The sequence below is a fragment of the Gemmatimonadales bacterium genome (assembly GCA_035502185.1).
Taxonomy (GTDB): Bacteria; Gemmatimonadota; Gemmatimonadetes; order Gemmatimonadales; family JACORV01; genus Fen-1245.
Genome location: DATJUT010000113.1, coordinates 1 through 105,287, shown reverse-complemented (window position 1 = coordinate 105,287; position 105,287 = coordinate 1). Strand labels below are relative to the sequence as shown.

Annotated in this window: 99 protein-coding genes; 38 read left to right on the top strand and 61 right to left on the bottom strand. The window is 73.0% G+C overall.

Annotated elements, in window-relative coordinates; genetic code table 11:
- The coding region (locus VMF70_15860) for a glycosyltransferase N-terminal domain-containing protein (protein ID HTT69501.1) at positions 1 to 939 on the bottom strand (939 nt) is incomplete at its 3' end.
- On the opposite strand from VMF70_15860, the gene VMF70_15855 reads away from it, so the two are divergent.
- On the top strand, positions 938 to 1,681 hold the full coding sequence (locus VMF70_15855) for a CPBP family glutamic-type intramembrane protease (protein HTT69500.1): 744 nt from the start codon (positions 938 to 940) through the stop codon (positions 1,679 to 1,681). The two genes, VMF70_15860 and VMF70_15855, sit on opposite strands and share 2 nt — an antisense overlap.
- Here the strand turns inward: VMF70_15855 and VMF70_15850 are convergent.
- The gene (locus tag VMF70_15850) at positions 1,678 to 2,328 is read right to left on the bottom strand and encodes a DsbA family protein (protein ID HTT69499.1); all 651 of its coding nucleotides are present in this window, start codon (positions 2,326 to 2,328) and stop codon (positions 1,678 to 1,680) included. The genes VMF70_15855 and VMF70_15850 overlap by 4 nt on opposite strands.
- An 85-nt stretch (positions 2,329 to 2,413) precedes the next feature.
- Between VMF70_15850 and VMF70_15845 the strand changes: the two genes are divergently transcribed.
- A complete protein-coding gene (locus tag VMF70_15845) occupies positions 2,414 to 3,226 on the top strand; it encodes a TPM domain-containing protein (protein ID HTT69498.1) in 813 nt (270 codons plus the stop codon).
- Complete coding sequence (locus VMF70_15840; GenBank protein ID HTT69497.1) at positions 3,226 to 3,948, top strand: hypothetical protein; 723 nt, start codon at positions 3,226 to 3,228, stop codon at positions 3,946 to 3,948. The genes VMF70_15845 and VMF70_15840 overlap by 1 nt, the downstream gene beginning before the upstream one ends.
- A 13-nt stretch (positions 3,949 to 3,961) precedes the next feature.
- On the opposite strand, the gene VMF70_15835 is transcribed toward VMF70_15840, so the two are convergent.
- From VMF70_15835 to VMF70_15825, 3 genes are read right to left on the bottom strand one after another with little or no spacing between them, the layout of a single operon-like run.
- Positions 3,962 to 5,086 (bottom strand): HlyD family secretion protein, encoded by a 1,125-nt coding sequence (locus tag VMF70_15835; GenBank protein HTT69496.1) that lies wholly within the window; start codon positions 5,084 to 5,086, stop codon positions 3,962 to 3,964.
- A 39-nt stretch (positions 5,087 to 5,125) separates the two neighbouring features.
- The gene (locus VMF70_15830; protein HTT69495.1) at positions 5,126 to 6,442 is read right to left on the bottom strand and encodes a TolC family protein; all 1,317 of its coding nucleotides are present in this window, start codon (positions 6,440 to 6,442) and stop codon (positions 5,126 to 5,128) included.
- Positions 6,435 to 7,112, bottom strand: a complete 678-nt coding sequence (locus VMF70_15825) for a TetR/AcrR family transcriptional regulator (GenBank protein ID HTT69494.1) — start codon at positions 7,110 to 7,112, stop codon at positions 6,435 to 6,437. The genes VMF70_15830 and VMF70_15825 overlap by 8 nt, the downstream gene beginning before the upstream one ends.
- A gap of 212 nt (positions 7,113 to 7,324) precedes the next feature.
- Between VMF70_15825 and VMF70_15820 the strand changes: the two genes are divergently transcribed.
- The gene (locus VMF70_15820; GenBank protein ID HTT69493.1) at positions 7,325 to 7,900 is read left to right on the top strand and encodes a LemA family protein; all 576 of its coding nucleotides are present in this window, start codon (positions 7,325 to 7,327) and stop codon (positions 7,898 to 7,900) included.
- 198 nt (positions 7,901 to 8,098) lie between these two features.
- Here the strand turns inward: VMF70_15820 and VMF70_15815 are convergent, their stop codons facing one another.
- The 5 genes from VMF70_15815 to dnaE form a co-directional block, all read right to left on the bottom strand.
- Complete coding sequence (locus tag VMF70_15815; protein ID HTT69492.1) at positions 8,099 to 8,959, bottom strand: M23 family metallopeptidase; 861 nt, start codon at positions 8,957 to 8,959, stop codon at positions 8,099 to 8,101.
- A 227-nt stretch (positions 8,960 to 9,186) separates the two neighbouring features.
- Positions 9,187 to 10,878, bottom strand: coding sequence for a methionine--tRNA ligase (locus VMF70_15810; protein ID HTT69491.1), 1,692 nt, complete (start codon positions 10,876 to 10,878; stop codon positions 9,187 to 9,189).
- The gene (gene ricT, locus VMF70_15805) at positions 10,875 to 11,927 is read right to left on the bottom strand and encodes a regulatory iron-sulfur-containing complex subunit RicT (protein ID HTT69490.1); all 1,053 of its coding nucleotides are present in this window, start codon (positions 11,925 to 11,927) and stop codon (positions 10,875 to 10,877) included. Before ricT ends, VMF70_15810 begins: the two co-directional genes overlap by 4 nt.
- A 2-nt stretch (positions 11,928 to 11,929) precedes the next feature.
- Positions 11,930 to 12,892, bottom strand: a complete 963-nt coding sequence (locus VMF70_15800; protein ID HTT69489.1) for an acetyl-CoA carboxylase carboxyltransferase subunit alpha — start codon at positions 12,890 to 12,892, stop codon at positions 11,930 to 11,932.
- A 4-nt stretch (positions 12,893 to 12,896) separates the two neighbouring features.
- A complete protein-coding gene (dnaE, locus tag VMF70_15795) occupies positions 12,897 to 16,409 on the bottom strand; it encodes a DNA polymerase III subunit alpha (GenBank protein ID HTT69488.1) in 3,513 nt (1,170 codons plus the stop codon).
- Positions 16,410 to 16,519: 110 nt separating this feature from the next.
- Between dnaE and VMF70_15790 the strand changes: the two genes are divergently transcribed.
- Genes VMF70_15790 through VMF70_15780 form a run of 3 tightly spaced genes read left to right on the top strand, consistent with a single transcriptional unit; the run spans position 16,520 to position 20,897 of the window.
- Positions 16,520 to 18,850, top strand: a complete 2,331-nt coding sequence (locus VMF70_15790; protein HTT69487.1) for a S8 family serine peptidase — start codon at positions 16,520 to 16,522, stop codon at positions 18,848 to 18,850.
- Complete coding sequence (locus tag VMF70_15785; protein ID HTT69486.1) at positions 18,847 to 19,821, top strand: hypothetical protein; 975 nt, start codon at positions 18,847 to 18,849, stop codon at positions 19,819 to 19,821. Before VMF70_15790 ends, VMF70_15785 begins: the two co-directional genes overlap by 4 nt.
- Complete coding sequence (locus tag VMF70_15780) at positions 19,809 to 20,897, top strand: aminopeptidase (protein HTT69485.1); 1,089 nt, start codon at positions 19,809 to 19,811, stop codon at positions 20,895 to 20,897. Before VMF70_15785 ends, VMF70_15780 begins: the two co-directional genes overlap by 13 nt.
- Positions 20,898 to 20,904: 7 nt before the next feature.
- Here VMF70_15780 and VMF70_15775 read toward each other — a convergent pair whose 3' ends face one another.
- Complete coding sequence (locus tag VMF70_15775) at positions 20,905 to 22,104, bottom strand: tetratricopeptide repeat protein (protein HTT69484.1); 1,200 nt, start codon at positions 22,102 to 22,104, stop codon at positions 20,905 to 20,907.
- 98 nt (positions 22,105 to 22,202) lie between these two features.
- Here VMF70_15775 and VMF70_15770 point away from each other — a divergent pair, with 98 nt between their 5' ends.
- The gene (locus tag VMF70_15770) at positions 22,203 to 23,573 is read left to right on the top strand and encodes a dipeptidase (GenBank protein ID HTT69483.1); all 1,371 of its coding nucleotides are present in this window, start codon (positions 22,203 to 22,205) and stop codon (positions 23,571 to 23,573) included.
- Between the two features lie 197 nt (positions 23,574 to 23,770).
- Here the strand turns inward: VMF70_15770 and VMF70_15765 are convergent, their stop codons facing one another.
- Complete coding sequence (locus VMF70_15765; protein ID HTT69482.1) at positions 23,771 to 24,397, bottom strand: sulfite oxidase-like oxidoreductase; 627 nt, start codon at positions 24,395 to 24,397, stop codon at positions 23,771 to 23,773.
- A 63-nt stretch (positions 24,398 to 24,460) separates the two neighbouring features.
- Here VMF70_15765 and VMF70_15760 point away from each other — a divergent pair, with 63 nt between their 5' ends.
- On the top strand, positions 24,461 to 25,162 hold the full coding sequence (locus VMF70_15760; protein ID HTT69481.1) for a hypothetical protein: 702 nt from the start codon (positions 24,461 to 24,463) through the stop codon (positions 25,160 to 25,162).
- Between the two features lie 125 nt (positions 25,163 to 25,287).
- Here the strand turns inward: VMF70_15760 and lipB are convergent, their stop codons facing one another.
- Genes lipB through thiO form a run of 9 tightly spaced genes read right to left on the bottom strand, consistent with a single transcriptional unit; the run spans position 25,288 to position 34,219 of the window.
- Entirely contained in the window at positions 25,288 to 25,998 is a 711-nt protein-coding gene (gene lipB / locus VMF70_15755; GenBank protein ID HTT69480.1) for a lipoyl(octanoyl) transferase LipB, read from the bottom strand.
- Entirely contained in the window at positions 25,995 to 26,366 is a 372-nt protein-coding gene (locus VMF70_15750) for a hypothetical protein (protein ID HTT69479.1), read from the bottom strand. Before VMF70_15750 ends, lipB begins: the two co-directional genes overlap by 4 nt.
- A 38-nt stretch (positions 26,367 to 26,404) precedes the next feature.
- Positions 26,405 to 27,811 carry a dihydrolipoyl dehydrogenase gene (lpdA, locus tag VMF70_15745; protein ID HTT69478.1) on the bottom strand — a complete coding sequence of 469 codons (1,407 nt, stop codon included), beginning with the start codon at positions 27,809 to 27,811 and terminating at the stop codon, positions 26,405 to 26,407.
- Positions 27,812 to 27,819: 8 nt separating this feature from the next.
- Positions 27,820 to 29,109 (bottom strand): dihydrolipoamide acetyltransferase family protein, encoded by a 1,290-nt coding sequence (locus tag VMF70_15740; protein ID HTT69477.1) that lies wholly within the window; start codon positions 29,107 to 29,109, stop codon positions 27,820 to 27,822.
- 1 nt (position 29,110) lies between these two features.
- Positions 29,111 to 30,091, bottom strand: coding sequence for a pyruvate dehydrogenase complex E1 component subunit beta (locus tag VMF70_15735; protein ID HTT69476.1), 981 nt, complete (start codon positions 30,089 to 30,091; stop codon positions 29,111 to 29,113).
- The gene (gene pdhA / locus VMF70_15730) at positions 30,091 to 31,101 is read right to left on the bottom strand and encodes a pyruvate dehydrogenase (acetyl-transferring) E1 component subunit alpha (GenBank protein ID HTT69475.1); all 1,011 of its coding nucleotides are present in this window, start codon (positions 31,099 to 31,101) and stop codon (positions 30,091 to 30,093) included. Before pdhA ends, VMF70_15735 begins: the two co-directional genes overlap by 1 nt.
- 13 nt (positions 31,102 to 31,114) lie before the next feature.
- On the bottom strand, positions 31,115 to 32,050 hold the full coding sequence (gene lipA / locus VMF70_15725; protein HTT69474.1) for a lipoyl synthase: 936 nt from the start codon (positions 32,048 to 32,050) through the stop codon (positions 31,115 to 31,117).
- 47 nt (positions 32,051 to 32,097) lie between these two features.
- On the bottom strand, positions 32,098 to 33,090 hold the full coding sequence (locus VMF70_15720) for a hypothetical protein (protein ID HTT69473.1): 993 nt from the start codon (positions 33,088 to 33,090) through the stop codon (positions 32,098 to 32,100).
- A gap of 10 nt (positions 33,091 to 33,100) precedes the next feature.
- Positions 33,101 to 34,219, bottom strand: a complete 1,119-nt coding sequence (thiO, locus tag VMF70_15715; GenBank protein HTT69472.1) for a glycine oxidase ThiO — start codon at positions 34,217 to 34,219, stop codon at positions 33,101 to 33,103.
- Positions 34,220 to 34,290: 71 nt separating this feature from the next.
- Between thiO and VMF70_15710 the strand changes: the two genes are divergently transcribed.
- Positions 34,291 to 34,518, top strand: coding sequence for a hypothetical protein (locus VMF70_15710; GenBank protein HTT69471.1), 228 nt, complete (start codon positions 34,291 to 34,293; stop codon positions 34,516 to 34,518).
- 71 nt (positions 34,519 to 34,589) lie between these two features.
- On the opposite strand, the gene VMF70_15705 is transcribed toward VMF70_15710, so the two are convergent.
- From VMF70_15705 to VMF70_15675, 7 genes are all read right to left on the bottom strand, one after another.
- Complete coding sequence (locus VMF70_15705) at positions 34,590 to 35,114, bottom strand: nuclear transport factor 2 family protein (protein ID HTT69470.1); 525 nt, start codon at positions 35,112 to 35,114, stop codon at positions 34,590 to 34,592.
- Positions 35,092 to 36,063 carry a hypothetical protein gene (locus VMF70_15700; protein ID HTT69469.1) on the bottom strand — a complete coding sequence of 324 codons (972 nt, stop codon included), beginning with the start codon at positions 36,061 to 36,063 and terminating at the stop codon, positions 35,092 to 35,094. The genes VMF70_15705 and VMF70_15700 overlap by 23 nt, the downstream gene beginning before the upstream one ends.
- Before the next feature lie 4 nt (positions 36,064 to 36,067).
- A complete protein-coding gene (locus VMF70_15695) occupies positions 36,068 to 36,829 on the bottom strand; it encodes a DUF3108 domain-containing protein (protein ID HTT69468.1) in 762 nt (253 codons plus the stop codon).
- Entirely contained in the window at positions 36,826 to 37,686 is an 861-nt protein-coding gene (locus tag VMF70_15690) for a glycosyltransferase family 2 protein (protein HTT69467.1), read from the bottom strand. Before VMF70_15690 ends, VMF70_15695 begins: the two co-directional genes overlap by 4 nt.
- Before the next feature lie 183 nt (positions 37,687 to 37,869).
- Entirely contained in the window at positions 37,870 to 39,753 is a 1,884-nt protein-coding gene (locus VMF70_15685; protein ID HTT69466.1) for an ATP-binding protein, read from the bottom strand.
- Between the two features lie 175 nt (positions 39,754 to 39,928).
- Entirely contained in the window at positions 39,929 to 42,136 is a 2,208-nt protein-coding gene (locus VMF70_15680) for a TonB-dependent receptor (protein ID HTT69465.1), read from the bottom strand.
- On the bottom strand, positions 42,133 to 42,645 hold the full coding sequence (locus VMF70_15675; protein ID HTT69464.1) for a hypothetical protein: 513 nt from the start codon (positions 42,643 to 42,645) through the stop codon (positions 42,133 to 42,135). Before VMF70_15675 ends, VMF70_15680 begins: the two co-directional genes overlap by 4 nt.
- A 75-nt stretch (positions 42,646 to 42,720) precedes the next feature.
- On the opposite strand from VMF70_15675, the gene VMF70_15670 reads away from it, so the two are divergent.
- Genes VMF70_15670 through VMF70_15640 form a run of 7 tightly spaced genes read left to right on the top strand, consistent with a single transcriptional unit; the run spans position 42,721 to position 48,330 of the window.
- Positions 42,721 to 42,885 (top strand): zinc ribbon domain-containing protein, encoded by a 165-nt coding sequence (locus tag VMF70_15670; protein HTT69463.1) that lies wholly within the window; start codon positions 42,721 to 42,723, stop codon positions 42,883 to 42,885.
- 18 nt (positions 42,886 to 42,903) lie between these two features.
- Entirely contained in the window at positions 42,904 to 43,473 is a 570-nt protein-coding gene (locus tag VMF70_15665) for a hypothetical protein (GenBank protein ID HTT69462.1), read from the top strand.
- A 28-nt stretch (positions 43,474 to 43,501) separates the two neighbouring features.
- Positions 43,502 to 43,906, top strand: a complete 405-nt coding sequence (locus VMF70_15660; protein HTT69461.1) for a hypothetical protein — start codon at positions 43,502 to 43,504, stop codon at positions 43,904 to 43,906.
- Positions 43,906 to 45,603, top strand: coding sequence for a hypothetical protein (locus tag VMF70_15655; GenBank protein HTT69460.1), 1,698 nt, complete (start codon positions 43,906 to 43,908; stop codon positions 45,601 to 45,603). The genes VMF70_15660 and VMF70_15655 overlap by 1 nt, the downstream gene beginning before the upstream one ends.
- Positions 45,604 to 45,616: 13 nt before the next feature.
- Positions 45,617 to 46,900 (top strand): MFS transporter, encoded by a 1,284-nt coding sequence (locus tag VMF70_15650; protein ID HTT69459.1) that lies wholly within the window; start codon positions 45,617 to 45,619, stop codon positions 46,898 to 46,900.
- A 57-nt stretch (positions 46,901 to 46,957) separates the two neighbouring features.
- Positions 46,958 to 47,545, top strand: coding sequence for a hypothetical protein (locus VMF70_15645; protein ID HTT69458.1), 588 nt, complete (start codon positions 46,958 to 46,960; stop codon positions 47,543 to 47,545).
- On the top strand, positions 47,542 to 48,330 hold the full coding sequence (locus VMF70_15640; GenBank protein HTT69457.1) for an NAD-dependent protein deacylase: 789 nt from the start codon (positions 47,542 to 47,544) through the stop codon (positions 48,328 to 48,330). Before VMF70_15645 ends, VMF70_15640 begins: the two co-directional genes overlap by 4 nt.
- On the opposite strand, the gene VMF70_15635 is transcribed toward VMF70_15640, so the two are convergent.
- Together VMF70_15635 and VMF70_15630 are read right to left on the bottom strand one after the other, a co-directional pair.
- On the bottom strand, positions 48,331 to 50,589 hold the full coding sequence (locus VMF70_15635; GenBank protein HTT69456.1) for a hypothetical protein: 2,259 nt from the start codon (positions 50,587 to 50,589) through the stop codon (positions 48,331 to 48,333).
- Positions 50,590 to 50,729: 140 nt separating this feature from the next.
- A complete protein-coding gene (locus VMF70_15630; protein ID HTT69455.1) occupies positions 50,730 to 53,255 on the bottom strand; it encodes a serine/threonine-protein kinase in 2,526 nt (841 codons plus the stop codon).
- Positions 53,256 to 53,587: 332 nt separating this feature from the next.
- On the opposite strand from VMF70_15630, the gene VMF70_15625 reads away from it, so the two are divergent.
- On the top strand, positions 53,588 to 53,851 hold the full coding sequence (locus VMF70_15625; GenBank protein HTT69454.1) for a YfhL family 4Fe-4S dicluster ferredoxin: 264 nt from the start codon (positions 53,588 to 53,590) through the stop codon (positions 53,849 to 53,851).
- A 72-nt stretch (positions 53,852 to 53,923) separates the two neighbouring features.
- Here VMF70_15625 and VMF70_15620 read toward each other — a convergent pair whose 3' ends face one another.
- Positions 53,924 to 56,026: a M13 family metallopeptidase gene (locus VMF70_15620; GenBank protein HTT69453.1), complete on the bottom strand. Its 2,103-nt coding sequence runs from the start codon at positions 56,024 to 56,026 to the stop codon at positions 53,924 to 53,926.
- 159 nt (positions 56,027 to 56,185) lie between these two features.
- Between VMF70_15620 and VMF70_15615 the strand changes: the two genes are divergently transcribed.
- Complete coding sequence (locus VMF70_15615) at positions 56,186 to 57,136, top strand: NmrA/HSCARG family protein (protein HTT69452.1); 951 nt, start codon at positions 56,186 to 56,188, stop codon at positions 57,134 to 57,136.
- A gap of 55 nt (positions 57,137 to 57,191) precedes the next feature.
- Entirely contained in the window at positions 57,192 to 57,704 is a 513-nt protein-coding gene (locus tag VMF70_15610; GenBank protein ID HTT69451.1) for a hypothetical protein, read from the top strand.
- A gap of 35 nt (positions 57,705 to 57,739) precedes the next feature.
- On the opposite strand, the gene VMF70_15605 is transcribed toward VMF70_15610, so the two are convergent.
- The 16 genes from VMF70_15605 to VMF70_15530 all read right to left on the bottom strand — a co-directional run bounded on the left by VMF70_15605 (position 57,740) and on the right by VMF70_15530 (position 76,145).
- Complete coding sequence (locus tag VMF70_15605) at positions 57,740 to 58,756, bottom strand: DNA recombination protein RmuC (GenBank protein ID HTT69450.1); 1,017 nt, start codon at positions 58,754 to 58,756, stop codon at positions 57,740 to 57,742.
- A 10-nt stretch (positions 58,757 to 58,766) separates the two neighbouring features.
- The gene (locus VMF70_15600; protein HTT69449.1) at positions 58,767 to 59,759 is read right to left on the bottom strand and encodes an ABC transporter ATP-binding protein; all 993 of its coding nucleotides are present in this window, start codon (positions 59,757 to 59,759) and stop codon (positions 58,767 to 58,769) included.
- A 60-nt stretch (positions 59,760 to 59,819) separates the two neighbouring features.
- Entirely contained in the window at positions 59,820 to 60,845 is a 1,026-nt protein-coding gene (locus tag VMF70_15595; protein HTT69448.1) for an ABC transporter ATP-binding protein, read from the bottom strand.
- A complete protein-coding gene (locus tag VMF70_15590; GenBank protein ID HTT69447.1) occupies positions 60,842 to 61,687 on the bottom strand; it encodes an ABC transporter permease in 846 nt (281 codons plus the stop codon). Before VMF70_15590 ends, VMF70_15595 begins: the two co-directional genes overlap by 4 nt.
- 76 nt (positions 61,688 to 61,763) lie before the next feature.
- Complete coding sequence (locus tag VMF70_15585) at positions 61,764 to 62,735, bottom strand: ABC transporter permease (protein HTT69446.1); 972 nt, start codon at positions 62,733 to 62,735, stop codon at positions 61,764 to 61,766.
- Between the two features lie 3 nt (positions 62,736 to 62,738).
- Positions 62,739 to 64,355: an ABC transporter substrate-binding protein gene (locus VMF70_15580; protein HTT69445.1), complete on the bottom strand. Its 1,617-nt coding sequence runs from the start codon at positions 64,353 to 64,355 to the stop codon at positions 62,739 to 62,741.
- 132 nt (positions 64,356 to 64,487) lie between these two features.
- Positions 64,488 to 67,265, bottom strand: coding sequence for a pitrilysin family protein (locus tag VMF70_15575; GenBank protein ID HTT69444.1), 2,778 nt, complete (start codon positions 67,263 to 67,265; stop codon positions 64,488 to 64,490).
- Between the two features lie 151 nt (positions 67,266 to 67,416).
- On the bottom strand, positions 67,417 to 68,193 hold the full coding sequence (locus tag VMF70_15570; GenBank protein ID HTT69443.1) for a hypothetical protein: 777 nt from the start codon (positions 68,191 to 68,193) through the stop codon (positions 67,417 to 67,419).
- A 170-nt stretch (positions 68,194 to 68,363) separates the two neighbouring features.
- The gene (locus tag VMF70_15565; protein HTT69442.1) at positions 68,364 to 69,986 is read right to left on the bottom strand and encodes an aldehyde dehydrogenase family protein; all 1,623 of its coding nucleotides are present in this window, start codon (positions 69,984 to 69,986) and stop codon (positions 68,364 to 68,366) included.
- Between the two features lie 136 nt (positions 69,987 to 70,122).
- Positions 70,123 to 70,776, bottom strand: a complete 654-nt coding sequence (locus VMF70_15560) for a lysoplasmalogenase (protein ID HTT69441.1) — start codon at positions 70,774 to 70,776, stop codon at positions 70,123 to 70,125.
- A 46-nt stretch (positions 70,777 to 70,822) separates the two neighbouring features.
- Positions 70,823 to 72,298 (bottom strand): aminomethyl-transferring glycine dehydrogenase subunit GcvPB, encoded by a 1,476-nt coding sequence (gene gcvPB, locus VMF70_15555; protein ID HTT69440.1) that lies wholly within the window; start codon positions 72,296 to 72,298, stop codon positions 70,823 to 70,825.
- Between the two features lie 9 nt (positions 72,299 to 72,307).
- On the bottom strand, positions 72,308 to 72,991 hold the full coding sequence (locus VMF70_15550) for a metal-dependent hydrolase (GenBank protein ID HTT69439.1): 684 nt from the start codon (positions 72,989 to 72,991) through the stop codon (positions 72,308 to 72,310).
- A gap of 10 nt (positions 72,992 to 73,001) precedes the next feature.
- On the bottom strand, positions 73,002 to 74,342 hold the full coding sequence (gene gcvPA / locus VMF70_15545; GenBank protein ID HTT69438.1) for an aminomethyl-transferring glycine dehydrogenase subunit GcvPA: 1,341 nt from the start codon (positions 74,340 to 74,342) through the stop codon (positions 73,002 to 73,004).
- Between the two features lie 61 nt (positions 74,343 to 74,403).
- Entirely contained in the window at positions 74,404 to 74,793 is a 390-nt protein-coding gene (gene gcvH, locus VMF70_15540) for a glycine cleavage system protein GcvH (protein HTT69437.1), read from the bottom strand.
- 105 nt (positions 74,794 to 74,898) lie between these two features.
- Positions 74,899 to 75,522: a dephospho-CoA kinase gene (gene coaE, locus VMF70_15535; GenBank protein HTT69436.1), complete on the bottom strand. Its 624-nt coding sequence runs from the start codon at positions 75,520 to 75,522 to the stop codon at positions 74,899 to 74,901.
- Positions 75,522 to 76,145 (bottom strand): thymidine kinase, encoded by a 624-nt coding sequence (locus tag VMF70_15530; protein ID HTT69435.1) that lies wholly within the window; start codon positions 76,143 to 76,145, stop codon positions 75,522 to 75,524. Before VMF70_15530 ends, coaE begins: the two co-directional genes overlap by 1 nt.
- A gap of 167 nt (positions 76,146 to 76,312) precedes the next feature.
- On the opposite strand from VMF70_15530, the gene VMF70_15525 reads away from it, so the two are divergent.
- The gene (locus tag VMF70_15525; protein HTT69434.1) at positions 76,313 to 76,603 is read left to right on the top strand and encodes an HU family DNA-binding protein; all 291 of its coding nucleotides are present in this window, start codon (positions 76,313 to 76,315) and stop codon (positions 76,601 to 76,603) included.
- A gap of 63 nt (positions 76,604 to 76,666) precedes the next feature.
- Here VMF70_15525 and VMF70_15520 read toward each other — a convergent pair whose 3' ends face one another.
- The 3 genes from VMF70_15520 to VMF70_15510 form a co-directional block, all read right to left on the bottom strand.
- Positions 76,667 to 77,953 (bottom strand): DbpA RNA binding domain-containing protein, encoded by a 1,287-nt coding sequence (locus VMF70_15520; protein ID HTT69433.1) that lies wholly within the window; start codon positions 77,951 to 77,953, stop codon positions 76,667 to 76,669.
- Between the two features lie 186 nt (positions 77,954 to 78,139).
- Positions 78,140 to 79,027, bottom strand: a complete 888-nt coding sequence (locus VMF70_15515) for a DUF1259 domain-containing protein (GenBank protein HTT69432.1) — start codon at positions 79,025 to 79,027, stop codon at positions 78,140 to 78,142.
- 44 nt (positions 79,028 to 79,071) lie between these two features.
- Complete coding sequence (locus VMF70_15510; GenBank protein HTT69431.1) at positions 79,072 to 79,806, bottom strand: hypothetical protein; 735 nt, start codon at positions 79,804 to 79,806, stop codon at positions 79,072 to 79,074.
- Between the two features lie 270 nt (positions 79,807 to 80,076).
- On the opposite strand from VMF70_15510, the gene VMF70_15505 reads away from it, so the two are divergent.
- Positions 80,077 to 80,688, top strand: coding sequence for a GyrI-like domain-containing protein (locus VMF70_15505; protein HTT69430.1), 612 nt, complete (start codon positions 80,077 to 80,079; stop codon positions 80,686 to 80,688).
- Here the strand turns inward: VMF70_15505 and VMF70_15500 are convergent.
- Both VMF70_15500 and VMF70_15495 read right to left on the bottom strand, forming a co-directional pair.
- A complete protein-coding gene (locus tag VMF70_15500; GenBank protein HTT69429.1) occupies positions 80,685 to 81,059 on the bottom strand; it encodes a transcriptional regulator in 375 nt (124 codons plus the stop codon). The two genes, VMF70_15505 and VMF70_15500, sit on opposite strands and share 4 nt — an antisense overlap.
- The gene (locus VMF70_15495; protein ID HTT69428.1) at positions 81,052 to 81,678 is read right to left on the bottom strand and encodes a hypothetical protein; all 627 of its coding nucleotides are present in this window, start codon (positions 81,676 to 81,678) and stop codon (positions 81,052 to 81,054) included. Before VMF70_15495 ends, VMF70_15500 begins: the two co-directional genes overlap by 8 nt.
- 93 nt (positions 81,679 to 81,771) lie before the next feature.
- Here VMF70_15495 and VMF70_15490 point away from each other — a divergent pair, with 93 nt between their 5' ends.
- The 9 genes from VMF70_15490 to VMF70_15450 all read left to right on the top strand — a co-directional run bounded on the left by VMF70_15490 (position 81,772) and on the right by VMF70_15450 (position 90,461).
- On the top strand, positions 81,772 to 82,179 hold the full coding sequence (locus VMF70_15490) for a hypothetical protein (protein HTT69427.1): 408 nt from the start codon (positions 81,772 to 81,774) through the stop codon (positions 82,177 to 82,179).
- A complete protein-coding gene (locus VMF70_15485; GenBank protein ID HTT69426.1) occupies positions 82,176 to 82,325 on the top strand; it encodes a hypothetical protein in 150 nt (49 codons plus the stop codon). Before VMF70_15490 ends, VMF70_15485 begins: the two co-directional genes overlap by 4 nt.
- 48 nt (positions 82,326 to 82,373) lie before the next feature.
- Positions 82,374 to 83,579, top strand: a complete 1,206-nt coding sequence (locus VMF70_15480) for a P1 family peptidase (GenBank protein ID HTT69425.1) — start codon at positions 82,374 to 82,376, stop codon at positions 83,577 to 83,579.
- Entirely contained in the window at positions 83,576 to 84,808 is a 1,233-nt protein-coding gene (locus VMF70_15475; GenBank protein ID HTT69424.1) for a pyridoxal phosphate-dependent aminotransferase, read from the top strand. The genes VMF70_15480 and VMF70_15475 overlap by 4 nt, the downstream gene beginning before the upstream one ends.
- Before the next feature lie 242 nt (positions 84,809 to 85,050).
- Positions 85,051 to 85,566 (top strand): hypothetical protein, encoded by a 516-nt coding sequence (locus VMF70_15470; GenBank protein HTT69423.1) that lies wholly within the window; start codon positions 85,051 to 85,053, stop codon positions 85,564 to 85,566.
- On the top strand, positions 85,563 to 85,841 hold the full coding sequence (locus VMF70_15465) for an Lrp/AsnC ligand binding domain-containing protein (GenBank protein ID HTT69422.1): 279 nt from the start codon (positions 85,563 to 85,565) through the stop codon (positions 85,839 to 85,841). The genes VMF70_15470 and VMF70_15465 overlap by 4 nt, the downstream gene beginning before the upstream one ends.
- Positions 85,842 to 85,874: 33 nt before the next feature.
- Positions 85,875 to 87,065 (top strand): DNA repair exonuclease, encoded by a 1,191-nt coding sequence (locus VMF70_15460; GenBank protein HTT69421.1) that lies wholly within the window; start codon positions 85,875 to 85,877, stop codon positions 87,063 to 87,065.
- The gene (locus VMF70_15455) at positions 87,065 to 89,509 is read left to right on the top strand and encodes an SMC family ATPase (protein HTT69420.1); all 2,445 of its coding nucleotides are present in this window, start codon (positions 87,065 to 87,067) and stop codon (positions 89,507 to 89,509) included. The genes VMF70_15460 and VMF70_15455 overlap by 1 nt, the downstream gene beginning before the upstream one ends.
- Positions 89,496 to 90,461, top strand: a complete 966-nt coding sequence (locus VMF70_15450) for a GNAT family N-acetyltransferase (protein HTT69419.1) — start codon at positions 89,496 to 89,498, stop codon at positions 90,459 to 90,461. The genes VMF70_15455 and VMF70_15450 overlap by 14 nt, the downstream gene beginning before the upstream one ends.
- Before the next feature lie 89 nt (positions 90,462 to 90,550).
- Here VMF70_15450 and VMF70_15445 read toward each other — a convergent pair whose 3' ends face one another.
- The 6 genes from VMF70_15445 to VMF70_15420 form a co-directional block, all read right to left on the bottom strand.
- On the bottom strand, positions 90,551 to 90,937 hold the full coding sequence (locus VMF70_15445) for a RidA family protein (protein ID HTT69418.1): 387 nt from the start codon (positions 90,935 to 90,937) through the stop codon (positions 90,551 to 90,553).
- A 17-nt stretch (positions 90,938 to 90,954) separates the two neighbouring features.
- On the bottom strand, positions 90,955 to 91,914 hold the full coding sequence (locus VMF70_15440; GenBank protein HTT69417.1) for a hypothetical protein: 960 nt from the start codon (positions 91,912 to 91,914) through the stop codon (positions 90,955 to 90,957).
- Positions 91,911 to 93,194, bottom strand: coding sequence for an AI-2E family transporter (locus VMF70_15435; protein ID HTT69416.1), 1,284 nt, complete (start codon positions 93,192 to 93,194; stop codon positions 91,911 to 91,913). The genes VMF70_15440 and VMF70_15435 overlap by 4 nt, the downstream gene beginning before the upstream one ends.
- Before the next feature lie 9 nt (positions 93,195 to 93,203).
- On the bottom strand, positions 93,204 to 93,359 hold the full coding sequence (locus VMF70_15430; GenBank protein HTT69415.1) for a hypothetical protein: 156 nt from the start codon (positions 93,357 to 93,359) through the stop codon (positions 93,204 to 93,206).
- A 28-nt stretch (positions 93,360 to 93,387) separates the two neighbouring features.
- Entirely contained in the window at positions 93,388 to 94,329 is a 942-nt protein-coding gene (locus VMF70_15425) for an aldo/keto reductase (protein HTT69414.1), read from the bottom strand.
- Positions 94,330 to 94,610: 281 nt separating this feature from the next.
- A complete protein-coding gene (locus VMF70_15420; protein ID HTT69413.1) occupies positions 94,611 to 95,810 on the bottom strand; it encodes a hypothetical protein in 1,200 nt (399 codons plus the stop codon).
- 173 nt (positions 95,811 to 95,983) lie between these two features.
- Here VMF70_15420 and VMF70_15415 point away from each other — a divergent pair, with 173 nt between their 5' ends.
- From VMF70_15415 to VMF70_15395, 5 genes are read left to right on the top strand one after another with little or no spacing between them, the layout of a single operon-like run.
- Positions 95,984 to 96,400, top strand: a complete 417-nt coding sequence (locus tag VMF70_15415) for a 6-carboxytetrahydropterin synthase (GenBank protein HTT69412.1) — start codon at positions 95,984 to 95,986, stop codon at positions 96,398 to 96,400.
- Position 96,401: 1 nt separating this feature from the next.
- Entirely contained in the window at positions 96,402 to 96,980 is a 579-nt protein-coding gene (gene folE / locus VMF70_15410; GenBank protein HTT69411.1) for a GTP cyclohydrolase I FolE, read from the top strand.
- Positions 96,977 to 97,693: an SDR family oxidoreductase gene (locus tag VMF70_15405; GenBank protein ID HTT69410.1), complete on the top strand. Its 717-nt coding sequence runs from the start codon at positions 96,977 to 96,979 to the stop codon at positions 97,691 to 97,693. Before folE ends, VMF70_15405 begins: the two co-directional genes overlap by 4 nt.
- Entirely contained in the window at positions 97,693 to 99,537 is a 1,845-nt protein-coding gene (locus VMF70_15400; protein ID HTT69409.1) for a peptidoglycan DD-metalloendopeptidase family protein, read from the top strand. The genes VMF70_15405 and VMF70_15400 overlap by 1 nt, the downstream gene beginning before the upstream one ends.
- Positions 99,538 to 99,554: 17 nt before the next feature.
- Positions 99,555 to 100,151, top strand: coding sequence for a hypothetical protein (locus VMF70_15395; protein HTT69408.1), 597 nt, complete (start codon positions 99,555 to 99,557; stop codon positions 100,149 to 100,151).
- Positions 100,152 to 100,173: 22 nt separating this feature from the next.
- Here the strand turns inward: VMF70_15395 and VMF70_15390 are convergent, their stop codons facing one another.
- The 3 genes from VMF70_15390 to VMF70_15380 are packed head-to-tail and all read right to left on the bottom strand — an operon-like array spanning position 100,174 to position 103,227.
- Positions 100,174 to 102,006, bottom strand: a complete 1,833-nt coding sequence (locus VMF70_15390; GenBank protein ID HTT69407.1) for a long-chain fatty acid--CoA ligase — start codon at positions 102,004 to 102,006, stop codon at positions 100,174 to 100,176.
- 10 nt (positions 102,007 to 102,016) lie between these two features.
- Positions 102,017 to 102,721, bottom strand: a complete 705-nt coding sequence (locus VMF70_15385; GenBank protein HTT69406.1) for a hypothetical protein — start codon at positions 102,719 to 102,721, stop codon at positions 102,017 to 102,019.
- A gap of 41 nt (positions 102,722 to 102,762) precedes the next feature.
- Complete coding sequence (locus tag VMF70_15380) at positions 102,763 to 103,227, bottom strand: tetratricopeptide repeat protein (protein HTT69405.1); 465 nt, start codon at positions 103,225 to 103,227, stop codon at positions 102,763 to 102,765.
- Positions 103,228 to 103,329: 102 nt separating this feature from the next.
- Here VMF70_15380 and VMF70_15375 point away from each other — a divergent pair, with 102 nt between their 5' ends.
- Positions 103,330 to 103,881 (top strand): phosphoribosyltransferase family protein, encoded by a 552-nt coding sequence (locus tag VMF70_15375; protein ID HTT69404.1) that lies wholly within the window; start codon positions 103,330 to 103,332, stop codon positions 103,879 to 103,881.
- Complete coding sequence (locus VMF70_15370; GenBank protein HTT69403.1) at positions 103,878 to 105,275, top strand: TldD/PmbA family protein; 1,398 nt, start codon at positions 103,878 to 103,880, stop codon at positions 105,273 to 105,275. Before VMF70_15375 ends, VMF70_15370 begins: the two co-directional genes overlap by 4 nt.
- The last annotated feature ends 12 nt before the right edge of the window (positions 105,276 to 105,287 follow it).

The following is a 105,287-nucleotide window of genomic DNA, read 5'->3' as shown; positions in this document are numbered from 1 at the left end:
GGACAGGCGGACGCGCCGCATCTCGGGCGGCATGCAGTAGTCGAGCTTGCCGTCCAGCGCGGCGAGGTGCTCGGGCGTCGGTTCGTGGGGCGCGATCACCAGCCGGAACTGCGCGCCGGCGCGCTGCGCGGCGCGCAGCGCGGGCATCAGGACGCGCTCGTCGCTCGGCCAGGTGGATCCCGCCACCAGCACCGGCCGGCGGTCGCGGCCGTCGCCGCGCAAGGCCGCGAGGTGCGGCGCGTCGGCCCGGAGGGCGGCGAGGCGGGCGGCGGCCGCGTCGTGCCGCGTGTCGCCGGTGATGGCGAGCCGCGTCCGAGGCACGCCCGCGCGCTCGAGGGCCGCGGCGTCGGCCTCGCCGATGGCGCCGACGCGGTCGAGGGCCGCGTAGGCCGGCCGCAGGAGCCACCGGGCGGCGGCCCCGCGGCGGCTGGAGGTCGGCGCCATCGTCGCCGAGACGAGGCCCATGGCGACGCGGCGGGCGGAGGCCTGCCGCACCAGCTCCGGCCAGACGTCCGTGGCGCTGAAGATCAGGGCCGCCGGCCGCAGGGCGTCGAGCGCCGCGGCGGTCTCGCCCGGCGTGTCGAAGGGCACGTAGCCGGCGACGTCGACCGCCAGGGTCCCTGCCCACCGCGCCGCCGACGGCGAGCTGAAGGTGTAGGCGAGCTGCCACGACGGCCGCGCGGCCCTCAGGCGGGCGAGGACGGCTTCCGCCTGGCGCCCCTCGCCCACCGAGGCGGCGTGAAACCAGACCAGCGGGCGCGCCGGCTCGCGGGCGCGCCGGGCCCAGTCTGCCAGAACGCGCACGGCGCCCCGGCGCCCCCGGATCGCGCGGCCGAGCTTGCCGCGGCCGAGGGCGAGCGGCGCGGCGAGCGGCCGCGCCACGGCCCAGGCGAGGCGATAGAGAAACGCGCGCACCGGCAGTACGTTACCGCCTGGCATGCTGAAAGACTATCTGCGCCGCTCGCGCGCTCCGCGCTACAGCATCCTGTTCGCGCTGCCCCTGCTGGTGCTGTACGAGGGGCTGTCCGCGCTGCTCACCCACTCGGCGGTCGCCGGCGTCCGCAACGGCGCGGACGTCCTCCTCAAGAGCCTGTTCCTCGCCCTCGGCGGGCGCGACGGCGTGGTGGTGTTCGGCCTGCTGCTGGTGGGCGGCGGCGCGCTGCTGGTGGTGCGCGACCTCAGGCGGAGCGGCGAGCGGCTCTCGGCCCGCGTGTTCGCCGCGATGCTGCTGGAGAGCGGCGCGTACGCCGGCCTGTTCGGCTTCGTGGTGGGCTGGCTCACGACCCTGCTGCTCGAGGGACCGCGCCACCTCGCCATCGGGCGGGGCGGCACCGCGGCGCTGGACCTGCACACCCAGCTGGTGGTCTCGCTGGGGGCGGGCATCTACGAGGAGCTGCTGTTCCGCGTGGTGATCGTGGGCGTGGTGATGTGGGCCGTCCGGCGGCTGCTGCACGCGGGGACCGGCCTCGCCGCCACCGTCGCGGTGGTCGTATCCGCGCTGGTCTTCTCGGCCTTCCACTACGTCGGCGCGTTCGGCGACACGTTCACGGTCGCCAGTTTCACCTTCCGGGCCATCGCCGGCGTCGCCTTCAGCGTGCTGTACGTGACGCGGGGCTTCGGCATCACCGCGTGGACGCACGCCCTCTACGACCTGGGCCTGTCGCTGCTGCAGGCCTCCTAGCGCGCCGGAGCGGGGTGCCGGGTTTTCGCCTGGATGATGGAGTCGAGGATGGGACGGAAGACGTCCATCGGCTGGTCGCCGGCCATCAGCCCGCCCTCGATGTAGAACGAGGGAGTGGAGTGCGCGCCGGTCCGCGCCGAGCCTTCGGCGTCGGCCTGGACCAACGGGCGGGTCGCGTGGGTCGTCAGACACGCGGTCAGCTCCGCCCGGTCGGCGCCGATCGAGTCCCCCAGCGCCAGGAAGTAGGATCCGGGATCCCGGAGATCGACCCACGCGTCCTGGTGGCGGAACAGCAGGTCGTGCATCGCCCAGAACTTGTTCTGGCGCGCCGCGCACATCGCGACCTCCGCGGCGGGCTCGGCGTTGGGGTGGATCGACGTCAGGGGGAAGTTGACGAACACCACTCGCATCTTGCCGGTCTCGACGTAGTCCCGCTCGATCGTCTGGAAAGTGCCGCGCGCGAAGTCCCCGCAGTACGGGCACTCGAAGTCGGACATGATGTACATCGTCACCGGGGCGGTGGCGCGGCCCTTGGTGCGTGCCTCGCGCAGATCGTCCGGGGTCTGCGCCGCGGCGGACCGGGGCAGGGCCGCGCCGCAGGCCAGCGCGGCGAGCAGCCAGGCAGAAAGCCGAGCACGAGCGATCACGGCCAGGACCTCGATGGTGACGAACCGGGAGGCCGAATTCTACGCGGTGCGCCGTGCCGGCGGTAGCGGCTATATTCCAGCCCTCATGCCGTTCTCCGTTCTCGTCGCCCTGCTCCTCCAGCTGCAGCTGCCGGCCCCCACCGGCTTCGTGAACGATTTCGCCCACGTGATCGACGCGGCGTCGCACGCCGCGATGGATTCGCTGATCAGCCAGGTGCGTGCCGCCTCCGGCGGCGAGATCGTAGTCGTGACGCTGGCCGACATCGGGGGCCGCGAGCCGATCGACGTGGCGCGGGACATCGGCAGGGAGTGGAAGGTGGGTGCGCAGGGGGCGGCGGGCGATCCGCGGCGCAACACCGGCGTCGTCCTGCTGCTGGTCCCGGGCGCGCGGCCCGGCGACGGCAAGGCCAAGCTGGCCATCGCGACCGGCACCGGGGCCGAGGGGTTCATTCCCGACGCGCTGGCGGGGCGGGTCCGGGACGAGATCGGGCGGACGTCGGTGAGCGAGGGGAGCTACGCGGCGGGGCTGGTGGCGGGCGTGCGGATGCTCGGCGCCGCCTACGCGAAGGAGTTCGGCTTCGAGCTGACCGGCGCGCCGGCGCCGGCTCCCGAGGAGGCCCCGCAGGAATCCGGGAGGCGCGGCTCCGGCGTCCTGGCGGGCCTGTTCTTCGTCGTGCTGCTGCTGGTGGTGCTGCGGGTGATGGGCCGGCGGGGCGGCGGGAGCGGCCTGCTGCAGGGTCTCATCATCGGCTCGCTGATGAGCGGCGGCCGGCGCGGGGGCTGGGGTGGCGGCGGGTTCGGCGGGGGCGGCTTCGGGGGCTTCGGGGGCGGCGGGGGATTCGGCGGCTTCGGCGGCGGGGGCGGCTTCGGGGGCGGCGGCGCCTCGGGAGGGTTCTGATGGCGGCGGACAGCAAGCTCGGGATCGAGGAATTCGCCCGTCGCCTGGAGACGGCGCTCGGCGCGAACCTCGCGTCGCTGCTGCTCTACGGCTCGGCGGCGCGGGGCACGCACGTCGCGGGACGTTCGGACCTCAACCTGCTCCTCATCGTGAAGGACGCCTCGGTCGCCGCGCTCCACGGCGCCACGCCGGTGATCGCGGAGTGGGCGCGGGGCGGGCAGCCTCCGCCCCTGATCTTCGCCGAGAGGGAATGGAGCGCCTCGACGGACGTGTTCCCCATCGAGTTCGAGGACATGCGGGACGCCCACCGCGTGCTGGCCGGGCGCGACCCCTTCGTCACGCTCGTCACCAGGCGCGCGGACCTCAGGCTGGAGCTCGAGCACGAGATCCGCGGCAAGGTGCTGCGGCTGAGGACCGAGTACGCCGCCACGGCGGCCGACGGCAAGGCGCTGGGCCGGCTGCTCGTGCACTCGGCCGGCACCTTCTTCGTGCTGTTCCGGGCCGTCCTGCGTCTGGGCGGGGGTGTGCCGCCCGCCGACCACGCCGCGCTGGTGCGCGAGACCGCCGCCGCAGCGGGGCTGGACAGGGCGGCCTTCGACTGGGTGCTGGCGGCGCTGGAGGGCAAGCCCGCGGCCGAGCTGGCGCCGTACGACCCCGTCGCCGGCGCGTACGTCGACGCGATGGAGCAGCTGGCGGACTACGTGGACCGGCTCGAAGCCTGAGGCCGCCGGCCGATCACTTCCGACTGATGACGACGTCCACGCTCATCCCGGGTCTGAGCGGGTGGAGCGTGTCGGTCTGGCTCTCGATGCGGATGCGCACCGGGATGCGCTGCACGACCTTGGTGAAGTTGCCGGTCGCGTTGTCCGGGGGCAGGAGGGAGAATTTCGCCCCCGTGGCCGGGCTCAGGCTTTCCACGCTGCCGGTGAAGGTCCTGCCCGCGTAGGCGTCGGCCGTGATCACCGCCGGCGCGCCGGGCTCGATGGCCGCCACCTGCGTCTCCTTGAAGTTCGCCACCACCCAGACGTCGTCGAGCGGCACGACGCTCATCAGGGGCTGGCCTGCCTGCACCAGCTGGCCCAGCTCCACCGACTTCTTGCTCACCACGCCGGAGACGGGCGCCGTCACGACGGTGTAGGACAGCTGGAGGGCGGCGATGTCGACCACCGCGCGCGCGGCGGCCACCCGGGCCTCGGAGCCGGTCAAGGCCGCACTGGCGGCGGTGACCTGCTCGCCGGCGGCCGTGGCGTTGCGCTGCGCGGCGGTGAGCTGCGCGGCCGTGGCGCGCGCGGCGGCCTCCGCCGCGTCCAGCTGCTGCCGGCTCACGATGTTCCGGGTGCTCAGCGCGCGGTACCGCTCGAGGTCGTTGTTCGCCTTCTCCGCGTTGGCGGCCGCCTGGACCACCGTGGCCTCCGCCGCGGAGGCGGCCGCGCGCGCCTGGTCGAGCTGCGCCACGGCCTGCCCGACCTTGCCGCGGGAGCCCACGGTCGCGATGAGGGCCGCGAGATCGGCGTCGGCCTGGGCCAAGTGGGCCCGCAGGTCCCGGTCGTCGAGCACGACCAGCGTGTCCCCCACGCGAACCTGCTGATTCTCGCGCACGCGGATCGACACCACGTAGCCGGCGATGCGCGTCGAGATCGGCGTGATGTGGCCGTCCACCTGGGCGTCGTCGGTCGAAACGTGCGTGACCGCAAACCACACGGCCCGCGCGCCGAGCGCCAGCACGATCACGGCGATCGCGATGCCCAGGCCGAGGAGCCAGGTCCGGCGGGTGCCGTTGGTCTCGCCGGCATCCTCCACGGGCGGAACGTCCGGCCCGCGTGCCGGCGCCGCGGGCTGCGGCGGGGCGGTCTGCGTCATCGTTGCCATCCGTTGCCTCTCACAATCTGGTCGTAGTCCCTAGTGAACCGTGTCCGCCACTCCGGCCGCGAAGGCCAGGCTGACCCGCGCCGCCGCCGTCGCATACCGGGAGTCGATCTCGACGTCGCGCGCGAGGTTGAGGTTCGACTGCGCGGTGATGACGTCGATGTTGCCCGCCACGCCGCTCGCGAACCGCTCCCGCGCCTCGTCCAGCTCCTCCATCGCCAGCGCCAGGCGTTGCGCCGCCACGCCGTGCTGCTCGATCCCCGAGCCCAGGTCGAGCAGGGCCGATCGCACCTGCGCCGCGATCCGCCGCCGCAGGTCGCCGGCCCTGGCGTCGCTCTCCTGCGCCACCGCACGCTGCTCGGCGCCCCGTGCCTCACGCCGGAAGCCGTCCAGCAGGGGGATCGAAACCACCAGCGCGACGTCCTGGGTGAGGCGCGTGGTCGGCACCGTCATGCCGTTGGGCCCGTAGTCCGCGGCCAGGTCGATCCGGGGCAGCCGCTCGTACGCGATGGACCGCCCCTCCGCCCGCGCCCGGTCTCCCGCCGCCGTCTCGGACGCCAGGTCGGCGCGCCGCTCCAGCGCGAGCGCCAGCGCCGCGACCGTGTCGGCCGGCGCGAGCGAGGCCCCCAGGTCGCCGGTCAGCGTGTCGGCGAGCCGGTAGGTGGTGCCCGGGTCCGCTCCCAGCGCCAGGGCGAGATCGATGTCCGCCTTCTGGCGCTGGTTGCGGGCGACGATCAGCGCGCCCTGCGCCGCCACCAGCTGAGTCCGGGCCCTGGTCGCGTCGAGCGGGGCGCTCACGCCCGCCTGGACCTGCGCATCGGCCAGCGACAGCAGCTGCGCCGCGATGTCCTGGTCGGCCTGGCGCGCCGCCAGCAACGACGCCGCCCGAACCGCGCGGAGATAGGCGAGGGCGGCGGCACCGGCCGCGGCCTGGACGGCCGCCGCGCGGTCGGCGACGCTGCCCGTCGTCTGATACCCCTGCGCCCGCAGATGCTGCCAGCCGGAAAGATCGAGCACGGCCTGATCGACGCGGACGCGCGCATCCCAGTTGTTGAACGGCTGGACGTAGGCGATGCCCGGCAAGGTGAGCCCGAAAGCGGCCAGGTTCTCCGAGCGGTTCAGCCAGGTCCCGGCGACGGAGAAGGACGGCAGCAGCTGGGCGCGCGCTTCGCCGACCCGCGAGCGTGCCTCGTCCACGCGGAAGCTGGCCGCCTCGATGCCCGGCGCGCGCTCCGTCGCCCGCTGCACGGCGCCCGCCAGCGTGAGACTCGGGGCCGGGGCCGACTGCGCCGCGCCGCGCACCGGCGCCATCGCGATCAGGCCCGCCAGGACTGGTCCCAGACTACGCATCTCGAGACTCCTTGCCGTTGCGCTGCGGCACGGCGATGCCCCGCAGGAAGATGTCCACCACGGTCTCCAGGTACGGCTCCGCCGTGAAGGACTCCTTTTCACAGGCGCGGAACGAGTGCTTCCAGATGGCCGCCATCAGCACCGGCGCGAGGATCATCCGCACCGCGAGATCCACGTCCACGGCGCGAAACCGGCCGGCCTCGATGCCGCGCGAGAGTACCTGCCCGAACACCCGCCGGCCTCGCATCACCACCTCGCCGTACCAGAACTGTGCCAGCTCCGGGAAGTTCTCCGCCTCCGACATCACCAGCTTGGGTAGCCCGCCCAATCCAGAGGGTCCCATGGCCTGCCACCAGTCGGTCACCATCCGCCGCAGCAGGGACTCGGGGTCGGCCGACGGGTCGGCGGCGAGCTGCTCGGCGATCGCGAGCATCGGCACCACGTTGGCGCGGACGACCTCCTTGAACAGCGCCTCCTTGCTGTCGAAGTAGATGTACAGCGTGCCCTTGGTGACCCCCGCCCGCCGGGCCACCTCCTCCAGCCGCGTGGCCGCGTAGCCGTGCTCGACGAACGTCTCCAGGGCCGCAGCCAGGATTTCGCTCGGTCGGGCGTCCTTGCGCCGCTGCCAGCGCGGAGCGGGCGTCGTGGCAGGCGCGTCGTCGACGTTCACCGGACCCCCTCCCTTCGTCTATTAATAACTAACCAGTTGGTAATTTCATTTGCCGGGCTTGATATGTCAATCGGCGGACACCGGCCAGCAAGTGGTTTGGTGATGTCGCCATGGTGTACATCACGCTGGCGGGCGGCGCGAACGCGGGCTCGTTATCTTCCGCGGCCGTGGAGGCGGAACCGACGTCACCGTAGCTCAAGGGGGACCGAAGGATGAAGCGCGTGCTGTTCGCGGCGGCCGCCGTGCTGCTCGCCGGGTGCGGATACAACAAGATCCAGACGCTCGACGAGCAGGCCAATGCGTTCAAGAGTCAGATCGAGGTCCAGCTGCAGCGCCGGGCCGACCTGGTGCCGAACCTGGTCGCGACGGTGAGGGGCTACGCCCAGCAGGAAGTGACCATCTTCACGGCCGTCGCCGACGCCCGTGCCCGCCTCGGCGGGGCGGTGCAGAGCGGCAACCTCCAGCAGATGTCGCAGGCCAATCAGGGCCTGACCGGGGCGCTGAGTCGCCTGCTCGCGATCTCGGAGAACTACCCGCAACTCAAGTCGAACGAGAACTTCCGCGCCCTCCAGGATCAGCTCGAGGGCACCGAGAACCGCATCTCGACGGCGCGGGGCGACTACAACAATGCGGTCCAGGCGTACAACAGCTACATCCGCCGCTTCCCGCAGGTGCTGACGGCGAAGGTGATCGGCAAGGGAGCGCGCGACTACTTCGAGCTGACCAATCCCGCCGCGGCGGAAGTGCCGAAGGTGGACTTCTCCGCACCGCAGACGAAGGCGCAGTAGGGTCAGCGGGGAGAGGGGGACGGCAGGGCGGTTGCGAGACGCCGAGTTGCGAGCGGCTGTGGGAGGTGAGTGAAGAGCAAACAGAGGCCCCGCTGCGGAACCGCAACGGGGCCTCCTCTCTATCTGGTCACTCAACCCTCGCAACCACTCGCAGCTCGGCGTCTCGCAACTACCCTCGCCTCTGCGTACTCCAGTCCGTCAGTCCGTGATCGCGTCCGGGAGGATGTAGCGCAGCGGATCCACCGGCCGGCCGTTCACCAGCACCTCGTAGTGCAGGTGGGGGCCGGTCGAGAGACCGGTGCTGCCGACCCAGCCGAGGCGGTCGCCGCGCTTCATGTGCTGGCCCACGCCCACCGCGGTCCGGGACATGTGGGCGTACTTGGTCTCGAGGCCGTAGCCGTGGTCCAGGACCACCATCAGGCCGTAGCCGTTCTCCCACCCCACCTTGACCACCCGGCCCGCCGCGGGCGCGATGATCTGGGTGCCGTAGGCGGCCGTGATGTCGATGCCCTCGTGCGGCCGGTTCTCGTGGAGGATGGGATGGTAGCGGATGTAGGAGAACTTGCTCGTGAGGAAGCCGGTCGTGGGCGTGATGGACGGCGTCGCCGCGAGCTGCTGCGCGTGGGCGGAGAGGCTTTCGGCCGCCTCCCGGAACGACGTGGCCAGCACGTTGGCCCGCCGGATCAGCGCGTCGAGGTCGACGTGCACCCCGAGGGCCTCGCGGCCCGCCACGCCGCCGTCGGCCAGCAGGTGCTCGCGCTCCGGCCAGGCGCCGCTCGGGCCGCCGATGCCGGCGCGCCGGACCTCCGGGCTCAACGGATCGAGGCCGGCCACGAGCCGCACCTCGTCGTCACGCCGCGCGATCACCGCCAGCGTGTCCGACAGCGCCCCGACCCGCTGGCCGAGGATCGTGACCTCGCTCGACAGCGCCCGGTTGGTCTTCTCGATCCGCTGGCTCCGAGACAAGTCCACCGCGTGGGATACCACGCTGTAGGTCGCCGCCAGCATCGACGCCAGGGCCACGGCCCCCACGCCCGCGGCCAGCCTCAGCACCGTCACAGAAACCGACAGTGACTTGGTGCTGCCTGAGCCATGCGGCACAAGGAGAACCGTCCAGTGGCGACTTGGCATCGAGCCCCGAGCACTTGAGACGACAGAGGATCCCGGCGCGGTTCGCGCGCCGGTCGAGGGGGGTAAAGCGAGACGTGCCAACATTACTACCCCCCACTCGCGCCGTCAAGACGAAAGATCTCCCATCGTAAGCCATTGTAGCACAGCGACTTGAATTAAGCGGTGACCTTCTCTGGTTTCGGAAAGAGGGGCGGGATCCTGCGCGTGGCAGCGCCCGCGACGGCGGGTTCGGCGGCCAGTTTCCAGGCCTCGGGGGCGCCGTGGGACCCCGGAAGGCCGAGGGCCGACCACAGGGCGCCGGCGGCCGCGGGGATGAACGGGCCGCTGAGGGCGGCGAGCCGCACCAGGCTGCGCGCGAGCGCGGCGAGGGTGGTGTCGAGGGCCGCAGCGTCGCCGGTCTTGGCCTGCGCCCACGGTGCCTGCCGCTCCACGAAGGCGTTGGCTTCGCTCACGAGGTCCCAGGCCGCAGCGGCGCCACGGTGCAGCAGGAGCGCGTCCATCGTCTCGGCGTAGCGGGTCAGCGCGGCCTCGCCGGCGCGGTCGAGGGTGGTCGTCTCGCCCGAGGCGGGGATGATCCCGCCGCGGTAGCGCTCGAGCATCGCGAGCACGCGCGAGGCCAGGTTGCCGAAGGCGTCGGCCAGCTCGGCCACGTAGCGCTCGTCGAATCGCTCCAGCGAGAAGTCGCCGTCCCCGTCGAACGGGACCTCCCGCAGCAGGTAGTACCGGAATGCGTCCGACCCGTGGCGGTCGATGGCCGTGCCGAGGTCCAGGCGGACGCCGGCGGACTTGCTGAACCGCTCGCCGCCGAAGCCGATGAAGCCGTGGGCCCAGACGCGCTCGGGCAGCGGCAGTCCGGCGGCCTCCAGCATGGCGGGCCACACCGCGCAGTGGTGCCGCGTGATGTCCTTGCCGATGATGTGCAGCTGGGCCGGCCAGCGCGCCTGGTAGCCGTCGCCGGGATAGCCCGTCGCGGTGAGGTAGTTGGGGAGCGCGTCGAACCACACCCAGGTTCCCTGCCGCTCGCCGTCGGCAGTCGGGCGCGGGAAGGGGATCGCCCAGCTCAGCCGGCTGCGACTGACGGGGATGTCCTCGAGCCCGCGCTCGAGGAGGCCGAGGATCTCGTTCCTGCGACTCTCGGGCTCGAGGAACCGGGGCCGCTCGCGCAGCAGCCGCCCCAGGAACGGCGCGTAGGCCGAGAGGCGGAAGAACCAGTTGCGCTCGGCGCTCCAGGCGAGCGTCCGCGTCGGGTGCAGAACGCACTTCCCGTCCACGATCTCGTCGTCGCGCTTGAAGGTCTCGCAGCCGACGCAGTACCAGCCTTCGTAGGCGCGCTCATAGAAGTCATCGGGCCGGCGCGCGAAGATGCGTTCGATCAGCGCGCGGACGCCGGCCTCGTGGGGCGCGTCGGTGGTACGGATGAACTGGTCGTAGGAGATGCCCAGGCGCGCCCACATCGCGCGGAAGCCGTCGGCGAGGTCGTCGACGAGCTGCTGCGGCGTGACGCCGCGCTCCTGGGCGGCCTGGGCGACCTTCTGCCCGTGCTCGTCCATCCCGACCAGGAAATGCACGTCGTCGCCGCGCAGCCGGCGGTACCGCGCGACCGCGTCGGCTCCGATCTTCTCGAGGGCGTGGCCGAAGTGCGGCTCGCCGTTGGCGTAATCAATCGCCGTCGTGAGGTAGAAGCGGCGCCCGCCGGAACCTGATGCGCCACCGACGCGGTCGTCGCGCCGCCCGCCGGATTCCGACCCGGCTCGCGTGCCGCCGCGCCCGCCGGAACCTGATGCGCCACCGATGCGGTCGTCGCGCCGCCCGCCGGATTCCGACCCGGCTCGCGTGCCGCCGCTCACGGGCGTCGGCGGCGGCGCCGTCCGCCGCGGCGCCCGCGGCGGCGCTCCCCCTGGGGCGCGGCCGCCTCGGTCGCGGGGGCCGGCGCCGGAGCCGGCGGCGGCTGCGCGGGCGCCGGCTCCGCCACGGCGAGGGCGCCCTCGGTTTCGCGCTTGAGGTCGGCGAGCGGCAGCGTGCGGGACGTGCCGTCCTCCGCCCTCAGCGTCACCCGCTCGCGGAAGATGTCGATGCTCAGCACCTTCTCGGTGCCGCGGGCCGTGGCCAGGGCCTTGCCCTCCTTGGGGAAGCGCTTGCGCGAGGCCACGTAGAAGTCGTGCTCGAAGCGCAGGCAGCAGAGCAGGCGGCCGCACGGGCCGGAGATCTGGGTCGGGTTGAGGCTGAGGCGCTGGTCCTTGGCGATCTGCAGGCCGATGGGCCGCAGCTCCGGCAGCCAGCTGCAGCACAGCTGGCGGCCGCACCGGCCGATGCCGTCGAGGCGCTTGGCCTCGTCGCGGACGCCGATCTGCCGCAGCTCGATCCGGGTGCGGAACAGCGAGGCGAGGTCGCGCACCAGGTTGCGGAAGTCCACCCGGCGCTCGGCGGTGAAGTACACGGTGAGCTTGTTCCGGTCCCACTGCCACTCGGCGTCGGCGACCTTCATCTCCAGGCCGTGCGCGGCGGCCCGCTCGCGGGCCTTGCGGCGCACCTCGTCCTCGACCCGCCGCAGCTCGTCGGCGATCCGGGTGTCGGCCGCCGTCGCGCGGCGGACCACCCGGCGTTCCGCCTGGGGGGCGGCGGCGGCCGGGCGCTCGGGGGCCGCGGCCTCGCGCGGCCGCTCCGCGGGCGCGGGTCCCTCGGCGCGCTCGCCGGCCTCAGGGGCCGCCGCCCGCATCGCGCAGCGCTCGCACTTGGTGGAGGCGACGGTCCCGGTCGCCGAGACGTGGCCAAGGTCCAGGCCGCGGTCCGTCTCCACGATGACGGGCTCGTCGTGCCGGAGGGGCTCCGGCTCGTGCCAGCGGAAGAACGCCTTCCGATTGCCCTTGAAGCGGATTTCGACCAGTTGGGCGGCCACGCCTAGGCTTCCTCGAACTTGCCCATCCGCAGATACTTGTCCCCGCGCCGCGCGAGCAGCTCGTCGGTGGGCAGACCCGCCAGCTCCGCGAGGTGGCGCTCGAGCGCCGCGCCCAGCGCCTCGACGGCCGCGCCGGGATCGGCGTGGGCGCCGCCGGGCGGCTCGGGCACGATCTCGTCCACCAGGCCCATCGCGAGCAGGTCGGGGGCCGTCAGCTTGAGCGCCTCGGCCGCGCGCTCCTTCAGCGCCGCGTCGCGCCACAGGATGGCGGCGCAGCCCTCGGGGGAAATCACCGAGTAGATCGCGTTCTCGAGGATCAGCACGCGGTCGCCGACGGCCAGCGCCAGGGCGCCGCCGGACCCGCCCTCGCCGACGATCGCCACCACGACCGGCGTCTTGAGGACCACCATCCGCTCGATGTTGCGCGCGATGGCCTCGGCCTGCCCGCGCTCCTCGGCTCCCAGGCCGGGGTGCGCGCCCGGGGTGTCGATGAGCGTGACGATCGGCAGTCGGAACCGCTCGGCCAGGCGCATCAGGCGCAGCGCCTTGCGATAGCCCTCGGGGTGCGGCATCCCGAAGTTGCGCTTGAGGTTCTCCTTGATGTCCCGGCCCTTCTGCTGGCCGATGACCACGACGCTGCGGCCGGCCAGCCGGCCGAGCCCGCCGACGATGGCCGGGTCGTCGCGGTACAGCCGGTCACCGTGCAGCTCGATGAAGTCGGCGAACAGCCCGTTGACGTAGTCGAGGGCGTAGGGGCGGCGCGGATGCCGGGCCACCTGGACGCGCTGGTACGGCGTCAGGTTGCGGTAGATCTCCGTCCGCAGCTCGGCCAGCTTGGTCTCGAGCGGCGCGATCTCGCGCGCCACGTCGAGCGAGCGCTGGCTGGCCAGGCGCTTGAGGTCCTCGATCTGGCGCTCGAGCTCGGCGATGGGCTTCTCGAAGTCCAGGGCGAGTGCTGTCGCCATCCGGTTACCCCGCCTTCACGAGAGTGACCGCGTCCTGTCCCAGGATGTCCCGCAGCGCGCCCAGCAGCTCCTCCTCCAGGGCGACGGTGTAGGACCGCGAGCGGAGCCGCACCAGGTCGCGGCCCGTGCCGGCCTCGCTCCACTCCACGAACACCGGCGCCGGTCCGGGATGGGCGGCGCACAGCGCCGCCACGGCCCGCGCGGCCTCGCCGTTCCGGCCGGGGTGCGTGGACCAGCGCAGCGCCACGGCCATGCGGCCGGAGGCCTTGAGCTCGGCCAGGGACAGGGCCTCCTCCACGATGAACGGGACATCCTCTTCGCCGCGGTCGCGGGCCGAATACCCGCCCGCCAGCAGGTACGCGCCGTCGGCCGCGATCACCTTGGCGAGCTTGGCCCAGGCCTCGGGGAACACCAGGCACACGGCGGTGCCGTGGAAGTCCTCGATCACGAGCTTGGCCCACTCCGCGCCGGTGCGCCGCGCGATCTGGCGCCGGACCGCGGTGACCACGGCGGCGACCGCGAGCTTCTCGCTCGACCAGCGGCCGATGTCGGCGGTCGTGTGCGTGCCGAACAGCGCCGCCTCGTCGGCGTAGCGGTTGAGCGGATGCCCGGAGACGAAGAATCCCACCAATTCCTTCTCGCGCGCAAGGCGCTCGGTCTCGGTCCACTCGGGCACGACGGGCAGCGGGGGCCGCGCGGCCGGCGGGGCACCGGTCTCGGGGCGCCCGGCGGAGGAAGCGCCTTCGCCGAACAGGGTTCCCTGGCCGGCGGCGGTCTCGGCCTGCTTGAGCGCCGCTTCGGCCAGCACGCCGTCCACGGCCGCGAACAGCTGGGCGCGGTGGCCCCCCAGAGCGTCGGTGGCGCCGGAGGCAACCAGGGCCTCCAGCACCCGCTTGTTGCACACCCGGTGGTCCACCCGGGTCGCGAGGTCGGCGAGCGAGGTGAACGGACCGTCCGCGGTGCGCGCGGCGATGACGGCGTCGATCGCGCCGCGGCCCACGTTCTTGATCGCGCCGAGGCCGAAGCGGATGCGCTGGTCGCCGATCACCGTGAAGTGCCATCCCGATTCGTTGACGTCGGGCGGCAGGACTTCGATGCCGAGCGCGCGGCATTCGGCGATGTACGGCACGACCTTGTCGGTGTCGCCGATGGCCGACGACAGCAGCGCCGCCATGAACTCGGCGGGGTAGTGCGTCTTGAGCCACGCGGTCTGATAGGAGACGATCGAGTAGGCCACCGCGTGCGACTTGTTGAAGCCGTAGCGGCCGAAGGTCTGGATCTGCGCCGCGATCTCCTCGATCACCTTCTTCTTGTGGCCGCGCTCGACGCAGCGGCCGACGAAGCGGCCCAGCTCCTCGTCGATCAGCTCCTGCTTCTTCTTCCCCACCGCCTTGCGGAGCACGTCGGCCTCGGCGAGCGAGAAGCCCGCCAGCACGCTCGCGATCCGCATCACCTGCTCCTGGTAGACGATGACGCCGTAGGTCGGCTCGAGGATCTCCTTCAGCTCGGGCAGCAGGTAGCGGACCGGCTCCTCGCCGCGCTTGCGCCGGATGTAGACCAGGTGCATCCCGCTGTCGAGCGGGCCGGGCCGCACCAGCGCGTTGGTGGCCACCAGGTCGTCGAACCGGTCGCAGCGCATCCGCTGCAGCGCGTCGGTCGCCAGGCTCGACTCGAACTGGAACACCCCCGACGTCCGGCCGCCGCGGAGCAGCGCGTACACGGCCGGGTCCTCGAGGTCGAGGCCGTCGAGGTCCACCTCGACGCCGCGCCGCCCGCGGATGGTGTCGACCGCGCGTCGGAGGATGGTGAGGGTGGTGAGGCCGAGGAAGTCCATCTTCAGCATCCCGACCTTCTCGAGCCCCACCATGTCGTACTGGGTGATGATGGCGTCGTCGGCCGCCCCGGCGCCGGTGCCCCTGCCGGTCATCGTGCAGACCGGCACGTAGTCGGTGAGCGGGCCCGGCGCGATCACGATGCCGGCGGCGTGCACCGAGATGTGGCGCGACAGGCCCTCGATCCCGCTCCCGAATTCCACCACCTTCTGGTAGGTGGGGTTGTGCGCCACCATCTCCCGGAGCTCCGGCACCTTCTCGGCCGCCTCGCGCAGGGTGAGCGCGTAGGCCGGCCCGCTGGGAATCAGCTTGGTGAGGCGGTCGGCGTCGCCCGGGGGCACCCCGAGGACGCGGGCGACGTCCTTCACGGCCGCCCGTGCCTTCATCGTCCCGAACGTCACGATCTGTCCGACCGACGCTCGGCCGTAGCGCTCGCGGACGTACTCGATCACCTCGCCGCGCCGCTCCTCGCAGAAGTCGACGTCGATGTCGGGCGGCGAGATGCGCTCCGGGTTGAGGAACCGCTCGAACAGCAGGTCGAACTTGAGCGGGTCCACGTTGGTGATGCCGAGCGCGTAGGACACCAGCGAGCCCGCCGCGGACCCGCGGCCGGGGCCGACAGGGATGCCGTGCTCCCGCGCCCAGCGGATGAAGTCGGCCACGATGAGGAAGTAGCCGGCGTAGCCCACCTTGGTGATCACGCCCAGCTCGTAGTCGAGCCGCTCGCGCACGGCGGGCGGCAGCTCCTGGCCGTAGCGCCGGCGCGTCCCCTCCTCGGCCAGCGCGATCACCAGCTCGTTGTCGCTGGCGTACTCGGCCGGGCGCGGGAACTCGGGCAGGAAGAACCGCTTCTCGAAGTCGAACTCGCACCGCTCGGCGATGCGCTGCGTGTTCGCGAACAGGTCGTCGCGCGCCGGGAAGGCCCGCCGCATCTCCTCCTCGGACTTGACGTAGCTCTCGCTGCCCTGGAAGCGAAACCGCTTCGGGTCGTCGAGGTCCTTGCCCGAGCGGATCGCCAGGAGCACGTCGTGCGCCGCGGCGTCCTCCCGGGTCAGGTAGTGCGCGTCGTTGGTCGCAACGACGCCCAGGCCCAGCTCCTCCGCCAGCCGGAACACGCCCTCCTGGACGCCGGGCTCCTCGGCCAGGCCGTGGTTCTGGACCTCGAGCCAGTACCCGCCCTCGCCGAAGGTGCGCGCGTGCCACTCCGCGGCCTCCTTCGCGCGGTCGTACGCGCCCTGGCGCAGCCACAGCGCGACCTCGCCCGAGAGGCAGGCCGAGAGGCAGACGAGGCCCTCCGCGTGGCGCTCGAGCGACTCGCGGTCCACCCGCGGGCGGCGGTAGTAGCCTTCGACGTAGCCGATGGACGACAGCCGGATGAGGTTCCGGTAGCCGGCGCGGTCCCGGACCAGCAGCACGAGGTGCGCGTAGGCGGCGGGCGCGTCGGCCGGCTTCTCGCGGGCCTGCCGCGGGCCGAAGGCGACGTAGGCCTCCATTCCGAGGATGGGCCGGATGCCGGCGGCCCGCCCCTCCTGATGGAACTGCCACGCACCGAACATGTTGCCGTGGTCGGTGACCGCGACGCTGTCCATCCCCAGCGCCTTGACGCGGGCGATGAGGTCGCTGATGCGATTGGCGCCGTCGAGGAGCGAGTACTCGGAGTGCGTGTGGAGGTGCGCGAAGGCCATCGTTTCGGGCAAGCTAGCGGCGCCCTCCGGGACTGTCAAAGACGATCGCATTCCATCTTGACAGCGGCAGCCCCGGTCACGAGCGTACGCGAGTCCTGCTAGGGAGCCTTGTGGCCGCAGTACGGCGCGCCGCGCGCGCCTCGATCACGCCCGCAGTCCTGCTCCTGGCCGCGCTCGGCGGCACGGCCGCACGGGCGCAGCAGCGCCCGATCGGGCCGATGGTCCGGTTCCTCGACGCGCTTCCCCCGGCGGTTCAGGAGCGGCTGGTCGCCGACTCGACGGCGGCCCGACTGGTGGCGGTGACCCGCGACCTCGACGGCACGCCGGTGGCCAGCGTCGTGATCCGCCTGCGCGGCACCGACGCGACGGCGCTGGCCCGGCTCGGCGCCCGTCTCGGCACGCGCGCCGGCGGCCTGGTGAACGCGCGGGTCCCGCTGTCGGCGCTCGCCTCCGTGCTGGCCGACCCGTCGGTCGCGGCGGTGTACGGGACGCGCCGCTGGCCCGCATTCGACCGCACGCGGACCGCGACCGACGCGGGCACCACCAACGACGTCGCGACCGCCGACATCGGCGTCGCCGGCCTGCGCCGCTTCCTCGGACCCGACCGGTTCAGCGGATCGGTCGGCCGCGGGGTGATCGTCGGCCTGGTGGACACGGGCGTGGACTTCACCCACCCCGACTTCCTCATCGATTCGCTCGGCCGCTCCCGGATCCTCTACCTGTGGGACCAGACCCTGCCGGGCGCCGGGCCCGGCGCGGTCGGGGCGACGACGTTCGGCTACGGCGTGGAGTGCGTGCAGGCGAGCCTCACCGCCGCGGGCTGCCCCTCGCGCGACAGCGTCGGCCATGGCACCCACGTGCTCGGGACCGCGGCGGGCGACGGCAGCGCGACCGGCAACGGCCAGCCGGCGGGTCAGTTCGCCGGCGTGGCCCCCGGCGCGGACCTGATCGTCGTCAAGAGCACGTTCCTGTCCGGCGACGTCGTGGACGGCGTCAGCTACATCTTCAGCCGCGCGGCGCAGCTCGGCCGGCCGGCGGTGGTGAACCTCAGCCTCGGGGCGCAATGGGGCCCGCACGACGGCACCCTTCCCGAGGAAGAGGAGCTGGACTCGCTGGTGGGGCCGGGGCGGATCGTCGTGGCCGCGGTGGGCAACGCGGGCGACAACGGCAACGCGGCGCCGGCGGTCGCCACCGAGGACCTGCACGCGTCGGCCACGATCGGGACGGGGCAGCAGGCGGCGTTCACGATGACGGTGCCGCCCTACGTCCCGGCCCCCGGGTCCAACAACGACTTCATCGTGCTGCAGCTGTGGTACGCGGGGTCCGACACGATGACCGTGAGCGTCGAGCGGCCCGACGGCTCGACCGTGGTCGGCCCGCTCGGCGCGGCGGTCACCGCCGACAGCACGGACGGATGGGTGCACATCGAGAACGGGCCGGGGACGACGGTCGCGCTCACGCAGGACAATCTCGGGTTCATCGTCCTCGGCGACCTCGGCACGGGAGGGGCGCACGAGCCCGCCCCGGGGACGTGGACCATCCGCGTCAGCAGCCAGGCCTCCCGCAGCGGCAGGCCGGTGCACCTGTGGGTGGCCGAGGCGGCGCTCGGCGCCGGAGGCTCGGCGCAGGGGGTCTCGCTGGTGAGCGGAGCGAGCAATCGCTTCCTGGTGGCGACGCCGGCCACGGCCGGCCGGGTGCTGGCGGTCGGCGCGTACGTGACCCGCCTCCGCTGGCGGGACGTGAACGCGGAGCCGGAGCAGTACAGCAATCGCGAGGCGCTCGGCGACCTGGCGTGGTTTTCGGGCCCCGGGCCGCGGCGGGACGGCGTGCAGAAGCCGGACCTCGCCGCTCCGGGGCAGGGCGTCGCGTCCGCGCTCTCCGGCGCGGCGTCGGCCCCCGCGGGGCGCGTGATGCAGGACGGCCGCCACTGGATCCTCGAGGGCACCTCGATGGCGACGCCGTTCGTGACCGGCGCGGTGGCCCTGCTGCTCGAGCGCGACGCCCGGCTCACGCCCGAGGCCGCGCGCGCGCTGCTGGTGGGCGCGGCGCGCATCGACAGCTTCGCCTGGCATCCCTACGACGGACGGGCCAACGGGGCTCCCAACGCGTCGTGGGGCTACGGGAAGCTGTCCGTCCCGGCGGCCCTCGACGCGCTGAGCGCCGCGATGCTCGGCCCCGGCGGCACGATCAACGTCTCGGAGAACCCGGTTCGCGGCTCGCTGGTGGTCATTCACGTGTCCAGCCCGGCAGTGCGGGCCGGCGTCTACACGTTCGGCGGCGCGCTGGTGCGTGACCTCGGGCCGGCGCCCGCCGGACGGTTGCAGTGGGACCTGACGGCGGCCGACGGCCGCCCCGTGGTCAACGGCGTGTACCTGCTGGTGGTGGATCTCGGCGGCACCATCCTGCGCCACCGCCTCTACGTCGCGCGGCGGAGCCCGTGACGCGGCACGCTCCGGTGGCCATCGTCCTGGCCGCGTGCCTGGGAGCGGCGGCTCCCCGCGCGCGCGCCCAGGCCACCGGCACGACGTCGGGGGCCGTGCTCGCCATTCCCGCCACGACGCGCGAGCTCGGGCTGGGCGGCGCCTATGCGGCGGTCATCGGCGACGTGGGCAGCATCTTCGTCAACCCGGCGGGCCTCGCCCCGATCCGAACGGTGGCCTTGGGGCTGAGCTACCAGCGCTACCTGCTCGGCTCGGACCTGGTCAGTGCGGGCGCGGCCTTCGGGGCGGGGCGCTTCGTCCTCGGCGTCGGCGCGAACCTGCTCGACTACGGGCAGGACACCGTGTACCGGCCGGATCCCGCGTTCGGCGGCGACCGGGGCCTGCCGGATCCCGGCGGCGCGATGGCCGGGGCCTACAGCGCCGAAGCGGTGGGCTCGGTCGCCTACCGTCTCGGGATGTTCGCGGTCGGGGTCAACGCGAAGTACCTGAAGGAACACGTCTCGGTGCCCGACACCGCGCTGTACGACGCGTCGGGCCTGGGGTTCGACGCGGGGGCGGCCCTCGCGTTCTTCGACATCGCGGCGCTCGGCGTGGTGGTGCAGAACATCGGCGGCGACCTCAAGACCAGCACCCGGACCGCGGCCCCGCTGCCGCGGACGGTCCGCGTCGGCTTCTCGCTGAACATCGTGGACCCGCAGGGCACGCCGCGTCTGATGGTGGTGGGCGACTGGGTGTCGCCGCGCGGGACCAGCAGCTACTGGGCGTTCGGCGTCGAGGGCGGCGTGGTGGCGGACGGGGTCGGACTGCTGGGAAGGGCCGGCATCGCGACCGGCGAGGCCCCGACGGACCAGCGGTCGCTGGTGTTCGGCGGGACCCTGGTGTTCCACCGCCTCCAGCTGGATTACGGCTACGAGGGGTTCAGCAGCCTGGGCGGCGGCACGTCGCGCTTCGGCGTGAGGTGGTCGCCATAGGCGTCCGGCTCCGCGCGGTCCGACGCATCGTCACGGCGCTGCTGGCCCTGGTGGTGGCTGGCGGCGCCGTCGCGTGGTGCGTGAGCCGGGACGTGCGCTACGTGGCCCGCGCCGCGGTCGAGGAGGCGCTGATCCTGCTGCGGCGGCGCCCGATCGCCGCGGTCGTGGCCGACCCGGCGACCGACCCGGCGACGCGTGCCAAGCTCGAGCTCGTGCTCGCGGCGCGGGGCTTCGCCGCGGATTCGCTGCACCTCGCCGCGCGGCAGACGTACACCACCTACTCCCGGGTCCGGCGCGACACCCTGGTGCTGGTGCTGACCGCGAGCCGGTCGGACCGGCTCGCGGAGCTGACCTGGTCGTACCCGGTCGTCGGGCGGGTGCCCTACAAGGGGTTCTTCCACCGCACCGAGGCGCTGGAGGAGGCCCGGCGCCTCGAGCAGCGGGGGATGGACACCTACGTCCGCGTCTCCGACGCGTACTCGACGCTGGGCTGGTTCAACGATCCGCTGCTCTCGACGATCGTCCGGGACGACTCGGTCGACCTCGCCGCGACGGTGATTCACGAGATCCTGCACAACACGATCTGGGTCAAGGGCGACGTGCCGTTCAACGAGTCGCTGGCGGACTTCGTCGGCTACCGCGGCGCGGAGGCGTTCTTCCGCGCGCGGGGCGACGGCCGGAACGCCGAGCGCGCCGTGGCCCGGTGGCAGGACGAGATCCGCCTCGAGCACTTCTACGATTCGCTGGCGGCGCGGCTGGACCGCCTGTACGCGCAGGGCCTGCCGGCCCCGGCGGTGCGGGAGCGGCGGCAGCAGCTGTTCGCCGAGGCGCAGGCGGACCTGGCCGGCCCGGTCGGCGCGACGCTCCGGACGATCGACGGCCGCTGGCTGGCACGGCGGCCGCTCAACAACGCGGTGGTGATCGCGGCGCGGCTCTACCGCACGGGTCTCGACCGCTTCGAAGCCCTGCTGGCCGCGGAGCGCGGGGACCTGGTGCGGACCATCGGCGTGGTGCGCGAGCGGGTAGCGGGAGCGCGCGATCCCTGGGACGCGCTGGGAGCGGGGCCGGGTCGCTAGCGGCCGGTCAGGCCGAAGGGCCCGTTCCCGACCGTCGCGCCCGCCAGCGCGCCAGCGGATTGGCCGCGATGGCGAGGATCTCGGGATCGACCGGCGCGGCCGCGAGCGGCAGGGCGAGGGCCTCCTCGAGGGAGCGGTGCAGGGCGGCGGGGTCGCCGGCGCACCGCGACGTCCCGATCACGTCCGCCGGCTCGCTCGCGCCGGCGGCCTCCGCGAGCGCGAACGCGTAGCCGCTTCCCCACCGGTCCAGCCGCGCGAGCTGGTGCGCCCACTCCCGCCCTCCTCCGTTCCAGACGGCCACCAGCAGCGGGCGGTCCGCCGGATCGAGCGCCGCGACCGGCAGCAGCTGGGCGCCGATCGCGTGCGCCACCGCCTCGGCCAGCGGCTCGTCCTCCGGCGCCACGCCGCCGCATACGGCGGGGTGCCACTCGAGAGCGTCCACCAGGCCCACGAGCGTGCGGAGGCACGAGGCCAGCAGCGCCGGGACGTCGTCGGCCGGACCCGGGGTCGCCGGATCGGTGCCGGCGTCGAGCAGGACGGCTCCCGTGTCGGCGAACGCCCGCTCCCGTGCGGTGAAGCGCCGCGGCTTCTTCCCGCCGAGCGTCGCGGCCCGTCGGGTCGCCGCGACCTCGCGCTCCGCCTCGCGCCGCGGGACGTCGTGCTCGGCGGACTGCTGCGCGCCCTCGAACGCGACCTCGGCGGCGTCGTACTGGCCGGCCGCGCGGAGGATGTGGCCGCGCAGCATCAGCGTGTCGGTGTGCGGCTCGAGGGCGAACGCGCGGTCGAGCACCAGCAGGGCGCGCGCGTACTCGCCGGCGCGGTACGCGGCGTACGCCATCTCGTGCCAGGCGAGGGCCAGGTTGCCGTCCAGCTCGATGGCCTCCTCGAGGGCGGCGATCGCGTCGCGGGTCCGGCCCAGCTCGGCGAGCGCCGCGCCCTTGATCGCGCGTGGCATCGCCGCCTCGGGGCCGAAGTGGTCCTCGGCCCGCATCGCCAGCTCCAGTGCGTCGTGCAGGCGTCCGTCGCGGCGCAACAGTTCGAACAGCTCGAGCCAGCCCGAGCGCAGCTCCGGGTCGGCGGCGAGCGCCGCGCGGTACGCCTTCTCGGCTTCGGCAGACTTGCCCTCGCGGCTGTGCCAGCGCGCCTTGGCGAGGCCTTCCTCTCCGGGCTGGAACCGGAACACGGCGAACGACGAAGTGAGGCGCATAGTCTGGCGAGGGAGAAGATACAGGCCGCGGGCGACGCGGCCAGTCCGCCGCGCCGGCGCTGGCCCGGCGGGTCGGCGAGCGCTACGTTTCGCGCACGATGAACGCTTCTCTGGTGTCTTTCGTCGAGCGCGAACGGCCTCGTCTGCTCGCCGACCTCTCGGAGTGGCTCACCATTCCGAGCATCAGCGCACAGCCCGAGCACGCCGGCGATTGCCGCAGGGCGGCCGCCTGGCTTGCGGCGCGGCTCCAGCGGCTGGGATTCACCGTCGACACCCTCGAGACCGGCGGGCACCCGATCCTGTGGGCCGTCGGTCCCCAGGTGCCCGGTGCCCCGACCGTGCTGTGCTACGGGCACTACGACGTGCAGCCGCCGGATCCGGTGGGCGAGTGGGTCTCGCCGCCCTTCCAGCCCACGGTGCGGGACGGCCAGCTGTTCGCGCGCGGCACGGCCGACGACAAGGGCCAGGTGTACACGGTGGTCGCCGCGCTCGAGGGGCTCAAGGCCGCGCGCGGCGCCTTCCCGGTCAACGTCCGTTTCCTGATCGAGGGCGAGGAAGAGACCGGCTCGAAGGGACTGACCGAGCTGCTGACGCGGGAGCCCGAGCGGACCCGCGCGGACGCGGTCCTGGTGACCGACACCAACATCGTCGCGCCCGGCCGGCCGAGCGTGGACGCCGCCCTCCGCGGCATCATCCACGCCGAGATCCACGTGCGGACGCTGGCGGCCGACCTGCACAGCGGGCTGTATGGTGGGGCCGTGCCCAACGCGATCGAGACGCTGTGGCACCTGCTCGAGAAGCTCAAGGGAGAGGACGGTCGCGTCCGGATCCCGGGCTTCTACGACCGCGTCAAGCGACCGTCGGCCGCCGAGCTGAAGGCCTGGCGGTCCCTGCCCGTCAAGGAGCGGGGCTTCCGGGAGGAAGCCGGCGCCAAGGCGCTCGTCGGCGAGCGGAAGTACAGCTTCTTCGAGCGCGTGTGGTCGCGGCCGACGTTCGAGGTGCACGGCATCGTGGGCGGGTACACCGGCGCCGGCAGCAAGACCGTGGTTCCCGCCGAGGCCACCGCGAAGATCTCGCTGCGCCTCGTCCCCGACCAGCGGGCGAAGGACGTCGCGGCCCGGCTGGTGAAGGCCGTCAAGCGCGCGGCCCCGAAGCACGCGGACGTGACGGTCACCGTCTTCTCGACCGTGGACCCGGCGCAGACCAGGCTCGATTCGCGCGCCTACCGCGTCCTGGACCGGGCGTTCCGCGAGGTGTGGGGCCGGGGGATCGCGCCGATCCGCAGCGGGGGCTCCATCCCGATCGTGCCGCTGCTCCAACAGCGGAGCGACGCGGTGCTGATCTGCGGCGTCGGCCTGCCGGACGACCGGCTCCACGCGCCGAACGAGAAGCTCACGCTCGACCAGATATGGAAGGGCGTGGTGCTGTTCGGGCGGTTCTTCGAGATGATGGCGGATGATACCAAGTAGGGAGTAGTCAGTCTGTCGGTGACGGGGCAGTTGCGCGACGCACCGTTGCGAGTGGTCGGGAGTCGCGAGTGAAGAGGGGCGAGTCCAATGTCACTGCCGACATCCGGACTCGCCCCTCACGTCTCCCGGCTCGTAACCGCTCGCGTCTCGGCGTCTCGCACCTACCGGCTCCACTGACCTTCTCGCCTCTCCTTGCTTCACGTCCGGGGCCCGCGCCTCATCCTGGCCGGGTCCGGCCTCCCGTAGCGCTCCTCGGTCCACGGGTCGCCGCGCATGTGGTACCCGTTCTGCTCCCAGAAGCCGGGCCAGTCGCCTTCCATCAGCTCCAGGCCGCGCACCCATTTCGCCGACTTCCAGAAGTAGAGATGCGGCACCAGCAGCCGGGCGGGGCCGCCGTGCTCGGGCAGGAGCGGCTCGCCGTCGAAGTGGGTCGCGATGAGATTGGCGTCGCGGGCCAGGTCGGACAGCGGGAGGTTGGTGGTGTAGTCCTCCTCCGCGCGCACGAGCACGTGCGAGGCGTTGGGACGCACGCCCGCCCGCTCGAGCAGGAGCTGCACCGGCACGCCGGAGAACGTGTTGTCGAACCGCGACCAGGTCGTCACACAGTGGATGTCGCACAGCACGTCGCGCCGGGGGAGCGCGGCGAATTCCGCCCACGTGATCTCGAACGGGCGGTCTACCTCGCCGAAGACGTGGAAGGTCCAGCGGGCGAGGTCCGCGCGCGGCACGCGGCCGTAGTGCAGCACCGGCCACTTCACCGTCTCGATCTGGCCGGGAGGCAGGCGCGCCCGGTCCCTGGTGCGGACGTCGAGCTTGTCGGACATCAACCAAGATAGCAGCGTCGGTCGGCAACTCTGCAACGGTGCGACTTCGTAGTAGATTCGCTCGTGCCCCAGCGCGAGCCCCTCTCTCCTCCGCTCCTGGCGGTCGGCTGCGTCCTCGCGGCCCTCCCGGCGGCGTGGCTCGTCCTGGCGTCCGACGTCCTGATCGGGAGCGCGGCGGGCAGCGTGCTCGGATTCGGCGGGACCGGCCTCGCGCTCTCGCCAGTTTTCACCGTGGTGCCCGCGCATGCGTGGGAGGGAACCCACCCCGCAACCCTGTGGGTGATGGCCCTCCTGGCCGGGCCGGTGGGCGCGGCGCTGGTGGGGTTGCTCCTCTTCGGGGCCACGCAGCTGGTGCGGACCGCGGCGTGGCTCCGGGTGCTGGCCCTCGAGTGGGCCGCCTTCGCGACGCTCCGGCTTCCCGCCCTCCTCTTCGCCGGGGTCGCGCCGGGGACCCCGGGACCGGTGAACGAGGTCTACCGCAGGCTCGGCGAGCCGCAGAGCGGTCGCTGGGCGATCGCGTTGCTGGCGCTGCTTGCCCTGTGGGGTGCGGACGCGTCGGTGGCGCGGCTGGCGCTGGGCGCCGGCGCCGGCTGGATGCGGACCGACGGCCGTCCGTTCCGGCGCCGCCTGGTGCGGATCGTGGCCGGGTACCCGGCGATGGTGGCGCTGGCCGGCTGGAGCGTCGTCGCGCCGTGGGCGCCGGCGCCCTGGATGGCCGGCTGGCTGCTCCTCGCCCTGGTCGCGCTGCACGCCCTGACGCCCTGACGCCGGCCCCTGTAACCTTTTTCGGCTCCGGCGCGTCTTATAGGGTGTAGGTCCTCGACTCTTCCTTACAGTAACGCGAGTGGGGCGCCGGCCTCAACCGCCCGAGCCCCACTCGCGCCTCTTCTTCACGCGGTCGTCATTGCCGGGTCGAACGTCTCGACCCCGGAGAAGCCGAACGTCTGCACGAAGGCGTCCACGATGGCGTCGCGCGTCCGCCCCATCAGCTCGTCCTCGCCGGCCGGGGCGCGGGCGTCCGATCGCCCGAGCTCCCTGGCCAGGCTGGTCATCACGACGTCGGGAATGCCGCACGGCACGATCAGGTCGAAGGCGGCGAGGTCGGCGGTGACGTTGAGCGCGAACCCGTGCCACGTGACCCACTGGCGCACGTGGATCCCGATGCTCGCAATCTTGCGTCCGCCGGTCCACACGCCGGTGTAGCTCGCCCGCCGCTCGGCTGGCACGCCGAAGCGGGCCAGGGCCGTGAACAGCGCCTCCTCGAGCTGGCGCAGGAACCAGTGCAGGTCCTTGCGGTGCGCCGCGAGGTCGAAGATCGGATAGCCGACGAGCTGGCCGGGCCCGTGGTAGGTGACGTCGCCCCCGCGCTCGATCTCGAACACCTCGATGCCGCGCCGCCGCAGCGCCTCGGGCGCGACGGGGAGGCTGGTCTCGCGCGTGCCCCGGCCGAGGGTGACGACCGGCGGATGCTCGAGCAGCAGCAACACGTCGGACGCGAGCCGGCCGGCGATCCGGTCCTCGGCGATCGCGCGCTGGCGGCTCAGGGCTTCGCCGTACGGCACCAGGCCGAGCCGGGCGACCGCGAGCCGGCCGCCGCTCACCGGGCCGGCCCCGCGGCGTCGACGAACACCCGGCGGGCCACCAGGGCGACCACCAGGCACAGCGCGGCCACGGCCGCCAGACCGGCCCGGCCGGCGAGCTCGTGTGCCGGAAGGGTGGCGCCGGCCACCAGCGCGGTGCCCATCACCGCCATCATCGCCAGCGCCGCGCGGCGGAACGCGCCGCCGACCGACCGGCCCACCGCCCACGCCACCAGGGCACCGGCGACGACCCCGCCGGAACCGGCCACCGCTGGCCCGATCGCGGGCATGATGGGAGAGGATGCTTGGGAGGGCGTGGCGAGCGCATGGCCGCTCATCGCGAACAGCACCAGCGCCACCACGGCGCCGCCCACGGCCGAGCCGACCACGATGGCGGCCAGTGCGCTCCCGACGGGCGGCGGGAGCTTCAGATGTGGATCACCCGGCCCATCGCGTCGAGCGCCGCCTCGGCGATGGCCTCGGAGAACGTGGGATGCGCGTGGATGGCCAGCTCGATCTCCTCGACCGTGTACTCGTTGGCCCGCGCGACCACCAGCTCGTGGATCAGCTCGGTCGCGTGCGCGCCGGCGATGTGCGCGCCGAGGATCTCGCCGTACTGCTTGCCGCTGATGATCTTGACCAGCCCGTCGGTCTCGCCCGCCGTCCGGGCGCGGCCGCTCGCGCTGAACGGGAACCGGCCCACCGTGTACTCCAGCTTGCGCTCCTTGCACTGCTCCTCGGTGAGGCCGACGCTGGCGACCTCGGGATGGCAGTAGGTCGCGCCCGGCACGCCGCTGTAGTCGATGGGGTGCGGCTTGAGACCCGCGATCGCCTCCGCGGCGACCACGCCTTCACGGCTGCCCTTGTGCGCCAGCAGCGGCGGACCGGCCACGTCGCCGATCGCGTAGACGCCCGGCGCGGTGGTCTGCATCGCGCCGTCCACCTGGATGAAGCCGCGCTCGGTGAGCTTCACGCCCGTGGACTCGAGGCCGAGGTTCTCGGTCAGCGGGGCGCGGCCGGTCGCGATCAGCACCTTCTCCACGGTCACGGTCTGCGGCTTGCCGCCGGCGGCGTAGGTGATCGTCACGCCGGCCTTGCCCTTCTCGACCTTCTGGATCTGCGCGCCCGCGACCACCGCGATGCCGCGCTTCTTGAACGCCTTGGCCACCACATCCGACATCTCCGCGTCCTCGATCGGGAGGATGCGCGGCAGCACCTCGAGCAGCGTGACCTGGCTGCCGAAGGCGTTGAACACGTCGGCGAACTCGCACCCGACGGCGCCAGCGCCGACCACGGCGAGCGTCTTGGGGGCGGCCTCGAGCAGCAGCGCCTCGTCGCTCGAGATCATCGTGGTCCGGTCGATCTTGAGCCCGATCTGCGGCAGGTCCTTGGGGCGGGAGCCGGTCGCGATCACGACGGCCTTCGCCGCGGTCAGCTCGACCGTGCCGCCCTCGGCCTTCGCCACCGCGACCTTCCGGCCCGGCAGCAGCTTCCCGGTGCCCTTCACCAGCTCGATCTTGTGCTTCTTGAACAGGAACTCGACGCCCTTGGAGTTCTGGTCGGCCACCCGCCGGGAACGCTTCATCGCCACGCCGTAGTCGGTCTGGACCTCGCCGGCGGTGACGCCGAGGTCCTTGGCGTGGCGCATCAGGTTCGCCACTTCGGCCGAGTGGAGCAGGGCCTTGGCGGGGATGCAGCCGATGTTCACGCACACGCCGCCGAGCTTCTCCTTCTCGACCACGCCGACGGTGAGCCCGAGCTGCGCCGCCCGGATGGCCGAGACGTAGCCGCCGGGGCCGGCGCCGATGAAGACCACGTCGAAAGTCGTCGCCACGGAGACTCCTAGAGCAGCATCGCGAGAGGATTCTCGAGCATCAGCTTCACGGTCTGCAGGAACTTCGCGCCGGTCGCGCCGTCCACGACGCGGTGGTCGCACGACATCGTGACGCGCATCGTGCGCCGCACCGCCAGCTGGCCGTCGGCCGCCACCGCGCGCTGGGCGATGCGCCCCACGGCGAGGATGCCTGCCTCCGGCGGGTTGATGACCGCGGTGAACTCGTCGATGTCGAACATGCCGAGGTTCGAGACGCTGAACGTGGCGCCCGTGTACTCCTCGGGCGCGAGCCGGCGCGCGCGCGCCCGCTCCGCGAGCGCCTTCGACTCCGCCGCGATCTCCAGCAGGCCCTTGCGGTCGGCGTGCCGGATCACCGGCGTGATGAGGCCGTCCTCGACCGCGACCGCCATCCCGACGTGCACGTCGCCGTAGTAGCGGATGCGGTCCTCGAGGAAGGACGCGTTCACCGCGGCGTGCTGCCGAAGCGCGAGGGCCACTGCCTTCACGATCAGGTCGTTGAACGAGACCTTGTACGCGTCGCCCAGCCCGGCCAGGTGCTGCCGCGCCTCCCAGGCGCGCTCCATCTCGATCTCGCTGGTGAGAAAGAAGTGCGGGACCGGACCGATCGACTCGCTGAGCCGGCGCGCGATCGTCTTCCGCATGGTGGTGAGCGGGACGTCGCGGACGCCGCCCGGCGGCACGGCGAGGGCCGGCACCACCGCGAGGGCAGGGGCGGCCGCCGCGGCGGGAGCGGGGCGGGTCGCGCCGACGGCGTCCACGTCGCGCCGGGTGATGCGCCCGGCGGGACCGGTGCCGGGGACGAGCCTGAGGTCCAAGCCGCGTTCCGCGGCGAGCCGACGTGCCAGGGGCGAGGATCGAACGCGAGACGAAGCGTTGGTGGTTGGTGGGTGGTCGGTGGTGGCGGGCACGGCGGCCGCGGCAACAAGGGCCGGAGCCGGGGCCTTCGCGCCATTCTGCACCGGCCCTGCGCTCCCCGACACCCTACCGCCTACAACCGGGGAGGGCGGGGTCGCGGGGAGGACCACCGAGATGTCCTCGTCCTTGCCGCCCACGATGGCCACGACGGCCCCGACCGGCACGGTGGCGCCCTCGCCGAGGACGATCTTGCGGAGCACGCCGTCCTCGCGGGCCACCAGCTCCATCACGGCCTTGTCGGTCTCGACCTCCGCCAGGGTCTCGCCCGACTTCACGGCCTCGCCCTCCTGCTTCTTCCACGCCACCAGCCGCCCCTCCTCCATAGTGGGCGACAGCGCCTCCATCACGATCTTGGTGGCCACGTCAGCCGAGGTAGAGGACCTGCTTGGCGGCCGCGACGACCTTGGCCGCGTCGGGCTTCGCGAGCTTCTCGAGCTGGCGGTTGTACGGCATCGGCACGTCGGCGCCCGTCACCCGCAGCACCGGCGCGTCGAGGTCGTCGAACGCCTCGCGCTGGATCCCGTCCACGATCGAGGCGCCGATGCCGGCGACCGGCCATCCCTCCTCGACCACGACGCAGCGGTTCGTCTTCCGCACCGATGCCAGGATCGTGGGCAGATCGAGCGGGCGCAGGGTGCGAGGATCCACGACCTCCGCGCTCACCCCCTCCTTCGCCAGCTCCTCGGCGGCCCGCAGCGCGACGGCCACCATCTTGGCGTGGGCCACGAACGTGACGTCGGTCCCCGGCCGCTTCACTTCCGCCACGCCCAGCGGGATGAGATGCTCGCCGTCCGGCACCTCGCCCTTCTGGTTGTACAGCATCTCGCCTTCGATGAAGATCACCGGGTTGTCGTCCCGGATCGCGCTCTTGAGGAGCCCCTTCGCGTCCGCGGGGGTCGCCGGAGTCACCACCTTGAGGCCGGGGACGTGCGCGTACCACGCCTCGAACGACTGCGAGTGCTGGGCGGCGAGCTGCAGGGCGGCCCCGCCGGGTCCGCGGAACACGATCGGGATCGGGATCTGGCCGCCGGACATGTAGAGCATCTTCGCGGCGGAGTTCACGACCTGGTCGAGCGCGAGCAGGGCGAAGTTGAACGTCATGAACTCGATCACCGGCCGGAGCCCCGCCATCGCGGCGCCCACTCCGACGCCCGCGAAGCCCAGCTCGGTGATGGGCGAGTCCACCACCCGCATCGGGCCGAACTCCTCGAGCAGCCCGCGGCTCACCTTGTAGGCGCCCTGGTACGCGCCCACTTCCTCCCCCATCAGGAAGACGTTCTGGTCCCGCACCATCTCCTCGCGGAGGGCCTGGTTCAGGGCGTCGCGGTAGGTGAGGACCGGCATCAGGACGTGGTCTCGCGGTACACGTCCGTGAGCAGCGCCTCGGGCGGCGGATCCGGGCTCTCGTCGGCGAAGCGCACCGCGTCGTCGCACTCGTCGGTCACCTCGGCCTCCATCGTCTGCCAGCGCTCGTCGTCCAGCAGGCCGTCGGCGCGCAGCTTGTCGGCGAAGGTGTGGATCGGGTCCTTCGCCTTGGCCTGCTCGACCTCGTCCTTGGTGCGGTAGTGGCCGTGGATCGGATCCGACATCGAGTGGCCCATGAAGCGGTAGGTGCGGATCTCGAGCAGCGTGGGCACGTAGCGCTCACGGGCGCGCTGCGCCGCGCGGGCCACTGCGTCCCGCACCTTCAGCACGTCCATCCCGTCCACGACCTCGGCCGGCATGTCGTACGAGCAGGCACGCTGCGCCACGTCGTAGATCGCGGAGGCGCGCTCGAGGGCGGTGCCCATCCCGTAGCGGTTGTTCTCGCAGATGTAGATCGCGGGCAGCCGCCACACCGCCGCCATGTTCAGTGCCTCGTGGAAGGCGCCGTTGTTCACCGCGGCCTCGCCGAAGAACCCGACCGACACCTGGTCGCCCTCGCGGTACTTGATCGCGAACGCCACGCCGGTCACGAGCGGGATGTGGCCGCCCACGATGGCGTGTCCGCCGAGGAAGTTGGTGGCGGCGTCGAAGATGTGCATCGAGCCGCCCTTGCCCCCCGAGCTGCCGGTGGCCTTGCCGAACAGCTCCGCCATCACCGCCCGAGCCGAGACGCCGCGCGCCAGCGCCTGCCCGTGCTCGCGGTAACTGGTCATGATGTAGTCGTCGGGGCGGAGCGCGGCCATCGTGCCGACGGCCACCGCCTCCTGCCCGATGTACAGGTGGCAGAAGCCGCCGATCTTGCCGTGGGCGTAGCCCTCCGCGGCCTTCTCCTCGAAGCGGCGGATCAGCAGCATGTCGCGCAGCATCCGGCGCAGCACCTCCGGGTCGGAGGGCGGCGCGTGCTCGAGCGCGGCGGCGGTCACGGTCATTGCCGAGGGCCCCTCACCCGCCCGCGGCCGCACGCCGGGTCTGCTCCCAGGCGTGGTACGAGGACCGCACCAGGGGACCGGACTCGACGTGGCGGTATCCCAGGTCGCGGCCGATGCGCGCCAGCTCCGCGAACTCGTCGGGCGTGTAGTAGCGGGCGACCGGCAGGTGCGAGGCCGAGGGGCGCAGGTACTGCCCGATGGTGAGGAGGTTCACGTCCGACGCGCGCAGGTCCCGCATCGCCGTCACCAGCTCGTCCCACTCCTCGCCCAGGCCCACCATCACGCCGGACTTGGTGACCAGCGCCGGGTCCATCGCCCGGGCGCGCGCCAGCAGCTCCAGCGCCCGATCGTAGCGCCCGCCCGGCCGCGCCAGGCGGTACAGCCGCGGCACCGTTTCGAGGTTGTGGTTCAGCACGTCGGGCTTGGCGTCGACCACGATCCGCAGCGCCGTCTCGCGGCCCTTGAAGTCGGGGATCAGCAGCTCGAGCGACGCGCCGGGCAGGCGTGCGCGCGTCTCCGCGACGACGGCGGCGAACTGCTCGGCGCCCCCGTTCGGGAGGTCGTCGCGGTCCACCGACGTCACCACCAGGTACTCGAGCCCCATCGCGGCCGCCGCCTCGGCGAGCCGCCGGGGTTCCCCGGCGTCGAGCGGGAGCGGCGTCCCGTGCGCGACCGCGCAATAGGCGCAGTTCCGCGTGCACAGGTCGCCGAGGATCATGAACGTCGCCGCGCGGTGCTCCCAGCACTCGCCGACGTTCGGGCAGTGCGCCTCTTCGCAGACGGTGTGGAGCCGAAGATCGCGCATCACCCGGCGCACCTGCGCGTAGTTCGCCCCGCCGGGCGCCCTGACCTTCAGCCAGGCCGGCTTGCGGGCGGCCGGACCGTCCGGTGCGAGCCGCTCGCCCTGTCGCGTGCTGATCTGGACGAGTGGGAGAGGCGCGGTTGTCATTGGAAGCGGGAAACATAGCCGCGCCGCGGAGGGCGGGCCAGAGCGCCTCAACCGTCCGGTTGACGCGCCTTGAGTTGCTTCAGCTCCTGCTCGATCGTCGGCGGGACGAGCAGGTTGTCGGCGATCTCCGCGATCTCGTCGGCGCGGCGCCACTCGCGCTCCAGCTCGCGCACCTCGGCCTGCTCGTCCACCGCCATCTCGAGCGCGAGCCCCTGGGCGCCCTTGAGGCTGGAGACGGCGATCTCGGCGCGGGTGGCGGTGGCGATCAGCTCCTGCGGGCCCCCGGCCCGCTCGACCACCGAGGCCGCCTCCTCCGCCTTGCGCTTGACCTTCCGGCCCTTCTTCAGGTTGACGTAGGTGAGGCCGTGCCGCAGGGCGCGCTCGGCGTCGCCGCCCTCCAGCATCGCACCGACGCTCTCGCAGCGCGGGCAGCGCAGCAGCAGGGCGAGGTCCTGGTGCACGGTGCGCGACAGCCGGGCGTGCTGCACGTGCCGGGCGCGGAGCACCATCACGGCGCCGCAGTGGCCGCAGACCGGCGGCTCGATGCCGACCTTGCGGCGGCCCACCAGGCCGGTGTAGAGGGCGTCGCCGATGCGGGGATACTGCATCATGATCCATCCCATGCTGCCGCCGGTCGCCACGTTGGTGGCGATGGTGACGCCGACGAAGGCCAGGGTGACGGGCAGGACCACCTTGAGGCGCTCGCGCTCGCGTGCCTTGAGCCGCTCGCCGTAGCGCCAGCCCGCCATCTCGACGCGCGGAGGCTTGCCCACCCGGACGACGTCGTAGGCCCCCGACCGCACCAGCGCGACCTGGTCGGTGGTGGCGGCCACCCGGCCGCCGGCCGCCATGCGCTCGAGCGCGGCGACCGTGTCCAGGCGGTCGTGTACCGTGGTGAGGTTCCAGCGCGCGCACCGCTGGCAGATGACCCACGCGCGGCTCTTCCAGCCGTCGTAGGCGAACCGCCGGCCCACGCCGAGGCCGGTGGGGCCGCCGTCTCCGCCGAGGGCGCCGGAGCAGAAGGCGCAGGTCTGGTACATCGCTTCCGCCCTACGAGCGCCGATCGAATCTGGTGACGTCGCAGGGGCTGATGTCCCACGCCGTGGCGCCCTCGACGACGAGATCGCGCACGATCTCGCCGGTCAGCGGCCCGAGGAGAATGCCCTTGCGGCCGTGGCCGGTGGCGTACCACAGGCCCGTCACCTCGGGGTCGGGGCCGATGAGCGGCCGGCCGTCGGGCGTGACGGGCCGGAGGCCCGCCCAGCTGCGATGGATGCGCTGCCCGGCCATCGCGGGCAGCAGCGCCGCGGTGCCCGTGAAGATGGTGCCCAGGCCGCCCGGGGTCGTGTCCTTCGCGTAGCCGGCGCTCTCCATCGTGGAGCCGAGCAGGGCGTCGTCGCCGCGCGGGACGATGTAGACGTGGGCGCCGAACAGGACGCCGGTGGGCTCGCCGGCGGGCCAGGTGACGACCGCCATCTGCCCGCGGATCGGCTCGACCGGCAGGCGGCGCGGCAGGCCGCGCAGCGCTCCCGACCAGGCGCCGGCCGCGACGACGGCGCCGCCCGTGCCGTAGCGGCGGCTGCGCGTCACGACGGCCGTCACGCGGCCGGCGACGACGACGATCTCGGTCGCTTCCTCGTGGTCCGCCACCTCGACGCCGTGGCGCACGGCGTCCGCGAGCAGGGCCGCCGTCAGCGAGACGTTGTTGACGCGCGCGTCGTCCGGGGCGAGCAGGGCGCCCCGGGCCGCGGGGCTGATGCCCGGATGGCGACGCTCCAGGGCGCGGCGGTCCAGCCACTCGGCCGTGAGTCCCACGGCGCGCTGCGCGGCGACCTGGGCCTCGAGCGCGGCCGCCTCGTCGTCGGCGAGGGCGACCTGCACGCTGCCGCCGCCGAAGTAGCCGACGTTGACGCCGGTGCGGCGGTCGAGCTCGCGCACCAGCTCCGGGTAGCGCTCGCGGGCGGCGATGGCGAGCGGCAGGAGGGGGTCGTCCACCCCCACCTCGACCTGCGGCGTCAGCATCCCGGCTGCGGCGCCCGATGCCTCGGCGCCCGGCATCGCGCGCTCGAGCAGCAGCACGCGCCGCCCGCGCGCCGCGAGGGTGCGCGCGGTGGCGGCACCCACGATGCCGCCGCCGATGACCACGCAGTCGTACGGGGTCCCGCTCACGGCGTGCTTGCGCGAAACCCGCCCCCCGGTACCTTCGTAGGGCGGGTCAGGACAGGAACGGGAGGCGTCGGATGCTCCGGAAAGTGCTGGGCTTTGCGATTCTGGCGGTGGTGGCGTTCATCGTCCTCAGGCTGGCGCTCGGCCTCCTGAAGGTCGTGATCGGGCTCGCCTGGACCGTGCTGATGCTGGCGCTGGTGGGCCTGGTGATCTACTGGGTGATCAAGCTCATCTCGCCGGGCACCGCCCGGCGCGTGAAGGACATGATCTCGGGAGAGCGGTCGGCGGGCGGCGACCTGTAGCCCGCGAGGGCCCGGGACGATGGGATGCGAGCGCCCCGGCATGCCGGGGCGCTCGCGCGTTCCCGGGGCCCTCACCGCCACGGCTCCACGGTGCTCGAATGCACGTGCCGGATCCTCCACCGCGCGCCGCGCCGCTCGAGGATCATGGTCGCCCGCCCCCGCTCGCCGCCCTCGGCGCCGGCGCCGGTCCACTGGTAGATGGCCACCACCCACGCGAACTCGCCCGCGATCTGGATGCGCACGTCCTCGACGCTGCCGGCGCCCCGCCCCAGCACGGCCGCGAGGCGCGGCGGCCGGGTCACCGCGATGCCGGTGGCGATGAAATCGGCGCCGGGCGCCAGCAGCGTGTCGGCGGACGAGTCGCCGCGCGACTCCGCGGCGATGAAGCCGGTGACGACGTCGCGGGCCACGGCGGCCTCGCGGAGCGGATCGTAGGGCAGCGGGGACCGGGGCGCGCCGCGGGCCGCGCACGCCGCGAGCACCAGCGCCGCCGCGGTGGCGACGGGGAAAAACGGGCGCCGCGCGGGCGGCGCGACGGACGCCTCCGCTGCCTGCGCGGCCCCCGCCGGCGCGCTAGCGGCGCGCCAGGGCCGCATCGACGCCCCAGACGATCAGCGGCATCAGCAGCTCGTGGTGGCCGGTGAGCAGGTAGCCCTTGCCCCCGTGCTGGGTCGGTCGCTGGACCACGTTGAGCCGCGGCCGGTAATGGCGGATCATGTCGCAGTCCACCGCCGTGAAGCCCGTCGGCTTCCCGCCGCCGAGGTTGCGGGCCACGGTGAGCGCCTTGAGGAACACCTCCGGCATGATCACGGCGCTGCCGAAGTTGAGCACCACGCCGCCGTCGTGGAGGGCCGGCACCGCGGCCGCGAGCCGGCGGAAGTCCCGGAAGCTCAGCTCGCCGGTCGCGGCGCCGTCGGCCCCGGGATGCTGGTGGATGATGTCCGCGCCGAGCGCCACGTGCACTGTCGCGGGCGTGCCGCGGCGCAGCGCCGCCATCAGCACGCACTGGGTCCGGCCCGGCACCGTCCTGCGGCGCTCCAGCCACCGGCCGAGCGACTCCCCGAGCCCCAGGCCCTCGTCCCGGCCGGCGGCGATGGCGGCGTTCATCTCGGCCCCCGTCTCCTCCGCCATGCCGAACGTGCCGTCGCCCAGGCCGGCCGCCACGTCCTCGCTGGTGCCGCCGAACGCGGCCAGCTCGAAATCGTGGATGGCGGCGGCCCCGTTCATCGCCACGTGCGTGAGGACGCCCCGGTCGAGGAGGTGCACCAGCAGCGGCCCGAGGCCGACCTTGATCACGTGGCCGCCGATCATGGCGACGACGGCACGGCGGCCGGCCGCGGCGGCGACGTCGGCGATCACCGCGCGGAGATCCCGCGCGGCGAGGATGTCCGGCAGCGAGTCGAGGAACGCGTCGAAGCCGCGCTCGCCGCGCGGGGGCGCCTTGGCGAGGAGCGCCGGGTCCACCTTGTTCGGCCGCCGGGCGATGGGCACGGTCCGGATCCGCGACAGGTCCGCCTCCGGGATGCGGCCCCGGTCGTCCGTCATCCCGTCACCTCCGGCTGCGCAGCGCCATCGACAGCGACCCGAGCGACAGGTGGGTCTTGATGACCAGCGGAACGCGGGTGGAGTCGGCGGCGAGATACACCACCGCCTGCCCCCCCTCCGCGAACAGGCCGCGGCTCCTGAACACGGGGCGCACGGCGATCGCCGCGAACCGGCCCGCCGGCGTGTCCACCGAGTCGTTGGACAGCACGGTCAGGGTCACCGGGTTCCGGTCGGGCTTGAAGTAGCGGTCGAACGAGTAGGTCTGCCCCACCTCCAGCGGCACGGTGCGCGCGAAGTAGAAGAACGACGCGTCGTCGAGCGGCCGGGCGGTCGTGGGCAGGCTGTCCTTGCCGTCCTGGATGAAGTAGCCGGAGTCGGCGTGGATCTCGTAGGTGTGGTAGTAGCGGCTGCCGTTCTCGTTGTTGTTCTGGATGAAGCGCAGCGAGGTGAGGTCGGCGACGCTGAACCACGACTCGAGGGTGTCGGTCATCGAGTAGAAGAACGCGGCGCGGCCCCGGATCACGAAGGCGACGTGGTAGGCCGGTGTCCCGCGCACCGTGTCGATGCCGAGGACCTGCATCGTGGCGCGGCCGACGTGGAAGATTCCGAACTTCACGTCGTACTCGAGTCGCTCGCCCGGGGTGAACGGGTAGACCGCCGCGGCGACTCCCTGCGGCCGGTCGGGGGCGCGGCCGGCCGGGACCGGCGGGGTCCGGTCCAGGGCGAGGAAGGCGACCACGGCCGCGAGCGCCGCCGCGCGCGTCACGGCGAGGACGCGGTCCGCGAGTGCGGCGGCGGGGCGGCGGGCCGCGAGCCGGACCGGCGGCCACGCCGGGACGGGCCGCCGTGCCCGGATCCGGGGTGCGCGGACGGCTGGCCGGGTGCCGGCGCGGCGGTCCGGTGGCGGCGCGCCATCCTCCAAGTCGCCCATGCCGAGCGGAGCGGGTGGGCGCGGGAAGGCCGGTGGCGCGCCGCGGCCGGGCTCGACGAGGCCACCACCTCGACCCGGCGGGCGTGCCGCGAGATCTCGAGCAGCAGCTCGGCGTCGGCCGCCCAGCCGTCGGCCCGGAGCAAGGCCCGGCTCCCCCGCTCCGAGAGCGTGCGGGCGAGCGTCACCACTCGCATGGCCTTGAGCGAGCACACCCAGTCGAGCGGGCAGTCGAGCACGCCCGCCCGGTGGCGCCGCAGCAGCGCGGGCAGGAGCCGCCGCGCCAGCCCCTCGCCTCGGGTCAGTCCACGGCGGCGCCGGTAGTCGGCGAGCGCGAGGTCCGCGCCGCTCTCGATCCGCTTGACCAGTTCGGGGATGTCGTCGGGCGAGTCGGAGAAGTCGGCCTGCAGCAGCACGGCCAGGTCGCGGCGCGGCCGGTCGGTGCGTGCCACCGCCAGCCGCAGCAGCTCCTCGACGCTGCGGGCGTAGCCCCGGCGCTCGCGGTGCGTCACCAGCGTCAGCGGCAGCGCCCGTGCGTACGGGGCGAGCACGTCGTCGGTCCCGTCGGTCGAGCCGTCGTTCACCACCAGCAGCTGGTACTCGCGCGCGAAGGTGGTGAAGACCTGCCGCACCTTCCAGAGCAGCAGCCCGACCGTCGCCGCCTCGTTGTAGGCGGGGACCAGGACGTAGATCATGACATCAAGTATGCAGGGGGAAGGCTGTCAGTGAACAGGGCAGCGCCAGACGGCAACTTGTCAGTGGTTCCCCGTTGCCAGAAGTGAGAGGCCAGACCAGTGGTTCCGTACTGGCAACTGGTCTGGCCCCCGGACGCTTGCGACTGGCAACCACTGCTCCCTTGCCGTCTGGCCACTACGTGGTCAACCGGCCTCCGAGGTCTGGTCTCTCCCCAGCGCCATCGCCAGCACCTGTCTCAGCTCGGCCAGCTTGAAGGGCTTGTGGAGCACCGGCCGGCCGGCCCGCTCCAGGAACGCCATGGTGTCGTCGCGCACCGTGTCGCCGGTCGAAAACACGACCCGCTCGGCGGCGTCCGGCGCCTCGCGGCTCAGCCGCTCGTACAGCTCGCGGCCCCCCAGGTTGGGCATCCGCACGTCGGTGACGATCAGGTCGTAGCCGCCCTCGCGCGCGCGGGCGACCGCCTCCTCGCCGTCGGTCGCGACGTCGACCCGGTGGCCCCAGGCCTCGAGCGTGGCCCGCATGTAGTGGAGGATGTGGGGCTCGTCGTCCACCAGGAGGATGCGGCCCGACCCCGGACTCGGGGTCTCGGGCGCCGGCGCGGCCGGCGCGGGGGCGTGCGCGGCGGGCAGCTCGACCGTGAAGGTCGCCCCCTGGCCCGCGCACGACCGCAGCAGGATCCGGCCGCCGTGCTCCTTCACGATGCCCTGGCAGATCGAGAGTCCGAGCCCCGTGCCTTCCCCCTCGCCCTTGGTGGTGAAGAACGGCTCGAACACCCGCTGCTGCAGCTCCTCCGGGATGCCGGGACCGTCGTCCGTCACGTCCACCGCTACGCCCTCCAGGCGGCGGCGCGCGTGCACGTCGATCCGGCCCCCGCCCGCGCGGCCGGTGGAGGCAATGGCCTGGGCCGCGTTGTTCGTGAGGTTGAGAAACACCTGCAGGAGCTGGTTCGGGTCGGCGTCGATCTCGGGCAGGTCGGGCTCCAGGCTCAGGGCGATCTCGACGTGCAAGCCGAGCAGCTGGTTGCGCAGCAGCGCCACGGTGCGCTCGAGCACGGTGGCGATCGGCAGTGGCCGGCGGCCGCGCTCCTGGCGGCGCGCGAACGTGAGCAGGTTCTTCACGATGGCGGCGGCGCGCTGCGCCTCCTGCTGGATGACCCGCAGCGGCTGCGCGAGGTGCGCCGGCACGTCGCCGCTCTCCACCAGGTAGTCCGCGAAGCCGAGCACCGAGGCCAACGGGTTGTTGAGCTCGTGGGCGACGCCCGCGATCAGCTGCCCGATGGCGGTGAGCTTCTCCGACTGGATGAGATGGTCCTGGAGCCGGCGCGTTTCCGTGTGGTCCTCGATGATGACCACGGCCGACTCGTCGTCGTCTCCCTTCAGGGCCAGCGCGCTCACCGAGTAGATCCGGTGCTCCTGCCGGACCTCCGTGACGCCCGCGGAGCCGGGCGCCGCGATGGCGGTGCGCACCGGCTCGATCCACACCGGCGGCAGCAGCGCGGACCAGGGACGGCCGGGGAGCGCGGTGACCGGCGTGGCGGCGAGGGTGGCGAAGGCGCGGTTGGCGCGCCGCACCAGGCCGCGGCCGTCCACGATGCAGATGGCGTGGCCGATCGCGTCCGCCATCTCCTCCCACTCGCGCTTGCCGACCGAGAGGAGCGAGAAGAGCTGCGTGTTCTGGAGCGCGAGCACGACCTGCGCGGCGGTCGCGCCGATCACCGGCTCCATGGCGGCCTCGTAGGCCTTCGGGCGCCTGCCCCAGACCGCGAGGAGCCCCATCGTGTGGCCCGCCGCCTCCAGCGGCGCGCCCAGCCGCGCGGGCGTCGCGGTGCGGAGCACCTTGGAGGTGCGCCGCAGCTTCGCGAGGAACGGGTCGTCCGCGGCGGGCGGCGGGTCGCCGCGCAGCGCCACCGGCACCATGCGCGTCGGATCGTCGAGGGCGGGGAAGAAGACCGCGAGCGCGGCGGGATCGAACAGGCGCTCCAGCAGGTCGGCGGCGCGCTCGGCGACGGACTCGCGACGCGCGGCGCCGCTCAGGCCGCGCGTGAACGCGGTGAGCTCGTCCAGCACCGACAGCGCATCCGTCAGCAGGCGACCCTCCGATCGGCCGTCACCGTGGCAGCGCGGCCCGGCAGCCGGCGCCGCGTGGTGCTTAGTACGCAGTCGGAAGGCCGGGCGCAACCGGCCGGCCCGGTTCCCGGGCGCGCCGCCGCCGTCCGGCACGCCTGCCGCACGGCGGCGCGGCTCACCGGACGACCGTCAGGGCCAGCGAGTACGTCCGGGGCGGCTCCAGCGTCCGCGGCACCAGCGTGTAGATGTAGTCGAACACGTTGGCCACCTTGGCGACCAGCGCGACGTCGCCGCGCCGCCATACCGCCCGGACGTCCACCGTGCGCTGCGGCACGCGGCGGTCGGTCTCGAAGATCCCGACCCGCGCCGGGCGGCTTGCCACGTGAGCGTCGAACCCCGCGGTCACGCTCCCGGCGCCGCCCAGCGCCGCGGCCCAGTCCGCGCTGAGCGTCGCCAGCTGCCGCGGGCGGAAGGCCAGCGGCTGGTCCGCCGTCAGATCGCGGGCATCCAGCCAGGTCCAGGCCAGGGCGGCGGTGAGGTGGCCGCCCGCCAGGTCCGCGGCGCGCGCGGTGAGGTCCAGCCCGCGCAGCCGGGCCCGGGTCACGTTGGTGAACTGGATCTCCGTGCCGCCGGTCACCAGCTCCGGCTCGATGAGGTTCTGGTACTCGCCCCAGAAGAGCGCCGCATCGACCAGGACGTGCCGCGTCACCGGGGCCGCGGCGCCAACCTCCCCCGACCACGAGGTCTCGTTCGACAGGTTGGGGTTGGGAATCACCTGGATGCCCTGCGCCGCCGTGGACGTGAACCGCTCGGCCAGCGAGGGGGCGCGAAAGCCCCGCCCCACGCTGGCCCGCAGCTGCACCGGCGCCCACAGCCAGGTGGCGGCGACGCGCGGGCTCGCGACCGCGTTCCACGCCACCCCGTCCACGGCGATCGCGTCGATGCGGGCGCCCAGCGTCAGCCGGGTGCCGTGCCCGGCGACGGTCTCGTCCTCCGCATACCAGGCCAGGTCGGTCTCGCTGTGGTCGCCGAACAGGTCGCTCGTGACGGTCGAGTATGCGACCTCCGCCCCGGCGTCGATGACCCGCCCCTCGGCCGGGTGCCACTCGACCCCGACCTCCGTGCCGATGCGGTCGGCCGCGGCCGCCTGCGAGTCGATGGGGGACGTGCGGTAGGTGTCGAGGAAGTAGGTGTGGTACCACGACAGCCGGCCGCGCAGCGCGAGGGCGGGGCTCAGCGTGCGCCGGGCCGTCGCGAGGACCAGGATCTTGTCGGAGCGCGTCCGGTCGCCGAGCGTCGTCGAGTCCACGCGGAAGGGCTGGTAGGCCTGGCCCCGATCGGCGCACTGGCCCTCGACGCACCAGAAGAGCACCTCGCCGTGGTTGTCGCGCGCCACCGAGCCCTCGAGCGTCGCCTGGAGCTGGGGGTCGGATGCCAGCACCAGCTTGGCCAGCGCGTGGACGCGGCGGTCGTCGTTGTTCTCCCGGTAGCCTCCGTCGCCCTGCACGCCGCCCGCGAGCAGCACCTTCAGCGGGCCGATGCGGCGCGACAGGCTGACGTCGGCCCCCCCGAACAGGGCCGGCGACGTGCGCCACCGCCATGCCGCGGACGGCGGGTCGGCGTACCCGCCACCGAGGAGCCGCAGGCCGAGCTGCGGCGCGTCGGGGATCTCGCGGGTGATCACGTTCACCACCCCTCCGAGCGCGGAGGAGCCGTAGAGCGCGCTGCCCGTCCCCTTCATCACCTCGACACGCTCGATGCTGGTCACCGGGAGGAGGTCCCAGTCGATGCCGTCCCGGTCGCCCTCGTTGGCGGGGACGCCGTCCACCAGCAGCAGCACGCGGCTCCCGAGGCCGCGCGCGTAGCCGGAGGAGCCCCGGATGCCGATCTGGCCGTCGAGGATCTGGACGCCGGGCACCAGTGCGATGGCCTCGTCCACGCCGACGGTCGCGCGCCGCTCGAGGTCCTCGCCGGTGGCCACCGCGACCGACACCGGTGCCTCCTGGGCGAGGTGCTCCGCGCGGCTGGCGGTCACCACGATGGGAGAGATCTGGATCGGCGTCGGCGCCAGGGTGACCACGACGGTGGTGTCGGCGGCGGTCCCCTCGGGCAGGGAGGCGAGCTCCGGCTCGTAGCCGATGCGGGCCGCCAGCAGGTCGAGCATGTCGCCGGGGGCGCGGGCGAACGCAAAGCGCCCGGCGGCGTCGGTGACGGTCCGGAGCGTCGTGCCGACGATCGCGACCGAGGCGCCGGCCACGGGCGCGCTGTCGGTGCGGCTCACCACGATCCCGGCCACCAGCCGCAGCGCCGGGCCGGGCGCCTGCGCCGCGGCGGCGCGCACCGCCACCGCCGTCGCCGCCGCCGCGAGGAGGATCCCCCTCATCGCGCGGGCGCCGGCGAGAGGAACGCCCCGAGGCTCTGCATCCGGCCGAAGTCGGCGAGGATGTCCACGCCCCGCGCGCCGCCCTGGGCGGGCACGACCACCACGCCGAGCCTGGTGGTGTCCGCGGGATCCAGGTACGAGCCCGCGGCCTCGAGCAGGTACGGCGCCGTGTTCACGTCGAGCGCGCCCAGCTTCTTCCAGACGACCAGCACCCACGCGTAGGCGCCGGGTGCCAGCGGCGTGATGCAGCAGCTGTAGGTCGCGGAGTCCGGCCCCAGCGGCAGCGGGTCCGAGAAACCGGCGAACGCGATCAGCTGGTCGAGGCTGCGCGGGACGGAGTCGTACACCACGACGCGCACGTAGTCGGTCGAGTCGGGCACGGCACCGCGGAAGTGAACGACGCCGCAGATTCCGACCGGGCAGCTCGTAGATGAGACCTGGGGTTGGAGCCCGCCGTCGCAGCTGATGGCGAGCGGGACCAGCACGGCGGCGACGGCGGGAAAACGCATGATCGGTAGTCTTGCCCCCGTCCTGTGCGGGCGTCAATATCCATACCGCTCAACGCGTTCGGGGAGGTGGGTGCGATGCCGACGTACGAGTATCGCTGCGCGAAGTGCGGGAAGCGGTTCGCGGTGATCGAGCGGATCAGCGAGCACACGGCCCGCTCGCCGGCGTGCCCGAAATGCCGCTCGCGGACCGCCCGGCAGCTGCCCGCGACGTTCTACGCCAAGACGGTCAAGAAGAGCTGACGCGCTCGCTGCGGTCCCGTGTTTAAGCGCCTGCGCGAGGCGCTCGAGGCGGCGCTGGCGGCGGCGACGCCCCCGGCCGACCTGTACGACCTGGCCGGGCGGATGCGCGAGGCGCTGATCGAGGCCAAGGCCGGACTGGGCCAGATGCGCGACGCGCTCGCCAAGACGGAGCGCGAGCAGCAGGCGCTGGCGGCCGAGATCGAGACGGCGGAGCGGCGGCGGGCGCTGGCCGTGGGGATCGACGACGCCGAGACCGTCGCGGTGGCGGAGCGGTACGTGGCCAGGCACCGCGAGCGGGCCGGCGTGCTCGAGAAGAAGGTGGCGGCACAGCGCGAGGAGCTCGCGCTGGCCGAGCGCGACGTGACCGAGATGATGGCGCAGCTCGAGGAAGTCACCAAGCGGCGGGGGAACGTCCAGGGCGAGCGCTCCGCGCAAGCCGCCTGGTCCGCGCTGGGGCAGGCCGGGATGGACCGGCCGGAGCTGGACGCCGAGCAGGAGGCGCTGAAGAGCCGGATGGATCGCGCCGCCCGGGAGGCCGAGGCGGATGCGAAGCTCGAGGAGCTGAAGCGGCGCATGGGCAAGGGCTGACGCCCTCTCTCTCGCAGGAGCCCACCACATGGCGATGGACATCAAGACGGGCCGGATGGTGTATCTCGGCTACGGGAAGTACTGGCGCTCGGACGACATCGTCGGTCTCCACCCGATCGAGGAAGGCCGGGGCCCCGGGCGCCGCACCGAGGTATACGTGTCCCAGCGGCCGGCGGCGTTCGTCGCGTCCCGTTCCGAGCGGGCGATCCTGCAGGAGATGGTGACGGCCCCCGACGAGATCTTCCGGATGGAGGAAGCCAGGAGCGTCATCGGCGACCTGCTCGACGCGCTCCAGGACCTCTCGCCGCTGCTCCGGCGCGTGCTGTCGAACGAGGGGCGCTTCGAGGTGGAGAAGTGGGAGGAGCGGCTGCGCGCGCTCCTCTCGCCCCCGGTCGAGGAGGAGACGAGGTCTCAGTCGGACCTCTTCACCTGATGTCACGCCGCGCCGCGCTGGCCGCGGCGCTCGTGACCCTCGCCGCCGCCTCCCCCCTGGCGGGACAGGGGGTGTGCGACGGACGTCCCATCCGCGAGATCCGGGTGGACGTCAGCAACATCTTCAGCTCCGACGACAGCCTGATCCCCGGCTTCGTGCGGGGCCTCGGCAACACCTTCCACTGGCGCACGCATGCCGAGGTCGTGGAGCTCGACCTGCTGTTCCACGTGGGGGATCCCTGTGACCCGCGCCGCCTGCAGGAGACCGAGCGGCTGCTCCGTGCCCGTCCCTACCTGCGGAGCGCCGTCGTCGTGCCGCTCGCCACGGCGGACAGCGGCGTGGCCGTGTTCGTCGAGACGCGGGACGAGCTCTCGCTGGAGGGCCACCTCCAGGTCGGCGCCGGCGGCGATTCGCCCTTCAAGCACGTGAGCCTGGGCGAGGAGAACCTGCTCGGCCGCGGCATCCGCCTCCAGGCGCAGTACACCGACGTCGGCCGTCGCGCGTCGTACTTCGGCGACTACCTCCAGCAGCACCTGCTGGACCAACGGGTGGAGATGGAGCTGGAAGGCGGGAAGTCCGAGGTGGGGCCGGTGATGGAGGAGACCATCCGCCGGGCCTTCGAGAGCGACTTCGACCGGGTGGCATGGCGCGAGTCGGTCCGGTACCGCAAGGAGCCGTTCCCGCTCGTCTCCACGGCGCTGGGCACGGTGCTCGAGCCCCAGGTCGAGATCGGGCAGGACGCGGGCGTCGCCGTCCGGATCGGGGAGCCGGGCCAGCTGCGCGTGGTGGGCCTCGCGCTGTCCAACGAATGGCTGCGCGTGGAGGGCGCGCCGCTGGCCTCGGTGCCGGACCTCGATTCGGCCGCCGCGGTGCAGCTCGGCGGGCGGTTCGAGGAGCGCCGCCGGGTCCGGGCCCACCTGCTGCTGGGCGCGCGGACCCTCCGTTTCCACCCGCACCGCGGCCTCGACGCGGTGAACGCGATCGAGGACGCTCCCGAGGGGATGCAGGCCGGCCTGGTGCTCGGCAAGAGCCTGTTCGGCGGCGCCGGCCTGCAGCACGACTGGTTCGCGGCGATGGAGCTGTCGACCGGCACCGACGCCGGCGGGCGGCTCCTGGTGTTCAGCCGGGCCAAGGTGGAGGGACGGTACCTCGAGTCGGAGGGCCGGTGGGACGGGATGCTGGCCGACGGCGAGGTCCTGGTCTACACGATCGGCCGGCGCGAGACCACCGTGCTCTCGGCCGCGGCGGCCGGCGGCTGGGAGACGCGGACGCCGTTTCAACTCCTGCTGGCGGGGCCCGACGGCCTGCGCGGCTACGGCTCCGCGGCCGTGCCGGTGGGCCAGCGGATCGTGCTGCGGGTCGAACGACGCTACCTTCTCGGCACGGCGTTCGGTTTCGCCGACCTCGGCGCCGCCGTGTTCGCCGAGACCGGCCGCGGCTGGGCGGGCGACGCCGCGTTCGGCGAGAACAGCGGTATGCTGGGCACCGTCGGCGCCGGCCTGCGGGTCGCGGCGCCGCGCGGCTCGCGCCGGACCTACCGGCTCGACGTGGCGGTGCCGCTCTCACGCGGCCTCGGCCCGGAGCTGCGCCTCGCCGTCGGGCAGCAGTTCGGCATCTTCCACGGCGAGCCGCAGGACGTCGTCCGCAGCCGCGAGCGCATCTCCTCGGTCACCGTCTTCGACTTCCCCCGCTTCTGACGGAGATCACACCGTGAGCCTGAGAGCGCGCTGGGAGGAGATCCGCACCGGCTTCGCGCCGCCCTTCTGGGTCGCCAACGGCACCGAGCTGTTCGAGCGGCTGGCGTACTACGGCCTGCAGGCGGTGCTGGCCATCTACCTGCACGAGCGGCTGCGGTTCTCCGAGGAGCAGACCGGACTCCTGCAGGGCGTGTTCGGGTTCGTGGTGTGGTTCCTGCCGATCTTCGGCGGCGCGCTGGCCGACCGCTTCGGGTACCGCCGCATCCTGTCGCTGGCCTACCTGGTGCTGTCGATCGGGTACTTCCTCATCGGCTCGATCACGGCGACCTGGCTGGCGCCGGTGCGCGCGGCCATCCCGCTGTACTGGGTGGTGTTCGCGATCCTCATGATCCCGGCGCTCGGCCCGGGCCTGGTGAAGCCGGTGGTGGCCGGGACCACCGCCCGGGCCTCCAGCGAGGCGATGCGCTCGCTCGGCTTCTCGATCTACTACACCATCGTGAACGTCGGCGGCGCCCTGGGCCCGCTCCTGGCGTCGGGGGTCCGCAGCACGCTCGGGGTCGAGAGCGTGTGCTACATGTCGGCGCTGTTCGCGCTGGCCATGTTCCTCGTGACCGTGGTCTTCTTCCGCGAATTGCCGGTGCCCGCCGGCCACCAGGTGGTGACGGTGGGCGCCGCAGCGCGCAACATGCTGCGCGTGCTCGCCAACCTGCGGGTGGTGGCCTTCCTGCTGCTGTTCTCGGGGTTCTACGTGGTGTTCTGGCAGGTCTACGTCGCGCTGCCGCTCTACGTGCGGGGGTACGTCAACGCGCATTCCCCGATCGACGCGTTGATTTCGATCGAGGGGACCGGCGTCATCGCGCTCACGGTGATCGTGGCCTGGCTCACCCGGCGGCTCAAGCCGATCACGACCATGGCGTCGGGCGTGCTCATCACCAGCCTCTCCTGGCTGCTGCTCACGATCTCCGGCAGCACGCCCTTCATCGCCGCCACGCTGGTGGGCATCGCCATCGGGGAGCTGACGCAGGCCCCGCGCTACTACGAGTACGTGTCGAAGCTCGCCCCCAGGGGCCAGGAAGGCACCTTCCTCGGCTTCGCCTTCCTGCCCATCGCCATCGGGTACCTGATCGGTGGACCCCTGGGTGGCTGGCTGGTGCGGCATTTCGGGACGGTGGTGCACCGGCCGTCGGCGATGTGGTTCGTGGTCTCGGCCATCGGCGTGCTCACGGCGGGCCTGCTGTGGCTGTACGACCGGATCGTCAAGCCGGGACGAGGGATGGCAGAGGGCGGAACGCAGTAGCGTTGCGCGATGCAGAGTTGCGAGTGGTCCCGAGCCGGCAGTGAGCGGGAGGGCGAAATGCATCGCGCGACGGACGCACCCTCCTGGTGGAAGCGCAAGCGCGACGACGCGGCGGCGTGGGCGACCGGCCGACGCTGGTGGCCGCGGGCGCTGCTGCTCCTGTATCTGTGCTACGCCGGCGTGCGCCACTGCGCCGACCCCGACTACGCCAGCATCTTCTCCGGCATCACCCTCGCCATCCACGAGCTGGGGCACGTGCTGTTCGGCTTCCTGGGCGAGTGGCTCGGCGTGGCGGGCGGGAGCATCACGCAGCTGGCGGCGCCGGCGGCCGTGGCGCTGATCATGCTGCGGCAGCGCGACTACTTCGGCGTCGCCGTGGGCGGGGCGTGGCTCTCGATGAGCCTGTCGAACCTCGCGGTCTACGTGGCCGACGCCCGCGCCGAGGAGCTGCCGCTGGTCTCGCTCGGCGGCGGCGACGTCGTCCACGACTGGAACTACCTGCTGGGCAGCGTCCACCTGCTGCCGCACGACGCGGCGATCGCCGGCCTGGTGCGGCTCGCCGCGCTGGCGACGCTCGCCGCGTCGGCGCTGCTGGGCGCGTGGTTGTGCGCGGTGATGGCGCGGTCGCGAGCCGCTCCCGCGTGAACGGCCTTGGCGCGGCGCCCGACGCCGTGGGCGAAGCCCGGGGGATCCTCGCCCGCGCGCTGCGGGTCGTGGTGTTCACCGGCGCGGGCGTGAGCGCGGAGTCGGGCGTGCCCACGTTCCGCGGCGCGGGAGGCCTGTGGAAGACCTTCCAGCCGGAGGAGCTGGCCACCCCGATCGCGTTCGGCCGGGACCCGGCGCTGGTGTGGGAGTGGTACGCCTGGCGGCGCGAGATGGTGGCGCGCTGCCGCCCGAACGCGGCGCACCTCGCCCTGGCGCGCTGGGCACTCGCCCGTGCGGGCGTCACCATCGTCTCGCAGAACGTGGACGACCTCCACGAGCGCGCCGCGCGCGAGGTCGCGGACAGCGACGAGGCGCGGGCCCGCCGCGCGGAGCCGATCCGCCTCCACGGCTCTCTGTTCCATGACCAGTGCACCCGCTGCGTCTGGCGTGGCCCCGCGCGGGGCGCGGTGGACGCGAGCAGCGTGGCGACGCTCCCGCACTGCCCGGAGTGCGGCGGCCTGCTGCGGCCCGACGTGGTCTGGTTCGGGGAGATGCTGCCCGCCAAGGCGGTCGAGGCCGCGTTCGCCGCGGCGGCCGATGCGGAGGCGTGCCTCGTGGTCGGCACCACGGGCGCGGTCTATCCGGCGGCCGCCGTGGTCCACACCGCGAAGGCCGCCGGCGCCCGGGTCGTGGTCGTGGACCCGGGGCCGACGGAGTACGACGAACTTGCCGACGTCCGGCTGTACGGCCCGGCCGGAGAGATCCTCCCGCGGCTGCTCGCCTGACTAGTGGCTCTTCGTGCCGGTGGCGACGAAGGTCACCGGATTGCCGGCGACGCCGGACGCCCCGGCCGTGGCGACCAGGTAGTTCGTCCCCTCCGCGATGGTCCAGCTCCCGACGGTGGCCTTGCCCGTCGCATCGGTCGTCTGGACGCCGCCCGTCACGGTTCCGCAGCCCTTCTTCGGCACGAAGGTGACCGTGATGCCTGGAACCGGGTTGCTGTAGGCGTCGGTCACGCGCACCGAAGGCCGGATCGGCACCGGCTGCCCGGCCTTCACGCTCTGGTTGTTCCCCGCGACGACCGCGATCGCGGCCGCCGCGGCGTTGGTCACGTTGAACGGTGCGCTCGCGGCCGACGCGAGCGACGCCCCGGTGGCGACCAGCGTGTACCCGGTGCCTGCCGTGGTCACCGTGAGGTTGCCGAACATGGCGACCCCGTTGACGGCACTCACCGTAGTCGTGCCGCCGAGGGTGACCCCGGTCTGGCTCAGCGCCAGGCCGACGGAGCCACTGAACGACGTCACCGTGTTGCCCTGTGCGTCCAGCACCGTCACGACCACGGCCGGGCTCATCGTCGCGCCGGCCACGATGCTGCTCGGCTGCTGCGTCCACACCAGCTGGCTCGGCGTGCCGGGACTGACCGTGAAGCTCGCCGACGCCGGCAGCGTAGTCACACCCCCGACGCTGGTGCTCGGCGTCAGCGTGTACGTTCCCACCTTGTTGACGCTCAGACCGCTGAACGTGGCCACGCCGTCGACGAGCGTCGCGGCTGCGCCGCCGGTCAGCGTCACGCCCGCCGGCAAGCCGGTCAGCGCAAGGGTCACGGTTCCACTGGCCGTCGTCACCACGTGCCCGTGCTGGTCCTCGACGGCTACCTGTACGGACGGGATCATCGTCGCGCCTGCCGTGACGCCCGAGGGTTGGACCTGGAACGCCAGCTGCGACGGCGCCAGGGCAGTGGCGTGGAAGGCCAGGGGACTCCCCTTCACGCCCGTGCCCGCCACGGGCGCCGTGGCGGCGGCGGTGACGGTGTTGAGGCCCGCGCTCGTCCCCAACGTCCAGCTGCCCACGGTCGCCACGCCGCTCCCGTCGGTCTTCGTCGGCGCGCCGGCCAGGGATCCGCCGCCGGCGGTCACCTGGAACGTCACCGGGAGCCCCACGTACGCGTTGCCCTGCGGGGTGTTCACCGCCAGGGACGGCGCCGAAGCAACCGTCGTCCCCACCGGCGCCTCCTGGCTCGTGTCCGACCTGGGGGTCATCACCAGCAACGTGTCCACCAGGCCGAACGGGCTGAAATTCTTGGTCGTGCCGCCGACGCCGCCGGACGCCGCGGCCATCAGCCGCTCGGGGCCGAACAGCGCCACGAGGGCGGAGCGGGCCGCGCGCCACCCGAGGAACGCGAGGTTGGCCAGCGGGTTCGTCGAGTTGAGGCCGATGACGTCCGCGTTGGTGCAGTCGACGAACGGCGCCGGCACCCGGGGCAGGATCTGGATGCTCCCCATGGTGTCGGGCGCGACGTTGTGAGCTACCCGCAGCCGGCTCGTGTCGGGCGGGGTCGCACTGGACGCCAGGCACACGCCGACCGTCACCGGGAGCGCGAAGGCGCCCGTGTCCGGCGAGACGGTGAACTGATAGTAGACGGGATACTGGTCGAGCTGCGTCAGCAGCGGGCCCGGCGAATCCGGCAGCCGCTGGATCGTCACCAGCACGGGCTGCGTGACCGTCCCCGAGTCCACCTTCATGCCGGCGATCTTGCTGCCCGTGACGACGGTGGTGTCGGGCGTGGACGGCGTGAGCACCGCGGCGGTGCCGTCACTGCTCAGGCTGGCGAGCGTGAAGGTCTGCGGCAGGCCGATCCAGCACAGCAGGCCGTTGACCAGGTCCACGACTTCCTGTTGCGTGGTGGCGGAGAATCCGCCGTTGAGCGCGCCGGCCCAGTACTTCTTCAGCACGAACGAGATGATGCCGAGCACGAGCTTCTGGGCCAGGGGCGAGTGCAGGACCGGAGTGGTGCCGATGACCACCATGGCGGCGTCGAGGCTCGCGGCGGCCGCGACCCTGTCGTTGCGGGCAAAGAGCGCGACGACGTCCGCAGCGAGCGAGCGCGCCGTGGGGCACGAGGCCGTCGTGATGGCGGCGTCGCCGTGCGGCACGGTGCTCACCGACGGCGGAGGGGGCGCGACGCTGGTCGTGGGAGTCTGCTCGCCACAGGCCGCGAGCACGAGGGTGGCCGACAACAGAACGCCCAGGGGGGTCCGGCGCATGCCGCATCTCCGGTTGAATGCACCAGACGTCGCGGGCATTCCGCGACGTCACGTCGAAGCTCTCGGATGGTCAGTTGAGACTGGGTCCTAATATTGTCGCAAGACTCGGGCCCGCCAAGAGCGGCAGGTCTCGCGGGGGTCTAACGCCTCGTGCCCACCAACGCCTGGAAGGCCGGCTCGTTCGCCAGGGGGGCGAGCTGCCACCCGGGATCCTGAGCTAACCCCTCTCGTTTGCTTGGGTTAGCGGCCAGATACAGGCCGAGCTGATCGATGGCCGGCCCTTTGTCGCCCAGGAACGCGTAGGCCATCGACTTGGTGTAGGCGATGTCGCGCGTCGGGTCCGTGACGGCGTCAGCCACGGTGCGCTGCAACAGGTGTCGCGCGCTGTCTGCGGCCCCCGCGCGCGCCAGGACCCACGCCACGATGGCCTGATCGTACAGCCGCTGGTACGGCTTCCCCTCGGGCGGGGTCCGGACGAGGACCGAGTCGAGCAGCCGCCAGGCGAGGCGCGGATCGGCCGAGTCCTGGCGGGTGGTCATCATCCACAGGCGGCATTCCGTGAAGCGGTAGTCCGCCGGGAAGCGGCGCCTGCCCTCGGTGCACCAGTTCTCCGCGTCGGGGAATTGCCCGAGGTCGTACGAGGAGAAGAAGAGCCGGCTCAGGATGACGTCGGCGTTGTCGAGGTAGGCGTCCTCCGTCAGGGCGTTGCGCGCGGCGAGGTAGACGTCGGTCAGGCTGCCGGTCTGATAGTAGAGGTGGGACAGCGTCGCGTAGGCGCCGGCCTGGGCGCGATTCAGCTTGACCGCGGTCTCGAGGTCCGCCTTCGCCGCCAGCAGCAACTGGTGCGCACTGTCGGGGTTGCCCTCGAGACGGAGCAGCCAGCGCCAGTAGCGGAGGTCGCCCTTCAGCTCGAGTGCGTCCGGATCGTCGCGGTCGAGCGCGAGCGCCTCGTCGGCATGGACGAGGCCGGGTCGGATCCACCGGTCCGCGGCCTGCGGGTCGCCGCCGTATTTCCGCGACCTCAGGTAGTCGAGCTCGCCCCGCAGCACGGGAGGGTCCGCCCACTCGGGATCGAGCCGCTGGGCCTGCGCCAGCAGTGAGTCCGCGCGCGCGAAATCGCGCGCCAGGACGGTCGAGTCGTCCGCGGCCGCGCCGTCCTTCTTGAGCCGCACGGCCTGCTGGTAGAGCGACCAGGCCTCGGGGCTCCTGGCCTGATCCCGTACCTGGCGCATCGCGATCTCTTCGCCCAGGCGCCGGCGGATCAGCTGCGCCGCCTGCGCGGCCAACGTGTCGCTGATGGTGACGAGGTTCCCGGCAGGTTGCTCGAAGCTCCTGCGATCGAAGTCGGCGCCGCTCGAGCCGTCGATCAGGCGGAGCGTCACCCTCAGGCGGTCGTCGCTCTGCTCGAGGTCCCCGAGCACCAGCGTGCCGGCCCCGAGCGCGCGCGCGATGCTGTCGCGGGGCAGGTCGGACCTGCGGTATTGCTCCACGCCGCCGGCCGAGACGACGGACAGGGTCGGCACTTCGCGGAGCGCACGGATGAGCCCCTCGGTGAGGCCGTCCACCACGTAGCTCAGCTTGCCGCCGCTCTGGTCCCTGAAATAGAGGACGGCGATGTGATGCGGGTCGAGCCCGCCGGCTCCGCCGGCGACCCGCGCCGGCCGGTGCCGGAGCAGCAGCGCGCCGCCCGCGAGGACGATCACCGCCGCGCCCGTGGCCGCCCAGGCGACCGGCCGCCGCCACAGCGGCGGGCGGCGCACCACGGCCGCCGTGCGGCGCGCCGTCGTGATCCGGCTGCCGAGGCGCCGGGTGGTGCCGGTGCCGGTCGGCGCGGCGAGCAGGTCGAGAAACTCCTTCGCGGTCTGCGGCCGGTCGGCGGGAACCTTGGCGAGCAGGGCGAGGACCGCCTCCTCGACCTCTTCGGGTACCGTCTCGCGCACCAGGCGGATGCTCGGCACCGCTTCCATCGTGTGGCGCGCCATGATCGCCCGAGCGTTGGCGCCGGTGAAGGGCGGCTGGCCGGTGAGCATCTCGTAGACGACGCAGCCGAGGGCGTAGAGGTCCGACGTCGGGCCGACCACGTCGCCCATCGCCTGCTCGGGGCTCATGTAGGTGGGCGTGCCGACCGCCATCCCCGTCTGGGTCAGCTTCTCGCCGGCCTCCGACGCGGCCCGCGCGACCCCGAAGTCGGCCACCAGCGCGTGCCCGCCGGCGAGCAGGATGTTCTCCGGCTTGATGTCGCGGTGCACGATGCCGAGCGCGTGAGCGGCGCCGAGCGCGTCGGCCACCTCGTAGGTGATCTGCAGCGCGTCGTCGACCGGGAGCATCTGCTCGCGCGTGATCCGGTCGCGCAGCGATTCGCCCGGGACGTAGGGCATGACGTAGTAGAAGAGGTTGTCCGCCTCACCGGAGTCGAACAGGCCGAGGATGTGGGGGTGGTTGAGCTTGGCCGCCAGCCTGATCTCGCGCTCGAACCGCTCGGCGCCCATCGACGCGGCCAGCTCCGGGTGCAGCACCTTGATGGCGACGTCGCGCTCGTGCCGGAGGTCGTGCGCGAGAAACACGGTCGCCATGCCGCCGGCGCCCAGCTGCCGCTCGATCCGGTAGCGGTCGGCCAGCGCGGCCTGGAGGCGCTCGGGAATGCCGGTCTCGGGCTCGGGCGGCACACCGGTCGGTGCCCCGCACTTGAGGCAGAAGGCGGCGCCAGGGGGAAGGGCTGCACCGCACTGCCTGCAGACGCCCGGCGAGGTTGGGATGCTCACGGAGGTGGGACTAACATCACCTGCCCGGCGCCGGGGCCGCAAGCGCGCCGGCGGAGCGCAGTGGTTCCTTGGGGCGGCGGTCGCGCTTGCGGCTGAGACTCACGCTCATCGGTGGCCGCTCGCCGAGGGCGTGATGCCGCCGCCGTCTCGCATCCTTTTTGCGGTATTCCCCATTCGGTACGGGGGCGGTCCCGGCCAGATGGCGGGCCGCATCGTGGCGCGGTACGAGACCCTCAGTGACGGAGAAGCCTCCCATGGCGATGAAGATCATCGAAGAGTGCATCAACTGCGGCGCCTGCGAGCCGGAGTGCCCGAACGAGGCCATCAGCCAGGCCGACCCGATCTACGTGATCGACGTCGAGAAGTGCACCGAGTGCGTGGGGCATTACGACAACCCGAAGTGCGTCGAGGTGTGTCCGGTGGACAACTGCATCATTCACGATCCGGACCACGCGGAGACGCATGAGCAGCTCGAAGCGAAGTACGCGCGGATGCACTAGCGCCCGTCTGCCGGAGACCAGCCACCCCGTCGCGGCGTGACCGCGACGGGGTGGCGTCGTTTCCGGGCCCGGCTACCAGATGTGCGGGATGCTGTCGGCGCTCCGGACCATCGGGTCGCCGGGCTTGCACCCGAACGCCTCGGCGAACGCGGCAATGTTGGACAGCGGGCCGTTCACGCGCCACTGCTCCGGCGCGTGCGGATCCACCGTGACCCGGGTGCGGAGCCGTTCGGGCCGGTTGTGCACGCGCCAGCTCTGGGCATAGGAGAGGAAGAAGCGCTGCTCCGGCGTGTAGCCGTCGATGAGGCCGGGGCGTCCGTCGCGCTTGAGGGCCTGCTCGAGCGCATCGTAGCCGGTCAGCAGCCCGCCGTAGTCCGCGATGTTCTCGCCCAGGGTGAGCTTCCCGTTCACGTGGAAGGTGTCCACCTGGAGGTAGCCGTCGAATTGGCGCGCCACCAGGTCGGCCTGCTGGTTGAAGTGCACCGAGTCCGCCGCCGTCCACCAGTCGCGCAGGTTGCCGGCGGCGTCGTAGTGGCGGCCCTCGTCGTCGAAGCCGTGGGTCAGCTCGTGGCCGGCCCAGCTGCCGCCGAGGGAGCCGTAGTTGGCGCCGTCGTCGGCCGACGCGTCGAAGGTCTGCGGCACCAGCGCACCGGCGGGGAAGACCATCTCGTTACGCGAGGGATCGTAGTAGGCGTTGACCGTCGGCACGGTGATGCCCCACTCGGTCGTGTCCACCGGGGCACCGGGGCGGTTGACGACCCGCTGCCATTCGAACGCGTTGGCACGCGCGACGTTCAGGATGAAGGGGCCTTCTTCGCTCACCAGCCGGCCGTAGTCGCGCCACTGGTCGGGGTAGCCGACCTTCTCGCGCATCCTGGCCAGCTTGTCCAGCGCCTGCGCCCGCGTCGAGTCCGACATCCAGGCGAGGTGCCGCAGCCGCTCGCCGAAGGCCGCGCGGATGTCGTCGATCACCGCCCTGGCCCGCGCGCGGGCCTCGGGCGGGAAGGTCTTCGCCACGTACGCCTGCCCGAGGGCCTCGCCGAGATCGCCGTCGGTCTCGCGCAGGCAGCGCTTCCACCGCGGCAGCAGCGCCTTGGCGCCGGTGAAGCGGGAGCTGAAGGCGAAGTCCTCCTGGACGAACGGCGTGCTGAGCCACGGCGCCGCCTCCGCGACCGCGTGGTAGCGCAGGTAGGCGCGCCACTGCCCCAGCGGCGCGGTGCGCAGCAGCGCGCCGACGCGCCGCACGAACCCCGGCTCGGCCACGTTGACGCGCGCGACCGGGACGGTGACCCCGATGCTGCGGAAGTAGCGGGGCCACGACGGTGCCGGCGCCAGCGCGGCGAGGCTGGCGATCGTCATCGGGTGATCGGTGGCCGAAGGATCGCGGAGCTCGAGCCGCGTGAGCGAGGCCTTGGCCAGCTCGGTCTCGAGCCGCATCACCTGGTGCGCGTCGCGGGTGGCCTGGGCCGCCCGCTCGCCCGCCAGCCGGAAGATGCGGGTGACGTGCTCGAGGTACTGCTGCCGGGTCGAGTCCGCGGACGGCCCGGTGTTGGTGTAGTAGTCGCGGTCCGGCAAGCCGAGTCCCGCCTGCGACAGCCACGCCATGTAGTGCGCGGCGTCGTGCGGATCCACGTCGGGGCTGTAACGGTAGACCAGGTCGATGCCGCGCACCTGCAGCTCTGCGATGACGGCCGGGAGCCGCGAGCGGGTGGTGATGCGGTCGATGTCCCGCAGCCACGGGCGGATCGGGGACAGGCCCGCCGACTCGATGGCCGCGGAGTCCATGCACGAGGCGTAGAACGTGCCGAGCTTCCGCGGCGTGCTGCCCTGCGGCTGGGCGGCGCGCTGCGCCATCGCGTCGTCCAGCACCGAGCGCACCACCAGCTCGTTGTGATCGCCCATGTCCCGCCCGACGCCCGACGACGAATAGGCGGCGGGTATGGTGTCGTGGGCCAGCCACGCTCCGTTGGCGTACTGCATGAAGTCCACGCACGCGTTCGCGGTCTGGTCGATGAACGCCGGATCGAGGACCTTGAGCGGCCTGCTGGCGGCGGGCAGCGGCGTGGTGGCGCCCTGCGCGGCGCCGCGCGCCGGGGCGAGGGCGAGCAGGAGAACGACGAGCGGGGCGAGGGCACGCCGGCCGCGCGGAGTGGTCGCGATGCTGTGTGTGGCCATGTCGGAGGTCTCCGGTTGTGGCAGGGGCACCGGTGTATATTAGCACCGCACGCGGAACGAGGGCCTGTGGGTGCGTGGCGACCGGTACGATCGCCCGACCGGATCGGCCGGGCGCCGGTTTCGCGATCCCATCCAACGGTGCATCGAGAGGAGCCGAGAGTGGCGGACAGGAAGATCATCGCGGTCGTGGGAGCGCGGGGCGCGCAGGGCGGAGGGCTCGTCCGCGCGATCATGGCGGACAAGAACGGTCCGTACACGGCACGCGCGCTCACGCGGGACATCCGCTCCGACCGCGCGAAGGAGCTGCGGGCGCTCGGCGCTGAGGTGGTCGCGGCCGACGTCGACGACGAGGAGAGCCTGCGGAAGGCGTTCACCGGGGCGCACGGCGCCTTCTGTGTGACCTTCTACTGGGCGCACATGTCGCCCGAGAAGGAAATGGCGGAGGCGGGGGCGATGGCCCGGGCGGCGAAGGCCGCGGGCGTCCGGCACACGATCTGGTCCACGCTCGAGGACACGCGCAAGTGGGTTCCCCTCGGCGACAACCGGATGCCGACGCTGATGGGCAAGTACAAGGTCCCCCACTTCGACGCCAAGGGCGCCTCGGACCGGCTGTTCACGGATGCCGGGGTGCCGACCACGTGCCTCGCCACCTGCTTCTACTGGGACAACTTCGTCCACTTCGGCATGGGCCCCAAGAAGGGCCCGGACGGCAAGCTGGCCATCACCCTGCCGCTGGGTGACAGTACGCTGGCGGGCATCGCGGCCGAGGACATCGGCAGGTGCGCCTTCGGGATCTTCCAGCGTGGCGGGGAGTTCGTCGGCAAGACCGTGAGCATCGCGGGCGAGCACCTCACGGGCCAGCAGATGGCCGCGGCGATGTCGAAGGCCCTGGGCAAGACCATCGCGTACAACGCCGTACCGCCCGAGGTATACCGGGGATTCGGCTTCCCGGGCGCCGACGACCTGGCGAACATGTTCCAGTTCGACCGGGACTTCGCCCAGGACATCCGGCGCCTGCACAGCATCGAGGTGTCGCGCCAGCTGAATCCGGCGCTGCAGACGTTCGAGACCTGGCTCGCAGCCAACGGCAGGCACATACCGCTCGAGTGACGCGGACCGGCCCAGGGGCCGGTCGGCCCGGTTCCAGACGGCGAGGAGGAGGGGAATGAGCTGGTTCACACTCGTGCTGCGCGTGTTGCACGTCGGGGGCGGCGTCTTCTGGGCGGGAGCGACGTTCATGCTCGCCGGCTTCGTCGAGCCGGCAGCCGCGGCGGCGGGCGCCGACGGCGGCCGGTTCGTGCAACGGCTGGCCGGTGGCCGTTATCCGATCGTCGTCGCGGCGGTCGCGCTGGTCTCGATCGCGGCCGGCGTCTGGCTGCTGTCCATCGACTCGGCCGGATTCCAGCCGGCGTTCATGCGGAGCGGACTCGGCGTCACCCTGTCGATCGGCGCGCTGTGCGCGCTGCTGGCTGCGGTCATCGGGATCGGGGTGTCCGGCCGGACCGCGGCGCAGCTGAAGCGGGTCGCCGCGGCCGTCCCGGGACAGTCGGGTGGCCCGTCGCCTGAGCAGCTCGCCCGCGTCGTCGCGCTGCAGGGCCGGCTCCGGACCGGCGGCCGGCTCACGGCCATGCTGCTCGGCGTCACCGTGGTCTGCATGGCGATCGCGCGATACGTGTAGCGACGTTGGTGGGTGGCAGGTGGTGGGTGGCAGTGCTACGGGGTGGGTGTCGCCGAAGCGGCGCCAGCATCCTCGGCCGGCGGCTCCTCACCACCTACGACCTGCAACCCACCACCTGCCTGGACTCCGGTGATCTTCTCGAACCTCTCCTGAATCAGGCCGATCTGTCGCTCGGCCTCGCCGTACTGGCGCGCGGCGTGGTCGAGGTGCTTGCCGACCAGCCGGTACGCGGCGTCGAACCGCACGAACTGCTGCTGCAGGCCGCCCAGCGACTGCAGGATCTCCCGCGCCTGCTTCTCGACCTCGAGCCCCTTCAGCCCGTGCAGGATCGCCGCGAGGTAGGCGTAGAAGGTGTTGGGTGAGACCGGAATGACCTTGCGGCGCAGCGCGTAGCCGACGACGCTCTCGTCGCCGTCGAGGTCGTCGCCGCGGACCACCGCCTCGTAGTAGACGTTCTCCGCCGGGATGTACATCATCGCGAACTCGAACGTCCCCTCGTCCGGCCGGATGTACTTGTCCGCGATCTCGTCGATGCGGTCGCGCAGCGAGCGGCGGAACGCTCGCCGCTCCCGTTCGGCGCTGGCGGCGTCGGCGGCGAGCATCCGCTGACACGCCTCGAGCGGGAACTTCGCGTCCACCGGCACGAGCCGGTCGCCGACGCGGATGGCGGCATCCACGCGCTCGCCGGAGCGGAAGGCGTACTGGGTCGTCCACAGGCCTTCCGGCAGGACCTGGCGCAGCAGCTCCTCGAGCCAGACCTCGCCGAGCGTGCCGCGGAGGCGCGGGACCTGGAGCAGCTCCTGCACCTTGGCGACGGTCTGGCCCACGGCCTCGAGCCGCCCGGTCGCCTCGGCGAGCCGGCCGAGACGCTCCCTCATGTCGCCGACGACCCCGCCTTGCGACGCCACCAGCGCGTCGAGGCGGCCCCGCACCTCGACGAGCTGTTGCTGGAGAAGGGCCGTCTCGGGCCCGGGAGCCGCCGGCCGCCGGGCCACGAGCACGAGCAGCAGGCCCACGGCGACCACCAGCAGGACGAGGACCGCCGCAGTCACGGGTGGCGCCTCAGCGTCCGGCGAGGTGGCAGGCCACGAAGTGCCCCGTGCCGAGCTCCCGCAGCTCCGGCCGCACCGTCCGGCACGTCTCGTCCTTGCCCGGGTGCTGGCAGCGCGGGTGGAACGGGCAGCCGGGCGGGGGATGGACGGGCGACGGCGGGTCTCCGGCCAGCACGATGCGCTGGCGTCCCTTCCCGGGATCGGGCACCGGGACGGCGGTGAGCAGCGCCTGCGTGTAGGGGTGCAGGGGCTGCCGGTAGATCCGGTCCGCGGGTCCCTGCTCCACGATCCGGCCCAGGTACATCACCGCGACGCGCGGCGCGATGTGGCGGATGACGGCGAGGTCGTGGGAGATGAAGAGGTACGACAGGCCCCGCCGGGACTGCAGGTCCACCAACAGGTTCAGGACCTGCGCCTGCACGCTCACGTCGAGCGCGGAGACGGGCTCGTCGCACACGAGGAATTCCGGCTCCACCGCGAGGGCTCGGGCGATGGCCGCCCGCTGCCGCTGGCCTCCCGAGAACTCGTGCGGGTAGCGTGCGGCCGAGCCCGCCGGCAGGCCGACCTCCTCGAGCAGGGCCTCGACGCGGCGATCGGCCTCGGCGCCGCGCGCCAGCCGGTGCACCTCGATCCCCTCCCGGACCGCGCGGCCGATGGACTGGCGCGGGTCGAGCGAGCCGTCGGGATCCTGGAAGACCACCTGCATCCGCCGCCGCACCCGCCGCAGCGCGGCCGGGTCGAGCGCGAACAGGTCCTGGCCGTCGAACCGCACCTCGCCCGAGGTGCGGTCGACCAGCCGCAGGATCGTGCGGCCGAGCGTCGTCTTGCCGCAGCCCGACTCCCCGACCAGGCCGAGCGTCTCCCGGGCCGCGATGTCGAAGCTCACCCCGTTGACGGCCTGCACCGTCTCGCGGCGTGCGCCGAGGAGGCCCGTCCTGCGCACGAAGTGCGTGACCAGGTCGCGGACCGCGACCAGCGGCGGGGCCGGCGAGGCGGGACTCACCTCTCACGCCTTTCGCTTTTCACCTCTCACCTCTCACTCGACCCTCTCACCTCTCACCTCTCACCTCCGTCGCCTCTCCGGCTCCTCGACCAGCCAGCACCGCGCCCGGTGCCCCTCCGCCACCGGGAGCAGCGGCGGCATCTCGGTGCGGCACCGATCCCAGGCGTGCGGGCAGCGCGGGTGAAAGCGGCAGCCCGCCGGCCAGTCGGTCGCGGGTGGCACCTGGCCGGGGATGGCGCGCAGCCGGTCGCGGCGCTCCTCGAGGCGCGGGATCGCGGCCAGCAGCCCCTCGGTGTACGGGTGCGCCGCCCGGGCGAACACCCGCGCCGTCGGAGCCTCCTCGACGATCTGGCCCGCGTACATCACGTAGACGCGCCGCGTCCGCTCCGCGACGATGCCGAGGTTGTGGGTGATCAGCAGCACCGCCATCCCGAGCTTCCGCTGCAGGGCGTCGAGCAGCTCGAGGATCTCGGCCTGGATGGTGACGTCGAGCGCGGTCGTCGGCTCGTCGGCCAGCAGGAGCTGGGGCCGGCAGGCGAGCGCCATCGCCAGCAGCACCCGCTGCCGCATCCCGCCGGACAGCTGGTGCGGGTAGGCCGCGGCGCGGCGCTCCGCGTCGGGGATGCCGACGGCAGCCAGCATCTCGACGGCGCGCCACCGCGCGGTGCTGCGGGTGACGGCCTCGTGGGCGCGGATCGCCTCGGCGATCTGGGAGCCGACCCTGAGGACCGGGTTGAGGGCACTGAGCGGATCCTGGAACACGAGCGCGACGTGGTTGCCCCGCACGGCCCGGATCTCCTTCGGGCCGAGCGCGAGCAGGTCGCGTCCCTCGAGGCGTACGCTGCTCCCGTGCGCGATGTGCCCGGGCGGCTCGACCAGCCGGAGGACGGCCAGGGCGGTGACGCTCTTGCCGCAGCCCGACTCGCCGACCAGGCCGACGGTCTCGCCCTCGCCCACCGTGAGGTCGACGCCGTCCACCGCCCGCGCCACGCCGTCCGGCCCCGTGAAGCGCACGGCGAGGTCGCGGACCTCCAGCAAGGGCGCGCGCGGCGCCGCGGGGGCGTCGGGCACTGGAGCGCCGCTCACGCCGCCATCCGGGGGTCGAGCGCGTCGCGCAGTCCGTCGGCCGCGAGGTTGAAGGCCACCACGGTGACGACCAGGGCGAGCCCGGGCGCGAGCGCCACCCAGGGGGCCGTGAGCAGGACGTCCTTGCCGTCCATGATCATGTTGCCCCAGGTGGGAGTGGGCGGCCGAACCCCGAGGCCCAGGTACGACAGGCCCGCCTCGAGGAGGATGATGTTGCCGACGTCGAGTGACGCGCTCACGATGACCGGCGCGGCCACGTGAGGCAAGAGGTGGCGGCGCACGATGCCCGGCGCCGGGGCGCCGAGGGCGCGCGCGGCGACGACGAACTCCGCCTCCCGCAGGCTGAGCACGGCGGCGCGCACGATGCGGCTCGTCTGGAACCACCCCGTCGCCGCGATGAGTACCACCACCGCCGCCGCCGGGGCGTCCTCCCAGACGGCGAACACCGCGAGCAGGAGCAGGATGCGGGGCAGCGCCATCGCGACGTCCACGCCGCGCATCAGCAGCTGGTCGGTGCGCCGGCCGGCCAGCCCGGCCACCAAACCCATGCCGGCGCCGAGCGTCACGGCGAGCAGCGCCGCGCCGGTGCCGACCACCAGGGAGACCCGGGCGCCGTGCAGCGTGCGGCTCAGCACGTCGCGGCTGAACGGGTCCGTGCCCAGCGGGTGGGCGAGCGACGGCGGCCGGTCCTGCAGCCGCACGGGGTCGGGCTGCGCCAGGGGGTCGGCCGTCAGCCACGGCGCCAGCAGCGCGGCGAGCGCCAGCAGGACCACCAGGCCGGCGCCCCGCACCGCGGGGCGGTTGCGGGCGAAGCGGCGCGCGGCCAGCCGCCAGGGGCTCACCGCGCCACCCCATGCACGGCCCGACGCCCGCGGCGGTCTTCGCGCCGCCCGCACTCGACCGGCGACGTTCTGGACCTCACCGGTCCAGCCTGACGCGCGGGTCGGCGACCGCCACCGCCACGTCGGCGAGCAGGTTGCCGAGCGCGACCAGGACGCCTGCGACGAGCGCCACGGCCGTGATCACGTTGTAGTCGCGGGCGAAGATCGCGTCGTACGTGACCCGCCCGAGGCCGGGCCAGCCGAAGATGCTCTCGACCAGCACCGAGCCGGAGAGGAAATAGGGCACCGACAGGCCGGCCAGCGTGATGGTGGGCGCCAGCGCGCCCCGAAGCGCGTGCCGGAGCAGGACCGCCCGCTCCGGGAGCCCCCGGGCACGGGCGCTGCGGATGTGGGTCGCGCCGAGGGTGTCCACCAGGGCGCTGCGCTGGAAGCGCGCGAACGCGGCGGCCTGGACCAGGGCCAGGCTCGCGGCCGGCAGCACGAGGTGGCGCGCGACGTCGAGGACGCGCCCGGCCGGGGAGAGGGTGTCGTGGAGCGCGCTGGTCATGCCGCTCACCGGCAGCCAGTGCAGCTGCTCGCCGAAGACCAGCAGGAGGACCAGCCCGAGCCAGAAGACCGGCACGGAATACAGCACCAGCGTGGCCACGCCCAGCGCGGTGTCGGTGCGCGAGTGGTGACGGGCGGCCTGCGCGGCGCCGACCGCCAGGCCCAGGAGCAGCGAGGCCAGCAGCGCGACGCCGCCGAGCAGCAGCGTGTTGGGCACGGCCTCGGCGAGCACGGCGGCGACGGGCCGGTGCAGGACGAACGACTCGCCGAGCTGGCCGCGGGCGAGGTTGGCCGCGTAGCGGAGGAGCTGCTCCGGGAGGGGGCGATCGAGCCCGAACAGCGCCCGCTGGCGGGCGATGGTCTCCGGCGAGGCGAAGGTCCGTTCCGGCGCGCCGAGCATCGGCGCGCCCGGCGCGGCGTGCGCGAGGACGAAGGTGACGAGGACGACGGCCGCGACGCTGACGACGGCGAAGCCGAGGCGCCGGGCGACGAACCCGAGCACGGGCTACGGTCCCGGGGCGCCCCGGTCGCTCGCGGCGCGCGGCGGCTCGCGCACGTGCCACCCGGTGACCGTGGCGAGCCAGGCGTCGGGCCGGATCGTGACGTCGGCGATGCGCGTGCTGACGGCCGCCTCGTTCCGCGGCGAGAACAGGAACACCGCGGGCGCCTCGTCGTTGAGACGCTCCAGCGCACGCCGCCAGCGCGGCGCGGCGTCCGCCCGCGTGCGGGCGCGCAGGGCGGCCGCGGTCAGCGACTCGAACGTCCCGTCGGCGTAGCCGCCGATGTTGGCGCCCGCGCCCGGGCTCCACCACTGCAGCAGGGACGCCGGGCTCGGGTCGGTCGTCCGGGACACGATCGCGGCATCGAAGTCGCCGGTCACGGTGCGTCGCTCCATGACCGTGAACTCCACGGGCCGGATGCGCACGTCCACGCCGAGGCGGCGGAGCTCGTCCTGCAGGATCACGGCGGCCTGCTGCCGCGACTGGCTCGAGGTCGGCACCAGCAGGTCGAACTGCAGCGGCGTCCCGCCCCGGGCGCGCATCCCGCCGGCCGCGCCACGCCGCCAGCCGCGCTGGTCGAGCAGGCGGGCCGCGGCGGCGGTGTCGTAGGGGAGCTGGCGGATGGAATCGCTCCAGATCGCCTGCATCGGGCTGACCGCGCCGACCGCGAGGTCGGCGAACGGGCCGAACACCGAGCGCACGACGGTCTGGCGGTCCACCGCCATCGCGATGGCGCGCCGCACGTCGCGGTCCGCGAACGGCGGCCGCCGCAGGTTGAACACGACGGCGGCGTAGAACGGGGACGGGTACGGAACGAGCCGCACGTCGCGCGACTGCTGCACGCGCTCCAGCTGCCCGCGGGCGGGGATCACCTCCATGGCGTCGGCCTCGCCCGCGAGCAGCTGGCTGACCGCGCCGGCGAGGTCGGGCGACACGCGCCACATCAGCCGGTCCAGCCCCGGCCTGCCGAGGAAGAACGCGGTGTCGGCCGCGAGCGAGATCTCGGCGCCGGCCCGCCAGCTCACGAACCGGTACGGCCCGTCGCCGACCGGCGCGCGCGCGAACGGGGCCGACGCGAGCCGCGCCGCCGGGATCGTGTCGAGCAAATGCCGCGGCAGGATCCGCATGTGATAGGTCGCGTCGTACAGCTGCTCCGGATACCAGCGCCGGAACCGGAAGGCCACGGTGAGGCTGTCGCGGACCGCGACCGACGCGATGGGCGCGAGAAACGGCGCCAGCGGCGCGTTCACCGCCGAATCGCGGTAGGTCCGGAACGTGAAGGCCACGTCCGCCGCCGTCACCGGGGTGCCGTCCTGCCAGTGCGCCCGGGGATCGAGGTGGAAGACGATCGTGAGCGAGTCGGGGTGGTCCCAGCTCCGGGCGAGCACCGGGCGGAAGCCCGAGTCGTCCACCGTGTTGAGGCCGAGCTTCAGCTCCGCTAGGCGGCAGAACAGGAGGTCGGAGACGTTGATGCCGGTTTCGAGCGCGGTGACCGGCGGCAGGAGGACGTCGGCGTCGCCCGTCGTGGCGATCACCATCGTGCCGCCGGCGGCCGGTGCCGCAGGTCGTCTCGCGCACCCGGCGAGCAGCGCGGCCGCCACGAGCACAACGCCGGTTCTCACGGCGCCCAATCTACTGCTTCGCGCGCCTCCGTCTAGCGGAGCCGGCCAATCCGGCGCACCGGGTGATTCGCCCCCGACGTCACGAGGGGGCGCCGTGGCGCCCCCTCGTGGTCCGCGAATGGTCCGATCCGGTCACTCCGCCGGATGGTGGGCGAAGTCCCCGGCCTCCACGATGACGAACTTCGCCGGGTCGAGGTAGCGGCGGATCGCCGCGTTGATCTGGTCCACCGTCAGCGCCTGGACTTTCCGCTCGAGATCCGCGTCATAGGCCAGGGTGCGATGGTAGAACAGGTACGACATCAGCGTGCCCGCCAGCTGCTGATCCTGGGCCCGTCCGACCTCGCGCGACTGCAGCCACCCCGCCTTGGCCTGCTCGACCTCGGTGGCCGTGAACCCGTCGCGGAGCGCCCGGTCGATCTCCTCGCGGAAGGCGGTCGCGAGCTTGCGGACGTTCTGGGGAGCGTAGATCGCGTACGCGGCGAAGGTGCCGCTCGAGTCCATCGCTCCCGCGTTGAGCATCGAGCCGACGCCGTAGCTCAGACCCTCCTTCTGCCGGATGCGGGCGGCGAGCCGGGAGTTGAGGAATCCCCCGCCCAGCATGTAGTTGCCGAGGATCAGCGCCGGGTACTCGGGATCGTCGTCGCGGATGTGCAGGTTCATGCCCGCGACGAACATCGCGTTCGCCTTGTCGGGGGTCTCGATCACGACGGTCGTGTCGGGACGGGCCTGGTAGGGTTGCGGCACGCGCGCGTACGGCTGCGCGCTGCGCCAGTCGCCGAGGCGCGCGGTCACCAGCTGCGTGATCTGCGCCGCGTCGAAGTCGCCCACCACCGACAGCTCGGCGTTGGAGGCGCCGTAGAAGTCGGCGTAGAACCGGCGCACGCCCTCCAGCGTCGCCGCGGCATAGCTGGCCGCCAGCTCGTCCAGCGTCGCGACGTAGCGGGGATCGCCCTTGGGGTAGTCGCCGAGGCGGCGCTGGAAGGTCCGGAAGGCGATCGCCGTGGGCTCGCTCTTCTGCTCCTCGATCTGGGCCAGGTTCTCCTGGACCAGCGCGCGGAACTCGGTCGAGTCGAACGCCGGCTCGCGCAGGACCTCGCCCAGGAGGCCGAGCACCGCCGGGAGCCTCGGCCGCGTGGTCTCGATCATGACCGAGGTCGAGGTCGCGCCGCCGAACACGTTCACCCGCGCCTGCAGCTTGTCGAGCGAGTCCTTGATCTGCTGCCGGGTGTGGTGGAGCGAGCCGCGCAACAGCATGTCCGCCGCCAGGTCGGCGATCTCCGCCTTGCCGGTCACCGCCGTCTCGCTGCCGTAGCGCAGCCGCAGCATGGCGTTGACCGTCTGACCGCGGGTGCGCTTGGGCAGCAGCGCCAGCTGCAGCCCGTTCGCCAGCGTCGAGCGCGTGGTGCGCTGCTCGATGTTCGCCGGGGACGGATCGAACGCCTCGCCCGCCACGCGCGCCGTGTCGCCGTGATAGTCGCGCACCAGCGCGGCCACGTCCGGCACCGGGGGAATCTCGGCGCGCACCGGGGCCGGGGTCGGGATGAAGAGCCCCAGCGTCCGGTTGGACGGCACCAGGTAGCGGCTGGCGACCCGCTGCACCGCCGCCGGCGTCACGGCCTTCAGGCGGTCGCGGTACAGGAACAGCAGGCGCCAGTCGCCCATCGCGGCCCATTCCGACAGCTGCAGCCCGACCCGCGACGAGTTGTTGAGATTCAGCTCGATGTTGCGCAGCAGGGACGCCTTGCCGCGCTCGACTTCCTCGGCCGTCGGCACCGTGACGATCACCGAGTCCACCGTGCGCTCGAGCGCCGCCCGCGCGCTGTCCAGCGGGTCGCCAAGCCGGACCCGGGCGTAGAGGTACAGGATGCTGGGGTCGCGGAACTGGAACGCGATGGCGCCCACGTCCGCCGCCTTCTTGGTGTCCACCAGCGCCTTGTACAGCCGCCCGGAGGGCGCGCTCCCGAGCACCTCGCTCAGCACGTCCACGGCGGCGTAGTCCGAGTCCGAGCCCGCCGGGACGTGGTAGGCGGCCGCGACGACCTGGACGTCGCCCACCCGCCGCAGCGTGACGCTGCGCTCGCCGTCCTGCGTGGGCTCGACCGTGTAGGTCGGGTAGATCTTGAGCACGCCGCTGCGGTCCGGCCGCGGGATGCTCCCGAACCTGCTGGTGACGAGCTGCAGGGTGTGCGCCGGATCGAACTTGCCGGCGACGACCAGCACCGCGTTGTCGGGCTCGTAGTAGCGGTGGTAGAACGACTGCAGCCGCTCGATCGGCACCAGCTCGATGTCGCTCCTCGCGCCGATCGTGGCCTTGCCGTAGTTGTGCCACAGGTACGCCGTCGAGAGCGTGCGGTCCATCAGCACCCCGAACGGGTCGTTCTCGCCGGACTCGTACTCGTTGCGCACCACCGTCATCTCGGACTCGAGGTCGTGCTTGGCGACGAAGCTGTTGACCATCCGGTCCGCTTCGAGGTCGAGCGCCCAGGTCAGGTTCGTGTCGGTGGCCGCGAACGTCTCGAAGTAGTTGGTGCGGTCGAACCAGGTCGTGCCGTTCGGCTGCGCCCCGTGCTCGGTCAGCTCCTGCGGGATGTTGCGGTGATGCGGCGTGCCCTTGAACATCATGTGCTCGAGCAGGTGGGCCATTCCCGTCTCGCCGTACCCCTCGTACCGCGAGCCCACCAGGTAGATGATGTTCACGGTGATGGTCGGCTTGGACGAGTCGGGGAACAGCAGCACCTTGAGTCCGTTCGCCAGGTCGTACTCGGTGATGCCCTCGACCGTCGGGCCGCGCACCGGCGCCGGTGCGGCCGCCGCGGCGTGGGACGGGCGCGGCGCGGGGTGTCGGGGCTTCGGTTGCTGGGCGGCGAGGGGGACGGCGATCGCAACAAGCAGGATCGGCAGCACGCGCATGAAAGCCTCCGAGCGAGGGCGTGACGATGGATGGCAGGTCGGCCGCGAAGTGGAAGCGGTTGTTTCCGGGGTCTTACTATGCAGCGCGCGTCACGGGAGCGTTAGGCCGGCGGGGCGGGCGCACCGATCCCTTTGGCCGGCTTGGCGTTAGCTACCGGCGCCAGGTCCAGGCGGGGTCGGCGTACGTGGCCACGAGCCGCTCGGCCGATCGCCGCAGGGGCGCCGGCAGCGCCCGGGCGCCGGCCGGCACGCCCCAGCGGACGGCCGCCGCGGCGTGGATGGCCGCGCTCACCGCGCCCCAGCTGGCCCCCGGGGGGCCGATCAGCTCGGCTAGGCCGGTGGCGGCGGGAGCCTTGGCCTCGCCCACCGTGACGGCGGCGACCACGTCCTGCTCGGCGGCCAGGAGCAGCGAGCCGTGCTGGAGGAACGCGCCGTCGCCGCGCACCTGGGCGCTGCCGACGAGCTTGCCGCCTCCCGGCGCCGTCACCTCCCCGCCGGCCGCGCTGGCGAAGCAGGCCCCGGAGCCGACGCCGTCGGTCGGCCGGTCGGCCGCGAGCCGCACGTCGGCGCCGAGCGCCGCGAGCGCCGCGGCGAGCATGGCGTGGATCTCGCGGTACGTGTCTCGCAGCGATCCGAACGTCGCGGCCGGGGCGGCCACGGCGTAGGTGACCTCGCGGTGGTGCCAGACGGCGCGGCCGCCGGTCGGGCGGCGCACCACCGGGAGGCCGCGCGCGGCGATCGCGGCGCGGTCGTAGCGCGTCAGCGCCGGCTCGTTGCGTCCGAACGAGAGGGTCGGGGGATCCCACGCGTAGAGCCGCAGCGCGCAGCAGCCCTCGCGCTCGGCCGCCGCAAGCAGCGCGGCGTCGAGAGACATGTTCCAGGGGCCGGATGCGGGCTCGTCGACGAGGACCAGCCAGTCGGTGCTCACCTCTCACTCTTCATCGGCGCACACCTTGAGAAGTGAGGTGTGAAGGGTGAGAAGTGAAAGTGCGAGGTGAGGAGTCTCGGTGAGAAGTGAGCGGCGGTGGTGAGAAGCGGCACCGCTCCTCTCACGTCCTTGCCTCTCACCGCTCACTTGAACCTCTCACCGCTCACTTCTCACTTCTCACTTATCAGCGTCCTGCTCTGCTCTCTCATGAATTGCTGCAGGTAGTACAGCCCGCCGGCCGACTTGCCCGTGGAGCCCGACCCCTTCCAGCCGCCGAACGGCTGCAGCCCCGGCCAGGCGCCGGTGGTCGCGCCCTGCGGCCGGTTCGCGTAGCAGGTGCCGGACTCGATCCGCTCGAAGAACCACTGCGCTTCCCGCTGGTTCCCGTAGAATCCGGCCGTCAGGCCGTAGTCCACGTCGTTGGCCCGGCGCATGGCGTCGTCGAGCGAGTCCACGGCGGCGATCATCGCGATGGGGAGGAACATCTCTTCGCGCCACAGCCGGTGGCTCGCCGGCACGTTGTCCGCCAGCGTCGGCGCGCAGAAGTACCCCTTCGCCAGGTCTCCCTGGGTGAGCCGCCGGCCGCCGAACAGGATCGTCCCCGCCTGGCGCAGCTCCGCGCAGTAGCTCTCGTAGCTCCGGGCGCCGGCCGCATTGGCCACCGGGCCGAGCCAGTTCTCCCGCACCGTGGGGTCGCCGATGTTGGTGCGCTCGAGCAGCGCGAGCAGGCGGGCCGTCAGCTGGTCCTTGACCGGGCGCTCCACGAAGATGCGACTCGTGGCCGAGCACTTTTGGCCCTGCAGGCCGAAGGCCGAGCGGTAGCAGCCGAGCGCCGCCTGGTCGAGGTCGGCATGGCGCGAGACGATCGTCGCGTTCTTCCCGCCCATCTCGGCGATGCACGGCCGGGGCCACTTCCCGCCGGCGAAGCTGCGGTAGATGTGCATGCCCACGTCGAACGAGCCGGTGAACGTGATGCCGTCCACGTGCGGGTTGGTGATCAGCTCCTCGCCGAGCGTTCCTCCCGGCCCGGTCACGAAGTTGTAGACGCCCCTGGGCAGGCCCGCGTCGAGGAAGCAGCGCGCGAGGAAGTACCCGACCCACGGCGTGTCGGTGGCGGGCTTGGCCACCACCGTGTTGCCGGCCAGCAGCGCCGCGCCCGAGGGCCCGCCCGAGAGTGCCACGGGGAAGTTCCACGGCGAGATCACCACCCAGACGCCATAGGGACTGAGCAGGCTGGTGTTGGACGCCGTGAAGCCCCGGAGTGGATCGCGGCCCATCGGCGTCACGTAGCCGTCGTGCCGCTCCATCTGGTCGCAGTAGTACGAGATGAGGTCCGCCGTCTCCTGCACGTCGCCCAGCGCCTCCATCCGGTTCTTGCCGACCTCCAGCGAATCGATCGCGGCGAACTCGAAGACGCGCTTGTTGATCAGGGCGGCGGCGGCGCGCAGGTACCGCACCCGCCGCTGCCAGGGGAGCGCACGCCAGGCGGGGAACGCCTTGCGCGCCGCGTCGATCGCAGCCCGGGCGTCGTCCACGCCGCCTTTCTGGAACCGGCCCAGCAGCCAGTCCGTGTCGATGGGGCTCTTGTCCTCGAACTGCTCGGCGGCGATGCGCGGCTCGCCGCCAACGAGGAGCGGGTAGTCGCGGCCGAGCTCGCTGCGCACCTTGGCGAGCGCCCGGTCGTAGCTCGCGTGCAGTGCCTCGGGCGGCTCGAACATGGTGGCGTACGTGAGATGGAAGGCGGCAGCCCTGCTCGGGGCTGCCTTCTTGGCGCTCTTGGACTTAGCAGGCACGGGAGGTCCCCGGACGTTCGGGTGGGCGGCGGTCTGCAGGCGCCGAGAAGACTAGCAAACCGCGGGCCAGGAAGGTAGCCCGATCCGGCGCGTCGGAGTTGCGGTCGAACAGGGGCTGCGACCCGGCGACGCGGCGTCAGGCTCTCACCGACAGCGCGATCAGCGTCTGCGCAGCCCAGTACGCGGCCAGCTCGAGCGCGTGCGCTTCGCGCGACGGATGGCGGAAGCGGCGCACGGCGAGAATCGCGTCCGAGGCCACGAACAGCGAGGCGCCCGCGAGCGCGCAGAGATAGGAGGCGTGGGTGACGTCCGGGGCGCGGCCGCGGGCCGCCGCGCGCCAGGCCATCGCGCACAGGACGGTGACGTACGCGAGAACCGGGACTCGCAGCGCCCCCAGATCGCTCCACACGTAGCGGGTGACCGCCGCGCCTGCGACCAGGAACGGCACGAGGAGGCGGAGCTGCCCCGGGGCGATGGGGTTGCCGAGCGTGAACGCGGCGAGGTAGGCCAGGTGCGCGAGCAGGAACGCGGCCAGGCCGGCGGCGAAGCGGTCGGGACGGGGAAGCAGCAGCACGTCGCCCGCGAGCGAGAGCGCGAGCCCGAGCACCACGAGGCCGCGGTACGGCTGGCTGCCCGGCCGGATCAGCCAGGCGGCGCCGAGCAGGATGATGAACGTCGTGATGGGCTTGAAGAGGGCGAAGCCGGGGCGGTCGTCGCGGGCGGCGGCGAGGAGGGCGAAGCCGGCCGAGATCGCGACCGCGCCGATGAACAGGAGCGTCGAGGGCTGCATCGTTTCCTTCCCGCTGGCTGCCGGCCCGCGGCGGTGGGCCGGGTCCTTACCGGCCGAACGCGTACCTCACGTCGGGGTTCCGCGCCGCCGCCGCCTCGTCGAACCGGCTCACCGGCGTCAGGCGGGGCGCGCCGGTCACCAGCTCCGGCTGCTCCTCCGCCTCCTTCGCGATCTGCAGCATCGTGTCGGCGAAGCGGTCCAGCTCGTCCCTGGTCGCGGTCTCGGTCGGCTCGATCATCAGCGCTTCGGGCACGATGAGGGGGAAGTACACGGTCGGGGCATGGAAGCCGTAGTCGAGCAGCCGCTTGGCGATGTCGAGCGTCTTGACGCCGTAGTTCTCCTTGAACGGCGTGCCGGTCGCCACGCACTCGTGCATCCCCCGTCCGAAGGGCAGCGGGTACTTCGCTTCGATCCGCGCGGCGAGGTAGTTGGCGTTCAGCACCGCGGCCTGCGCCGTCTCCCGGATGCCCTCGCGGCCCAGCATGGAGATGTAGGTGTAGGCGCGCACCATCATCCCGAAGTTCCCGGCGTAGCCGTGCAGCTTCCCGATCGTCTGCGGGCGGTTCCACTCGCGGCGGTAGGCGTCACCGATCTTGACGACCGTCGGCACGGGCAGGAACGGCTCGAGGTGCTGCTTCACGGCCACCGGGCCCGCCCCGGGCCCGCCGCCGCCGTGCGGCGTCGAGAACGTCTTGTGGAGGTTGAAGTGCATCGCGTCCACGCCGCTCTCGCCCGGCCGCACCACGCCCATGAGGGCGTTCATGTTGGCCCCGTCCATGTAGAGCAGGGCGCCGGCCCGGTGCACCATCGCCGCGATCTCGACGACCTCGGTCTCGAATCGGCCCACGGTGTTGGGGTTGGTGAGCATTACCGCTGCGGTGTCCGGCCCCAGCGCCGCCTTCAGGGTCCCGAGGTCCATCTGGCCGCGGGCATCGGACTTGATCGCCTTCACCACGAAGCCCGCCAGGGCGGCCGTGGCCGGATTGGTGCCGTGGGCGCTGTCGGGGATGATCACCGTCTTGCGCGCCGCGTCGCCCCGCGAGCGGTGGTAGGCGGCGATCAGGAAGATGCCCGTCATCTCCCCCTGCGCGCCGGCCGCGGGCTGGAGCGTGATCGCGTCCATCCCGCTGACGTCCTTGAGCCACTCGCCCAGCGTGAACATCAGCTGCAGCGCGCCCTGGCACGCCGAGTCGGGCGTGAAGGGATGCAGCGCGGCGAACCCTGGCAGCCGCGCCATGTCCTCGTTGACCTTGGGGTTGTACTTCATGGTGCACGACCCCAGCGGGTACAGGGCGCGGTCCACGTGGTGGTTCTTGAGCGACAGCTCCACGAAGTGCCGCATCACCTCGAACTCCGGCACCTCGGGCAGGCGCGGCGGGTCCCGGCGCAGCGCCGCGGCCGGCAGCAGGTCGGCCGCGCGGCGCGGGGCGACCGGCCTGGGCACCCGCGTGCCGCCGCGTCCGCTCCGCGAGCGCTCGAAGATGAGGGGCGTGGGAATCGGGCTCAGCGGGAACGGCTGCATGGTCGTCCTCTAGAAGGCGTACGACTGGCCGGGCTGGAGCACCACCACCTGGGCGAGCGCTCCGACCGCCTGCTTGAAGGCCTGGGGATCGGCCTCGATCACCGGGAAGGTGCCCCAGTGCATCGGGATGGCCACCCGCGGCTTGACGAACGACACGGCGCGCACCGCGTCCTCGATCCCCATCGTGAAGTTGTCGCCGATGGGGAGCAGCATCACGTCCACGCGGCCCTCGAGCAGCTGCATCTCCAGCGTGAGGGCGGTGTCGCCGGTGTGGTACACGCTGCGGCCCCCCACCGTGACCACGAAGCCGCAGGGGAACGTGGTGAACCGTCCCGCGTCGTCGCCCTCGATGCCGCCGCCGTGGAACGCCACCACCAGCTTCACCTTCCCGAACGGGAACTCGCGCGCGCCGCCGAGGTGCATCGGGTGCACGTTCGGCGCGCCCTGCTCGGCGCAGAACAGCGCCAGCTCGTACGGTGCCACGATCGTGGCCTTGTGCAGCTTGGCGAGCGGAATGGCGTCGCCGAGGTGGTCGCCGTGGCCGTGGGTGAGCAGGATGGCGTCCGGCCTGGGCAGCGCGGCGGCCTCGATGTCGGCCAGCGGGTTACCCGTCAGGAAGGGGTCGAACACGATCCGCTTGCCGGCGTGCTCGAGCACGAAGCAGTCGTGGCCGTGGAAGGTGAGCGTGGGCATCGCCGTCGGCTCAGATCTTCTTCAGCACTTCGACCAGCCGGTCCACGTCGGCGGTGGTGCGCTTCTCGGTCGCCGCGATGAGCAGCGCGTGGCCGTCCTCCATCGGGGAGGCGAAGCGGTCGAGTGCGACGCCGGGCAGCACGCCGAGCTCCGCGGCGCGGTGGACGATCTCGGCCGCGGGCTTGGGCGTCCGCACCGCGAACTCGTGGAAGAACGGGCCGCCCGGACAGAGCGGCGCGTACCCCTTGATCCGGGTCACGGCGTCGTACACCGCGTGGGCGTTGACGCACGACGCCTCGGCGACGCCCCGGAGGCCCTCGAGGCCCACCGTGGCGAGGTACACGGTGGCGGCGAGCGCCAGCAGCCCCTGGTTGGTGCAGATGTTGCTGGTCGCCTTCTCGCGGCGGATGTGCTGCTCGCGCGTCTGCAGCGTCAGCACGAAGCCGCGCCGGCCCTCGTGGTCCCGGGCCACCCCGACGATGCGGCCGGGCATGTGCCGGATGTAGTCCTGCTTGGCGGCGAAGATGCCGAGCACCGGGCCGCCGAAGCTCATCGGGATGCCGAGGGGCTGGCCCTCGGCCACGGCGACGTCGGCACCGCGGGCGCCGGGGCTCTCGAGCAGCGCCATCGCGACCGGATTGAACGCCACCACGAGCAGGGCGCCGGCGTCGTGCGCCGCGGCGGCGCACGCGCCGAGGTCCTCGATCACGCCGAGGAAGTTGGGCTGCTGCACCACCAGGCAGGACGCGCCGGCGAGGAGCGGGCCCGCGGCGGCGAGGTCGAGCGTCCCGTCGGACCGGCGCGGGGCCACCGCGACCGTGCGTCCCGTCGCGCCGATGTAGGTCTCGGTCACGCGGCGGTAGTGGGGGTGCACGGTGTGCGCCATCACCACCCGGGGCCGGTCCTTCTTCACGCTGCCGGCCAGGATGGCCGCCTCGGCGCAGGCACTCGCGCCGTCGTACATGGAGGCGTTGGCGACGTCCATGCCCGACAGCTCGCACATCATGGTCTGGAACTCGTAGATGACCTGCAGCGTGCCCTGCGAGACCTCGGGCTGGTAGGGCGTGTAGGCCGTGTAGAACTCGGAGCGCCGCAGCACGTGGTCCACGATCGAGGGCACCCAGTGGTCGTACATCCCCGCGCCCGCGAAGCAGACCAGCGGGGCGTCCTCGCCCGCCAGCGCGCTCACCGCGCGCACGGTGTCCCATTCGGGGGAGGCCTCGGGCACGGCGAGCGGCCGGCCCGACCGCAGCGCGGCGGGGATCGCCGCGAACAGCTCGTCGAGCGAGGCGATGCCGATCGTCTTCAGCATCTCGCGGACGTCGGCGTCGCTGTGGGGTACGTAGGACATGGGAGATCGAGCCTGAGGGGAGAATGTGCAGCGCCCCGGGGATTGGCCCGGGGCGCCGTGGTTACTGTCCGATGTGCGCGGCGTAGTCCGCGGGGCCGAGCAGCTCGCCGAGCTCCGCGGGGTTCGTGACCCGCAGGCGGATCATCCAGCCCCCGCCGTAGGGGTCCTTGTTGATCACCGAGGGGTCGCCCTCGATGGCCGCGTTCACCTCCACCACTTCACCGGCGACCGGGCAGTACAGCTCCGAGACCGCCTTCACCGCCTCGATGGTGCCGAACGGCTCCATCTTGCCGAACGTGGCGCCGGGCTTGGGGAGATCCACGTACACCACGTCGCCGAGCTCGCCCTGGGCGTAGTCCGTGATCCCGACTTCGACGATCCCCGGCTTGCCAGTCTGGTGGACGTATTCGTGCTCTTCGGTGTAGGCGAGGTCGTCCGGGATCTTCGACATCGGGGCTCCACGTGCAGCGAGGGTTCCTGGCGGCCCCAAAGGGTATTCGGGGCGCCGGCCGGTGTCAAGCGAAAAACGCGCGCCCGCGCGGCGCCGCGCGCGGCTCTAGCGCCGCGCGTTGCGGCGGCGGGTCACCTCGGCGGTGAGCGCGTCCCACGCGGCTCGCGCGTTCGCCTGCAGCGCCTCGAGCGAGCCGTCGTTGTCGATGACGATGTGGCTCTTGGCGCGCTTGAAGCGGCTCGACAGCTGCGCGCTCATCACGTCCCGGGCTTCCTCGTCGGCGTAGCCGCGCAGCTCCACCAGCCGCCGCCGTCGCGTCTCCTCCGGCGCGTCCACCAGGACCACCACGTCCCACGCGTCGGGATCGAGGACCTCGAACAGCAGCGGGATGTCGGACACGACGATCGCGGCGCCGGCCTTGCGGGCGTCCTCGAGCCGCTCGGCGTGCAGCCGCATGACCTCGGGATGGGTGATGGCGTTGAGCACCGCCCGGCGCTCGTCGTCGCCCATCACCCGGCGCCGCAGCAGCGCGCGGTCCAGCGAGCCGTCGGCGAGCGCCAGGTCGTCGCCGAACCGCGCGAGGATCGCGGCCAGCGCCGGCCGGCCGGGGGCGACCGCCTCGCGCGCCAGCTGGTCGGTGTCCACCACCACCGCGCCCCAGTGCGCGAAGTGCGCCAGCACCGTGCTCTTGCCCGCCGCGACGTTGCCGGTGAGAGCGACCGAGAGCATCAGGCGGGCGCCGAGATCTCGAACAGCTTGCGCTGCAGCTCGTCCCTGCGCGGCACGTCGTGGCAGTGGCGGCAGCGCGCCTCGTAGGCCTCGTGCCCGCCCACCATGATCTGCGGCGAGTCGTAGGGCGCGGGCTGGCCGTTCACCAGCCGCTGGTTGCGGGTCGCGGGCCCGCCGCACACCACGCAGATGGCGTGCAGCTTGTCCACGATCTCCGCCGCGGCCATCAGCGCCGGCATCGCGCCGAAGGGCTCGGCGCGGAAGTCGGTGTCGATGCCGGCGAGGATCACCCGCACCCCCCGGTCGGCGAGCGCGTTGGCCACTTCCACGATCCCCTCGTCGAGGAACTGCGCTTCGTCCACCGCCACGACCTGCGTGTCCGCCTTGAGGCGCTGCATGATCTCGCGCGCCTCGTTGATCGGCTCCGCCTCAGCGATGCCGCCATCGTGGCTCGAGACCGTGTAGATCCCGGCGTAGCGCGCGTCGAGATGGGACTTGAAGACCTGGACCTTGTTCCTGGCGATCACCGCCCGGCGGATCCGGCGGATCAGCTCCTCGCTCTTGCCGCTGAACATCGAGCCGCAGATGACTTCGATCCAGCCGGGCTTGGTACCGTGGAACATCTTCGATCCTGGGTGGGCGGGAGGGGTGCGGAAGTATGAAAGTCGGTGCCGAGGGGGTCAAGGCGCGGACTTTCCCTATTGCGAAAAATCAAGGAAATACCTAGGTTTTCGGGCATATCGGGGCACCGCCCCGCTACGCACACCCCCCACTGCGAAGGAGTCCTCCGGTGAACAAGTCCGATCTCGTGGGCGCGCTGGCAGGCAAGACGAAGATGTCGAAGGCGGATGCCGGTCGCACGGTCGAGGCGCTGTTCGCTCCGAGCGGCGTCATCGCCAACGAGCTGAAGAAGGGCGCCAAGGTGCAGATCACCGGCTTCGGGAACTTCGAGACCAGGAAGCGCGGCGCTCGCAAGGGGCGCAACCCGCGCACGGGCAAGGAGATCACCATCAAGGCGTCGGTCGCTCCGGTGTTCCGCGCCGGCAAGGGCCTCAAGGACGCCGTCCGCAAGAACAAGTAGCCCGGCCACCGATCCGCTGATTTTTGAGGCGCCGCCTCGGGTTTCCCGGGGCGGCGCTTCGCGTCAGGACCCCTTGCCCGGGCGGCCGGCCGCCGCCGGGGCGTGGCCGCGATCCAGCCGCGCGGCCACCCGGCGGCCCCGCAGGCTCGTGCCGGTCAGGGCACGCACCACCCGCTCCGCATCCTCGGCCCGCACCTCGACCAGACAGTAGAGCTCGCGCACCTCGATCTTCCCGACGTGCTCGGCGGCCAACCTGGCCTCGCCGACGATCGCGCCCAGCAGGTCACCGGGGCGCACGTTGTCCTTCTTGCCGACGCCGATCCACAGCTTCGCCCACGCGGGCACCGCGCCCGGCGTCTCGGCGCCGGCGCCCGGCGCCGCCGCGTCGGGCGGGGCGTGCGCCCCGGCGGGCGCGCCCGGGCCGAGGCGAAGCGCCGCGGCGGCGACCTCGGCGGGATCGAAGCGGCCGAGCAGCGGGCCGATGAGGAACAGCTCGCGGTCCAGGCTATCGTGTTCGATGGTGTGCGCGAGCCGCGCGCGCAGCGCCTCCGACTGCCGCTCCAGGGCGTCGAACGCCGTCGGCAGTCGCAGCGCCGTGAGGGGCGCGAATACGCCCCGGAGCCAGGACAGCTGGCACGGCTCGACGACCAGGACGAGCCGCCGCGCCGCACCCGCCGCGGCCCGCGCCAGCCCCTCGGCGGCGTCGCGGCTCGGCGGGCACGGGGCGACGGTCACGTCGTCGTCCGACGCGGGATCGAGCGCGTCGAGAACGTCGCGGCGCACGGCGTCGAAGCGCTCGGGGCGGGCCACGACGTAGCTCGCGGGCCCGAGGGCGGCGGGGGCGGGCAGGTCGCTGGCGTCGTTGGGGGGGAAGCCGAAGGTGACGGCCTTGAACGCGTAGCGCTCGATGAGCGCTTCGATCTCGGGCGAGGGCGCGGAGACCAGGATGATGCGTTGGGCGTCGCGGGCCACTTCGGCCATCACCGCCGCGAGCGCCTCGCGTCCCTCGTCGTCGAGCTGCTCGGGCCACGCCAACACCACCGTCTGGAACTCCGCGGCCCTCAGGGCCGATCGCTTGAGGAGGCGGAGCGCGTCGGCCGGCGAGACCGAGAGGCGGCCCGGCAGTCCCGCGGTGAGCTGGCGCTGGGCGCGTGCGAGGCCGGAGACGGCGAGCGCGGCGGCGCGGGGTGCGGCCTCGTGGAGTGCGACGGCGCGGTCGGCGTCGGCGGCGAGGACGAGGACGGGACGGGACTCGGGGATGGCCTGAAGGTACGGCGCGGCGGCCGCGGGAACGGGCGGGACCAGGGCGGCCAGGTTATGGCCGCGAGCAACGACCGGTGAAGCGTCCACGGCTGCAACCCCCGAGTTGTCAAAGAGGAACGGCGATCCGCCGGGGAGAGTACCGTCGCGGGCGGCGTTCCTCAAGAGGGCGGGTGTCGCGCCGCCCGCTTGGGACCGCGCCGGGGCTGCGGTCGCGGCCAGGAGCCCGGGCGGGCCCAGGTCGGCCGCCGTGGGGTGCGCCTCGCGGCCGGGCCTTCACCGCGCCGCGTCGATTGCCGCCTTGAGGCCGGCGACCACGGCGGGCAGCGAGCCGTCGGCCCAGAAGTGGATGAAGTAGACCGGCGGCGTTTCGCCGACCATGTGGCCGTGCAGCGCCTCGACGACGATGCCGTTCGCCGCCATCGCGCGGAGCACCGGTGCCACCTGGGCCTCGAGGACCGCGAAGTCGCCCGTGGCCACCGCCCGGCGCGGCGTGATGGCCTGGATGTTGACCGGCGTGGCGAGAGCCAGCGCGGGCGGCAGCGTGCGCTTGTGCCAGCGCACCGGCCGGCTCACCAGCAGGAAACCGAGCTGTACCACGCTGCCCTGCGCGCGGCCGCCCCGGCCCAGCACGCGGAAGACCGTGGCGGTGTCGACCGTCACCGGCGGCGCCACGACCGCCGCCACCGGCCGGGGCGTGAGGGTCCGCGCGAGCACGGAATCGAGCCGGCGGGCCAGATCCAGCGCGGCCCCCTCGGCGTGGAAGTGCACGGAGACCAGCCTCGGCTGCTCGCCCACCAGGTGGTCGTGGATCCCCGTCACCTCGAGGCGCTGGTGGAGCAGCGCGGCCTCGACCGGACCGAGCTCGCCGGGCGTGAGCACCAGGTCGCCCATCACGAGGGCGTCGGCGGCCGACCCGGCGAATCCCGCCCACGCCCCCGCCACGAGCGGCACGGCGAGGGTGACATCGCCCAGCCGCACGGTGAAGTCGCGGCGCGGGAAGTTGTAGCGGACGTAGCCGGCCGCGGGGACGGCCGGCGTCTCGAGGATGGCCGCGACCGAGTCCCAGGGCGGCACCACCGGCTCCTGGGCGGCGGCGGGCGCGGCCCGGGCCAGCGCGGCGACGGCGCCCGCGAGCAGGGCGATGCCGGCGCGTCGGCCCACCGCGCTAGCCCGCTCCCGCCGCGGCGCGGAGCGCGCCCACGCGCTCAGGCCCGGCGCCGGGCCGGAGCCCGGCGGGCGCCGCGCGTGCCGCGCGCCTGCCGGAGCGCGACGCAGCACATCCCCGGGCGCGGGTCGAGCGCGGTCTCGACGCCGGGGGCGCCGAGTCCCGCCACGAGGCCCTGGAGCATGGCGTGGTTGGCGCCGCACACCAGGGCGCGATGGTGCAGGGCCAGGGCGTGGAACGGGCAGTTGCGCAGGCGCACCCCGGTGCCTTCCGGCGCGGGCTCGAAGCCCAGGATCTCCACCGCCGCCGTCACCGCCGCGAGCGGCCGCCGGCGTGCCGCGCCCCGCGGCGCCCCCTCGCCCATCTGCTTTCCGAGCCGCTCCCCGAACGCGCGTGCCACGCGCCCGAGGTCCCGGGAGCGCGCGGTCCCGCGCTCGAGCGCCTCGGCGAACAGCTCCGCCGCCAGCGCGTAGCTGCGCGGCGGGAGGCTCACGGCGAGCTGCTCGTCCGAACGGCGGTAGAGCTTCGCGGGCCGGCCGGCCCCCGGTCCCGAGCGCCCGGTGAGCCGGCGGTACTCGGCGACCAGCAGGCCGGCCGCCACCAGCTTGTCGAGGTGGAAGGCCGCCAGGGCCCGCGAGATCCCCGTCCCGCGCGCGGCCTGGTCGCGCGAGACGGCGCCGCCCCGGTCCACCGCGTAGAAGTAGAGGGCGCGCCGCGCGGGCTCCTCGAGCGCCGCGATGCCGGCGATCTGCCGCTCCAGGCGGTGGCGGGCCATGCCGCAATGTATCACGAGCGGCGGCTGGCGCTAGAGGCTTGCCGCCGCGCCGCGGGTTTCTTGAACGAGCACAACCGGTTCATAGAAACCCCGCGCCGGAGGAGGGCTCGTGCGGTACGACTGCGCGTTCCAGGGGCAGCGGATGCGGGGCACGGTCGAGGTCACGGCGGCGCGATCGGCGGGTGGGCGCGCCGGACCTGCGCGGCCGGGGTCTGGCCGCGGACCGCCGGCCGCGTCATCTTGGCGGCGGACCTCCACCCGGAAGCCGCGATGCCAGCCGCCCGCAAGCTCGATCTCCACCAGCTGTACGCCGCCGAGTACGCCGCGCCGCGCACGCCCGCGATCGTCGCGACGAAGCCGGCGCGCTACCTGTCCGCCGCGGGGTCGGGCGATCCCAGCGGCCCGGCGTTCGGCGAGAAGGCGGGCGCGCTGTACGCCGTCGCCTACGCCGTGAAGATGGCCCGCAAGCGGGCCGGCCGGGACTTCAAGGTCGCGGGCCTCGAGGGACTGTGGTGGGGCGTGGGGGTGTCGCGGTGGATGATCGAGGCCGACCGCGGGAAGTGGCGGTGGAAGGTCCTGATCCGGATGCCGGCGTTCGTCACCGCCGCCGAGGTGGTGGCAGCGAAGCGGCAGCTCCTCGCCAGGGGCAAGCCGAAGGCGATCGGCCGGGTGGCGCTGGAGCGGCTCGCCGAGGGGCGCTGCGTCCAGGTGCTGCACGTCGGTCCCTACATGGACGAGGGGCCGACGCTGGATGCGATGCTGGCGTTCGCCAAGGCGCAGGGCCTGAAGTTCAGCGGCAAGCACCACGAGATCTACCTGTCGGACCCGCAGCGCGTGAGGCCGGCGAAGCTGCGGACCATCCTGCGGCACCCGGTGCGCTAGCCCTCGCGGGTGGCGCGGATCAGCGCCTCCATGTGCTCGAGATAGCGCTCCAGCGCACGGCGGCCCGCGGCGGTGAGGCGGTACTCGGTCCGCGGCAGCCGCCCCTCGAACGACTTCGTGCAGGCGACGTACTCCGCCTCCTCGAGCTTGCGCGCATGCACGCTGAGGTTGCCGTCGCTGGTGCCCAGCAGCTTCTTCAGGTCGCCGAAGCTGAGCGACTCGTTCACCGCCAGCGCGCTCACGATGCCGAGACGGAGCCGCTCGTGGATCAGGCGGTCGAGCTCGGACGCGTGGCTCGCCGGACGGGTCCGCTCGCGCTCCTCCACGCGGCGCCGGTCCGCCTCCTTCCGCATCGCGCCGGCCCTAGCCACCGTGCTTCCGCGCGATCAGGGCGCCGAACACCACGTGCAGCACGCCGAAGCCCGCCACCATCAGCAGGTCGCCCCACGCGGCCGGCGCGGCCAGCGCCGCCGTGCCCACCACCATGAAGGAAAGGCCCATCACCGGGACCGTGCTGACCGAGAACGCGCCCGCCGTCGCGAACGCCGTCCCGTACAGGAGCAGCCAGGTTCCCGGCAGGATCGCGGTGGCCCCGCCGTAGTAGAGCGGAATGGTGAGGATCGCGCCCGCCGCCATCGGCGTGGCGAACGTCAGGGCGAACTTGCGGCCCGGCCGCCCGAACAGGGGCTGGCGCGCCCGCCGCGCCTTGCGCACCGTCATCCCGACGCCGATCACGACGCCGAGCAGCGCCTCCACCAGCCACACCCGCATCCACGCGCGGTGCGTCGCGGCCCGGGAGGCCAGGTACGCCGCGGGAAAGGCCGTGAGGCCGATGATGGCGCCGCCCCAGCCCGACAGCGCCGTGAACGACGCCGCGTTCTCCATGGTCGCCCGGATGTAGCGCAGGTCGTCCATGGCCCGCGCGTGCAGCGCGTCCGCCCCGGGCGCGGGGGCGCCGGGCGGCGGGGCCGGGGGGTCGAAACGTCGCATGTCCGCGAGGATAGGCGGGCGCCGCGGAAGTGTCAAGTACTTTGCTGTGCAAAGTCGTGCGGAACCTCCGCCCCCGCCTGCGGTACATCGCGCGTGAGCCGAACCCTCCCCGACGGCGGTCCGTCCGTTCCCCGCCCGCTCCGCGTGAGCGGGTACCACGGGGCGCCGACGCCGGCCACGCTGCTCGTCGTGCACTTCGACCGGTCGCAGCGGATGCGCCGCGCCGCCAAGGGGCTGGCCGGGTTCTGGGGCGCGATGATGGTGAGCGTGTTCATTCCCGTCGCGCATTTCGTGCTGGTGCCGTCGCTGTTCGGGATCGGGATCTGGCAGTTCCTGCGACGCCTGCGCCGGCGCGATCTGGTGCGCGGTGCGCACGCGGTCTGCCCCGACTGCGGCGTGGAGCAGGACTTCGAGCTCGCGGTCGGGCGCCGCTTCCCGCAGGGGGTGCGGTGCCGGAGCTGTCGCCGCGGGCTCACCATCGCCACCGTGGAGGCCGCGTGAAGCTGCTGCGGACGCTGCTCGTGTTCATCGCCGCCACCCTGCTCGCGGCCCTCGGCCAGCAGGTGATGGGCCTCGCCGGCATGGTCGTGGGCTCCATCGCCGGCATCTTCGTGGGCTACTGGGCCGCCCGGCGCCTGATGCCGTAGCGTTTCCGCGCTGTTGACAGCGGGGCAGGCCGCGCCATCTTGGGGCGCGTGCGGCCCGCGGTCCTCCTGCTCCTCCTCGTCGGCTCCTCCCACGCGCTCTGGTCCCAGGCGCCGCGGCCGCTCGCGTGCCAGTCGTGCGGGCGGCGCGACGAACGCGTCCGGCAGGCGCCCGCGCCCGGGCCGGCGCGGCCGCGCGCCCGGGACGTCGGGCTGGTGTTCGGCGTGCTGCCGAGCGGCCCGCTCGACGCCATCACCGACGTGGCCGGCGTGCGGGTCGGCCAGGTGACGGTCGTGGCCGGCGACTCGATCAACACGGGCGTCACGGCCGTTCTCGCGCATGGCGGCAACGTGTTCCGCGACAAGGTGCCCGCCGCGGTCGCGGTGGGGAACGGGTTCGGCAAGCTCACCGGCATCGCCCAGGTGCGCGAGCTGGGGGAGCTGGAGTCGCCGGTGGTGCTCACCTGCACGCTGTGCGTGCCGCGCGTCGCCGACGCGGTGCTCGGCTGGATCCTGGCGCTGCCGGGGAACGAGGACGTGCAGTCGGTGAACGTGGTGGTGGGCGAGACCAACGACGGCTACCTCAACGCCATCCGTCGGCGGGCCGTGGGCGAGGCCGACGTGCTCCGCGCCCTGGCCGGCGCCACGGACGGCCCGGTGGACGAGGGCAGCGTCGGCGCGGGTCGCGGCACCGTGGCCTTCGGGTGGAAGGGCGGGATCGGCACCGCGTCGCGGCGCCTGCCGGCGGGCCTGGGGGGCTGGACGGTGGGCGTGCTGGTGCAGACCAACTTCGGCGGGGTGCTCGCCATCGGCGGCGCGCCGGTGGGCCGCGAGCTGGGCCGCTACTTCCTCCGGGACGAGTTGCGTCGCGGCGACGGCTCGGTGATGATCGTGATCGCCACGGACGCGCCGCTCGACCCGCTCGGCCTGGAGCGAGTGGCGCGGCGCGCCTTCCTCGGCGTGGCGCGCACCGGCTCGCCGATGACCAACGGCAGCGGCGACTTCGCGCTCGCCTTCTCGACGGCGCTGGCGGTGCGGCGCGGACCCCTCGCCGAGGGTCAGCGTACCCGCACCGGCGAGACCGTGGCCGGGGAGGCGATCTCGCCGCTGTTCGAGGCGGTCGTGGAGGCGACGGAGGAGGCGATCGTCAACTCGCTGTTCCGCGCCGAGACCGTGCACGGGTACCGGGGCACGGTGGCCGCGCTGCCCCTGGATTCGGTCGTCACCATTCTGCGGGAGCACCGGGTCATTCCATGAACGCGCTCTTCTCACGCAACGTCGCCGCGTTGTCGCCGAGTGCCACCCTCGCCGTGTCCGCCGAGGCCGCGCGCCTCAGGCGCGAAGGCGTCAACGTGGTCGATCTGGGCGCGGGCGAGCCGGACTTCCCGACCCCGAAGCTGGTGGCGGAGGCGGGCATCCGCGCCACCGAGCAGGGGAAGACCAAGTACGCGGCGAACGAGGGCATCCTCGAGCTGCGGGCCGCGGTCGCCCGGCGCCTGTCGCTGCTCTCGGGCGGCCGGCCGGTGAACGCCGACAACATCGTCGTGTCCAACGGCGCGAAGCAGTCGCTGCTGAACGCGTGCTTCTGCCTGTTCAGCGGGCGGGAGAAGGTGCTCATCCCCTCGCCCGCGTGGACGTCGTATCCGCAGATCGTGCACCTGTCGCGGGCGACGCCGGTGGAGATCGCGGGGGAGGCGGAGTGGAGCCTCAAGGTCTCGGTGCGCGACCTGGACCGGGAGTGGGACGAGTCGGTCAAGGGGCTGATCATGAACTCGCCCTGCAACCCCACCGGCGCGGTGTACACGCTGGCGGAGCTGAAAGCGATCGCGGAGTGGGCGAGGCGGAAGGGCGTATGGATCGTCGCCGACGAGATCTACCGGCGGATCCACTACGGCGACGGCGTGGCGCCCTCGTTCCTCGACCTGCCGGACGACCTGCTGGAGCGGGTCGTGCTGATCGACGGCGCGAGCAAGGCCTACGCGATGACCGGCTGGCGGATCGGCGTCGCCCTCGCCTCGCGCGAGCTGGCGCGGACGATGGCGGCGCTGCAGTCGCACAGCACCTCGGGCGCCAACACGATGGCCCAGTGGGCCGCGGCGGAGGCGTTCGGCAACGATCTGGTGCAGCCCGAGGTCGAGGCGATGACCGCGGCGTTCCGGCTGCGCCGCGACTACCTGGTGGGGCGGTTCCGCAAGGAGCTGCCCGGCGTCGAGTTCGTCGAGCCGATGGGCGCCTTCTACCTCTTCTTCCGGGCGGACGACGTGTTCGGCCGCAGCGTGCCGAACGCGACCGAGTTCTGCCGGCGCCTGATCGCCGACGAGGCGCTGGCGCTGGTGCCGGGCGCGGCGTTCGGCGACGACCGGTGGGTACGGCTGAGCTACGCGGCCAGCGACGAGGCGCTCAAGGAAGGGGTGGATCGACTCGTCCGTCAGTTCGCCCGGCTGGCGTCCGAGAAGGAAGAGGCGAGCAAGCAGAAGGCGGGGTAGCTGCCGGACGGCAAGTTGCGAGTGGCGCCAAGACGCCAGTCGTGAGGGGGCAGACCGGTTGCCAGTACCGACGACGGGACTGGCCCCCAACCACTCCCTTCTGGCAACCACTTCCCCCTTGCGGTCTGGCAACTGTCCTGTCCACTGGCTTCTCGGATCTCCCCTCTCCCCATTGCCCCCGCTGCTGGCTACGGTTCCGGCCAAGGCCTATATTTGCCGCCCGCATTCACTTGAGGCGTCGGATGGGTCTGGGCGGGCGGGTCGTCGAGCGGACGGGCCGGGTGCCGCACATCAGCTACCGGTGGGATCCGGAGACGGACATCCTCACCGGGTCGGTCAAGGCCGGGCCGAAGAAGGCCGGCGGCCTCACGGGCTCCGTCGAGCTCGAGGGCAGCGACGGCTCCTTCATCCTCCTCGACGTCGTCGGCGGCGCGATCCACGGCGTGGAGGTCGTGGTGTGGCCCGACGTGCGGACCGCCGCCTCGCTCCTGCCGCCGCAGGAGGTCGAGAACGGCGACGTGGTGCTCCCGACGCGCCGCTCCCAGCCGTCGGTCGCCGCCGTCGAGGTGGATACGGCCCTCACCATCGAGACCAACCCCTCGGAGTCGCTGTTCCACGTCCGGCTGGGGCCGGCGCGGACGACCACGGCCGTCCGCGTGGCCGACGGCCTGCTGGTCGAGGTGGACGAGGAGCAGGAGCTGGCGGGCCTGTGGCTGCTCGACGTCCCGCCGTTCCCCGCCGACGAGCCCGCGGTGTGATCACGGCGCTGGTGCAGGTCCGGTGCTCGCGGGATCTGATCCCCGAGACGGCGGAGGCGATCGCGGCCCTCGACGGCGTGGCGGAGGTGTACTCCGTGTCCGGGGAGTGGGACCTCGTCGCCATCGTGAAGGTCAAGGCGTACGACGACATCGCCAAGGTCGTGACGGAGCGGCTGGTCCGGGTGCCCGGCATCATGCGCACCCACACCATCAGCGCCTTCCGCGTCTACTCGAAGGCGGACCGCGAGGCCGGCTTCACGCTCGGCGACCACTAGGCCGCCGGGCCGCGGGGCGGCGTCTCCCATCCGATGAGAATCGCGCACCTGGCGGACGTGCACCTCGGCCTCCGCCAGTTCCAGCGGCTCGACGCGTCAGGCGTCAACCAGCGCGAGGCGGACGTGGCCGCCGCGTTCCGGCGGGCCGTGGACGCCGTCATCGCGCAGGCGCCGGACGCGGTGCTCATCGCCGGTGACCTGTTCCACTCGGTGCGGCCCACCAATCGCGCGATCATCGAGGCGTTCGCCGGGCTCCGGCGGTTGCGCGAAGCCCTCCCGGCCGCGCCGGTGGCGCTCATCGCCGGGAACCACGACACGCCGCGGTCGGTCGAGGCGGGCTCCATCCTCAAGCTGATGGGCGCGCTCGGCGTGGACGTGGTGGACGACGCCGCCCGGCGGCTGCAGTACCCCGCGCTCGGGCTCTCGGTGCTGGCGGTCCCGCACGCCGGGCTGTTCGCCGAGCGCCGGAGCGACGAGTGGCAGCGGGACCCGTCGGCCCGGTACAACGTGCTGATGCTGCATCCCGAGATTCCCGGGCTGTTCCCCGAGGGCGTCACCGACTACGGCGGCGCCCGGGTGGAGGTGGCCGAGCTGGGCGGCGCGGGCGGCGGCGCGTTCGACTACGTGGCGCTGGGGCACTATCACATCGTGCACGAGGTGGCGCCGCGGATCTGGTACTGCGGCTCGCTCGAGTACACGAGCCCCAACATCTGGGGGGAATGGCGCGAGGAGCACCGCCGTCACCTCACCAAGGGCTTCCTCGTCGCCGACCTGGACACGGGCCGGGTGGAGCGCGTGGACCTGGAGCCGTCGCGGCGGATCTGGGACGGCGAGTGGCTCGACGCCGGCGGGATGAGCGCCGCGGACCTGGATGCCGCGATCCGCGGCCGTCTGGCCGAGCTGCCGTTCCCGGTGGCGGGAGCCGTGGTGCGCCAGGTGGTGCGCGACGTGCCCCGGGCGCTGGCGCAGGCCCTGGACCACGAGGCGCTGCGGGCCGTCCGGGCGGCCGCGCTCCACTTCCACCTGGACCTGCGGCGTCCCGAGCCGCGCGGGCGCACGGTGGGCGTCGGGGCCCCGGGCGTGCGTCAGCGGCTCGCCGAGCTGGTGGCCGACTACCTGGGCCGCCGGCCGCTCGACGCGGACCTCGATCGCGAGCGGCTGGTGGCCCTGGGCCGGGGCTACCTCGACGAGGTGGAGCGCGCGCTGCTCGAGGGCGAGGGCTGATGCGGCTCCAGCGGCTCCGCCTGGTGAACTTCCGCCAGCATCGGGACACCGACCTCGAGTTCGGCCCCGGCCTGACCGGGATCATCGGCCCCAACGGCGCCGGGAAGAGCACGCTGCTCGAGGCCATCGCGTGGGCGATCTACGGGATGGACGCGGCCCGCGGCAACCGGGACTCGATCCGGTGGCGGCGGGCCAAGGCGCGCTCGGAGGTGCGCGTGGAGCTGGAGTTCGGCCTGGGGCCGCACGAGTACCGCGTGGTGCGCACGCTGTATGCGGCGGAGCTGTACCTCGACGGTGCGCCGCGGCCGATGACCACGTCCCTGGCGGAGGTCACGCTGCGCCTCACGCGGGTGCTGGGGATGAGCCGCGACGAGTTCTTCAACACGTACTTCACCGGCCAGAAGGAGCTGGCCGTGATGGCGGCGATGAAGCCGACCGAGCGCGGACAGTTCCTCTCGCGGCTGCTGGGCTACGACAAGCTGCGCCTGGCGCAGGAGCGCGTGCGGGCGCGGCGCAGCGGACTGAAGGCCGAGCTGGGGGCGGTGGAGGCGGCGCGGCCCGATCCGGCGGCGCTGCGGGCGGCGCGCGAGCGGGCGGCGGCCCAGGTGGAGGTGGCCGAGCGCCAGGCCGCGGCGCTGGGCGCCGCCTTCGCCGAGGCCCAGGCGGCGCGGGAGCGGCACGCGCCGTCGTTCCGCGAGCTGGCGGAGCTGCGGGACCGGCACGGCGCCCTGGTCGCCGAGCGGCGGGTACTCGAGGAGCGGGTGCGGCAGGCCGTGGAGGCGGCCGCGCGGCTCGCGTCCGAGCACGCGGCGGCCGCGGCGGCAGTGGCGGAGCGCGACGCGCTGGTGCCGCGGCTCGAAGGCTACGCCGCGCTGCGCTCGGAGCTCGCGGCCACGGAGGAGCTGGCGCGGGAGGCGGCGCGGCGCCAGACGCTGGAGGCCCAGCTGGCCGAGGTCGCGCTCCAGCGCGGCGAGGTGGAGCGCCGGCTGGCCGCGGCGAGCGCGGCGGCCGGCCAGGTGCGCGCGCTCGCGGAGCAGCTCGATCTCGACAAGCAGCGGCAGGAGGCGTTGGAGCGGGACTACGAGGCGCGCCAGAACGCGTGGGTCCGCGAGCGCCAGGACGCGGAGTCGAAGCGGCAGTCGCTGCTCGACCAGTACCGGGACCTCGAGATCCAGCGCGAGCGTATCACCGAGACGGGTGCCGAGGGCGCGTGCCCCACCTGCGGGCGCCCGCTGGGCGACGAGTTCGGCTCGGTGCTCGAGCTGCTGTCCTCGCAGCTCGAGGACGTGCGGGCGAACGGCCAGTACTTCCGCAGCCGGCTCGAGCAGCTGCAGGCGACGCCGGCGGACCTGGTCGCGCTCGAGGGACGGCGCCGCGAGGCCCGGGAGGCGGTGGAGCGCGGTGCGCAGGCGCTGGCCGTCGCGACCAGCTCGGCCCAGGAAGCGGTGGCGCTCGAGAAGCAGCTCCGGCGGCACGGCGAGCGCGCCGCCCGGCTGGGCGAGGAGATGGCGCGCCTCAGGCCCGGCTACGACGCGGCACGTCACGAGGAGCTGCGCCGCCGGGTGACGGGGCTGGAGCCGCTGGCTTCGCGTGCCGAACGGCTGGCGGCCGAGGCGGAGCGGGCGCCCAGGCTCGCCGCGGAGCTGCAGGCGGTGGAGACGCGCCGCGGCGCGGTGGTGGAGGGTCTCGCCGCGCTGGAGCGCGACCTGGCGCGCCTGGCCTACACGGAGGACGCGTTCCAGGCGGCGGCGCGGGAGATGCAGCGGCTGGACGAGGCCGTCCGCCGCTCGGAGCTCGACCTCACGGTCGCGCGGGCCGAGTCGGCGGCGGCGGCGGAGCGGCTGCGCTCCGCGGAGGCGGCGGAAGAGGAGGCGGCGGCGCGTGCCGTCGACGCGGCGCGGCTCCAGGGCGAGCTGCTGCTCCACAGCGAGCTGGACCGCGCGCTCGGCGACCTGAGGACCGAGCTCAACCAGGAGATGCGGCCCGAGCTGGCGGCGCTGGCGGGCGAGTTCCTCGGCTCGCTCACCGACGGCCGCTACGACGAGGTGGACCTGGACGAGGACTACCGGATCACGGTGCTCGAGCACGGCGAGCCGTCGCCGGTGATCTCCGGCGGCGAGGAGGACCTGACCAACCTGGTGCTGCGGCTGGCGGTGAGCCAGATGATCGCCGAACGCTCCGGCCAGCCGCTGTCGCTGCTGGTGCTGGACGAGATCTTCGGCTCGCTCGACGCCGCGCGCCGGGCGCACGTGCTCGAGCTGCTGCGGGCACTGGAGGGGCGGTTCCCCCAGGTGGTGCTCATCACCCACATCGAGGGCGTCCGCGAGGCGGTGGACCGGGTCTTGCGGGTGCGGTTCGACGAGGGGACGGGCGCGGCGGTGGTGGAGGAGGAGCGGGGGGCTCTGGCCTTGGGCGGGGGTGGCGATGCGGATGTGGCAGCCTGAGCGCGCGGCCCACGGGCCGCAGCCGGTGACCGAGCACGACATCCCGGGACTCAACCGGCTGTTCGCGGACGCGTTCACCGACCGGTACCGGCGGGACGGACTGGTGGGCGTGCGGGTGCCGTTCCTCCACGCGTCCATCTGGCGGTACGCGATCGCCGACGCGGGCGAGGGCGCGATGGTGTGGCGCGACGAGCAGGACAAGATCGTCGCGTTCAACGTCGCCCACCGGTCCGGGTCCGAGGGGTGGATGGGCCCCCTGGCGGTGCGGCCCGATCGGCAGCTCGGCGGCCTCGGCAAGGAGATCGTGCAGACCGCGGCCGACTGGCTGCGGCGCCAGGGCGTCACGACCCTGGGTCTGGAGACGATGCCGCGGACCGTGGACAACATCGGCTTCTACAGCCGCCTCGGCTTCGTGCCGGGACACCTCACGCTGACGATGACGCGCGAGGCGCAGCGGTTCGGCCAGCGCTCCAGCCACGAGGTGCTCGGGCTGTTCGATCCCGCGGAGCGCCACGCCCGCCTGGGCGAGATCGGCGCGTTCGTCCAGTCCCTCGCCCCGGGCTACGACTTCTCGCGCGAGATCCAGCTCACGCTGGACATGCTGCTGGGCAACCTGGTGGCCGTCCGCCGCGGCGGGCAGCTCGCCGGCTTCGCGCTGTGCCATACCGCGCCGCTGGCCGAAGGCGGCAACCGCGACGAGCTGCGCGTGCTCAAGATCGCCGCGGCCGACGCGGACGCGCTGCTCGCCGTGCTCGACGCGGTCGGGGCGTGGGGCGTGACGCAGAACGCGCGGCGCGTCTCCGTCCGCTGCCAGACTGCCTACCAGGACGCCTACCGGGCGCTGATCGAGTTCGGATTCCGGGTGCGGTGGTCCGACCTGCGGATGACGGTCACGGGGTACCCGGAGGCGGTGCCGGGGAAGGGGATCCTGTGGAGCAACTGGGAGATCTGAGAACCAGCAGTCAGCCGTGTGCGGGACAGTTGCGAGACGCCGGGTTGCGCGTGGTCACGGGAGGACGGTGTTGAGCGGCGTCCCCCGGCTCACTCAACCACGGCATCCGCCTCGATCTCGACGAGCATCTCGGGGTCGACGAGTCCGCTGACCTCGACCATCGTGCTCGCCGGCCGGATGTCGCGGAACACCTCGCCGTGCGCCCGGCCGATCTCCTCCCACCGCGCGATGTTCCGCACGAACAGCCGGGTGCGCACCACGTCGTGGAGGGTCGCCCCGGCGCGGCCGAGCGCCCGCTCGACGTTCTTCAGCGCCTGGACGGTCTGCGCGTAGGCGTCGCCGCGGCCCACCAGCTTCCCGTGCTCGTCCGTGGCCGTGGTCCCGGCGACGAACACCAGCTTCCCGACCTTCACCGCGCGCGAGTAACCGACCACCGGTTCCCACGGCGTCCCGCTCGAGATCGTCTGGCGGGTCAATCAGCGTCCCGCGGGCGTCACGTCGATGCGGCCCAGGCGCTCGACGCCGCTCTCGGCGAGCCAGATGCGCCCCCGGGCTGGTCCACCGCGATGTTGCGCACGACCGAGCCCGGCGTCGGGATCCTGACCGGCGCCATCGCGTGCGTGGCGCGGTCGAACGCCACGATCGTGCCGCTCTTGACCTCGTCGAACCACAGCCGCCCGTCGGGGCCGAGAGCGATGCCGTAGGGCCCGCCGTCCGGCGTCGGCGTGCGCCACTCGTCGAACGCCTTGGAGGCCGGGTCGTACACGCCCAGGTAGCCGCGCGCGTAGTCCGTGTACCACACCCTGCCCGCCTCGTCCACCACCAGCCGCCGCGGCCGCGCGCCGGGATGCGGCAGCCGGATCTCGGTCAGGGCGCCGTCCGGCGGCGCGAGGTGCGCCAGCGCGTTGGTCCCGAACAGCGCGACCCACAGCGTGCCGTCGGGTGCGGCGACGAGCCCGTAGGGGAGCGCGTGCCGCGCCGGCACCGGGATCGTTCGGACCTCGCCGCTGGCCGGGTCGAGCCGGCCGATGACGCCGCCGCGCTGCACCGTGAACCACAGGTAGCCGCCGGCGAGGAGCGGCGTGTGCGGGTCGGGCATTCCCGGCGGCAGGCGGTATTCGCGGATGGCCCCCGTGGCGTGGTCGCGGCGGCCGATCGTGCCGTTCCCGTTCCCGGTGTACCACACGTCGCCGTCCGGCGCGACCACGATCCCGTGCGGACCCGCGCCCGCGCTCGGCGTGGGCTGGTCGCTGAAGCGGCCCGTCTCGGGATCGAGCCGGCCGATGCGGCTGTTGGCCTGGTCGGTGTACCACACGCCGCCCGCCGGGTCCACGGCGGGATCGTGCGGGAAGGCGTTCGCCGTCGGGATGTGGTATTCGGTGACGGTCGGCTGCGCGCGGGCCGGTGCGTTCACGAACACGGCCACGGCGGCCAGGAGCGCATGGCGCTTCACGTCGCGTCTCCGGGTGGGTTTCCCGCGTAGTACCCCGATGCGCGATAGTGTGCCAGGCCGCGGGTGGCGAACAGCCTCACCAGCACCGCCAGCGGAACGGCGACGAGCAGCCCCACGAACCCCAGCAGCAACCCGAACATCGCCAGCGCGATCATCACCCAGACCGGATTCAGTCCCACGGCGCCGCCGATGATGCGCGGCCCCGTGACCGCCTGGTCCAGCAGCGTCACCACGCCGAAGACCACGACCAGCTGGAGCAGCGACGTCCCGATGGCGCCCGAGGCGAGCGCGAGAACGACGCCGGGGATCATGCTGAGCGGCACCCCGATCCATGGCACGAGGTTCCCGAGGCCGGCGCTCACCGCCATCAGCAGGGGCGCCGGGAATCCGAGCAGGGCGAGTCCCACGCCGGTCAGGGTCGCGACCAGCGACGCCTCGGTGAGCGTGCCGCGGACGAAGCGGCCGAGCTGCCCATCGTACTCGCGCACGAAGCCGAGCACCTCCTCGCGCCGCGCCGGCGGCACGAGCGCGGCGAGCCAGGCGGTGATCGTGTCCCAGTGGTTCAGCAGGTGGAAGGTGACGACGGGCGTGACGACCACGTAGCCCACGACCATGGCCGTGAGTCTCACGCCCTTCCCGATGCCGACGATGCCGCCCCAGGCGCCCCGGGCGATGTCCTGCCACCGGTCCTGCACGATGGCGACCAGGTCGCTCGCCTGGAGGCTCCGCAGCTTCGCGACCTGCTCCGCGGTGAGCAGTGCCTGGTTGCTCGCGAGGAAACTGGTCCGCAGCCGGTCGAGCCAGTCCGCCAGCCGCGAGAACAAGAGCGGGAGCTGTCCCGCGACTTGAACCACCTGGCGCTCCATCGCCGGCACCAGCAGCAGGAGCAGCAGGACCAGCGCGGCGAGGAACGGCAGAACCACGAGCAGGCTGCCCAGCCAGCGCGGCACGCGGTGGCGCCGGAGCCACGACACGGCCGGGGAGAGCACGTAGGCGAAGGCGAGACCGAGGATGAACGGGGCTGCCAGAGAGCCGGCGGCCCGGAAGAGCCACAGCGTCACCAGCGCCGTCGCGATGGCGAGCAGGCGCGCCACGTGCCGGTTCTGCCGCTCGGGCCAGAGCGCCGCCCACAGCAGTGCGAACACGAGCAGCGGCGAGAGGACCTCGCGCACCATGTAGACCAGCAGCGCGGCGAGGAGGATCGCGGGTGCGACCAGCGCGGCCAGCCGCATCCCGCGGCCGGCAATCCCGCTGCCCGGTCCGGCGTCGGGGGTGATCACGGCGCTATGCTACCACGCCGCGCGGCCGGTCACAACCCGCCGGACGAGGAGCACGACCCCGGCGGCGAGGAGCAGATGGATCCAGCCCGACGCGACGGGATGGACGAACACGAGCACGAGCCAGGCGAGCAGCGAGACGATGGCGAGCGCGAGAGAGATGTTCATGGGTGTCCCGGTATGGAGCCGGCGTCCGTCAGCCGTAGAAGTTCCTGTCCCACCTGTGCTCCCGGAGTGCGGTCAGCAGTCCGGGCGTCAGCGTCCGCCCGTCGCTCACCGCGCAGTTCGCGCGCGCGTGGGCGGCCGTGCGCATGCCCGCGATGACGGTGCTGACCGCCGGGTGACTGAGGCAGAACCGCAGCGCGCCCTCCACGAGGCTCGACGCCTCGCGGCGCAGCACCGGCTCGAGCAGCGCCACCCGCCGCGCCACCTCCGCCGCGCGCTCCCCCCCGAAGTAGCGGTTGCGCCAGTCGCCCGGCGGGAACTTCACGCCGGGCCGCACGGCGCCCGTGAGGCCGCCCTCGTCCAGCGGCACGCGCACGATCACCCCGACGTCGCGTTCCCGGCAGGCCGGGAACAGGTTCCGCTCCGGCGTCTGGTCGAAGACGTTGTAGATCACCTGCACGCACTCGATCAGGTCGCAGTGCCGCACCGCCTCGAGCCCGTTGTCGGGGTCGTGATCGTTGATCGAGATCCCCACGTGGCGGACCGTGCCGGCGGCGACCAGCGCGCCGAGCGCGCGCTCGACGCGTTTCCACTCGTCCTCCCGCAGCCACTCGTCGCGCCACACGTGGAACTGGAGCAGGTCCAGCGGGCGCCCCAGGTTCTCGGCGCTGGTCCGGGCGGAGCGGGTCACGTGCCCCGCGGGGAACGCCGCCGCCAGCGCGGTGCCCGGCGGCGCCGGCCAGACCCGGTTGGCGGGCGGGAGCTTGGTCGCGACCACGACCGGCTCGGTGCGCCCGGCGAGGGCCCGGGCCACCAGCCGCTCGCTGTGCCCGTCGCCGTAGGCGAGCGCGGTGTCCACGAAGGTGACGCCGAGATCGAAGGCGGTGCCGAGCGCGGACACGGCGGCGGCGTCGTCGCCGCCCTGCCACATCGCGCCGCCGATGCCCCAGGCGCCGAATCCGATTTCCGACACTGTGACGCCAGTGCGTCCGAGCTTTCGGTGTCTCATCGATGCAGGTCGCCTCACGGTGCGCTACGCTCTTGACACGTCCGACACTGAATCCTACCTTGGCCGCAGATCATTGGAAGTGGAGCGGAGAGACTAGTTATTGAGCCAACAGGTCCGATGGTGGTCCCATATGCGCCGGTCCACGTCAGGCCCCTTCGGTGGGGTAGGCGGAAGCCGGTGTGCGGGGCCAGGGGTTCGATTCGGGCTTCAATAACCCTCTTCGCTCCCGGCACTTCGCCCCGGGCCTAGGCTCGGGGCGAGTTTTTTCCGGCGTCCGGCGCGCGGCGGCCCCCGCGCGCCACCTCGAGGAACAGCCGCGGCGCGAGCAGCGGCCGACGGCCGGCGGCCCCGGCCACGAGCAGGCCGGCGCACCACGCCAGGTAGAGCAGCGTCACGACCTCGCGACTCGCGGGCCGGACGAACTGCACCAGCCACAGGGCGAACAGCCCGGCCGCCCCCCACCAGTCGAACCGCATCTCCATCAGGAGCAGCATCGCCACCAGCGACTGCGCCAGCGTCAGCGCGATCTCCAGCTGCTGCCCGGCGTCGAAGCTGAACGCCACCCAGCCGCCGCCGGCGTGGGCGCGCGACCATCCGAAGACCAGCGGGATCATGGCCGCCAGGATCGTCCACTGGTTGATGTTGCTGGAGACCATGTTCATGAGCGCCATCGGCGCCTTGTCGACGCGCCGCGCCCACGCGAAGGCCGAGACCTTCTCCGGGAACTCCGAGAGGAATGGCGCCACCCATTGCACGAACACGAAGTCGCTCACGCCGAGCGCCGCGGCGATGGCGATCATCGACTCGAGGAACGGCGCGGCCGTGAGGTAGAGCAGCAGGCCGCCCGCGAGAAACAGGCCGGCGATGGCGGCGACGCGCCGCCGCCCGCCGAGGCCGTAGGCCCAGCGGGAGACGAGCGGGGCGTCGGCCAGCTCCTCCTCCGCGTGGGGCGGCACGCGGAGCAGGACCGCGAGGTAGGCGACGTAGAGCAGGACGAGCACGCCGGCGTCCACGACCGAGATGGACCCCTTCAGCAGGATGAACGCGAAGTAGAGCAGCGGCGGCAGGAGGCCCATGACCTCGACGGCGTGCTCGCGCTCGAGCGTGATGGTCGGGAGCCGGCCGCGCTCGCGGCGGCCGGCGATCGCGGCCACGAGGTAGATCATCGGCCAGGCGACGCCCACGAGGAGGCGGATGGCGCCGGTGAGGTTGGCAATCGCGAGGTGCATGCGCGCCGGGTCCTTGCCGGCCTCCCAGGCGATGACGGCCTCGACCGCGAACTCCGGCAGCGTCTGGAGCCAGGCCAGCGCCGCGAGCGCCAGCCCCTGCGAGATCAGGAACTCGGCCGCCTCCGCGCCCCAGGCCACCATGAAGGCCGAGAGCAGCATGGCGGGAAAGGTCCACAGGGCGGAGAGGGCCGCCGCACCGGCCGCGGCGCGGTGCACGAGGGCGGCGCCGAGCGGTAGCTTTCCGGCCGGCGTTGCCGGCGGCGCAAGGAACGCTACGATGTTCGCCGGAGCCTCCTTCGGCGCGGCTTGACGATCATGCGGGCGTGGGCATTATCTCTCTTGGCGCGCGAAGTTAACGGTCGCCTCTCACCTCAACAAGCAAGCGGCGCATGAGCCCACAGGTCGTCGTCACCCGGCGCTCCCACTTCAACGCCGCTCACCGCCTTCACAACCCGGCGTGGTCCGACGCCGAGAACGCGCGGGTGTTCGGGCCGTGTGCGAACCCGAACGCGCACGGGCACAACTACAACCTCGACGTCTCGGTGACGGGCGAGGTGGACCCGGCGACGGGGTACGTCATCGACATCGACGTCCTCAAGCGCGTCATCGAGGAGCGGGTGCTCCGGCACCTCGACCACAAGAACCTCAACCTCGACGTGCCGGACTTCGCCCGCACCAACCCCACGGCGGAGAACATCGTGGCGTGGTGCTGGCGGCAGCTGGAGCCGGCGATCCCGCGCGGCCGGCTGTGCCGCCTGGTGCTGTGGGAGACCGAGCGGAACCTGGTCGAGTACACCGGAGGCTGACGTGGACCTGTCCAAGGCGACGTTCGAGGAGCTGATCGAGGAGACCCTGCGCCGGCTGGACGAGGACCCGAGGCGGCCGGGCCTGGTGAAGACGCCGCACCGCGTCGCCGCCTCGCTCCGCTGGCTCACCCGCGGCTGCTGCATCGATGCGGAGAAGATCGTGCGGGACGCGATGTTCGAGGAGCCGCACGAGAGCATGGTGCTGGTCCGCGACATCGAGCTGTACTCGATGTGCGAGCACCACATGCTCCCGTTCTTCGGGAAGGCGCACGTCGCCTACCTCCCCAAGGGACGGATCGTCGGCCTGTCGAAGATCGCGCGGGTGGTGGACGTCTTCGCCCGCCGGCTCCAGGTGCAGGAACGCCTCACCGACGAGATCGCGGACCTCCTCCAGTCCACGCTCGAGCCCGGCGGCGTGGGCGTCGTGATCGAGGCCTACCACCTGTGCATGATGATGCGCGGCGTCGAGAAGCAGCACTCGAAGACCGTCACCTCGGCGCTGCGAGGCGCGTTCCGGGACGACTCGCGCACCCGCGACGAGTTCCTGCGCCTGGTGCAGGGGCCGTTCAGCTTCGAATGAGCCAGCCCCTGGCGGGACGCACCGCCGTGGTCGCCGGCGCCTCGCGCGGCATCGGGCTCGCCATCGCCGAGGAGCTGCAGGCCGCGGGCGCGCACGTGGTGCGGCTGGCGCGCAGCCTCGCCGACGCGGAGCACGAGCGCCGGACCGACCTGGCCTGCGACGTCACGGACCCGGCGGCCGTCGCGCGCGCGGCGCAGCGGGTGCTGGAGGCGCGCGGCGCGCCCGACGTCGTGGTGAACGTGGCCGGCGTCTTCCTGGTGGCCGCCCTCGTCGAGACGACGCCGGAGGCCTTCGCCGCGCAGCTCGCCGGCAACCTGGTGGCGCCGTTCCTGGTGCTCCGTGCCTTCCTTCCCGCGATGCTCCAGCGCCGCCGTGGGCTGATCGTGACGATCGGGTCGGTGGCGGACCACCAGGCGTTCACGGGCAACGCCGCGTACGGAGCCGCGAAGACCGGGCTGCGCGGCCTGCACGAGGTCCTGCAGAAGGAGCTGCGGGACACCGGCGTCCGGGCGACCCTCGTGTCGCCGGGGCCGGTGGACACCGCGCTCTGGGATCCGGTGGACCCCGACGCCAGGCCCGGATTCACCCAGCGCGCCCGGATGCTCAAGGCGGAGGACGTCGCCGAGGCCGTGCTGTTCGTCGCCACCCGGCGCGACGAGGTCCACATCCCCGAACTCCACATCGTGCCCGGAACCTGGGCGCCGAGGCCCTAGTGCGAACGCTGCGGCTGCTGCTGACTTCCCTCACGCTGGCGCCCGGCGCTCTCGCCCAGAGCGCCCCGCACCTGCCACCGCTCCCCGATCCCACCGGCTGGGGGACGCCGGTCCTCGCGCTCGGCCGGGCCGACGACGGCACCGTGTGGGCCGGCACCTACGGCGAGGGTGTCTACGTGCTGCGGCCGGGGGCGCCGGCGTGGGAGAACCTGCGCGCCGACTCGGCCGGCTCCGGGCTGTCGTTCGACTACGTGCACGCCTTCGCGTTCGGGCCGCGGGGCGACGTGTGGTACGGCACGGTGGGCAACGGCTGGGGCGTCACCCGCGACGGCGGCCGGACCTGGCAGAACTGGGAGTACCGGGCGCTCGGCCCCAAGTGGCAGTACGTCGCCCCCGACGGCATGGTGTTCCGGGGCGACACGCTGTACGTCGCCACGGCGGACGGGATCAAGTACACGCCGGACCGGGGCGTCACCTGGCGCGCGGTGACCGACAGCGGCCCGCTCGGGCTGCCCAGCCCGTACGTGCTCGCCATCGCGCCCGCGCGGGACACCGGCCTGTGGGTCTCCACCCTGCGCGGCCTCGTCCGCTGGCGGCCGCGCGTGGCCCGGGAGCCCGCCGATCCGTCGCCGGTTCCGGCCCTCGGCGCGAGGGTGCGGGCGATCTTCGTGGTCACAGGGGAGAAGGCGGTGGTGCCGCTGGTGCTGGGCGGCGAGCAGTGCCCGGGCAGCCTGCACCCCAAGCGCCGGGAGGTGAAGGCCTACTGGCAGTGCTCCACCGTGCTGATGCGCGACGCCCCGCCCGCGGGCCGGGCGGTACGCGACCTGGCGGGATGCGGCCACCTGATGTGCGCCGGGGCCACCAGCTCGGGGGCGTTCCTGACCACCAGCCGCCTGGGCTTCGCGATGTGGACGCCGGGCGCGACCGCGCGCTCGCGCGACGTCTACGCGGTGCTGCCGCCGCCGCCGGGGGAGCCGGGCGACACCATCTTCGGCACGGCGTGCGGCCTCCTGGGTGCGCAGCCCGACGCGTGCCTCGCCGCCGGCGACACCGCCGGCGTGGCCGCCCCCGCCCCGCTGCGCCACTCGATCTTCGCCCGCCCCATCGCGCTCGCCGACCAGCCGTTCATCGACCAGACCTACCGGTACGGCTCGACGATGGGCGGCAACTTCCAGCAGCACCAGGGCGTCGAGTTCAACAACCCGCGCGGCACTCCGGTGCACGCGATCGGCTCCGGCGTCGTGGTGTGGGCGGGGCCCGCGGAGCGGGGCGCGCTCACCGTCGCCATCCGCCACGACTCCACCGTCACGGTGGACGGCGTCGCGATGCACCTGTTCTCGACCTACTACCACAACTCGCGGCTGCTGGTCTCGGTGGGGCAGCGCGTGACGCGCGGCGAGGTGATCGCGCAGGTGGGCAACACCGGACGCGCCACCAACGAGCACCTGCACCTCGAGGTGCACGTCGCCCCGACGGAGCAGGTGCAGGCGATCGTGGATTCGGCGCAGCGCTACCCGCCGTACACCGCCAACCCGGAGCTGTGGATCGAGCCGCTGCCCGAGACCGGCGTCGTGGCCGGCCGGGTGTGGGACGCGGCGGGCCGGCCGGTGCCGCAGGCCCGGATCTACGGGCTCGTCAAGCCCGAGCCCCAGGAGACGCCCTTCCTGTACGCGGAGACCTACGGCGACAAGGCGCACCCGGACCCGGTGTACCAGGAGCACTTCGCGGTGGGCGACGTGCCCGCGGGTGAGTACGATCTCGGCGTGGCGATCGACGGGCGGAAGGTCTTCCGGCACGTCCGGGTCGAGGCGGGCAAGATCACCTGGGTCGAGTTCAGACCCTAGCGGCCGCGCTGCAGCGCTTGTTCATCGAGCTGACGGAGATTCTCCGCTGCCCGCGCGACCACGCGGAGTCGTACCTCGTGGCCGTGCCGATGGCGATGGACGGCCGCCGCATCGTGCGGGGGGCGGTGGGCTGTCCCGCGTGCCGGGCGGAGTTCCCGGTCGTGGACGGCGTCGCGTACTTCGGCGCGCCGGAGCCCGAGCCGCGCGAGCCGGCCGGGGCGCCGGACTACGACGCCGCCGCCCTCGCGGCGTTCCTCGGCCTGGAGGGACCGGGCGGCTACGCGGCGCTGGTGGGTCGCGCGGCGCGTTTCGGAGCCGCGATCGGCTCGCTCGTTCCCGGCGTGCACTTCGTGGCCGTCAATCCGCCGGCCGGGATCGCGCCGGAGGCGATGCTGTCGGTGCTCCGCTGCCCGGCGGGACTCCCGTTCAAGTCGGCGCAGCTGCGGGCGGTCGCGCTCGGGGCCGCTCACGCCGGGCCGGCGTGGCTCGGCGAGGCGGCGCGGGTGCTGCTGCCGGGCCTGAGGCTGGTCGTCGAGGACGAACACGCCGAGCCCGGAGGCGTCACCGTCCTGGCGCGGGGCGGCGGCCTCCTGGTCGGCGCGCGCGACCGGTAACGCCGCCGGTCCGCGCGGCCGGTCAGTCGATCATCGCCGGCGGGCTCTCGGTGTACAGCGCGTCGATCTGCCGCTGGTACCTCTTCTCGACGACGCGCCGCCGCACCTTCAGCGTCGGGGTGAGATCCCCGTTCTCGATCGAGAAGTCGTGCTCGAGGAGCAGGATCTTCTTCGGCGTTTCGTAGCTCGCCAGGTCGGGCAGCATCTTCATCACCTCGCGCTCCATCTTGGCCCGGACCTCGGGCAGCTTGATCAGGCCGCGGTGATTGGCGAAGGCGAGCTGCTTGTAGACGGCCCAGCGCTCCAGCTGGTCGAAGTTCGGCACCACCAGCATGATGCAGAACTTCCGCCGGTCGCCCAGCATCACGGCGTTGGCGACGTACTTGTTGTGCTTGACCATCTGCTCGATCGGCTGCGGTGCCACGTTCTTGCCGCCCGCCGTGACGATGAGGTCCTTCTTGCGGTCGGTGATCCTGAGGCAGCCGGCCGCGTCCAGCTCGCCGATGTCGCCGGTGTGGAACCAGCCGTCGGGATCCAGCGCCTCGCGGGTGGCCTCGGGCTGGTTGAAGTAGCCCTTCATCACGTGGCGGCCGCGGGTGAGGATCTCGCCGTCCGGACCGAGGCGCACCTCGACGCCGTGGATGGCGGGTCCCACGGTGCCGATGCGCACGCGCTCCAGCAGGTTCACGCAGATGACCGGCGAGGTCTCCGTCAGGCCGTAGCCCTCGAGGATCGGCAGGCCGGCCGCGTAGAAGAACTTCGCGATGTCGGGCGGGAGCGGGGCCCCACCCGACACGAAGAACCGGATGTGCCCACCGGTGCGGGCCTTGAGCTTCGAGAACACCAGCCGCTGCGCCAGCGCGTACCGCTGGCCGAGCAGCGTGGGGGGCCGCTCGCCCGCGAGCACGTGGTCGGCCCACCGCTCGCCGACGTCCTTCGCCCAGAAGAAGATCCGCTTCTTGATCGGCCCGCCGGCGAGCGCGTTCTCCAGCACCCGGGCGTACATCTTCTCGTAGAGGCGCGGGACCGAGGTCACGATGGTCGGTCCGACCTCCATCAGGTTCGCGGGGACGGTGTCGATGCTCTCGGCGTAGTGGATGGTGGCGCCGGCGTGGAACATCAGGAAGTGGCCGGCCATCCGCTCGAAGATGTGCGACAGCGGCAGGAAGCTCAGCGTGGAGTCCGTCGGCCCGACGTCGAAGGACTCGAGCGCGCCCATCACGTTCGACCAGATGTTGTCGTGGGTGAGCATCACGCCCTTCGGGTCGCCGGTGGTCCCCGAGGTGTAGATGATGGTGGCGACGTCGTCGGGGTCGGCGGTGAGCGCCTCCGCCTGGAAGCGCGCCGCTTCGGCCGCCGACTCGAGCTCGGCACCCATCGCGTACAGCTCCGCCAGCCCGATCACGCCGGGGCCCCTCGCGTCGGGGTCCATCGCGATCACGTGCCGCAGCGCCGGCAGCTCGCCCCGGAGCTCCTGGATCTTGGCCAGCTGGGGCGCGCTGGAGACGAAGATCGCCACGACGCCCGCGTCCTTGAGGATGTAGTCGAGCTGCCGCGCCGGGAGCGTGGGGTAGACCGGCACGTCGCTCGCGCCCACGGCCAGGCAGGCGAAGTCCGCGACCAGCCAGCCGGGACGGTTCTCCGAGAGGATCGCCACCCGGTCGCCGCGCCGCACCCCGAGCCGCCGCAACGCCAGGCCGGCCCGCAGCACCCGCTGCGCCAGCTCCTGGTGCGTGAGGGACCGCCACGGGCCGCCCGCGGGCTTGCACGCCACCGCCTTGGGCTTGTGGCCGTGGCGCTCCACGGCGTCGTAGAACAGTCGGGTGAGCGTGCCTCGCGGCGCGGGAGTGGACACGGGCCCGTCCCTACTGGAACCGCACGATGAACAGGACGGGAGAGCCGCGCACCGCGGTGCCCACCGCGCGACGGGCCGTGGCCTGCACCACGACGGAGTCGGGCTGCGGCGGCGCGCCCTGGCGCCGCACCACCGTCGCCGCGATGCCCGGGGTCGCGGCGCTGGTGAGGACCGTGGCCGCGAGCGAGTCGTTGCCGAGGGTGACCGTGGCCACCTGGAGGCTGTCGAACGTCGGGAACAGGATCGCGAACCGCACGGTGTCGCCCAGGGAGAGGCCCCAGTTGAGCCCCTTCGGCACGGTGTCGGTGTGGGTGTCGAGCAGCTGCACGATCAAGGGCCCGGACACGCTGTCAGCCGCGGCCACGGTGGAGTCGGCCGCGCTGACCTGCTTGAGCGAGTCGGGCGCGGGCACCACGGTGATCACGAGCGGGGCCGACTGGAGGCTGTTCGAGATCGCGATCACGCGCCCCGTTCCCGGCCGCACGCCCGTGATGGCGAGCGTGGTGGTGTCCACGGCGACGGTGTCGGGGTCGAGCGAGAGCAGCTGCACGTGGGCGCCCGGCACGGAGTCGCCGGCGCGATCGAGCACGACGACGCCGACCCGGAGCGTATCGTCGTCCTCCAGCCTGATCGGGAGCGCCCGGCTGGTGACGATCGCGATGGCCACGGGCGCGGAGAAGTCGGTGCTGTAGCCCTGGCAGGCGGCTCCCAGCACGGTGAGGGCGCACGCCAACAGCGGCGTGGCGCGGCGAATGGTCAGGCGCCTTCCAGGCCCGCGGACCGCTGCTGGGACGCGGAGGCGAGGTCGCGGAGCGCCTGCTCCGCGTGGCCGATCCACTTCTGCGCATCGACGCCGCGCGGCGGGTTGCCGAGGAAGGCCTTGAGGTGGTGGGTCGCGCCGTCGGTGTCGCCGCGCTTGAGCAGCAGGAACGCCAGGCCGTAGTGCGCGCCGGCGAGGCTGGCATCGCCCTCGAGCGCCAGGCGGTAGTGCCGGATGGCGTCCTCGCTGTTGCCCGTGCGGCTCAGGGCGATCGCCAGGTTCTGGAGGATGCGGGGCTCCCTCGGGTGATCGCGCAGCGCGAGCCGGTAGCTGGTGATGGCCGCGTCGTAGTCTCCCTGGCGTTCGAGGGCCAGGGCTTCGTTGAGGTAGTCCAGGCGCTGCGGCTTGATCGGTCGGTCGTCGGCACCCCGGCCGCCCAAGAGACGCCGGAAGAGACCCATGGAGCGGCAAGATAGTAATCGGCCAACCGCTTGGCAACGGCTAACCTACGGGTTATGGTGTCGGTGCTGCCCAGGCACGCTCACTCACCACGCGCAGGTCCCATGGCCGGAACGCGGAAGGCTCCGAAGTCGCCCCAGGCTCGCAGCGTGATGGAGGTGGACTGGCCGTTCTTCGGCGAGCTGTGCCGGGGCCTCGCGCTGAAGGTCTCGCGCGACTACCAGCCCGACCTGGTGGTGGGCATCGCGCGGGCGGGGGTGATCCCGGGGGCGGTGATCGCCAGCATCCTGCGCTGCGACTTCGCCTCGATCACGGCCACGCGGCAGCACGAGGGCGAGGCGCCGGCGCTGGTCTCGCGCCCCTCGCTCAGCCCGCGGGGGCGGAAGGTGCTGCTGGTGGACGAAACCTGCGATTCGGGCGACACGATGCGGCTCGCCGCGTCGGTGATGAAGGAGGAGGGCGCCGCGGCCCTGCGGACCGCCGTCTCGTTCCAGTGCGGCGATTTCAAGCCCGACTACCACGCGCTCAAGACCGACGCGTTCATCATTCTGCCGTGGGACCGCTGGGTGATCGCGGAGGGCCAGCTGGTGGTCCGTCCCGACTACGAGGCCGCGCTCGGCGAAGCGGGCCTCCCGCTGCGCAAGCCGGCGCCGTGAGCGCGGCGGACGGGATGCGCGACCGGCTCACCGAGGCGCTGAAGTGCACGCGCGCCGGCTACGCCGAGGTGCGCTTCGAGCGGCGGCGAACGAGCCGGGTGGGCTTCCGGGGCCGCCGTCTCGAGGTGGCCGCCGAGAGCGTGGACGCGGGCGGCTGCGTGCGCGTGCTGCACCGGGGCCACGGGTGGGGGGTGGCGACGTTCACCAGCCTGGACGACCTGCCCAGGATGGTCGAGGCGGCGGAGTCGGCGTCCCGGGCGGTCGTCCTCGACGAGCCGATCGTGCTCGCGCCGGTCGAGCCGCGCGTGGACGAGGTCGTGCCCGAGATCGACGGCGACCCGGTCGAGATCCCGCTGGCGGAGAAGCGGCGCTACCTCGAGGGGCTCAACGGCGTGATGCTCGCCGCCTCGCCGAAGATCGCCGACACGCAGTCCGGCTACGCGGACGAGCGGACCGAGTGGTACTTCGCCAACAGCGAGGGGACGTGGCTCCACGAGCTGCGCCCCGAGGTCGGCGTCTCGGGACTCGCCACGGCGCGGGACGGCGACACCATCGAGCGCTACCACGACGGCGTGGCCCTGCGCCGGGGGTGGCGCAGCGTGCAGGGGCTGGAGGCGATGTTCCGCAAGGCGGCCGAGATGGCGGTGCGGCTGCTCGCGGCCCCGAGCGTCAAGGGCGGCACCTATCCGGTGGTCCTCGATCCGCGGCTCGCGGGCGTGTTCGTGCACGAGGCGTTCGGCCACCTCTCCGAGGCGGACTTCGTCTACGAGAATCCGCAGGCCCGGGAGATGATGACGCTCGGGCGCCGCTTCGGCAGCGACATCGTCAACATCGGCGACGACGGCAGCGCGGCGGGGCTCAGGGGCACGCTGCCGTACGACGACGAGGGCACGCCCACCCGCAACACCCGCCTGATCGAGAACGGGATCCTGGTGGGGCGCCTGCACTCGCGCGAAACCGCGGCGAAGATGGGAGAGCAGCCCACCGGCAACGCGCGCGCGATCAACTTCCGCTTTCCGCCGATCGTGCGGATGACCAACACCTACATCGAGGGCGGGAGCGGCAGCTTCGAGGACCTGATCGCCGACGTCAAGCTCGGCGTGTACGCCGTGGACTGGATCGGGGGCCAGACGTTCCTCGAGAACTTCTCGTTCTCGGCGGCGCACGGGTTCATGATCCGCGACGGGAAGGTCGCGGAGATGGTGAAGGACGTGGTGCTGGGCGGCAACCTGTTCAAGTCGTTGCAGAGCATCGACCGGCTGGCGGGGGACTTCCGCTTCAACAAGACCGGCGGCGGGTGCGGCAAGGGCGGCCAGTCGCCGCTGCCGGTGACCGAGGGCGCGCCGCACGTGCGGTTCGCCGAGCTGCTGGTGGGGGGCGAGGTGGGCGGGTGAGCGGCGCGGCCG

Coding starts and splice junctions, on each gene's coding strand:
- VMF70_15470 (HTT69423.1), top strand. CDS start 85,051: ATGGGTCTGGGCGGGCGGGTCGTCGAGCGGACGGGCCGGGTGCCGCAC.
- VMF70_15765 (HTT69482.1), bottom strand. CDS start 24,397: ATGTCCGACAAGCTCGACGTCCGCACCAGGGACCGGGCGCGCCTGCCT.
- VMF70_15560 (HTT69441.1), bottom strand. CDS start 70,776: ATGCAGCCCTCGACGCTCCTGTTCATCGGCGCGGTCGCGATCTCGGCC.
- VMF70_15635 (HTT69456.1), bottom strand. CDS start 50,589: ATGCGCCGGACCCCCCTGGGCGTTCTGTTGTCGGCCACCCTCGTGCTC.
- VMF70_15675 (HTT69464.1), bottom strand. CDS start 42,645: ATGCGTTTTCCCGCCGTCGCCGCCGTGCTGGTCCCGCTCGCCATCAGC.
- VMF70_15705 (HTT69470.1), bottom strand. CDS start 35,114: ATGCGGCCCTGGCGCGCCGCTAGCGCGCCGGCGGGGGCCGCGCAGGCA.
- pdhA (HTT69475.1), bottom strand. CDS start 31,101: ATGACCGTGACCGCCGCCGCGCTCGAGCACGCGCCGCCCTCCGACCCG.
- gcvPB (HTT69440.1), bottom strand. CDS start 72,298: ATGCAGCCGTTCCCGCTGAGCCCGATTCCCACGCCCCTCATCTTCGAG.
- VMF70_15700 (HTT69469.1), bottom strand. CDS start 36,063: ATGACGGACGACCGGGGCCGCATCCCGGAGGCGGACCTGTCGCGGATC.
- VMF70_15405 (HTT69410.1), top strand. CDS start 96,977: ATGAGCCAGCCCCTGGCGGGACGCACCGCCGTGGTCGCCGGCGCCTCG.
- VMF70_15840 (HTT69497.1), top strand. CDS start 3,226: ATGGCGGCGGACAGCAAGCTCGGGATCGAGGAATTCGCCCGTCGCCTG.
- VMF70_15510 (HTT69431.1), bottom strand. CDS start 79,806: ATGGCCCGCCACCGCCTGGAGCGGCAGATCGCCGGCATCGCGGCGCTC.
- VMF70_15670 (HTT69463.1), top strand. CDS start 42,721: ATGCCGACGTACGAGTATCGCTGCGCGAAGTGCGGGAAGCGGTTCGCG.
- VMF70_15505 (HTT69430.1), top strand. CDS start 80,077: ATGCCAGCCGCCCGCAAGCTCGATCTCCACCAGCTGTACGCCGCCGAG.
- VMF70_15680 (HTT69465.1), bottom strand. CDS start 42,136: ATGAGGGGGATCCTCCTCGCGGCGGCGGCGACGGCGGTGGCGGTGCGC.
- VMF70_15820 (HTT69493.1), top strand. CDS start 7,325: ATGAAGCGCGTGCTGTTCGCGGCGGCCGCCGTGCTGCTCGCCGGGTGC.
- lipA (HTT69474.1), bottom strand. CDS start 32,050: ATGACAACCGCGCCTCTCCCACTCGTCCAGATCAGCACGCGACAGGGC.
- VMF70_15450 (HTT69419.1), top strand. CDS start 89,496: ATGTGGCAGCCTGAGCGCGCGGCCCACGGGCCGCAGCCGGTGACCGAG.
- VMF70_15710 (HTT69471.1), top strand. CDS start 34,291: ATGCTCCGGAAAGTGCTGGGCTTTGCGATTCTGGCGGTGGTGGCGTTC.
- VMF70_15855 (HTT69500.1), top strand. CDS start 938: ATGCTGAAAGACTATCTGCGCCGCTCGCGCGCTCCGCGCTACAGCATC.
- VMF70_15475 (HTT69424.1), top strand. CDS start 83,576: ATGAACGCGCTCTTCTCACGCAACGTCGCCGCGTTGTCGCCGAGTGCC.
- VMF70_15575 (HTT69444.1), bottom strand. CDS start 67,265: ATGCGCGTGCTGCCGATCCTGCTTGTTGCGATCGCCGTCCCCCTCGCC.
- gcvPA (HTT69438.1), bottom strand. CDS start 74,342: ATGTCCTACGTACCCCACAGCGACGCCGACGTCCGCGAGATGCTGAAG.
- VMF70_15845 (HTT69498.1), top strand. CDS start 2,414: ATGCCGTTCTCCGTTCTCGTCGCCCTGCTCCTCCAGCTGCAGCTGCCG.
- VMF70_15645 (HTT69458.1), top strand. CDS start 46,958: ATGCATCGCGCGACGGACGCACCCTCCTGGTGGAAGCGCAAGCGCGAC.
- VMF70_15690 (HTT69467.1), bottom strand. CDS start 37,686: ATGATCTACGTCCTGGTCCCCGCCTACAACGAGGCGGCGACGGTCGGG.
- VMF70_15415 (HTT69412.1), top strand. CDS start 95,984: ATGAGCCCACAGGTCGTCGTCACCCGGCGCTCCCACTTCAACGCCGCT.
- VMF70_15375 (HTT69404.1), top strand. CDS start 103,330: ATGGCCGGAACGCGGAAGGCTCCGAAGTCGCCCCAGGCTCGCAGCGTG.
- VMF70_15530 (HTT69435.1), bottom strand. CDS start 76,145: ATGTTCCACGGTACCAAGCCCGGCTGGATCGAAGTCATCTGCGGCTCG.
- VMF70_15455 (HTT69420.1), top strand. CDS start 87,065: ATGCGGCTCCAGCGGCTCCGCCTGGTGAACTTCCGCCAGCATCGGGAC.
- VMF70_15770 (HTT69483.1), top strand. CDS start 22,203: ATGAACGCTTCTCTGGTGTCTTTCGTCGAGCGCGAACGGCCTCGTCTG.
- VMF70_15460 (HTT69421.1), top strand. CDS start 85,875: ATGAGAATCGCGCACCTGGCGGACGTGCACCTCGGCCTCCGCCAGTTC.
- VMF70_15610 (HTT69451.1), top strand. CDS start 57,192: ATGAGCTGGTTCACACTCGTGCTGCGCGTGTTGCACGTCGGGGGCGGC.
- VMF70_15735 (HTT69476.1), bottom strand. CDS start 30,091: ATGCCGGTCCTCACCTACCGCGACGCCCTGAACCAGGCCCTCCGCGAG.
- VMF70_15800 (HTT69489.1), bottom strand. CDS start 12,892: ATGGCGACAGCACTCGCCCTGGACTTCGAGAAGCCCATCGCCGAGCTC.
- VMF70_15835 (HTT69496.1), bottom strand. CDS start 5,086: ATGACGCAGACCGCCCCGCCGCAGCCCGCGGCGCCGGCACGCGGGCCG.
- VMF70_15430 (HTT69415.1), bottom strand. CDS start 93,359: ATGAACATCTCTCTCGCGCTCGCCATCGTCTCGCTGCTCGCCTGGCTC.
- dnaE (HTT69488.1), bottom strand. CDS start 16,409: ATGGCCTTCGCGCACCTCCACACGCACTCCGAGTACTCGCTCCTCGAC.
- VMF70_15550 (HTT69439.1), bottom strand. CDS start 72,991: ATGCCCACGCTCACCTTCCACGGCCACGACTGCTTCGTGCTCGAGCAC.
- gcvH (HTT69437.1), bottom strand. CDS start 74,793: ATGTCGAAGATCCCGGACGACCTCGCCTACACCGAAGAGCACGAATAC.
- VMF70_15620 (HTT69453.1), bottom strand. CDS start 56,026: ATGGCCACACACAGCATCGCGACCACTCCGCGCGGCCGGCGTGCCCTC.
- VMF70_15775 (HTT69484.1), bottom strand. CDS start 22,104: ATGCGCCTCACTTCGTCGTTCGCCGTGTTCCGGTTCCAGCCCGGAGAG.
- VMF70_15830 (HTT69495.1), bottom strand. CDS start 6,442: ATGCGTAGTCTGGGACCAGTCCTGGCGGGCCTGATCGCGATGGCGCCG.
- VMF70_15495 (HTT69428.1), bottom strand. CDS start 81,678: ATGCGACGTTTCGACCCCCCGGCCCCGCCGCCCGGCGCCCCCGCGCCC.
- VMF70_15720 (HTT69473.1), bottom strand. CDS start 33,090: ATGTACCAGACCTGCGCCTTCTGCTCCGGCGCCCTCGGCGGAGACGGC.
- VMF70_15655 (HTT69460.1), top strand. CDS start 43,906: ATGTCACGCCGCGCCGCGCTGGCCGCGGCGCTCGTGACCCTCGCCGCC.
- VMF70_15660 (HTT69461.1), top strand. CDS start 43,502: ATGGCGATGGACATCAAGACGGGCCGGATGGTGTATCTCGGCTACGGG.
- coaE (HTT69436.1), bottom strand. CDS start 75,522: ATGCTCTCGGTCGCTCTCACCGGCAACGTCGCGGCGGGCAAGAGCACG.
- VMF70_15380 (HTT69405.1), bottom strand. CDS start 103,227: ATGGGTCTCTTCCGGCGTCTCTTGGGCGGCCGGGGTGCCGACGACCGA.